This window comes from Nostoc sp. (assembly GCF_036919615.1).
GTDB lineage: Bacteria > Cyanobacteriota > Cyanobacteriia > Cyanobacteriales > Nostocaceae > Nostoc.
Window position 1 is genome coordinate 1 of record NZ_JBALCN010000038.1, and the last position, 109,831, is coordinate 109,831.

The following is a 109,831-nucleotide window of genomic DNA, read 5'->3' on the forward strand; positions in this document are numbered from 1 at the left end:
CCAACTTACATTTGAGCAGGTAATTTCTGTCTCTTCTTATAACTTTATCCTGGAAGCTCTATTCTATGCAGCTTCACATTGAATTGGTATTAGCTGGTAATTTCTTTTTCGGAAATCACCTAATTAGTCAATCGACAAATGTACAAAGCGGGAGATGGGACTCGAACCCACGACGTTCACCTTGGGAAAGTGACATTCTACCACTGAATTACACCCGCAAATTGCTGCCATAAACTTAGAGCTAAAATGAAGCATACCACTATTTACAGCTGTTTTCAATTGGCTAGAACATAGACTGTTTTAGCAACTGTTGATGCATGAGTCCTGTGGCTGTTCAGATTGGGAAATCTTTTTAGCTAGCTGATCACGGCACTTACTACCATATTTAACTATAGAACAATGTCCTCACCTTGCTCAGTGAAGCGAACCTCTTTAATATTCCATTGGGCATTACTCTTTAGGGTTTTACGGAGACTGCCAAATAGAGCAAACTGTTCACAACTAGAAAGAGAAGTTATTTGTCGCTTTGACTCAGGAGATATTCGCAAATCAACTGTAGCAATGCCATTTTTGATCTTGACGCGATACCCAGACAAGCTAAAGTCGCTTGTATCTCGTTTTTCTAAGATTTTACCCACTACATTTTTCACTGGTTCCTCGGCTGGTACTGAAACCTTTTCTGGAATTAGTTTTTGACATTGAGTATCACTTGTGTATAGTGTAACCTTGGTAGTTTTGCTAGTGGCGGCTTTAGAAGTTGGTGAGGAAGGCGTATTTTCCTTAGGAGATTCTTGATTGGGAGATTTTTCTCTCAACTGAGCTACGCTAGGAGTTTGGCTGGGAGTCTGAGACGATGCGCTATTCGTCGGTGTTGTAGTAGGAGATAGCGAAACGCTGTTAATATTACTAGCGGTGGGGTTAGAACTACAACTGCTGAGGCTAACAATCATTGTCACAAAAATAAGGGGTAAAAAATATCTCTTGGTTGTGTTCATAATTTTGCTCATAAGTGATGTTGCTGCTATTAACTTCCGTGCTGCTGGTATCAATTCCGCATAAATTTGTGAATCTTGAGCCAGTCCATAAAGTGTCAACCTGGAATCTGTTAAAGTCGAAGGTTACTACTATGTACCGAAATTACAACCCACATTCCGCGCTTCATCTCGTAGTACGCTGGTATTGCAGTGGGGCTAATTATAGTTGAGTAGCGATCGCTAAAAACCGAGAAAATATAAGTGTTAATACTTAATTAAATAATTATTTTTTGTAAAATTTATTGAAGCATTAAAATATGATATTTTGAAGTGCAGAATGTGGATTATAAAATTTATAGTATCTTGCATAAAACTAAAAAACTAGATTGATTGATATTTGAGGGTTCGATAAACAACATTCTCAAACTTAGGAACTCTAACTAAACAAATGATTGCAATATTTTTAGAAGATTCAAAGCAATGATTATCGTCATGAAATTAGGGACGCCATCAGTAGAAATTGAGCGTGTTATTGAAGAAATTCGTCGTCATGAAATCACGCCAGAAATATGCCAATTGTATACATTAATGTATAGGCGGTAACATCTGCCAACTCAATAACGCCTTTATCTTTTGGAAATACTTCTGGGCATTGATATTGTTGGGCGATCGCTTGCATAATCTCCTCAATAAAAGGTTCTGCTTCGTTTGAATTAAGCATAATCACAACAGATGAAAATCGCACTTCAACTTTCCCAACTTACCAAGTGTTATGGTTCTCACCAAGCTGTGAATAATCTCAGCTTGCAGATTGCAGAAGGTTCATTTTATGCTCTTTTAGGTCCCAACGGTGCAGGAAAAACTACTACTCTACGAATGATTGCAGGGTTATTACAACCAGATAACGGAGATATTATGATCTTAGGACATAGTATCCGGCGATCGCCTCAAAAAGCAAAGCAACTTTTAGCATATTTACCTGAAGAGCCTCTACTGTACAACAAGCTACGTCCGATAGAGTATTTAGAGTTTATCGCCGGACTTTGGGGAATTCCTCCTTCTAAAGCTCAATCTTCTGCCGAAGAACTTCTCAAACAATTAAACTTGTGGGACAACAGAGGAGATTTTAGTGAAACTTTTTCGCGAGGGATGAAGCAAAAACTTGCTTTAGCAGGGGCATTAATTCATCAGCCGAGAATTATTATCTTAGATGAACCGCTAACAGGATTAGATGCAGCCGCAGCCCGCTTAGTCAAAAATATGCTCGCTGAGTATGTAAACCAAGGTGGTGTGGTAATTTTAACTACTCACATTATGGAAATTGCCGAGCGGATGGCGCAGCGAATTGGGATTATTAATCATGGGTACTTAGTTGCTGAAGGTACTTTAGATGAACTTAGAACTCAAAGTGGTGAAGTCGGCGGTAGTTTGGAGAGGGTCTTTTTAGAATTAACTCAAGATAATAATGTTGAAGGTGCAAGATGAAAGTCGGGACATTACCTTGGCTTTTGGGCTACGAATTAAGTCTGTGGTGGCGTGAAATTACTGTTAGACCTTTAGTAATATTTTTTTTCAGTATTTTTGCACTTTTGGGTAGTGTTTATTTAACTTGGTTATGGGTTACGTTTGGTAATATTCGAGGTGCGATATCATTTAATACCATACCAGATTCTGCTATTTGGATAGCGGTAGTAGTTTGGTTATTTGGATTTTACTATAGCTTTATCCAAGCGATGAGAAGTAGCTTGATGGGGTTATTTGAACGCGGGGATTTAGATTTACTCGTGTCATCACCAATTTCGAGTCAAGTGATTTTTGCGAGTCAAGTGTTAAGAATTGCCCTGAAAACTTTTTTCAGTGGTTGTTTATTTGTAATTCCTGTAAGTTTAATCGCTTTATTACTTGGTATTCCTCAACTTTTAGGGCTTTACCCAGCTTTGATTGGTCTTAGCTTAAGTGCTACAAGTTTAGCAATGTTATTTGTTTTAGCACTAGTTCGTGTGATAGGTGCAAAACGGACGCGAATTTTTGCTCAAGTTCTGACAGCTTTATTTATCATCACTATATATTTAATTTCTCAATTACCTAATCTCCTGAAAAAAACAGATGGAAACACAGGATCAATTTGGTTTAAGTTAGAACATTGGTTAGCAGAAGGAAACTTTTTGAGTGCTGATAGTTGGGTTTGGTTTCCTGCAAGGGCTATTTTCTTTGATCCGGTGTCAGTAGTGTTAGTGTTGTTAATTAGTATCAGTTTGACATGGTTAACAGTGGAAGTTTTACATCGTTATTTTATTGCAGGTACACAGCAGGAAATTACAAGTGAACACCGTCAACTGCGCCCTACCCAAATAACTCGCCTTGTTGGTGGTTTTAATCGTGTTGCTTTACTTAAAGAATGGCGGATTATGCGGCGCAATCCTTATTTAATTTCACGCCTATTTCTGCAAATATTTATCCTCACATTCTCATCTTTGAGTATATTACGACAACATAACAATGGTGCTATTTTAGGGATAAGTTTAGTGTTGGCAGAAACTTTGACATCAAGTTTAATCCGAATTTGCATTTCTGGGGAAGAAGCACCAGATTTGCTCAAATCTTCACCAGTCAATAGTTCAAAGCTGCATCAATTGAAGTTGTTAGCGGCATTAATTCCTATCTGGTTATTGATATCACCACTGTTTATTGTTTTGATAGTCAACGGTAAACCGTGGTTTATACCAATGGTGGTTTTTTTCGCTGGTACTACTTGTGCAGCAACTCTCAGTCTGTGGAATTCTCGCCCTGTAAAGTTTACAGAATTGTTTCGACGACGGCAAAATAGTAAACTCGATGTATTGTTAAGTTTACTCGAAATTATTTCCTTGTTTTCTTGGGGATGGTTAGGATTTAGCTTGCAACAAGGTCATTTGCACACCGTTTTGACTTTATTGGCTGTGATTGGTTTAGTTGTGGCATTAGCCTATGGGCGTAGTCGTCAGTTAGGGAGTGTCAGCCCCTTTGGGTAAGTCAAAAGTCAAAAGTCAAAAGTCAAAAGTCAAAAGTCAAACATTTTGAACCCCATCAGGACTTACGCAAAATCATGAAAAAACGACCCGCATTCGCGCAGCGTCTGTCTGCGACACGCTGCGCGAACGTAGAGAAGGACGCAAATTTTCTTTCTGGTGATCAATTAAGCCAGATAATAGCAGCAAGATAAATTGCGCCGAGAAAGTTCTTTCACCATTAAAAACAAATTACTAGTTTTCACTACTTTTTTGTTTGGTCAACTGCTGCACTAATAATTGCACTCCCAAAGCCAACAAACCAATTGCCACTATACCAAATATTCCGCTTCCTAAAGCAACTACACCAACAACCAGAGTCCGAACGGCAGAAGAAATCTTAATTACCAATGGATTAATTGAATGGATAGGTTTAGTAGCGAAATTTGTGGCGATCGCAATCATCAGTAAATACACTGCATATCCCATTCCTCCAGAAATCACCGCCCCAGTTAAACAGCGTAACGGAGTCGCTGCTGCCTGTATTTTAGTATCCGTTTGTGGTGTTAAATTTTGGTCACTCATACCATTTTAGATTTTAGATTTTGGATTGGGCTATTAGGAATAATTCTTGGCTATTCCCGGTGCTTCATTAACGAAAAAGAATTATTTAAACAGACGATGCCACTTTAATACCATGTGTGATTGTCCGAGTTACCAACAATTCTAAGTCCTCATCAAGAATTGCTTCTCTCACTTGCAGCAAAACTAGTTCTGCCTGCTGTTGAGATTCAAAAAGAGCAAATACTGTTGGCCCAGAACCAGACATCATTGTTCCTAAAACGCCTTCCTTATTTGCAAACACTTCTCGCAGTTGCAAGACTTGGGGATAGGCTGGCAATACCACGCGCTCTAAATCATTGTGCAGTTTTTGGGCAATTTCTCCCGGATCTTTATCCAGGACAGCTTTTACTATTACTCCTGAATGAACTGCATTAGCACGCGCTACCAAGTTGTCGCTATCTCTAATATCAGAATTACCAAACTGCTGTCGATAGGTTTTGTATGCCCAAGCCGTAGAAACTTCCAGACTGCGGTATTTCCCCAATAATACATATATATTATTTAAACTCGGCAGGGGAGAAAGTTGCTCACCCCTACCTGTGGCGATCGCAGTTCCACCCGCTACACAAAATGGTACATCTGAACCAAGCTTACCTCCTAACTCCTCTAATTCTGACTGAGTTAATTGCAATTTCCACAGTAAATCTATCCCCACCAACACAGCTGCTGCATTCGTCGAACCTCCAGCCAACCCAGCAGCAACAGGAATCTGCTTGTTGATGGTAATCTCCACACCCCCATATTTTGCAAAGGCTTCGGGAAATTGCCTCGCCATTAATTCTGCTGCCCGGTATGCCAGATTACTTCTATCTGTCGGTACTTGTGGGTGGTTGCAGTGAACACGGATGCTATCAGTGCTAATGGAACGCAGATCAATTTTGTCTGCAAGTCCGATACTTTGAAGTATCATGGCTAACTCGTGATAGCCATCGGGGCGATTGCCAATGATTTCCAGATATAAGTTAATTTTGGCAGGGGCAATTAGGCTGTAAGAATGCATTTTGAAAGTTAGAAGTTAGGGGTTATGGATTGCTAGTTGTGAATGGGTGAATTTTGGGTTTTGAATCAAAGCAATCATCTAGATGTTCACTTTTAACTTCTCACTCCTCACTTTTAACTCCTAACTCATTTGCTAGGATTACCCATTGCTGAACGCTGAGGTCTTCGGCTCTGGCTTGGGGATTTATTTCTAATTGTTCCAGTAAGTCGGTCAGGCGATCGCGTTCCATAACAGATTGCAAATTATTTCGTAACATTTTGCGTTTGGCACCAAACCCTAACTTTAAGAAGTTCTCTAACCGTCTTGGGTCAAGTGCTGGTATTTCGATTTTTCGGGGGCGCAATCGCACTACTGCTGAATCAACTTTTGGCGGTGGATGGAATGCGGCTGCTGGAACGGTGCAAATTAACTCGCACTCAGCTAAATACTGTACCCGCACACTCAACGCCCCAAAGGCTCTTGATCCTGGTTTAGCATACAACCTTTCTGCTACTTCTTTTTGTACTAGTAACACTATTGAGTCAAATGGTTCCGGGTTAGGGTTGGCGATTGTACCCAGTAGTTTCTCGATGATTGGCCCTGTAATATTGTAAGGAATATTTGCTACTACTTTATTTGGCTTTTGGAAATTGGCAAAGGCTAGCAGATGAGATGGTAAATCCAGCGTGAGAAAATCGCCTTGCAGCAATAAGAAATTTTCAGTTTTACCTAATTGCTTTGCCAATAGTTCGCATAAGTCGCGGTCTATTTCAACTGCAACCAGAGATTGTACTAGGGGTAGTAAACGACGAGTCAGAATGCCGGTTCCGGGCCCAATTTCCAGGATGCGTTCGCATTCTGTACACTCTGCTGCTTGAATAATTGCGTCGAGCGCCTTTTCACTTTTGAGCCAATGTTGAGCAAAGACCTTGCGCGGTCGGATCATCTGTATTTATTGCCTAGTCTAGTTTTTAGCTTTTGAAAGAAAATTCATTTGGTAGAATCACTGGGCGGTATTACCCACCACACCTCTCTATATTTAATTCGCTACGAATCAATGAAATACTGTAGTAAGCTTAGACTTTCGTCTGAGTTTTTGTTTGAGGTTTCGATACCAGAGGGGACATCGTATATACCAGCGCATAGACAGTAGAATAATCTTGCATTGGAAATGTCACCATAGAAAATAGTTACTTGCGGTTTATCAACGGGGTATTTTTAACTGCTCAATTATCTGCCTTCTGCACTTTTACCAGACCAGCACTGGTTTTTGCAACACAACCGTATTGTCAACCCCATCTGCACAATATAGGTTGTTTAACCAGATATGTTATTAAGACTTGTCCTAGCAACTTATCGAGGTAGAATATGGCTCAGATATTACGCCCTTCCCAGAAAGGTTTGAGGAAAAGCCTTTTTACATCCATTGATATTGCCTTGAGCTTATTGTTATTGATCCCGACAACAGCCTTAGCTGATTGGAACAACAATAGTTCTAATGATCCCCCACCTCAGACTACGGGAACTTCAGGTGGCTCTAGAGGATGTGAAACTAAGTCCGAGACATCTTTAAGTAGCATTCCAGCCCTGATTTTGCTTGCACCTTCCCAAATTTATGGGCAAACTTTGGCAACCCGTCCTACATTCGCTTGGTTTATCAGCAATTCTGCCTCCTGGCAAATGGAGTTTCGGCTTTATCAGTATGACCCAGCTAGCAAACAATCTAAGTTGGTAAAAGAGATCAAAGACAAAAATTTTAAAAGTTCACCAGGAATTATGATGCTATCTCTGTCCAGTCCAGAATTGTTAGTTGGTGGAAGATATCTTTGGCAAGTCGAATTAGTCTGCGACGCTAATCGCCCGTCAGGCAATCCATTTGCTACAGCGGCGATGAAAGTAGTTCTAAAACCAGATTTGAACAAGCGGCTGTCCCAGACTAATAACGTGCTAAATAAGGCAATCCTATATAATCAAGCTGATTTGTGGTACAACACTTTAGGAATCGCTTTAATCTCAAAGGATGAGCCGAAGCTGAGAGAATTAAAGATATCTCTCCTAGAACAGGTAGCAAATGGATCTGAAACCGGTCTGGAAGAACAAATTAAAGTAGAACTTACAAAAAGCGCAATTCATCAATTGCAGCGCTAGTATAAACGTTTAAATTTCAACCAAAAACACTTAAAAATTTCGGTTCTACCGCTTCCCTTATGCTGTGGTATTAAAATTCAGGTTTTATCGGGAAGCTTCAAAACCTGAAAATCCATTTACTCTGAAGAACACAGTTTATAAGACCAGTTTATTTATTCTTAGAGTCCATAAAAGGAACGATAGAGCCAAAATTTAAAATTGGAGACAATTATTAACGTCTATAGGTTGGGGTAGTTCACAGCCAGTTACCAATCAGGATGAATGGTGCCCAGTATCCAGGGTGACTTTCGAGTTGCTGCTGATGCGTTTGTATCCAGTCTATTTGAGTCACCTGTAAGGCTCTGGCCTTACTTAGTCCACTGTGCCAACTTTGATAAAATTTGGCTATCAGTTGCGCGGTTGCTGCATCATCAACTTTCCATAGAGAACCTATGGCACTTTGAGATCCGGCTTGGATGGCAATACCAGCTAGACCTAGAGTTTCACGATCGCTACCTACTGCTGTTTCACAAGCTGTCAAGGTCAGTAACTCTATGGGATTTTTGCGATCGCGACTATTACTAATTAGTTGATAAAGGTCAGTTATTGTCAATTTTTCATTATAAATCTCAGCTTTCCCAGATTTTTGATGATTTACTTCAACTTTTTTACCAGTTACCAAGAACGTTTCTCTATCATCAATACCAAACTTGCTGTGTGTTGCTAAATGAATTACTGAGTAAGTATTTTTTTCTAACTCTTGTTGCAATCGCTCAGGTGTAAAGTCTTGATCCAGTAAGCCCTTGCTTTTAGGTAAACTCGTTGTAATGGTTTTGAGCTCTAATTTAACTTGACCAAGCGGCTCAAAAAATTTTTCGCCAGCATCAGTTTCAACGGTAGCTGCCTGTGTCAAGCCGAAAGCCAATATTCGTAATTCTTCAGGGTTATAGGGTATTGGCTTGGTTAGAGTCAGGGCTGGGCTAGTAGCGATCGCATACTTTTCAATCAAGAATTGCTTGCCATCAAACAGTGCTGCCATCGGGATATTCCGAAGAATTCCATCTTGAATAAACACTAAAGTTTCGATTTTATCTGTTTCTAAATCTTTGATAAAAGGACGAATTAGCCAGTCATAAACTTGTTCAGCTTTGGCTTTATAACTGTTTTCCAAATCGGAGCGCTTTTCTAGTTTGACTCGTAGGTCATTAATTGCATCTTTGACCTCCTGACTCTTAGCAGGCACCCAAAAAAGTCGTGATTTAAATTTTTGATGATCGTCAGCCAAGGTAAGAATGATCGCCAGGCGCTCTTTCAAGATAATCGAACTCAAGACAGCAGTGTTTTTCCCCACTAATGGGATTGGTTGCTGAATCAGTGCTAAAGCACAATCATTACCTAAATAATTTTGTAGTTCTGCTAGCCTTAATTCATCTATTGCTAAAAGGACAAATTCCAAATTCTGTTGAATATCAGATTCTTCAACAAGATGCTCAGTTTGCTCTAGGCGTAACTCAAGCAACTCGCGGTAAACTGGTTCAACATTGTCTCGAAAGTCAAACTGAAAATCTCGCTGTTCTAAGGTAAGGTCGCTGCGGATACTTTTGAGGCTGTGAATAGATTCTTCATAAAAATTAATCGCTTCTTTCACCCGATCTGTAGCTTTAGATAGGCGTGCTGCCTGCCAAGCCCACAAGTAAAGGCTCTCGTTTGCGACAGTGCCAATAAGCGCTTGTTGAGTCAAATTTATCGCTTGTTGATAATCTTGGAGACATTCATAAACGTGTCCTAACCTGCCTTTAGCAAAAGATTCTGCCTCTGGTTCCTGTATTTTTTGAGTGATTGCCACAGCTTTGTTGAGTAGTTCAACAGACTTGGGTAACAATTCTGACTCTAAGCATTGAGTGGCTGGATCAGTAGTGACCGACTTCACCTTCTGGCTAATGAGTTGTAGAAGATTAGCGACCTGAATTGCTGCATAGGCTTTATCGTGAGAATCGGGCACCTGTTCTAAGACGACGATCGCTTGCTGTAATGTATTGTTAACTATGGCTTTATCCTGACGATGTTGGCCGTAGTAAAGCCTAACTAGACCTAGTAGCGATCGCAGTTCGTTTACTCTGTTGTTTTGGCTACGAGCTAGATTCAGACTTTGTTCAAAATATTGTGTAGCTTGGTTATCATCATTAACCGTGTCTTGCTGGAATTTTTGGACTGCTTTTTGATCCTCTACCTCGTTAGCGAATTCTGCCCGATGCTGATTGCGCTGTGCAAGATTAGCGTAGGTATTCGCTAAACCATTTAAGGTAGAGGCTAGATAAGTTTGATTATTAATCCGCTTGGCTATTTCATAGCTATGTTCAAAATCTTGAATAGCTTGCTCATACTCACCTTGGAGACGATGAGCATTTCCCAGACTACCCCAAGCAGCTACTTCGCCAGGAGAATCTGACTGGCGGCGGGCAATTTCTAGGGCACTATCCTGAGTACATGGCAGATTGATTTGATTTTGACCGCACAAAATGGCAACTGCGCGTCGATGCTGTCCCAGGTTACTGTAGAGTTGAGCCTGTTCTGTAAGCATCCGTCCCACTTTTATCGGCTGGTTTGTTTGACGATAGTAGGCGATAACTAGCTTCAATTCGGCGATCGCTTCCGGTATTTGACCTACTTGTTGGTATGCTCTGGCAAGGTATGTCCGGACATTTATTTCCTCAGCAGAATGACTACTACGCTGTTGATTGGAAAAGAGGTATGCTTGCCAAGACTTGATTGCTCCTTGAATATCGCCAGCTTGATATAACTCAAGTCCTTGCTGTACTGGCTGTGTTAAAGCCGACGATTTAGCTGTTGCTATCTCTGCGATTCCCTTATGCCCAATTGTTAGAGAAGGATGCGCTAACCACAAACATAAGGTTAGCATTGTCAGGAAGAGAACTGCCCAAATGCGACGAACACGGTGTGGTAAGCGTTGCATAATGGCACAAACGAATACTTTAACAACTAAATTTCTTATTTAATCAGCGATCGCTTTAGGCAATGCACAGCCTCGGTGTTGCGATCGCATAACTAAATACAGTATTTCATAAATCTGTTAGAAATTACGCACTGTACAAATAAACAGTAGTATGCATCAGCGCTACTTGTAGGGTTAAGAAGTTTGCCTCACCGAATTTACGATGTTCAAATTTTGAATAATGTAGGACTTACGCAAAAAACCTCTCAAACTCTTATTCCTCCGTGTCGCGCCAGTTGCTTCTCCTATCGGAGACGCTGCGCGAACAAGTCTCTTAACCCGCCCAACGCACTGGCTTCTCTGTGTCTGGAGTGGTTCGTTCTTCCATGACCCGTGCGTAAGTCCTGTAATGGAAAGAAAATCAAGTTCTTTTCTCCCCCTGCAACGCCAGCTCAAGAACAGCCTGCCTTCACACGTCATTTTTAGGTTGGTCGAGTACTAATAGGGCTTAAGCAAGCGATCGCAACACATATTAGTTTAGTATTCAAGGTGTTGGATTCGCTTTTGGTGAAGTTTTAGCAATTTTAGTGAGAAGCGATCGCTGAAAACAGTATTTTTCTAAAATAAAAATTATTGCAATTAACAAGAAAAGTTTCATGACTGAATACGATTACATTGTGATTGGTGCAGGCTCGGCGGGCTGTGTTCTTGCCAATCGCCTCACAGAAGATGGTAAAACAACTGTATTATTGCTGGAAGCAGGCAATCCGGCTAACTTACCAGAGCATCAAGTTCCTCTAGACTGGATAAAACTGTGGGGAACTGAAGTAGACTGGGCATATTTTACGGAAGAAGAACCGTACCTAAATAACCGCAAAATCTCTTGTCCGCGCGGGAAAGTATTAGGTGGCAGCAGTTCGATCAACGCCATGATTTATATTCGAGGCAGTCGGCATGATTATGACCACTGGCAGGAGTTAGGAAATCCGGGTTGGAGTTACCAAGATGTGTTGCCATACTTCAAGAAATCTGAAAACCAGCAGCGAATCAGATCAGAATTTCACAGTGTCGATGGATTATTGAGTGTCACAGATCCCATTGCTCCTAGCGTCACATCACAACAATTTGTGGAAGCAGCCGTTGCACTAGGCTATGAGCGCAATCCTGATTTTAATGGCGCACAACAGTCAGGTGCAGGACTTTATCAGTTGACAGTCAAAGATGGTAAGCGACAAAGTACAGCAACTGCATTTCTATTGCCAATTCTTGAACGCTCCAATTTAACAGTCACTACTAGTGCATTAGTCACTCGGTTACTGTTTGAGGGAACACGTACTATTGGAGTGGAGTATCTGCACCAGGGAACAATACACCAAACCTTTGTGAATCAGGAAGTGATTCTAAGTGCTGGCACGTTCGATTCACCCAAATTGCTGATGCTCTCTGGGATTGGCAATGCAGAACATTTGAAATCGCTAGACATTCCCGTAGTTGTTGATTTGCCTGGTGTTGGTCAAAATCTCCAAGATCACCCTGACGTCGGCGTTGCATACCAAGCCACTCAGGATTTACAACCTGCCTCAACCAGTAATATCGCCGAAGCTGGATTGTTCTTACATACTGAAGGTCGTTTAGATGTTGCACCAGATTTGCAGTTTTTCTCTGGCCCGATCTTGTGGGCACATCCTACCTATGCCCGCCAAGGCCCAGGATTCGGAGCTGTAGCTTGTCTGATTAATCCTCAAAGCCGTGGTAGTCTCACCCTGCGTTCTGCTTCTCCCAAAGACCCACCGATAATTCAGATGAACTATCTTCAGAGTGAATCCGATTTGCAAAAGCTGCTTGCAGGAATCAAAATTCTTCGACAGATATTCCACTCAGATGTATTTGATGAGTTCCGAGGTGAGGAAGCTGCTCCCGGTGCTGAAAATAAGAGTGATGAAGCATTCCTAGCTTACATTCGGGAAACCTGCGACAGTGTATATCACCCTGTCGGCACTTGCAAAATGGGAACAGACTCTGATTCAGTAGTAGATCCCGAACTGCGGGTACATGGTGTTGAAGGGTTGCGTGTCGTGGATGCTTCAATTATGCCAACTATCACCACGGGAAACACCAACGCACCCACAATTATGATTGGCGAAAAGGCAGCTGATTTGATTAAAGCCGCAGGTCGTGTTTCACAACAAGCGCTTTTAATAACTACGTAGATATAAAGGAAAATCCCTAAAATCATCTTGCATTTATGCAATTACTCACTGAAGTAAGCAAATGTGTTGCCAAACTCAAGCAAATCCTCCCTGATTTCTCAAAAATTGACTATTGAACCGATGAGAGTGATCGCGATGATCGCTCTCATTGGGGAAAATAATTAATCTTGGTAATAATTAGTGCCTTCTTGCAGTTTAAGTAGAATGTATCAACCTGCAATGCCAATGTATCGACTTACAATGCCAATGTATCGACTTACAATGCCAATGTATCGACCTGCAATATTAATGCATTGAGGCGAAATTTTATAGCAATTGCTGTAATGCCCCTTCCACGAGCGTAGAAGGTTTTTGTTTTGGGTAATTTCATGACTTGTGTACACTACCGTAGCCGAAGCGGGGAGAGGTTTGGAGAGCAAAAAGTTTGAGCATCGGCTGACGGCGTAGACTTGCCGAAAGCATCAAAGCTTTTCAACAGAGGGGTGAGACCAAATTTATCGAACTCACATTAAGTTATATCAGTGTGGGCAGAGAAAAATTTCCAATTGCCTGGATACAAAAATCATTGCCACCAAGTACTTACTACAGGCCAGCTCAACTCGCAGACAGTGCCTTGTGGAGAGTGAGGAAATCGTCGAAACTTACCTCTTAATTTTCGGGCTAAATCTTGAGCTTGGTCTGTTCCACCACCACCACTTTGATAGTTAGATTTGGATAGAATTCCAACTCCATTATCAATTATTTGCAAGCAATACTCGCTTGCTGAACGCGTACAAACAACATCAAGACGGGTAGCTCGTTGCGAATGTTTTCCGACATTACATAATGCTTCTTGCAAAAACAGGTACAAGCTTCGCTTTTGATCTGCATTTAGGTAGCACTCTTCTAGTGGCTCAAAATTGGGAGGAATAAAACTTTGAATTGTCTCAAATCCTTGAAATTTTCTTTGTAAGGTACTGTCATAAATATGATAAAGTAACTCAGCAATTGGAATTTGGAGATCGAGAACTACATTTCCCTCTAAGTAGAGACTGTCATTGCGACTCAGCATTTCTTGACTAAGAGAATCAGGGATACTTCGTAACTCCCGATTCACTTGTTCAAGTTGCGATCGCAATTTCTCAGTTTCTATGTCTTCTTCACCAAGACTCCTTAAAATGACAGCCAGAGTTTGCAGAGGGCCATTATGGATTGTCTCAAAACAGCGCTTGAGAGTTAAACTGCGTTGTTCGAGTAATGTTCTTAAATCTCGGTCGAAAAAAGATGTTGTCAGTCCTGCACCTGTTAGAGATAACAAGGTTGGTACTAAAGGAATCCACCAACCCACAACTAGGAGAATATAACAAATTCCCACAAGTCCGATGCTAGCTAACCCAAGGCTCAACAATGTTTTTGCCGGAGATTGCAGGATTAAACCCAGAATTATGCCAAATAAACCCCAAGTTAAAATCCATAAATATTCCCAAAAATCTGGCCACACTTTTAACAGTGGTCGTCCGTCTAAAACATTACTAATAATTTGGCTTGTGGCATGGGCATGAATCTCTACACCATAAATCCATTGATACTGATTAGCAGAATTTTCAACTCCTAAATCTCTAGTATAAAGTGTACGTTTGACTGCTGAAGTGGTAAATCTATCTTTGATACTGGAGGCAGTCATGCCAATAATCACGATGCGATCGCGAATCCAATTGGGATCAAATTTTTTAGTGAGGACATCTCTCAAAGATAAGGTGCGAAAAGGTTCGGGATGAGAGCGAAAGTTTAGTAATATCTGAAAACCATTAGCATCAGTTCCCACATATCCACCAGAATTGGGGAGAAAGCGAACTAGCCGACTCGAACCAAATTGAATCGGGTCGTAAGAATGACTGCCATGATCAAATACAATTCCTTGTTCGCGCAAATAGAATTGTGCTAAACACAGAGGTAAGGAGTATTTAAGTTTTCCCGTGTGAGTCTTACTTGCCAACAAGTTACGTCGTAGCTTGCCATCAGGGTCAACTATTACATCTGCAAAGCCGACTCGTTCAGCAGGTAACTCAGGCGGTGGCTTAACATTAAAAGTTCGTTTCTGATTTAATGCAACTTCAACTCCAATAATATTTACATTTTTTCTCAAGACAAGTGCGAAGTCTGCACGATCTGAATTAGTATCTTTGTCCTTAAAAAGATCCAGACCGATGACTCTAGGTTTGTAAGTATGTAGAATGCTCAACATTTTAGCAATTTTTCTATCCGGTATAGGATAGCTTCCTACATAGCTAATATCGTCTTCATCAATACCGACAATTACCACCCGTTGATCGATAGCTTCATTAGGCCGCACCCGTAATAATTGATCGAATACAAGCCACTCTTGTGATTGCAATAATCCTATTGAACGAGCAAGCATGAGAAATACTACTATTGAGAGTCCTGGCACCACTACTTCTCGCCAGAGTGGCAGTTGGTGGTGAACTTTTTTCCAAAAATTGCCTTTTATAGTAAGTACGAACTTCATCAATTAATTAATTAATCCGATTTTTCTAGCTGCGATCTCAATTTGAATTCTCAATTCTTTACCAGGTTCGTCATAAACACCCAGTGAATCTTGCAATCTAATCCAGTAATTTCTGACAGTGCGATCGCTTACTTGCATTTGTTGAGCGATCGCTTTATCTGTTAAGCCTTCTTGATATTTAAGCGTCAGTACCTCTATCCATTTTCGGTCAAATTCTGGGCGCGATCGCAATTCTGAAGACAAATAAATAGAGCCGCGTAGTACCAAATCAATAAACTTTAACATTTCCCGGATCGGTAAGGACTTATCCATAGCGGCAAACCCACCTTCATAGGTATTAATCATCGGTTTGAGACGTACTAACGGTTTGACATTGGTACTCAGCACCACTAAGTTAGGGGCAAGAGGGCTTTCCATCAAAGTTTTGATAAGTTGCATACCAACCTCCGTCTGGGCAAGAGCTTGAGGCTTTTCTGGTAGACATAAATCCACAATTAATAAATCTGGGTGGTAGCGTTCAAATTGCTGATATGCTGTCTGGGCATCCTGGGCTGCAAGGATTTCCGCTTCTGGATATTTCTCCTTTAGCGCTGGGATTGTACCTTGAAGAATTGCTTCATGGTCGTCAACGACTAAAAATTTTTGCAAAGTTTGCTTTGACTCTTGGCTCATAACTGGTGTAATTTTAATAGCTTTATTTAAAGTACCAAAAATAGAGTAAATCTAACTTTTTGTGACTAGAACTTAACTTACCATTTAGTTAAACTTATCGTTCAAAACTAGAATACAAATAATCAACTGACTGCGTGTTGCAGTTTGAGGAATTTAGTTTTCCAAAATTGGAAAATCAGCATTTTAGTTAAAGAATATGACAAATTGTTAAACTTGATGACGTAGTATGAGTACTGGTTGTGAGGAGTCAAGAAGTTTTGTGAAAGCTAAATTAAGGTGTTATCAAAGCTGGAAATCGCTGCTATTTGGTTCTGGGGCGATAACTATAACGGGATGCTGTGCTTTTGTAATGACTAGCCCCGTGTACGCCCAAATTATTCCTGATAATACACTTGAGGTCAATTCCAGTGTTGCACCAGGATGCACAGTTTGCACGATTGAGGGAGGAACAGTTCGGGGAAACAACCTGTTCCACAGTTTTAGCGAGTTTTCCGTACCTAAAGGTGGGGAAGCATTTTTCAATAATGCGACGCAGATTCAGAACATCCTGACTCGCGTTACAGGTAACTCAGCCTCAAATATTGATGGGATGATTCGGACAAATGGCACTGCAAATTTATTTTTAATCAATCCGAATGGAATTATCTTTAATTCCAATGCCTCCCTGAATATTGGCGGTTCGTTTATTGCAAGTACAGCTAATAGTCTTAATTTTAGTGATGGTATAAAGTTCAGCGCTGTAAATTCTCAAACTCCACCTTTGCTGACTATCAATGTACCCATTGGCTTACAATTTGGAACGAATCTGGCAAATATTCAAGTACAGGGTTCTAGTTTAGGAGTTAATCCTGGTCAGACCTTAGCACTTGTAGGCGGTAATGTGCAGCTTGATGGTGGTCAACTCATCGCTCCGGGTGGAAATGTGGAGTTGGCAGGTATGGCAGACACTGGTACAGTTGGTTTGAATATTAATGGCTCATCCCTTGGTTTAAATTTTCCTGATGGGGTTGAACGAGCTGATGTATCTCTGAGTAATGGCAGTGGTGTCAATGTACTCGCTGGTGGTGGAGGTAGTATTGCGATCAATGCCCGTTCCTTAGATATGACTGGAGGAAGTACAGAGCTACAGTCAGGGATAGCATCAGGGTTGGGTTCTGTTGACTCACAGGCGGGAGATATTGAAATTAATGCAACAGAGGCAATAAACCTGAATAGAAGTCGGATCTCTAATACCGTGCAATCAACGGCTGTAGGTAACAGTGGTGACATCAATATTACGACCGGATCGCTTTATACAAGAAATGGTGGTGTACTGAATACTGAAACCTTTGGACTAGGGGATGCGGGCAGTATAAACATAGTTGCCCGTGATACCGTTTCCTTTGATGGGACGACTAGCTCCAATAGATCGAGTCAGGCATCCAGCGCTGTACGACCAACAGGCGAGGGCAAAGGTGGCAACATCAACATCACAACTGGGTCACTTTCTGTTACCAATGGTGGTGAGTTGGTTGCTACCAACTATGGTGGAAAGGGGGATGCAGGTAGGGTAGATATCGTTGCCCGCGATCGCGTTGTCTTTGATAAAGGACTTGGTAATATCCCGACCGGAGCATTCAGCAATGTGTTCCCAAACGGGGTGGGCAACGGTGTCGGTATCAATATTACCACTGGGTCACTTGATCTGAAAAATGGCGCTGTATTGAATGTCACAACCCAAGGAAAAGGAAATGCAGGTAATGTGAATATAGTTGCCCGCGATACTGTTTCCTTCGATAGGGTTACCTCGGTACTCAGCGCAGTCAGCAAAGAAGCCGAAGGTCAAGGAGGCAACATCAACATCACGGCGGGGTCGCTTAGAGTCAGCAATGGCGCTCGACTGATTGCTGACACCTCTGGACTAGGGGATGCAGGCAGTATAAACATAGTTGTCCGTGATACCGTTTCTTTTGATGGGGCGAGTCCGACGAGTAGACGCAATAGATTCACTTGGGCATCCAGCGCTGTCCAACCAACAGGCGTGGGCAAAGGTGGCAATATCAACATCACAACTGGGTCACTCTTTGTGAGAAATGGTGGTGAGCTGATTGCTACCAACTATGGTGGAAAGGGGGATGCAGGTAAGGTAGATATCGTTGCCCGCGATCGCGTTGTCTTTGATCAAGGACTTAGTAATCTCCCGACTGGAGCATTCAGCAATGTGTTCCCAAACGGGGTGGGCAACGGTGCCGACATCAATATTACTACTGGGTCACTTGATCTGAAAAATGGCGCTGTATTGAATCTCACAACCGAAGGAAAAGGAAATGCAGGTAATGTGAATATATTTGCCCGCGATACTGTTTCCTTCGATGGGGTAAGTGCGGTAGTCAGCGCAGTGCAGCCAGGAGCCGAAGGTCAGGGAGGCAACATCAAAATCGCAACTGGGTCACTTTCTGTTACCAATGGTGGTGAGTTGGTTGCTACCAACTATGGTGGAAAGGGGGATGCAGGTAGGGTAGATATCGTTGCCCGCGATCGCGTTGTCTTTGATAAAGGACTTGGTAATATCCCGACCGGAGCATTCAGCAATGTGTTCCCAAACGGGGTGGGCAACGGTGTCGGCATCAATATTACCACTGGGTCACTTGATTTGAAAAATGGTGCTGTATTGAATGTCACAACCCAAGGAAAAGGAAATGCAGGTAATGTAAATATAGTTGCCCATGATACAGTTTCCTTCGATGGGGTAAGTGCCAATGGTACAAATGTCACCTCGGTAGTCAGCGCAGTGCAGACAGGAGCTGAAGGTCAGGGAGGCAACATCAACATCACGGCGGGGTCGCTTAGAGTCAGCAATGGCGCTCTACTCAGTGCTGCTACCTCTGGACTAGGGAATGCGGGCAATGTGAATATATTTGCTCAAGATACAGTCTCCTTGGAAGGAACGGGCAACAATGGAAGCCCCAGTCGAGTACTCAGTACTGTGGAATCGACAGGCGTAGGCAAGGGGGGTGATATTAACATTACAACCGGGATGCTGTCTTTGAAGGATAGGGCCCAAGTAACGGTGAGCAGTCAAGGGTCAGGAATTGCAGGCTCATTAATAGCTGAAGCTAACTCTATCTATCTTGACAACAAAGCAACAATCAGTGCTGACACAAATGGAGGACAGGGAAATATTAATTTGCGATCGCGCGACTTGTTGCTACTACGCCGAGGCAGCAGCATCACTACCAACGCTACTGGAAAGGCAGCTGGTGGTAATATTACAATTAATACTAACAACCTAGTCGCTGTTCCAAAAGAAAATAGCGACATTAGCGCCAATTCTGAAGATAGTTTTGGCGGTCGAGTAATTGTCAATGCTTCGGGCATCTTTGGCACACAGTTTCGTCTACAACCCACGCTATTAAGTGATATTACAGCTAATTCTGCTCGTGGTTCTGAATTTAATGGCGTAGTACAACTCAACACGCCTGATGTTAACCCTAGTCAAGGCTTAACTGCTCTGCCCACAAACATCATCGATACTTCCCAATTGATTGCCAATAGTTGCATTGCCCGAAATAAACGGCCAAAAGGGAAATTCATCATCACGGGGAACGGAGGTTTGCCAGTAATGCCAGATGACCCCTCAATTGCACCCTATCAGACTTATCAGATTCCAACTGTTCAGAGTGCAAGTATCTCAAGGAGACAAGAAAACCCTCTCAACCCCAAAAACCCTACTACTAGCAACAAACCTTACCATTTTGTTAAATCTGCGCCACTGATTGAAGCTGAGGAATGGATGTATGGATCTAATGGTGAGGTAATTCTCACTGCCTCTGCACCTACTGTTTCGCCTCACAATTCTTGGTCACAACTCCCTACTTGTTCGGGTTTATAAGAAGTTTTAGTTATTTTCATAAATTGACTTTCTAATTTTGTCAAGTCAATTTCCTAACTTGACAATGTGCATCTAATCAAATTTATCTATTGTAAAAGAGTGCAGTGCAGGCAAACACCTAAAATGCCAGCGCCGCACAGACTCAATTTACTAATCTCCCTGAATGGCAAGAGGATCAAACCAATTATGGTTGCCTCGCTAACTTGGGCTGGAGTCCGATGAAACTGGAACTATACAGCAGCACATTGACTAATATTCTTTCAAGTTTAACTAACTCATCGTTCGCGCAATCAAGAATGAGTTTGATGAAATAAAGGATAATATCCAAGCAGGCGATCGTTAACAAAGTAACTGGGACAGCATTAACCCACTTTTGAGGAGTACCCAAACTATACTCACGCTTTCCGGCTATCAAATTATTGACCAAATCGGTGAAAGCAGTAATTCTCTAATATATCGAGGCTACAGGGAAGCCGATAACCAACCTGTAATTCTCAAAACCCTGCGAGATGCTTATCCTTCGCCAGAACTCATTGCTTGTTACCAGCGTGAATATGACATTATCCACAATCTCCATCTCACAGGAGTTGTCCAAATTTACGCTTTGGAAATTCACCAACAACGGCCAGTCTTAGTGTTAGAAGATTTTGGCGGTAGTTCTTTAGCTCAATTGCAGCTAGCTGGAGAGATAGAGTTAGAACAGTTTCTCCAGTTAGGTAGTTCTATCGTCGAAAGCCTTAGACAAATTCACGCTGTTAACATCATCCACAAAGATATTAACCCTTCAAAGATTGTCTTTAACCCCAACACCAAACAACTTAAAATCATCGATTTTGGTATTTCTACTGTTCTGTCACGATAAACCCAATCATTCAAAAATCTCAATATTCTAGAAGGCACTATTACTTACGTTTCTCCTGAGCAAACAGGTCGAATGAATCGGGCGATCGACTATCGCAGCGATTTCTATTCTTTAGGAGTGACCTTTTATAAATTACTAACAAAAGAAGTGCCGTTTAAAGGGAATGATGCTCTAGCGTTGATTCATTGCCATATTGCTAAACAACCACCACTTTTAAGGGACAGGAAACAGGGGACAGGCGACAGAGAAGAGATTCCCCAAGTCCTTTGTGATATTGTGATGAAACTGATGGCGAAAAATGCCGAAGACCGCTATTAGTCTGCTTCTGGTATTCAGGCAGATTTAGAACAATGCTTGCATCAACTGCAAACCAATGGCAAAATTGATGTCTTTCCGTTGGGTAGTCAGGATGTCTGTGATCGGTTTATAATTCCGCAAAAACTCTATGGACGGGTAAGAGAACTTGAGACGCTATTGGCGGCTTTCAATCGCATTACCAATGGCACTACTGAACTAATATTGGTTGCAGGCTATTCTGGAGTGGGCAAATCAGCTTTAGTAAATGAGATTCATAAACTCATTACAGCCAAACGCGGCAATTTTATTACTGGTAAATATGACCAATACCAAAAAAATATTCCCTACTACGCCATTTCTCAAGGGTTCAATTACCTATGTAATCAATTATTGACCGAAAGCGAATCAGTTTTAAAACAATGGCAAGAAAAAATATTAGCTGCTGTCGGCAATAACAGATAGGTTTTAATTGAAGTCATTCCCAATTTAAAATTGGTGATTGGTGAACAACTTTCTGTAGCTCAGGTAGGCGGGCAAGAAGCCCAAAACCGTTTTAATTTAGTCTTTCAAAATTTTATCAAGGCTATTTGTCAGGCTGAACATCCGCTAGTTTTCTTCATTGATGATTTGCAATGGGCAGATAGTGCTTCGCTAAAACTGCTCAAGATTATTTTAGGCGATCGCAACATTCAAAATTTACTCATCGTCGGAGCCTATCGAGATAATGAAGTAGATTCCATCCATCCATTGGTGATGACTTTAGATGAGATTGAGAAAGAGGGAGGATCTGTATCCAAGATTCATTTAAAAAACCTAACTCCAAAAGATGTGAATGCTTTAATTGCAGAAGCATTGGGCTGTTCAACCATCTTTAGTCAGCCATTAACTAATTTGGTTTGCGAGAAAACTCAGGGTAATGCCTTCTTTATTACTGAATTTTTGAAATCTCTCTATACAGATATGCTACTTAGTTTGGATTATTCAAAAAAGCAGTGGCGCTGGGATTTAGAGCAGATTCAAGCCAAGGAAATTACTGATAATGTTGTGGAATTAATGACAATAAAAATTGTCAATCTGGCAGAAGGCACTCAGAAAAATTTGCAGTTAGCTGCTTGTATTGGGAATAACTTTGATTTATCCACATTGGCAGTTATTTCTCAGCAATCAGTCAAGCAAGTATTAGACCACTTATTACCAGCACTACAAGAAGGTTTAATTGTTCAAGTCCAAAACAAAATCGCTGTTAAGTATCTAGCTATTTATTGGCAATTAACCTTAAATCTGCTAGGGGCAACTGAAAATACTTGTCTTTTAAGTGGGGCAGCTTATCGGGAGGAGCAAATGCTATTTTGGCATCGGCAAGCTAGCGATCGCAACGGTCTGGCACATTTATATTTTTCAAAGCTTGTTCTGTGCTATCTTTTCCAAGATTTCCCGCAAGCCGCAGCCAATGCCCAAGAGTTGGAAAAGTATCTAAATGCAGTAATGGCAGGCACAATGATACCACATTTCAATTTATACGATTCTCTGACAGCCTTAGCTTTATATTCTGAGGCGCTGCCGTCTGCACAAAAAGGCTTATTAGAAAAAGTCACAGTCAATCAAGCCAAAATGCAGAAATGGGCGCAGCACGCGCCGATGAACATATTGCACAAACTTTATTTAGTGGAAGCTGAACGGTATCGTGTCTTAGGGCAAAAAGCAGAGGCCATTGAGATGTACGATCGCGCGATCGCCAAAGCTACAGTTCATGAATATCTTAACGAACAAGCGATCGCCAATGAACTCGCTGCCAGATTTTATTTCCAATGGGGCAAAGACAGAATTGCCCAAGATTATCTACTCAATGCCTGTTATGCCTACACTCACTGGGGAGCTAAAGCAAAAGTAGCAGATTTAAAAAAATGCTATCCCCAATTTTTCACCCAAGCCCAAAGAAACTCTCAATTTTCAACCTTTCAAACCATCTCTACTAGCAGTACCACCCCATCAACTTCCTTAGACTTAAATAGCGTCCTCAAAGCTTCCCACATTCTGGGGCGAGAAACAAGCTCGATACTTTACTGACCAAATTAATGACACTCGTTATCGAAAATGCTGGGGCAGAAAAGGGTTATTTACTTCTCAACCAACAGGGAGAATGGCAGATTGCAGCATCAGGAACAATTGACTCAGATGCAGTTAAAGTCAGAGACGCTATCCCCATCGAAACCTTCAGTAAAACAATATTATTTAATGCTATTATCGATTACGTTGTTCGTACCAAAGATAGTGTTGTGTTAAGCGACGCTGCTAATGTAGGTAACTTCACTCGTGATTCTTACATTCATCAACAACAACCTAAATCTATCTTGAGTTTTCCCCTCCTCAATCAAGGCAAATTGATCGGGATTGTCTATTTGGAAAATAATCTCACAACTGGAGCGTTCACCCCAGAACGGATGGAAATTCTGAATTTGCTATCTTCCCAAGCCGCTATCTCTATTGAAAATGCTACCCTCTACAACACCTTAGAACTAAAGGTAACCGAACGAACTCAAGAACTGTCTCAAGCTCTAAAAGACCTGAAAGCTACCCAAAAGCAACTGGTGGAATCTGAGAAAATGGCGGCTTTAGGTGGTCTTGTGGCTGGAGTTGCTCATGAAATCAATACTCCTGTAGGCACCAGTATCACTGTCGCCTCTACCCTGGCTGATGAAACCCGTTTGTTTATTACGGCTGTCGAACAAGGTAAATTAAAGCGTTCAGTCTTAAACAACTATCTGGAGATTGCCAGAGAAAGTACTGACCTGATTCTCAGTAACCTCAATCGTGCCGGAGAACTGGTGCAAAGCTTCAAGCAAGTAGCTGTGGATCAGACTAGTTTGGAACACCGGACATTTTTAGTCAAGCAGTATTTGGAAGAAATTATCACCAGCTTAACTCCCAAACTCAAACAAGCTTCCCATACCCTGACTGTGACAGGAGATGAAACTGTCACCATCAACAGCTATCCTGGGGCTTTGGCGCAAATTTTCACCAACTTAGTGATGAATTCCTTAACTCATGCCTATCAACTTCACGAATCAGGGCAGTTGCGTATTTAGGTGAAGCGAGAAGGCGAGCGTATTGTGATTCAATATAGCGATGATGGTTGCGGCATTCCACCAGAAAACTTAAACAAAATTTTTGAGCCTTTCTTCACCACTGCTAGGCAACAAGGAGGCAGTGGTTTAGGTCTGCATATTGTTTACAACTTAGTCACTCAAAAGCTACAAGGGACAATTCATGTTCACAGTCAGGTAGAAAAGGGAACCCTATTTACAGTGACACTACCTCTGTCCACAAACTATTAAATTTTTTTGTTCTTTTTAACAAAGTTGGTTGACAATGTTTAACGATACCCATATATCTCTCTCACCAACAGATGATGAAGTCTTCGTGTTTGAAGATGAACAAGAGCAGATAAGTGATAAAACTCACTTAACTCTGTTAGAGGTAGAGAGTCAGGGACAAGAGACTTCTAAAGCTTGGAAAATGATGATTGTGGATGATGATGTTGAAGTCCATCAAGCAACCAAGCTGGCTTTGAGAAGTTTTACCTTTGAGGGCAAACCTTTAACTTTTCTCTCGGCTTTTTCGGCAACAGAAGCCAAAAAGCTAATTTTAGTTCACCCAGATACCGCGTTTATTTTATTAGATGTGGTGATGGAAACTAATGATGCTGGGTTAAGGGTGGTTAAGTATATTCGGGAAGAGTTGAAAAATCAGATTGTGCGGGTGATTTTACGCACAGGACAACCAGGAGATGCGCCTGAAGAATCAGTGATTTTGAATTATGACATCAATGATTATAAGCTGAAGGTGGAACTGACTCGCCAAAAGTTAATTACAAGTGCGATCGCGGCTTTAAGATCATACCGCGATTTAATCACTATAAAACAACAAGCAGCACAGTTAACTCAAGCATTACACGACCTGCAACAGACACAATACAGTCTCGTGGAAAAGGAAAAAATGTCGTCACTGGGCAACCTTGTTACAGCTATTGCCCACGAGATTAATAACCCGATTAACTTTATTGCAGGCAATATGAAACCTGCTCAGGAATATATTCACGACTTGTTGGCACTAATCGACCTTTATCAGCAAACCTTTCCAGATCCGGGAGCAGAAATTGAGTCAGCGATCGTCACAATCGATTTAGAATACCTGCAAGAAGACTTGCCTAAACTCATCTCTTCCCTGAAAGAAGGTAGCGATCGCATCCGGGCAATTAGCGCCAGTCTCCGCACCTTCTCTAGGGGAGATAGCGATCGCAAAGTTCCTTTTAATATTCATGAAGGTATTGAAAGTACATTACTCATCCTGAAACACCGATTAAAAGCCAATGAGCATCATCCTGTAATTGATGTAGTCAAAAGTTACGGGGAAATACCTCAATTAGAATGCTTTCCTGGGCAGCTCAACCAAGTGTTTATGAATCTCATCGCCAACGCCATTGATGCTTTGGAAGAATCTAACAAAGGGCGTAGTTTTCAACAAATCGAAGATAATCCCAATCGCATCACAATTGTTACTACACTATCTGAAGATCGGCATCACGTCTTGATTCGAATTCAAGACAATGGCGAGGGAATGTCGGAAAATGTCAAGCAAAAACTGTTTGGTTACTTATTTACCACCAAGCCAGTAGGCAAAGGTACAGGTTTAGGATTGTCGATTTCCCGGCAGATTGTGGAAGAAAAACATGGTGGGCAACTGACGGTGATATCTGAGTTAGGCAAAGGCACAGAATTAGCGATCGTCATTCCAGTGCTGAGTTAGGAGTTTGGATGAAGCCGGGGAGCAGGGGGCAGTGGGCAAAGGGGAGAATAAAAATTACCTCTTTCCCGTCTGCTCCCTGCTCCCTGCTCCCTGCTCCCTGCTCCCTGCTCCCTGCTCCCTGCTCCCTGCTCCCTGCCTCCTGCCCCCTGCCTCTTGTGCCCCATTTCCTAATTCCAATCCTGTTCCTCTTTCTTGCCGCGACTTTTGTAAATTCCCCCCAAATCGTGAATTTTGCGAGTTTTCTCAAAAAGCTCGGCTTCGGTCAAACCCCACTGCTGCAAGACTTTATTTAGGTCTTTTTGGATGTCTCTCGCCCCTGGAAACCCTTGATAACGCATTCGCAATCTAGCTAATTCTGCTAAGTTATAGTCTGTCGCCTCTTGAGAGAGTAAAATATCAATAAGGGGGCGATCGCGGTTATAAAGAGGATGTTGTTGGTCTTTCCCTGCGGGTGCATCAGTCATCGTGAGTTAGAAGTTAGGAGTTAGGAGTTAAAAGTTAAGAGTAAGACTTAGAAGTGCTGAGTCTTAATTTTTAAGTTTAGCCCAGATCAGAGGAGCAGAAAAGGCAAAAGAAAATCATCTTCTACACTGAAAAGCTAATTGTAAAATTGAGAACTCCTTACTAACTCCTAACTCATCACTCCTGTACAGACGCGATTAATCGCGTCTTTACTCCTATTAGACGGCAACTACACCTGAGGTCTTACGGCTCTCACCACTGCCACTCAACTTTAAATAAAGTTACATTGTTCTTAAGAAAATACAAAAAACTTTAGATGAGGGTGAATTTTATCTCACCCAAAGTCCAAGCAGCTAGGGAGCAAGAACCCGCTATGTTTGAACACTTCACTTCCGAAGCCATTAGAGTAATTATGCTAGCTCAGGAGGAAGCACGTCGCCTGGGACATAACTTTGTAGGAACTGAACAAATTCTCCTGGGTTTGATGGGAGAAGGAACTGGGGTTGCTGCTAAAGTGCTGGCCGAATTAGGCGTTACCCTCAAAGACGCACGTCGCGAGGTAGAAAAAATTATTGGTAGGGGTTCTGGCTTTGTACCACCAGAAATTCCTTTTACCCCTAAGGTGAAAAGCCTGTTTGAGCAATCGTTTAAAGAAGCTCATAGTCTGGGACAGAATTACATTAACACTGAACACTTACTCTTAGGATTGACCGAGGCTGGTGAAGGTGTCGCCGCCAAAGTACTGCAAAATCTAGGAGTTGACTTCAAAAGTGTCCGCAGTGCCATAGTTCGCCGTTTAGGTGAAAATGCACCAGCTTTCGCTGGTAGTGGTAGTCAAAAGCGCACCCAACCGTTAACTATGGAAGAGTTTGGTCGGAATTTGACCAAATTAGCACAAGAAGGCAGACTCGACCCCGTAGTCGGTCGCGAGAAGGAAATTGAGCGGGCGATCCAAATTCTCGGTCGCCGCACTAAGAATAACCCAGTGTTGATTGGAGAACCAGGAGTTGGTAAAACTGCGATCGCAGAAGGTCTAGCTCAACGGATTATTAACCAGGATGTTCCTGAAACCTTACAAGGCAAGCAAGTTATCAGCCTCGATATGGGGTCATTGGTAGCTGGAACTCGCTTCCGTGGCGATTTTGAAGAACGCATCAAAAAAGTCGTGGAAGAAGTCCGCACTGTAGGCAATATCATTTTGGTGATTGACGAAATTCACACCTTGGTTGGCGCTGGTGGTACAGAAGGTGGCTTGGATGCAGCCAACATTCTCAAACCTGCCTTAGCCCGAGGTGAACTCCAGTGCATCGGCGCAACTACCCTGGATGAATATCGTAAGCATATCGAGCGTGATGCCGCCCTAGAGCGTCGTTTCCAACCGATTATGGTTGGGGAACCCTCAGTAGAGGAAACCGTACAAATTCTTTACGGCTTGCGTGGTGCTTATGAACAACACCACAAAGTCACAATTTTGGACGCGGCCCTTGTAGCAGCAGCACAGTTATCAGACCGCTATATTAGCGATCGCTTCTTGCCCGACAAGGCAATAGACTTGATTGATGAAGCTGGTTCTCGCGTTCGTCTGCGGAACTCTCAAAGTTCTCCGAATAAAGAACTCAAGCGTGAACTCGCTGGTGTTACCAAAGCTAAAGAAGCAGCAGTCAGAGTTCAAGATTTTGACAAAGCTGGAAGCCTGCGTGACCAAGAGTTAGAACTCGCAGAACAACTGCAAGCAACGTTTACACAAAACGATCAACCTGTCAACTCCACCGTGGTTGACGAAGAAGACATCGCCCAAATCGTTGCCTCTTGGACTGGCGTACCAGTCAACAAGCTAACTGAATCTGAATCAGAGTTGCTCCTGCACTTAGAAGAGACTCTGCATCAGCGGCTGATCGGACAAGAGCAAGCAGTCTCGGCTGTATCTCGCGGTATCCGTCGCGCCCGCGTCGGACTAAAAAATCCCAATCGTCCCATTGCTAGCTTTATCTTCTCTGGCCCGACTGGAGTCGGTAAAACAGAATTGGCGAAGGCACTAGCTGCCTACTTCTTCGGTTCGGAAGACTCGATGATTCGGCTAGATATGTCCGAATACATGGAAAGCCACACTGTCGCCAAGCTAATTGGTTCGCCTCCGGGTTATGTGGGATACGACGAAGGCGGACAACTTACAGAAGCTGTGCGGCGGAAACCTTACACAGTGCTGCTATTCGATGAAATCGAAAAAGCTCACCCTGATGTATTCAATATGCTGCTGCAACTCTTGGATGACGGTCATCTTACCGATGCCAAAGGTCGGAAAGTGGACTTTAAGAACACGCTGATCATTTTGACTTCCAATATCGGTTCCAAGGTGATTGAAAAAGGTGGTAGTGGTTTAGGCTTTGACTTCGACACTCAAGCCGATGCTAGTTACAACCGCATCCGCACCCTGGTAAATGAGGAATTGAAAGCTTACTTCCGTCCTGAGTTCCTCAACCGTCTCGATGAGATTATCGTTTTCACTCAGCTTTCCAAGGATGAAGTTAAGCAAATCGCTGAAATTATGCTCCGCGATGTTGCTAGCCGCTTGACGGAAAAGGGAATTATCCTAGAAGTTAGCGATCGCTTCAAAGAGCGTGTGGTACAAGAAGGCTATAACCCCAGCTACGGTGCTAGACCATTACGCCGGGCAATTATGCGCCTCCTAGAAGATTCTCTCGCTGAAGCAATGCTGTCTGGTGAAATTACAGATGGAGACACAGCGATTATCGATGTTGATGATGACTCTCAGGTAAGAGTAAAAAAATCAGAAAAACGAGAATTACTCTTGGCAAATGTTAGCTAATTTTATACCTGCTCACTTTTTGCTGTAATATTTGAGAAACACCTAGTCTCTTATTTAAGTAGAGGCACTAGCAGGGGCATCTCTCACAAACATAAAGTGAAATGGTATTATATCTTTCACCCCTAGTAGAAATACTGGGGGTTTTTTTGATGCAAGTAAATACCCTCATCAAAATTTTTGAAACTGCACTTAGCATTGTTGCAGCCCTGACGAATACTTTTAAGACTTACGCAAGAACTCTCTGAAACTCTTATTTCTCCGTATCCTCTGCGGTAGCCTGCGGCAAGCCGCTTCTCTACGTTCGCGCAACGTGTCGCAGACAGACGCTACGCGTAGCTTGCTTCTCCGTAGGAGTATGCGTCTACGATTTTCCGTTACCTGTGCCTAAGTCCTGACTTTTAATCAAGGAGTACTCAACAGTTAATAAGCTAATGAGCGCATAAAAGCAGGGCTGGAACCGCTTACTACAAGCGAATCATTCTGGAAAAATAAATGGTGATTAGCTTAGTCAGAAAACACTGATGAAAATACAAGATTCCCGACTTTTTAAAGAAGTCGGGAATTTGAGTCTTAGCCTTTAGTTAACTTACTGTTGGATGTGTAGTAAACCTTACTACCAGTATCAGGGACAAAATGGCAGCTGATAGATGAATTCCACAATGACTTCCAAATTGGTTCTTCCGATTTGTGGAAATACTCACCCATCACTGGTTTTATTGCCTCAGTTGCCTTCAGCAAATTGTAGTGAGGGACGTTAAGGAATATATGGTGAGCAACATGAGTACCGATATCGTGATGGATATGATTGATCAAACCATAATTACGATCAATGCTAGAAATCGCACCTTTGAGGAAAGTCCAATCTTCTCCACGATACCAGGGAAGATCTGGCTCAGTATGGTGCAAGAATGTTACCAAATCTAGCCAAATTATGAACACAATGTAGGGTACAGCGTAATATTTCAGCAACCACATCCAACCCCATTGGTAGGTAAGAAAACCCAGCAAACCTACCATACCAATCAAAAGTACAGTACTAATGATCACATCCAATTTTTCCGATGGTTTGAAAAGCGAACTACTGGGCAGAAAGTGGGAACCTTTCTTATTAGGAGAACGCTTAAACAGATACAGAGGATAAGCCAATAGAAAAACATAATATCGGACTATCTTTTGTGCTAAAGGCATCTCCTTGTATTCTGATTCTGTCACAGGATACCAGCTTTCATCGTTATTAATATTGCCAGTATTTTTGTGATGGGTTCTGTGGCTAATCCGCCAACCATGATAAGGAACAAGTATTGGTATGTGAGAAAGATGTCCAATCAAATCATTGAGCCATTTATGCTTAGAAAAAGATTGGTGTCCGCAGTCATGTCCGACTACAAACAAAGCCCAAAACATCGTTCCTTGCATTAACCAGAAAATCGGGAAAAAAAACCAAGAATCCAGGTAATGAGCAACTGCATAAAGCAAACCGATAATCAGGATGTCACGAAAGAAGTAAAAAAGTGATTTTGTCACATTGGGTTGAAAGCATTCAGCAGGAATTACAGCTTTTAAATCCCCAAGTGTGAAAGGTAATTTAGTAGCATCCTCAGACGTTTCACTGCCAAGAGGATTTTTGAACCTGATAATATTTGATTGCACTGGATTCTTTTGTTGGATGTAAATCGGAACTTTATTTGAGACAAGATAATCTCATCTTTAGGATGCCCATGAAACTAGCGATCGCTAACATCCAATTGGATAATTTCTGGCAATTTACCTAAAATTTTAGTCAGTGAAGAATTGCCAGCTTTTATTTAAACACAGCACGATAAATGCTCTCGTTGGTACAAGAGCGTAAGTGCAATCACAGCGCTATTTATCGCTTTGTATAATATTCGTTAAAAGTCTTATAGCCAACATCAGTTGTGTACAGTTGACACTGGTCTGTAATCTGCTTCATTAAAGGCCAAGAAAACTGACACTCATCATGCAAATAAGTCCCCCAATTTTCTTTGATGCTGCTGTAAGCTAGCCGCAAATTATAAGAAGGAATCGCAGTGGAAATATGATGAGGGACATGAACATTGATATCGTGGCACAGGATTTCTATCCAACGCGGATAATCGCAATGGATAGTGCCAAATAGCTGTGCTAAAGTTTCGTTCCACTTGTTCGCTGTCACAAAAGGAACATCTACGGCAGTATGGTGAACAATAGTAAAAGTACTCATCCAAAAATGGTAAATCATCCAGGGCACTAGCCAAAATTTGACAAATCCCCAGAGACCAGTTGTAGCGATGAGAATCGGGAAAGCGATCGCTGCAAACACAACTACTACAGCCACAGAAAGCTTGATACTCGATTGGTCTTTAGTTTTGAAGTTCCGCCAATCAAAATGCACCACAGCCCAATGTCCAATGGAACCTACCCACCACAAGCGTTTACGCATGAACAGTTCAAAAGCAGACTGCCGGGTTTTATCCCAATTTTCAAACACTTCTGGTTGGATTGGATGCCAAGCGTTGTCCTCATCCAGCTTATTGGTATGAGTATGGTGATAATTATGCTTAATCCGCCAACTATGAAAGGGGTAAATTAACGGCATCATGAAGAAATGCCCCACCAAATCATTTACCCAACGACGTTTGGCAAAAGACCTGTGACCACAATCATGGGCAATTACAAAAAAACCTGTTAAAGCAGTACCCGTGAAAATCCAAGCTAGGGGCAAAAGAAACCAAGGAGTGATAATCAGGCTGTAATAGCCCAAGGCAACTGCCAAGACACTGATTATTACTTGTATCCAAGCTTTGCGACGGTTCTGCTGAAAACATTCCCGTGGCAGGGTTTTGACAATATCTTTGAGCCTTAGATCGGAATTACCAGGCTCGTCACTTAGTTTCTGGCTGTTAATTATTGATGTAGTCATGAACACCTGAAAAACAACAAACTCCTCCACCAAGTCACCAAAAAGCAACTTGCCGCAAAATTTCTTAACATTAGCGCTTCGGATTATAGCAACCTAACCGACACAAGCGCACCCGTAATATAGACTTTTGAGAAGTGAGGAGTTATGAGTGATGAGTTAAGAGTTTAGATTCTTAACTCACGCCTGATGTGAATTAGAAACGCTCTTTGCTCCATAAGGATTTGTGGGTCTCAAAATTATGGTTTGAGAAAAATCAACGGCAACATAAAGAATTTCGACACCTGATTCACATTAAACAGACGCGATTAATCGCGTCTCTACTCCTAACTCCTAACTAGCTTTTATTGGGGCCAACTTCACATTAGTAGCCAGACCAACTGCTTGTAGCAATTGAACAGTCATCCAAGTTAAATCGATTTCCCACCATTCCAGCCCATGACGAGCTGAGTATTGAAAGGCATGATGGTTATTATGCCAGCCTTCACCGAAAACTAGTACGGCTACCCACCAGCAATTAGTCGATCTATCACCAGAATCATAGCTCCGATAGCCAAATTTATGAGTAGCGCTGTTTACCAACCAAGTGCAGTGGTAAACCCAGACAATGCGAACAAAAATTCCCCAAACAACGAAAGGCCAGCCACCCAGAAGCAAAAGTAATGCACCTAGAGCAACCTGGATCAAAATGAAATATTTTTCTAAAAACTGATAAACTGGGTCTTCGGCAATATCTTTGGTGAAACGAGGAACATCAGCGTGAGCTGGACAATAATGAATTAGCCAATCCATGTGGCTCCACCAGAAGCCTTTATTAGAATCATGAGGATCACGGTCAGTATCAGAGTTTAAATGATGAATCCGATGTGTCCCTATCCACTCAATTGGGCCTCCTTGACAGGAGAGTGTGCCGAAGAAAACCAGGAGATACTCTAGCCACTTGGGAGTTTGAAAACTACGGTGGGTAACAAGGCGGTGAAATCCCAAAGTAACGCCTAAACCACCAGTCACCCAGTACAGCAAGAAACCCACACCAACTGCTGTCCAGCTAAAGTTACCAGGAACAAAAGCAAACAAAGCGCCGATGTGCAGTCCAATGAAAAATAGGGTATTGACCCAGTTAATTTGAGGTTTAGTTGAGGTAGCAATTGTCATGCAGTAACCTGAATTTGAATTTTCCAGCCTAGTCTGTGCGATCTAAAAATCCGCATATCTATAATTTTTTTTGAACGAGGAACTGATGAACAGCTTAGAACAGCTGCAGCAAGCAGAACAGGCACTATTAGAAATTTTTTCTGGAATTGACACTCAGGTCAAGCATAATCTAAAACGAGTGCTGGATAGCTTTCGTAATCACCGTGTAGGTGCACACCATTTTGCTGGTGTAAGTGGCTATGGTCACGATGATTTAGGACGAGAAACTTTAGATAAAGTTTTTGCCGAAGTTATGGGTTCGGAAGCAGCGGCCGTGCGAGTGCAGTTTGTTTCGGGAACTCATGCGATCGCTTGTGCTTTGTTTGGTGTGCTTCGTCCTGGAGATGAAATGTTAGCAGTGGTTGGTTCTCCCTACGATACGCTTGAAGAAGTCATTGGTTTACGGGGTCAAGGTCAAGGTTCCCTTATTGAGTTTGGCATAAATTACCGCCAATTGGAGCTAACGCTCGAAGGAACTATAAATTGGCAAGCAATAAGAACTAATGTGGCTGAAAACACGCGTTTAGTGTTAATTCAGCGCTCTTGTGGCTATTCTTGGCGTCCGAGTTTATCAATTGCCGATATTGAAAAAATCGTCTACTTAGTCAAACAGCAAAACCCGAACACCGTTTGCTTTGTGGATAACTGCTACGGCGAATTTATTGAAACCAGGGAACCTACAGCCGTAGGTGCTGATTTAATCGCAGGCTCATTGATTAAAAATCCTGGTGGCACCATTGTTAGCGCTGGCGGTTATGTCGCCGGTCGCGCCGACTTAGTAGAAGCAGCCGCCTGTCGCCTCACTGCTCCCGGTATCGGTAGTTATGGCGGTGCTACTTTTGACCAAAATCGCCTGCTGTTTCAAGGATTATTTTTGGCTCCACAAATGGTCGGAGAGGCGATGAAAGGGACTTATCTTACTGGTTATGTATTTGACAAACTCGGTTATCCAGTAAATCCTGCACCCCTGGCTCCCCGTGGGGATGTAATTCAGGCAATTAAACTCGGTTCTGCCGAAAAGCTAATTGCCTTCTGTAAAGCCATACAACAGCATTCTCCTATAGGTTCCTACTTAGACCCTGTTCCAGATGAAATGCCGGGGTACGAGAGCCAGGTAGTCATGGCTGGGGGGACATTTATTGAAGGGAGTACTTTGGAATTATCGGCAGATGGGCCAATGCGATCGCCGTATGTGGTTTATTGCCAGGGGGGAACTCATTGGACTCATGTGGCGATCGCATTAGAGGCTGCGATCGATGCAGTTGGAAAGTGTAGCTAGTTATCATAACAGATATTCTGCACTGCATGAGGTTTATTGAGAAATTAGTGAAAGCGATCGGATTACTTATCTTGTGACAAGTTCAAGGTGATTCTTATTTCTCGTCATTATCCGATCTGGTAGGGGTTAGGATAAATTTAATTGGAAGATTGGGGCTTTCTCTGCTGAAGCTTCTGGATTTTGTAAATAGTTTTTTTGTACTTATCTGTTGCTCCTTGTTTTTTGTATATAGTCGCCAACTTTTTATAATCTTTAATTGCTTCTTGTTTATTTTGTAAGTTCTTCTCATAAACAAAACCACGATTTTTGTAGGCATCAACTGAGTCAGGAGAGAGGCGAATAGCTTCGGTATAGTCGTCGATTGCAGCCTGGTATTTTTTTAGAGAATATTGAGCATCACCACGTTTTATGTATGCAGTAACATTTGTAGGTACAATTTTAATAGCTTGTGTATAGTCTTTAATTGCTGCCTGATAATCTTTGAGAAAATGGCGGGCATGACCACGTTTTATGTAAGCGTTAATATTTTTAGGATCAATTTGAATAGCTTGGGTGTAGTCTTCAGATGCTCCTTGGTAATCTCGTCTATCAAGTTTATCTTGTCCCTGACTTAATAAGTTATTGACCTGCATCTCTGGTGAGGAATTACAAAATCCCAATAACACTGCAATTCCAATAACACTAGCAGCGATACCAACTAAAAAAATCGGTACATTTCTACCTCGAATAATTCTGTTTAAAGAGTACTTGGAAATAAAACGCTTGATAGATGCAAAAATTTCAGCTTTTTGTTGATCTTGAATCAGTTGTAGTTGTCGCTGATCTTCTTGTATTTTCTCGACTTCTTCCCTAATATTTCCAACAATGTCTACAAATGCATCATCCTGCCTTGGCCAAAACCTACTAGTTATAGGTTCACCATTGTAAGGTAAACACTGTAGATGCCCGAATGGTGTAGCTTGCCAGTTATCAATTGGGCGGAGTTTAACAGGAATTACAGTGGCTTTTCCAGCGTTGTGCTGTTCCATCGCTCGCCTCGTAATGTTCCTACAATCATCTGCTGCCAAAAAGTCTGGACTAACCAACAGTATAATCATTTGAGGTGTATTTAGATGTTGGTAACTTTCCTGCTTCCAGTCTCTTCTGGCCAACTTTTGATTTTTCTGCCAGTTTATACTTACTTTTAGTGGTTGCAAACTACTAAGGTGCGACTCTAAGTTTTTCCGTAGTCTTTCATCATAAGGGGAGTTTGAGTGGGCAAAAAAAAGTTTGATAGTTCTGGTAGATGTCAGCAATAAAGACATAAATTACAATTAACGCAGCTTTTCTTAGAAAAATTTCAAGTCCCGCATTTAATCTAATTCGGCAGCTATTTGCTGCATTGCTTCTGCAAATTCTTCAGCAATCTGAACGAATGCTTCATTTTGATTTTTCCAAAACCTACTGTCAGTTATAAATTTGCCATTTCTAGGTAAATACTGGAGATCACCAAGCTGAAAATCACCAACCGTTATACTCTGCCAACCAGCAACTGGACTGATAAGTATAGGAATAACGTAAGCTTGCCCAGCTTTTTGTCTTTCCATTGCTTGCTTAACCTCAGAGTTAAGGTGGTACTTAGAGTTAAGAAAATGCCGACTAATAAGTAGTAAAATTATACGGGCTGAGTTTAGATTTTTATTAATTTCAAGATTTATATTGTTGCCAAGTCTTATTTCCTTCTTACGCCAAATACTAATAACACCTTGTATTTCCAAAATACTGAGAGAGTTTTCTAGTTCTACTCGCAGTTTTTCATCTTTGGGAGAGTAAGATAAAAATACTTTAGACTCTCGTGTTGGAAGTTCAACGCTAACAGCAGACAATGGAGCAGTTGTAGTTGTATTTTCTTCTGTTCCTAACTGTTTTTTTATCAGCAGTTTAGGAGTCAGAGACTCTGGAATACCTGCTGTACGTATAACTCTACAGCCAAGTTTGTAGGCAAATTCAACAGATTTACCCGCACCCAGAGCATCGTAAAAAGCAACAGCAAATTCAATTGCTGCTTTATCTCCGATTACCTGACTCATGCCAATGACATAATCTATATGTTGCGCGATCGCCTTAGCTTGAATCTCCGAATAACAAGCGTTGAGTAATACATACTTTACATGATCTGCGAACAACTCAAACAGTCCTGCAAGTGCTTCTCCATCTACTAGCTTCACCCCTCCTGTTAAATCCTCAAATACCAAGCCATCCTCTCCAGATCCATGTCCCGAAAAATGGACAATCTGCGGCTCGAAGTCCATAATTTGGCGGTGAATATCTCTATGACGTACTGCCAATGCTGACTTGATTAAAAATTGCTCTCGTTTTTTTGCCCTTTGTAAACCTTCCTCAATGTCACACAACTCCTCGTCTAGACGCAGTTTACTTACGCCTTGCGGGTTCGCTGCCAAAATCAGGATTTTGTTTACTGGGGTTTCACTGTTCATTTGATGATTTTGATGTAGATAGCATTTGGCAAGATAAAGTTTAGTTAAGTTTTGTGCTGGCTTGGTAGATACTTTGCCGCCTAGATCCACTCAACAGGAGAAATACTGTATTTAATAATTACATATAAGTAAATGCGTTCCGTAGAAACGAAACGCACTTCAGATAAAATTTACAGTTGATAAAGAAATCATGAAGCGATCGCAAGCTTATTCACCCTATCGTGTAAGTGCGCTTATGAAAAAATTCGCTTATACCCATTTTCCTTTTCTTTGAAGAAGTCAATAGATAAGGATTTCGTTTCTAGCTTCGCTCTCACTACTTCAACGTTCTTAATCTATCAAACTACCAAATAACCGCTAGCTAGCTGATACATGTTCATCTGGCATAAAATCCCCCCAACCCTCCTTTACAAGGAGAATTGAGGGAATCAAGTATTATTAACAATACCTTGTCCTAAAGGACACGCTACACGAACACCAATTTACAAGGCTGAATTGGTGTATTAACTCTTTTTTCTCCAAAGCTTGGCAAAAACAATAAATCCTAAAAATTCCTTCAAGGTTTCCCGCAAGGTTTTTTTAGCGTATTACCTGTAGTATAAAGAGTTTGAGACTCCAAGCTAGTACTTTTGTACGCTACTTTGCCGTTTATAGTCAGCCCTTCGGCTGACGATGGACGCACCTGCCCCAGCAGCCTGGCGTGATTTCAGGACTCGATCTCAGTGCATTTCTGCTGTCACCCCAGCGTTTGCAGCGATCGAGTTCAGATCGGCGATCGTTTCTGGAGTCAGCTGTAAAGTCGCGGCTTTAAGATTTTCGCGCAGATGCTCCACTGACGATGTGCCTGGGATGAGCAAGATATTAGGGGAGCGCTGAAGCAGCCATGCAAGCGCAACTTGCATGGGTGTAGCTTTCAACGAGGCTGCGGCTGCTTCAAGTGCTGAGGATTGCAGCGGCGTGAACCCGCCAAGTGGAAAGAATGGCGTGAACGCAATATTGAGCCGTGCAAGTTCGTCGATCAGCGGATCATCGTCGCGGTGCGCTAAGTTGTATTGATTCTGGATGCAAACAATCTCAGTGATCGACTGAGCCTCTGCAAATTGCTGGGGTGTGATGTTGCTCAGACCAATATGGCGGATAAGACCCTGACGCTTAAGGTCAGCAAGTACCGTCAACGGTTTTTCGATGAAAACTTCAGCCGATTCCTGTTGGTCTGGGAGGCGGAGATTCACGACATCGAGCGCTTCCAGACCAAGATTTTGAAGATTATCGTGAACGGCATCGACGAGTTCCTTGGACGAAAGGGCTACTTGCCACGATTTATCCTCGCCCCGGCGAGCTCCTACTTTAGTGACGATCACTAATCCCTCTGGGTAGGGGTGCAATGCCCGCCGAATAATCTGATTGGTAACATGCGGACCGTAGAAATCGCTGGTGTCTATGTGATTGATTCCGAGGGCAACAGCTTCGCGCAGAACAGCAATGGCGGCATCAACATCGCGTGGGGGTCCCCAAACACCAGGCCCCGCAAGTTGCATAGCGCCATAACCCATACGCTTGAGAGACATTGAAGTGCCTGAAAGTGTAAAACTGCCGCCGAGGTTCGTTTGATTAGTCATTTATGTCTTTCCTTCAGTGTTTTTGAATGTGGCATACATTGATAATTAGCTCTATCAGTCTCATCTTTTCTTAGTGCCATTCGACTATGGGTATTTTATTACGAGTTTGTACTTTACTAAACTAGATAGCAAGTCAAAGTAAGCCTGGCGATCGCCTGACATTTTGTACAATTGTTTCTCAGCCGCAAAGCACAGTAAAAAGGGGAACAAAAATGTTGTTCCCCGATGAAGGTTCTATATTTCATGCAATTGATAGCGGTTAGAAATTTTTAGCGATCGCAAAATTTCAGATAACTGCAAACAAATTAGTTTTCGTCTCGCCCGTGAACTTGAGCGGGTGGACTGGTTGCCTCAACAGCAGTGAATGGTTCTAGAATTTTATAGGTGTGGCTGGCTCCTTTTGGTACTACCCAAGAACTCCCAGGCTCTAGTAAAATAGTTTGTCCTTCAATGTGCAATTCTGCACGACCAGTGATTACATAACCAACAGTTTCATATTCTCGTGCTGTTGGCTCTTTAGGTTCATTTGGTTGCTCATTCTCCCACAGGCGCATAGAAATACTTTTGCCAGATGCAAGATATTTCTGACCAAGTTGACCTTTAGGGGAATGGGTAGAGTCTACTTTGATAACACTTGTATCAGATGTATCAGACATATTTTTTGCCTCTTTTAGTTTTAAATCCGTACCAGCAAAGTTTCCATAATTATTTAGTCCTTAATTATGATTTTTGGCTGGTTAATATCAAGATAAATACTCGATTTATCCTAATACTGAGACGCGATAATTATCGCGTCTCAGTAACTACTCAAATTTGATTCAACAATTTACGAGTCAAAAGTTTAGACTCAAAATTTGCTACAAGTCTAGCTTCTCTATCTCAGTTTTTTGCTAGAAGGACTTTGGTAATAACCTTCTTTTTCTCCAGTCAATGGCTCAACTGTTTTTTCGACTTTATTTTCTGTAGACTTAAGAAACTCTTTTGTAGCTCTAGGAGTTTTTTCATCCAAGTTTAGCTTTTCGCGGATATTATCAACAGCGCCTTTTATGGAATTTTGGGTATCTTTTACTTGGGTATCGTTTCTAATTTCACCTTGCTCATTTGGGATTACTTTATAATAAGTACCCTCTGGAGTTGTAACATCAGCTAGGGCAACATTAATGTCGCTAAAAGCCTGACCTAATAAAAACATAAATCCTACTAGAGAAACTACAAGGATTTGGGAAATGCGAACATTTCGTAGCCATGAAATTACTCGATTCATAAATAACCTCAATTGCATTATGTTGGGTATACAATTCAAAACACTGAATGACTATTCACCATTCAGGGTTTAAGAACAACTTTGATGTAGTTGTCCCTTTTTTGTTGAAAAATCTGATGGCTGTGGGGTGCTTCCTCTAAAGGCAATTGATGGGTTACAACAAAGGATGGATCAAGTTTTTCATCCCAAATCATCTGTATAATAAACCAACGGCATCAATGCAAGCATTGGCCCCACGGCCACCAGTCATCTGTTTCAACGCTTTGCCAGCATTAACTTCTTCATAGTTAATCACTTCTGCTTTGGCAAACTTTTTCGCCATTTCCAGGCGTTCGGGAAAGCGATCGCTTTTTTGGCGTTATTAATCATTGGGCAAATAACTACTTGCGTCCACTTGGTTGACCTTCGGTGGTGGCAATTTCGCCTGCTTCCATTAGCATCTTGAAGCGGCCCAATTCATCACCAATTTGCTGTTCTGGTTCTTCACCAAAAAGTTTAGCCACAGTAGCTCCCAATGCTCCACCTGGTGGGTTATACTCCAAAACAACTTTAACTTCCGTACCGCGATCGCCTGGTGCTTTTTGGAAGCGAACAAAACCAGAATTATCAACGTCTGCACCTTCTACAGAAGCCCAAGAAATAAATTCATTTTCTCGGTCTTCGAGAATATCTGCATCCCATTCTACGCTGATACCCAAAGGTGCATTCGCAATCCAATGAGAACGTTTTTCGTTATGCACCTTTACAGATTTGAGATGCTTCATAAATGTGGGCAGATTCTCAAGGTTGTGCCAATAGCGATACACTTCATCTGCTGGTTTATTGATCGTTATCGTCTTTTCAACTTTGATGGATTGGTTTATACCTATTGCTTCCTGTGCTTGCTGGATTGTGCTTTGTTTAGTTGCACCTTGATAGATCAAACCGCCACCAGCTAAAGCTGTCAGCACTCCCCGCAATGAACCTTGTTTTAAGCCCATCAGCACCATAGCACCGCCACCAATCAGAGATGCCCAACGTTCTACTTCATTAGCTTCACTCTGACTGGTAGTCAGTTTATCACCTGATGTTGAAGTCACTTTTTTACCTCTCCATTACAGTACAATTACCACAGAGACACAAATACTTTCTTGCTTCTCTTTTTGCCCTCTTCTCTAGGAGACGCTACGCGTAGCTTGCTTCCCCATAGGGGTATGCGCCTCTGCGGTTTGTTATTTACACAGCAGCCCCTGTGGTCGGCTTAGGAGGCTGGATTTGAGTGCCTACCCGCGCCCGATATAGTTCTACCAATCTCTGTTCGTATTTCGATAAATCCTGGTAAATTTCTTTGAAAATAGCAGTTGCTACTGGGTCAGTGTACATTGCACACAAATTGCCAATATCGCCAATACCAGTTTGCACATCCCCCAAAGCAGAACGTAACTGATATATGTCATCACTTCCTGTCAAGGCAGTTTTCACCTTGGCATATTGATTGGCAATATTTGCCCCTAAAGAGGGTTTTTCGCCCAATCGCTGAAGATAGGTTTCCAGTTTTTCACTGTGGTGCTGTTTATTAGCAATGATTTCTTGAAATACTGATTTTACTTCGCTATCTGATTCCTTTTCCAAGTACTTCTGAAATGCTTCTAGCGAATAACGTTCACCAGTAAGGGCAGTATTTAAACCTGTGGCAATATCACCTTTAGTTGAGCCACCCCAAGCATCAGCCAGTTTCCACCATTCAGCACTTGTGTCTTTCTCATTTGGTAATGCAGCATCTTTGCCACCATAACCCAAACGGCTTAAAATAGCTGTGGTGAAAATTGGTAAGTCTCCGGGTTCACGAGATGTAATCAAATTACCGTCAACTACCACCGACTCATCCAAATAATTTGCGCCAGCGTTAATTATGTCCTTGGCAATAGCTTTAAAGCCAGTAACTTGTTTACCTTTGAGCAAGTCGCCTTCAATCAAAACTTGTGGCCCGTGGCAAACCGCAGCTACCAATTTTCCTTGTTGTATAGCCTCTTGTACAAACTTTACTGTGTTAGGGTTCCGCCGCATTTTATCAGGAGCCATACCACCAGGAATTACCACTGCATCGAATTGGGCTGCGATCGCTTCTGTCGTAGTACCATCAGCTTGGATGCTAAGTTTGCCCTGTTTACCCTTATATTTTTCATTCATGCGGGAACCGAGGACTACTACCTCCATTCCTGCTTGTTTTAGTCCATTATAAGGAACTGTAAATTCTGCATCCTCTACTGCCTGTTCAATTAGAATGGCAACTTTTTTATTACTGGAATAATTGTTATGGTCAGTCATAGATGGTATTACCTAAACTTAAATTTTTATTTTTGCCAACTAATAAAAATTAGTTATGAGTGAGAAGTTAGGCTACTGAATAATTTCGGTTTGATAACTTCTAACTCATAACTAAAAACTTCAACTACAAGTTGCTTTACCATGAATTCATATTTACAATGTTATGGTGCGATCGCAAGTTTAGCTTCGTTCCAAGGGGATAGATTATTTTATTTCTAAAGCTATACATCTCATTGTTCACGTCATAGTTCGCGTAATCGATTCGGGAAATAAATAATTAATCAAAATGGTTCAAAGGCTTACAGCAAAGGGATTAAACGCATCAAACCTTTATTCATATAGCCAATGGATGCTTGCACAGTCCGCAGTGCGATACTTACAGTCAGCTTCGCTAACGCACGCAGCACATGCAGATTCCTACTGATATTTTTTGTGAAAATCGGGTAAGTGCAAGCTTTATATTTTAATTAAAAACACCAAAGCTAGATATAGCAATACTTTCATGCATTATTTGAGAAGTAATTCTTTCTGAGTTTGATGAGGTCAATGGTGAGATACATCTCTAGTTAGACAACTTGGGGGCAGGAAAAGGTTATTGTGAGAATACAGAAAATGGCTAGCATCATGGCAGAAAAAAATCATAATGACGAAATTAAAACCAATGATTTGCCACAGGAAATTACCGAATCCTACGGCACTGGCGTGAAAGACTTGCCAGGATACAATATTGGCGGGCACTCAATCCAAACAGAAAGACAGGAGTACACAGAAACTAGTCCTGAACTCACTGGTGGCGATGTTGATGCTTATTGGCAAGATGCAGATGCAGTTGGGGATGAAGCTGTTGGTGGTAGTACTTCCACTCCTGATCAAAATGTAACTGAGGAGTTAGAAGCAGCAGTGGGGCTAGAAATGGATGACTCTGAGTTTCTGCATACCAATGATATTTTAGAAGACCGTGACGGCGATCGCTGGGAGTTAGATCCAAAGTCTTCTGAAGATTATCAAGACAGGCGAGAATAAGCTCGATAAAAGCAGAAGCTGTATTCCTATTGTATATTCACAAAGGGAAGCCAGCACGTTTTCTGCCAACTTGAAGGAGCATCTCCGCAGACAGGAGGTTTCCACACTGATTCTGACAACGGATAGCGTTCGCAAAGCGTCGGGAACCTCTGCAATGGACTAGCTCCCCATAAGCAACTGGTATGGGCAAAAATCATTAACACCAAGCGTATTGCTCCTGATCCAGAGGCGCGAGGAACGGGTGATATTATGTCCAAGAAACACTGCTGAAGTGGACTTTTTATAAAGCTTTCAAATGACGACTTCGCACGCGTTCGGCACTACCAGTAGGAATCGCAGCAATTAATTTTTGCGTGTATTCCTGTTTGGGTTCTAGGTAAATGCTTTCGGCTGTCCCTTCTTCAACAATTTGACCACGATTCATGACCAAAATGCGATCGCTCATAAATTTCACTACACTTAAATCGTGAGAAATAAAAATATAGGTAAGCTGAAAGTCTGACTGTAACTCTTTAAGGAGATTTAATACCTGCGCCTGTACTGAAACATCCAGCGCTGAAACTGATTCATCGCAGATGATAAACTTAGGATTTAATGCCAAAGAACGCGCTATGCAAATCCGCTGGCGTTGACCCCCAGAAAACTGATGGGGATAGCGGTTAATCGCATCTGCACTCAAACCCACCCGTTCTAAGAGTTCGGCTACCCGTTGGCGTCGTTGTTGCTTGGTCTTACCAACAGAGTGAATTAACAATGGTTCCATCACCGCATCCCCAACCTTCATCCGTGGGTCAAGGGAACTGAAAGGATTTTGGAAGACTATTTGCATTTCCCGCCGCAGTTTTTGTAACGGTTCTCCTTTAAGGCTAGTAATATCTTGTTTTTCAAAGATAATCTGACCACTCATCGGTTCAATTAATCGTAGCAAGGTTCTGCCAAGGGTGGTTTTACCACAACCAGATTCTCCCACCAAACCTAGTGTTTCCCCTGGTTTAACATCAAAAGAAACGCCATTAACCGCCATGTTGTAGCGTTTTGTACCACCAAACACCCCGCGCACTGGAAAACCAACTTTCAGGTTGAGGATTTGCAGCAGGGGTTCCTTCTCATTGAAGTTTGCCAATCTTGCAGCAATCTCTTCGGTAGTGACTTCTATGGGTTGTGCGGGTTCTTTTGGCTGAATTACTACTTGTCCCGTTGGTGTCTCTTCTGCACTCATGTAGTCAGAAACAGTGAGTAATTTTTGGGGACGGTGGTCAAGTGTGGGGCGGCAGGCTATCAAACCTTTAGTATATGGATGCTGGGGACTGCTGAAAATTTGCTCAGAAGCACCGGATTCGACAATTTTACCTTTATACATCACCGCTACTTCGTTAGCAATTTCCGAAATTAGCCCCAAGTCGTGGGTGATGAAAATCATTGCCATGTCACGGCTTTGTTGCAATTCTCGGATTAACTCCAAAATTGTCGCTTGCACCGTCACATCCAAGGCTGTGGTTGGTTCATCGGCAATTAAGATTAATGGGTTGCAAGAAATTGCCATTGCAATCATCACCCGTTGCAACTGACCCCCAGAAAGTTCATGGGGATAGCGTTCTAGCATGGCTTCTTTGTGTTCCCTAACCAACTGTGTCAACTTTGATGGTTCTGGTTTCGAGGAATTGCTATTGGTTTGAGGCCAAGTTTCGATATACTGTTGCTGGATCTCTTCATCGCTAGGTAGAAGTTTTACCTCTTGCAGACCTGCGATCGCAATTTGTCTTGCTTGGGCTGCTGACACATTCTGATGCCGCCTAATCGCTTCTGTTAGCTGAAACCCAATGTTATAAACTGGATTGAGCGAACTCATCGGTTCTTGAAAAATCATGGCGATGTCGCCACCCCGGTGTAACTGCATTTGCTCAGGAGGCAATGTTACCAAATCGATGGGGTTGGCATTTTCCTGAGGACGAAACCAGATTTCACCGCCAGTAACTATACCGGGAGTTTGCAACAAACCCATTACAGCTAGGGCTGTTACTGATTTACCACTCCCCGATTCTCCTACTATTCCTAGAGTCTCACCTCGATGCAACCCAAAGGAAATACCATCCAAAGCTCTGCCGATGTTGCCATCACTGGGAAATTCAACTTGGAGATTGCGAACCTCTAGGATAGTTTCTCTCATAAAAGTATGGGTAGGAATTCTAACTTAAAATTATTTGGATTTTAACAATAGTTTTGATGTATGTGTGGGTAAATTTGGTTTTTAGACTCCTTGGCAGTTTTTATGACATCGCATACTTCCACAATATACACGCAATTGCGATGTATAACTGCCTGTGATCTCTGCAAATTGCGATCGGCTCATAGTATCCACGCAAAAATGTTGCGACGCCGAAATAGCCCGCACTTCTCTACGAAACACTGCGCGTAGCTTGCTTCTCCGTAGGAGGACGACAAGGCTACTTCGATACTTCAACAAGCTTAGTACATTGCTGCACTCAGTACAAGTCAGTGACTGTTATAGACATCGCACTATCCCCTACTGGTTTGGATCAATTTTTCTTTGAATCGGATCATCGATTGGTGGATGGCGACCAATTTCTTTATCAGCTGCACGAATATTGATAACCCGTTCCCGATTTAAGGTTAATACAGTGAAGGTTGCTCGTCCAATAGGTGTCAAACCAACAATTAACAGTCCATCCGTAGACCAGACAAAATGCTCGCTCCAAATGTGCTGTCGTGGATTAAACAGTAAAACTTCTTCTCCAGATTGGGGGTCAGTTGCTGTAAGCCGATTTGTCTTCCTGCGATTGCAGTGAAAGCAAGCCAAAGCCAGATTTTCCAAATTATCTGTTCCACCCAATGACAACGGCATAATATGATCTACCGTGAACTGCACATATTGCCATTGTTCAGATGCATGACAGTATTCACACTGATAGTTGGCGCGTTGACGTACCTGCTTTTGTATAGATTCAGAAATCTTGCTACGAGAAGACACAATTTATTATGCTTGCTGAGTTGGAGCAACAGACAAATTACGAATTGTACGATTTACAAAGCTTAGGTAGTCATCAATTTCTTCGTAGCAATCAAGTTCTTTTTCTTCTTCTGCACTAAGTGGAATGTTTTGCTGTTTCGCCAATAATTCTTCAATGCGACTTTGAACAGTGCTGGATGCTCGAAAAACTGGAATACCTTCCTCCAAATCAATCCGAACCGCGCCCTCAATGGGTAGTGTTGTTGGAAGACTATTAAGTTTCGGTGGTAGAGAAATGGTCATGGCAGTGCCAGGAAATTAATCAATGAGTAATTTTGATTGTAACTTATAGTTACTAATTTGATAAACCAAATATTAACTCAATTAATTTTGTATTCTTTTACCGATACTGTATGAACTATATATTAGCAACAATTAAAGCTTTTTCAAAAACATCTTTTTAGATGCTATAGAAGTATTAAAAGAAGCGTTAGCCAATAATAATATTGATAAACATAGTGGTTGGTTAGAAAGAGTAATAGAAGAAGAGAAGCTTGAATAATCTAACAATAAAGTTAAGATTAAATCGAGTTTTTAAATATTTAACGAATGGTATCCAGAAGCCAAACATAAAAAGTTAGTCCAAGCTAGTCAAACTACTAAAGCGACTGCACTTACAACAGCAGCAATTCTTTTCAACATAAAAATACCGAAGCGTTTATACAATTTCACTCCTTTTTACGCGAGGATCATCCCTATTTCTACTCAACTTACAGTTAAAATATAGTGAAGCTTCTTTGAGAAAATTTAGATTTTAGATTGGAAATCGCCTTCTGTGTCTCAGTTATATCAATCCATGCATCAAACTATTTTTTCAAATTGGTATTAGAAGAATTACTAAAATAAGAGTAGGTAAACGATGTTTCACAACAAGATGTAAAGCATCAACACAGACAAAAAAATAGCACATCCTAAAGGATGGCTATTTGTAGAAATTGTCTAATCGTAATACTTTTTGCTAAGTATGCAAGCAAATTAAATACACGCTAAACAACTTTAGAAGGGAATATCATCTGGATCTGGTTCTTCCTCTTTCACTGCTGGATAAGTGGTTCGCTCATAATTTGTGGGTTGGGGTACGGGTTCGTAATTTGTCGCTTGAGGAGTAACGCCAACAGGATTTGTCGCTGGGGTAGGTGTTGGACGTGCTGACTCGTAACTAGGAACCTCTTTCTGTGGAGGACGAGATGCTGATGATGGTTGTCGTGGAGCAGTTTCAGTGAATGATGGAGTTATGGTTGCTGAGGGCAATGGATCAGTATTAAAACTACCTCCAACAGATTGAATTTGTTGCACCGTCAATTCAGCGCGTTTTTCTTTAAAACCTTCTTGACGATCAACAGTATTCATACTTAAACGCCCTACCAGGATGACGCGATCGCCTTGGTGGTAGTTTTGCTGAATTTCTGTTGCTAAATTCCCCCAGCCAACGACTTTCAGGGTGGCTGGCGGATCTTCTGGTTTTTGGGAATTGGGAAACTGCACCAGCATTTCCGTGACACCTAGATTATCGGCTGTATAGCGGAGTTGCGGCTCGTTAACAATTTCCGCCATCAAAACGCAGCTGTTCATTAAAATTACTCCTGACTGCAAAAAGTGCTGATTGAAAAAGAGGGGGTTTTTCTATGTACTGCCAATTAATATCTAAATATGTTTAATTGTTTGCATTTTTTAATAATGCCTGAGTTTTTAGTCATTTCTAGCATAAAAGCCAAGCGATCGCTTTGAACAGCATTGAGTATGCCGCTCGCCACCCTCGCTTGACTAAATGAGCATTTAATTCTGTATGGAGTAGTATAATTGTACCATTGATTCATCAAATAGAAAAAATTCTTGGCAAAAATTAAGTCTTGACGTGAACTGGAATAACACCCAAGGCGATCAACCTTGCTGGAAGGTCGCGCAAGATAGGTAAGTGTAAAAATGCAGGTGGTACAAAGGTGCGATTTGAGGTGATAACCGGGGCCAATATTCGCTTTTGGATAAAAGTTTGAAACGCCTGAATGATGCGTGTGGGCAACTCGCGTTGACGCTGGACTTTTGCTAGGTCGCTAAATTGTACTTGTCGGTTCTTGAGCGGTTTGCTGAGTACATTTGCCGCGACTACAGCATCTTGAATCGCGTAATTAATCCCAACTCCACCAACGGGCGACATTATATGAGCTGCATCACCAATGAGTAACAGTCCCGGACGATACCAGCGTTTGACGCGGCTGGACTCGACTGAGAGAAAGGCTATTTTTGACCAATCATCTAAATTTTGCAGGCGTTGCTGGAATTCTGGCACTACTTCAGCAACAGATTTTTTTAATTCCTCCAAACCCGCAGCCCGTAGTTGTTGATAGCCTCCTTTAGGAATAATATAGGCAAGTTGCCACTCATCACCACGGTCAAGCATGGCGACTAGCTTACCTTGACCAAAGCGCCCCATTCCCCCTTCAGGGTCTTGTGGCTGATGCGGTAGGCGAAACCAGAGGATATCCATTGGCGGCGAGGTTTCGATTGATTCAAACTCGCCCAGGTGACGCAAACGTGAGTGGCGACCGTCTGCCCCAACTGTGAGTAGTGCCCGGATTTCATGCCAGCCACCGCCTCCCCGATAACGCACACCTTGAATCACCCCATTTTCGGTAATTAATTCCTGTACATTAATACCCATCACCAGATGGAAACTAGGATATTTTTGTGCTTCTTGGGTAATGAACTCCAGGAATTTCACCTGGGGAAGCATAGTAATGTAGGGGTAGCGAGTTTTCAGATGACTAAAATCTGCGAATGTAACAGTATCTTGAGGAGTTTGAATCCTAATTTGACGCATCTTGGCATGAGGGAGTTCTAACAAAGCTGCACTTAGTCCCAATTCCTCCATAATTTCCATTACTGATGGATGAATCGTATCACCGCGAAAGTCGCGATCAAAGTCTTTATGTGCTTCCAGCAGCATCACAGAAATGCCTTGACGCGCTAACAACAGCGCCAAGACCGCTCCTGCCGGCCCCCCACCCACAATGCAACAATCTGTGGTTTGTACGTCTACAATGTCATGCACAGGATTAATACTTGGGTATTGAAAAAGATTTTTAGCTAAATCGGTAGTCTTGATATTCTCAGGTTTTATATTATAGCACTAAATCAAGCGGGGAATTTATTCCCCTGGTAGCTTTCATCAGGCACTGCGGTGGACGGGTCAAGAGGCATAAAGCAAGGTTCTTCAATTCCAAATTAAAAATTAGCAAACTACAGAAACACATATCAGAACTTTCTCTGTATATTTGTGTAACCTCCCTTCAAAAAGCTAGCTGTTGAGCGTTTATAATTTGTGGTTTGATTTTAAGAGCCGTGGGGATAACCCAAAATCCAACATCCCAAAATCACCCATGATTGAAATTGACGGTTCCTACGGAGAGGGAGGCGGACAAGTTCTTCGCACTTCCTTAAGTCTAGCGGCCATCACTGGCGAACCCATACGAATTGCAGGCATTCGTGCCGGACGCAACAAGCCAGGATTAGCAGCACAACACTTAACAGCAGTTCGGGCTGCGGCGAGAATTTGTAATGCCCAACTACGGGGTGATGCTTTGGGTTCAATGCTGTTGGAATTCATTCCAGGTAGTGCTGTGCAAGCCGGAATTTATACCTTTGATGTTAGTAAAGCACAACAAGGTGGTTCTGCGGGTGCGATCGCTCTAGTTTTACAGACAATTCTCTTACCTTTGACACTAGCATCCGGCAATTCCCAGGTAACACTAAAGGGTGGAACTCATGTAAACTTTAGCCCGACAGTGACGTATATTGAGCAAGTTTATTTGCCGATATTACAACGCATGGGTGTAGAGGCGAAAGTCAAGTTAGACGCTTGGGGGTGGTTTCCCCAAGGTGGGGGAGAGGTACAGTTGCAGGTGGATGGCGGAGGTAAACTAGGCGGGATCAATTTGCTAGAACGGGGAGAGTTACAACAGGTGCGGGGAATAGCAGTAGTAACGGAATTACCTTCGCATATTCCGCAACGGATGGCGAATCGTGCCGAAAATTTGTTACGCGAAGCCCGTTTGAAAGTTGCTATACACGCTTTGCGAGAAAGAGGTGTGGCACCGGGGGCGGGAATTTTTTTAACTGCTGAGTATCAGAACAGCTTGACTGGCTTTGGTGGGTTTGGGCGATTACGGATGTCGGCGGAGACAGTTGCAGAGATAGCTTGTCAGCAACTACTTGAGTTTCATCACACCGGTGCAGCAGTAGATGAACATTTAGCAGATCAGTTATTATTGCCAGCTGCTTTAGCTTCACAGGAAAGTCAGTATCGAGTGGCTGAGGTGAGTAGGCATTTAACGACAAATGCAGCGGTAATTGAACAGTTTGGGCTGGCGCAGATCACAGTAGATGAAGTTGAGAAAATAGTGTCGGTAATTCCTGTTATTGGTGGATGAGATTAAAGACTAAATACTTTCTTAAGAGCCTTGATTTTTATAGTATCAATGCCACATTCAAGTTTCAAGATAGGATTTAAACTTTTCCACTTGCCTTTACTAGCACTGAATATAACATCAGATGAGTTTTCTATATCAATAGCTTCAAAGCCATCTATTTGGGATTTTGATAAATAACTCAAACGAGTAAATACTTCATCTCTTGAGGCAGATTTAATACTCACAATTTCTGGTAGTGGTAACTGCGGGAAATCTTCTAATGGTGAGAGAAAGAATACTTTTACAAGAGCATTCAACTTTTTGCCTTTAGTAATTCCACATTTCAAAGTAACAATTGGGTCAAAATTAGACCAAGTTTTGCGATTAGACTCTGCAATTCGTTTTGTGGCAACAATAGGATCTACACCTCTTAAGGCACTACTTGGTTCTGATATTAAGTATTTGAGTGCAGCTAGAATAGTATCTTGTGATGCTGTATTCAAATTTACTTTAGGTAAAACTTCTCTAGCTAAAATTTTTGCCTGCTCAATACTTTGAGATTCTGGTGAGATGACTATGCACCAGACTCGCTCTAACTTAGCTTGTTGAGCAACTGCATATACAAAATGATTACTAACAACTTTATATTGATAGTCACCAATTTCTTTAACAATAACAGGAATCCAATTCCGCCCATCAGCATGTAAAATGGTTTCTGCTGCTGCTTTGATGATAAATTCCGATTCGGAAAACTTCTCTCCAGGTTCAATCTTACTTAACATTAGATGCATTAGTTTGCCAACATTATCAAAATCACTCATAAAATAAAGTACTCCTTAGCTAGTTCGAGATAATATTTTGCAGCTGTAGAATCCTTAAAAGCTGCTGGAATTCGAGCGAAGGCTGCGCCTGCTACAATTGCATAACTTGGCAGACTGAATATTGTTGTATTGCTGTCAGCTTTTATATACTTAGGATAAAAATAAGGAAGTAAATTAAACTTCGATGCTTTGCTCTCTCTAGTAATAATAGATACAATTTCCTGATTTGCTATTTTAAGCTGAGGAGGAGTGATATTTTCACCATTAAAAAATATAGGTAAGGCGATTGGCCCACCATCTTGTCTAGCTACCTTAACTTTTGGTACTAACTCTTTAATTACTTTAGCTGCATTATCTAAGGATGCTAAATTATTGTGCTTGGTAGGTATCAAAACGACATCACAGGCGTAGAGACTACTTTGACTAAAAAACATCCAGCTTGTGGGACAATCAATGAATATATAATCATATTCATACATAAAAACTTTCAGAGAATCTTTTAACCTAGCAGACCCCTTTTCAATTCTTGTAGCTAAGTCTTGCTCTGTAAAATTTCCCAGTTTGGGATCTGCGGGAATAACGTCAAATTGTAATGATTTACCAGATTTAAATTTGACTGTAAATGGTTGAATTGTATCGTGAATGTTTAAATCTCTATCGGATAGACAATCATATAAGCTGATTTTTCCTACCTGTAAACCAAGAGATTTAGTTAAATCTCCTTGTTGTGGATCAAAGTCAATTACTAAAACTTGCTTACCTTGTTGTGCAAGAGTGGCTGCTAAATTAGCAGTTGTTGTAGTTTTGCCCACACCTCCTTTATTGTTATAAATACAAACAGTTAAGGCTTTAGGTGGATTGTCAATTAAATGTTTGACATGGGAAATAATAGCATTAATATTATCTTTTTTAATTAAAATGCTTGGAGTGGCAGGAAATACAACTTGTCCATGTCGCCGGAATAATTGAATATGAACTGAATTACTAATAATGCCCCATTGAGATGTGTTGCACTTAGAAGCAAGTAGATATCTTTTTATTTGCTCTCTGGTATTTATGTATTGAGGAGTGCCTTCTGATAAATTAAATTTAGCTCCTGCTCCTGTTGCTGGTGCTTTGACTTCAATCAGTAAATAGGGATAGATTCTAGACAATGCAAAAATATCACTATCAATATTCTTACGCGCAGCAAAATCTACTATCCCATTCCCTGTCTTAAATTCTGACAAATGCTCTTTCTGATTAAATCCAAGTGCATTTATTAAAGGTCTTACAAAGATATCACTAATGTATGCCTCATTACTTTCATCAGGCAAAATGTTGTCTAAAATCTCGTGCCAGTCTGTAAGTAGCATTACTTAATAAGCAAACGTGAACAATGACAAAACCGTTTGTTTTATTAATTGAATCAAATTTGTTACTTAATTGACCTCAGTATTTTTGACTAATTGAACAGACGATCGCACCCATTCAAATTTTCTGCAACTATATCTAAACTAAAGTTTTCAGGCGATGGTGCGGAGCACTCACTCAAATACCCGCTTTTTATTCCTACTTCAGATGAAAGCGATCGCAGAGCAACTTGAAATTTTGACACTTCCAAGCTGAACAAAACAACAAGCAACTTATACATGGCATCATCTTCACGACTAACAGTCTGCCAAGCATCCGGGAGCATCTCATCCAAAAAAGAGATTAAACTATATTGTATTTGCAGTTTATTTCTCGTTCCCAGGTTGGAGTCGAGGAACGCTAGCAACAAGTGTAAGTAGGAGATGTTCATTTATGCTGAGATGGACTGCACAGGACAAACAAGCGTATCGAACCGAGGTAATTCAACGCATTACCGCAGCGATGCCCTTAGTAATGCAAGAATATGCCTCAATTAATTGGGCAGAAGAACTCAAAGGCTACCATACTGACCATGAATATTACCCCGACTACATCCACGCTCCCATTCATGGAGCAACCGATGCCTACACCAACCCTCAGTCGTGTTTAGCCTGGGATGCTGCTATGGATGCCATTATTCCCCTCAGCCACAATGTAAGTTGCCAGCAGTTGCGCGATAAAATGGCCGAGCTAATTCCTGAAGACACTCAAATTGAGACAGTGCTAGAGCTTGGTGCAGGTACGGCTGGTGGAGCGCTGGCCCTGGCACGGCGGTTTCCACAGGCGAATTTTCGTGTTACTGATGTTTCGCCTTACATGCTGGTGATCAGTCAGCACAAGTTTAACAAGGTTGGATTTAGTGAGCGGGCTTCGTTCGAGCAGGTGGACGCTCGTCACACTGGCTACCCTGACAACTCCTTTGATCTTGTCACGTCATCACTACTCTTGCACGAGACGCCTAAAGAGTGGACGCCTAAGATTCTTAAGGAGATGTACCGGATCACCAAACCCGGAGGTTGGTTACTATACGCTGACACCTATCGTGGTGAATATGCCCTGAACGCTTCTTTTCAAGAACCGTGGTTGGATGACTTTATCCATTTCAACTTCGAGTACGAGTTTGCGAAAGCAGGTTTTACAGAACTCAATTACATTCCCTATGCTGTGGGTTTGTGGTATATGGTTGGCCGGAAGCTATAAACGTCATTACAAAACAATTACAACAGAAGTTAGCAAAGCCCAAATAGCGACGACAGTGCGTAGCTACCAGGATTTTTTTAATGACTACGATTTGTAGAAAAGCTATCAATTAGACGTGAAATTTTTCTAGCTGTGTTCAGGGGGGTGTAATCAAACAGTATTTGACACAAGGAAGAGAAACTTGTTTGCTTCCAAGACTCGAACCCGTCCAGGTTGTGGTAAGTGATAATGTTGTCACATTACACAAAGGTGGTCGCATTCAACTTGCGTCCTAACCGCCTCGGCGGTTGCCATAACACAAAAAATCTTTCCTCTGCCTCTCCTGCTTCCCCTACTCCCCACTCCCTTAACTCTCCCTCTTCTCTTGCCGTTCTTTGAGTTTCAACATAATTTCTGCGTGCATTTCGCGGGTAATCGGGTAAAAATACGTTAGAACTAAGCCACAAATCAAACAAACTGTAGGTATGGGCCCAACGGCAATGCGAATAGCAAACAGTGCCGATTCTGGTTGGATGGGTGGTGGACTTCCGGCTACAGATTCTTTAAAACCGGCTACTTGCAAAGCATTTCCCACCAAAAACAGCCCGAAAGCTAAACCAAATTTTTGTAGCAAAACCATGAAGCCATAAAAAATGCCTTCTCTGCGTTGTCCGGTTTGGAGTTCATCTAATTCAATCACATCTGGAATCATCGACCAGGGAATTAGATAAGCTGTGGATACACCAACACCCGCCATCACAGCCATCAAATACATCAAAGCTATTTGACCGGGCTGTAAGAAAAATAGTCCGGCGGCTGCTATGATCCATAAACTCATTCCCATAAAATAAACAAGTTTTTTGCCGATTTTTTTACTCAGCGCTCCCCAGACAAATAGCATCAGTAGGGCAGTTCCTTGGACTGCAATCAGTAGTGTAGGCACATCTGATTCTTTGAGACCCATACAATTGACTACAAAATAGGGAATAATGCTGGCTGTAATCTGCACACCTAGCCAAGAAAAAAGATATATACCAATAACAAATAAAAAAGGTCGATTGCTAAAGACAATTTTTAGCTGTTCCAAGAAGGAGAGAGATGCAGGTTCTTCGGCTTGGATGCGTTTGGCCTCAAAAGCCAGGATGCGATCGCGAACTCCAAAAACGCACCAATATAATCCTAAAATCGCAATTACAGTACAAACTGCTGCTAAAACGAGATATCGTTGTTGGCGATCGGCAATTTGAGAAAAAACAATTTGCGCTAAAATCAATGACAGAATGCTACCACCAATGGAAAATGTAAATCGATAGCTGTTAAGGCTGGTGCGTTCATCGTAATCTTGAGTTAGTTCTGGAGTCATCGCCGTATAAGGCAAATTCACAATTGTGTAAAAGGACTGAGATAGCACCCCAATCACTACGTAATACCAGAACATCGGCCAAATATTATCACTCTGATTTGCACTAAATCGCGGTACAATCCACTGCAAGAAAAAGAAAATTCCAAAGGGAATTGCTCCATAAAACATCCAAGGAAGACGACGACCCCAACGACGAGATTTTGTTTTATCACTCAGGAACCCGATAACCGGATCATTTACCCCATCCCAAATTTTGCCAATCATCAAAATACTGCCAGCTAAACCCGCAGGGATACCAGCGACATTGGTAAAGAAAAACAGCAGATAAAAGACGGAAATATTTGCTGTAATTGCTGGGCCTAAATCCCCTGCACCGTAAGCCAGTTTTGTTTTAAAGTCGAGTTTTTCACTGAGAATATCTCGTTGGGCATCGCTATCAGCAGCAGAATCGTTCATAATAACTTGCACTCATACTAAAATAAAAAGTTTGCGACGCCGAATAGCCCATCGTAGACATCGCCTTCAATACTAGCTATCTACCACTCCCGTTAGACTTATGCCAGACCTTTATGTTTCTTGGTCAGATTATCACCAAAAAATTGAACAACTGGCTATTCAGATTTATCAATCCAGTTGGGAATTCAACCAGATTATCTGTCTTGCCAGAGGAGGACTACGAGTTGGAGATATTCTCTCCCGTATATACCAGCAACCACTGGCAATTTTAGCAACCTCATCTTACTGTGGCTCTGGTAAGCAAGAAAGAAGTAATTTAATTTTCTCCCGCCACTTAACGATGACTGCCGAAAAGTTAGGTTCGCGCATTCTCCTAGTAGATGATTTGGTAGATTCTGGCATCACACTTCAACAGACTATACCTTGGCTGAAGCAAAATACTGATTTCCCGATTGAGGAAATTCGTACCGCTGTTCTTTGGTATAAAGCCTGTTCAGTTATAGCACCTGATTATTATGTTGATTATCTGGCTGACAACCCCTGGATTCATCAACCTTTTGAACACTACGAACAGATACACCCCGCAGAACTTGCGGCTAAGATAAGTCAGCTCCAATTCTAGGAGACGCTACGCGAACGGGGAAGTCAAAAGTCAAAAGTCAAAAGTCAAAATTAATAATCCCCATAAATAAATTTAGGGGCTTGTATCATGAGTCTTTTTCAATCAACTGTGTTGATTAATACCTACACAAAATTAATCTCACACTCACATTCCTGACAGCAGTTTTCATGTATTTGAACCACATCTGTCGCAGGAGTGCAAGGCCTTGCACCCCTACTGCGTGGTCTATTTACCTGAAAATAGCTGTAACGTCCAATTTTCCTCAAATAGCACGGTGAATCTAACTAGCACACTGGAGGAGAAGTTTACCTACTTTTAACAAGGGGCAAAATCCCCTTGTCTTAAGATGGTGGCTGGATTTACGTCGTACTGTACCAGCACATTGGTAGCAATTTAGATTATAGCGTCGGCGTAGCCCGTCGTAGACATCGCTTCCCTTAGCACTATCAACATCAAGATTGGTTTTAAAATGAAAAATCCGTGCTGGTATTATGAAGAACTTCCAAACTCTTCCCTCAGGAAGTAGCAGGGGCAGATCATTTGTCCTAATCTCTTTTATATGGTAATAAAGAGTGAGAATCCAGGGGTGAAAATTAATAAAAGGGTTTTATCCCCGATAGATCACAAGTACTGCGATTTCTTTTCTGCGAGACACTACGCAAACGACGGGCTACGCTTACGCCTTGCTCATAAGTCTTACCCAGACCATGTTTCAGCCCTTTTTTACGGGTAAATTTTTCATGCACTGTGAAACGCCTGAATCTAGATTTTATAAGGCTTTGGGAATAGGAGTGATAAATCTGGGTTTATATCACCGCCTGATTGTATACCGCATTATTAAAGGAGGGTAGAAACCCTTGGTTCGCACTAGCCGGGATGTTAGAAGCGTATGAAGAAACCGCCACTCTTTACACCTGTAGTTACTGCGGCATCTGCCTAGAACGTCAAACCCCCCTGCTTTATTCCTATCCAGAACGGTATTTCACCTACTTGCAAAAGTTTAAGCCAACAATTGTCGAGTGCTTGGTGGTTCCTTTATTGATTGCTAATCAACCACTGGGCACGATTTGGATTGTATCCCACGATCAGCATCGGCAGTTTGATGGAGAAGACTTGCGGTTGATGAAAAGCCTCGCAAATTTTACCGCCGCCGCTCTTTACAGTAGCAACGCTCGTCAAGCAGCGGAAGAATCTGCACGGCGTGAGCAAGCTGCTCGGGCCGTTAGCGAAGCGGCACAAAATGCAGCCGAACAAGCTAATCGTCTCAAAGATGAGTTCCTGGCTGTTCTATCTCACGAACTGCGTTCCCCCCTCAACCCGATTTTGGGCTGGGCAAAACTCCTGCAAACCCGCAAATTTGATGAAGAAAAGACGGCTTATGCCCTAGCAACTATTGAGCGCAATGCCAAGTTGCAGTCTCAGCTAATGGAAGATTTACTAGATGTTTCCCGGATTCTTCAAAGCAAACTCAGCTTAAAAATCTCCTCTGTTAAGCTATCCGCCGTTATTGAAGTAGCCCTTGATACTGTGCGTCTAGCGGCTCAAGCCAAGTCAGTTCAACTCAAGACGAAATTTGAACCGAATATAGGGCAAGTTTTGGGCGATCCCAGTCGCTTACAGCAAGTCGTCTGGAATTTGCTGTCTAACGCCGTTAAGTTCACACCGTCCGAGGGCCAAGTGGAAATACGACTTGAGCGCGTGGGTACACAAGCACAAATCCAAGTGAGTGACACGGGTAAGGGCATTGACCCAGAATTTCTGCCTCACGTGTTTGATTACTTCCGTCAAGCTGACAATACCACAACAAGAACCTTTGGCGGCTTGGGGCATGGTCTGGCGATCGTTCGTCAAATCGCTGAACTGCACGGTGGAACAGTCCAAGCAGAAAGTGAGGGAGACGAGAAAGGTGCGACTTTTACTGTGTTGTTACCTATCAAGAGTGTCGAGCCTCAAACAAGTGAAGACAAGGCTTTACCTGACGCTTCCCCTAATCTTCAGGGGGTAAATGTGCTGGTCGTAGACGATGAAGTTGACACCCGCGACCTCATAGTTTTCATCCTCCAACAGTATGGTGCTGCCGTGCGTGCCTTCGCCTCAGCATCGCTTGCACTAGACGCCTTTGCACTTGAGAAGCCAGATATTCTCTTAAGTGATATTGGGATGCCAGAAATGGATGGCTATATGCTGATTCGGCAAATTCGATCGCTACCGCCTGAGCAAGGGGGAGAGATAAGAGCGATCGCACTGACAGCCTATGCTGGAGAGGTTGACCAGCAACAAATTCTCCAAGCAGGATTCCAAAAACATTTAACAAAGCCAATAGAACCAGACAAATTAGCGATGGTAATTGCTAGCCTAGTTAAATAATAAATAATTATTCTCAGAAGTAGAGAGTACCAGTTGGCTACAAATTCCAATTTTAAAAACCAAAAAGATCAGTTATTGACTGAAGGCAAAGAAGCTCTGCTGGGTCGCATGGCGAACCGCATCCGGCAATCGCTGAACCTCCAAGAGATTTTGGATGCAACTGTGGTCGAGTTGCGGGCATTTTTACGAACCGACCGGACTAAGGTCTACCGCTTTGATCATGACGGACATGGGCAAGTGGTTGCGGAAGCGAGTGCCCCCAATCGTCTGCCTTCTTTGCTGGGATTGCATTATCCAACTGATGACATTCCGCCCCAAGCGCGGGCCTTGTTTATCAGAACACGTACCCGCTCCATTGTCAATGTCAGCGAGCAGCGGATTATCCTCAACTCTCTACCGACTCCCAAAACGACGGCAATCGGGGACTTGACCGTTGAAGAAGTGCAACACCAACCCCTGGAAGATATTTTAAGCCGATCGGTAGACCCCTGCCATGTGGACTATCTCACCCAGATGGGTGTGCAATCTTCTCTGGTGGTGCCCATAATTTATCAACAGGAACTTTGGGGGCTGTTGATCTCTCATCATGCCGAACCCAGAGAAATTACATCTGAGGATTTGCAGGTCGTCCAAATGCTCGCTGACCAGGTTTCACTAGCAATTACCCAGGCAAGTCTGCTGAGTCAGGTACAGGAGCAGCACCAACGCGAAGCGATCGTCAATCAGATTGCCGCTCTACTGCACGCTCCTCTTAACCCTGATCAGATTTTACATAACGTTCTGGAACAAGCAGTGAAAGCTTCTGGCAGTTCTGGAGGGAGGTTGTACCTCACTTCCTTGGATGAGGCTTTACCAGCCCATCTTTATACTTACGGAAATCAGCCGACCCCATCCGAGCTTGAGCAACCAGACTCATTAGAAAATCATCCCCTTTGGCAAGAGGTAGGGGTAGCTCCTGCTCACATCGACTGTGGCTTAATCCAACAGGATAAACCTGCCCAGCGAGTGGTAATTAATCTTCAGCAAGAACCGCGTCTGCACCAATTGATTGAATCCTTTCAGACCACACCGATTCGGGGTTTGATTGTTCAACCGTTGTATTATGGTAAAGAATTCCTGGGGTATCTGACGTTCTTTCGTGACCAAATCGGCACAAAAAATCTTTGGGCTGGCTCTGAGGAAGCCGATGAGCGCCAACAGCGACCCCGCCAGTCAATGGCGCAATGGCAGGCGCTCAAACAAGATAAAGCTCACCCCTGGAGCGTCGAAGAGATGGAACTTATCCAGTCTTTGAACATTCATCTATCGCTGGCCGTGCTCCAAAACCGCGTCTATCAGCGTGAACGGCAGCAGCGTCTGGTAGTTGAGATGCACAACGAAGCTCTCTCTCATGCCCGAGCTGCCGCCGAAGAGGTGAGTCGCCTCAAGAGCAACTTTTTGGCTTCTACCAGCCACGAACTGCGAACCCCTCTGGCCTCGACCTTAAACTACTTAAAGTTGCTCAAAGAACGCCTTTATGAAGACGAAGAGGAGTTGCGCCAATATATTGACGGCGCTTACCAATCGACGCAAAATCTGGTTACCATCATTAACGATGTGCTTGACATTGCCAAGATTGAAGACGGACGCATAGCCTTAGATTTGGAGACAGTTTATCTGCAACAGCTTTTACAAGAGCAATGTTTCCTCTCAGGTGCCGAAAGCCGCTACAAGGCAATTCCTCTGACGCTTGAGTGTGAAATTGAGACTGTTTTCGCCGACAAGATCAAAGTCCGCCAGGTGATGACAAACCTGCTGGATAACGCCTTCAAATTCACAGATGAAGGTCAAATCGATGTCCGGGCCGTCGTCGATAGGACTGGGACAATGGCTCAAATCTCGGTGCGCGACACGGGTATCGGCATTGAGATGGAAAACTCAGAGCAACTTTTTTCCCCATTTGTGCAAGCTGATGGTTCTGCCCAGCGCTCCTACGGGGGCACAGGCTTAGGGCTGACTATCTGCAAGCGATTGGTGGAACTGATGGGTGGTAATATCTGGCTTGAAAGCCCTGGGCTAGGGCAGGGAAACACAGTCACCTTTACCCTGCCTCTAAACAAACCGAGTCAGCTTACAGGTGACAGCATTGAATATCCTACTGGTTGAAGATAATCAACTTCTAGCTCAGGGAACTGCCAAACTAATCGAACGCTTGGGTGGTCATCAGGTGTTTATTACTGCCGAACCAAAAGAGATATTCCGACAATGCGAAGCAGGGGCAGTCGAACTGGTGATTATGGATATCAATTTGCCGGGAGCTAGATGGCAAGGACAAAAAGTCGATGGCTCTATGCTGTCGCGCTATTTGAAGGCACAGTGGAAACAGATACCAATTATCTTGGTGACAGCTTACACCATGCCCGCCGATCAACATCTCCTGTTGTCCCAATCAGGGGCCGACAGTTGCTATACCAAACCCATCACTGACTACGATGCCTTTTTAGACATGATTACTCTACTAGGTGAAAGGAGGAATTGAATCCCTATGTATAAGGTGGCGATTTTGGACGATGACGAACACTGGTGTCGGATCGTCCAACGTTTTCTCAAGCAAGAATATGCTGTAGCAACCTACAAGTCCGTGTCTAGTTTCTTGTGGGAGTTAGAAGAACTAAACAAGTACGATATCTTTCTGGTCGATTTTGTGCTACCTACGGCTCGGCATGAGCTAAATACAGATGGCATAGAAATCGTTACCGCTCTCAAGCGCCGCTTGCCTCGTTCTCCTATGGTCATCCTCGTCACGGCTTACATGAGTAGGAATGAGTTAGAGGTGCATGGCAAACAAATGTGTCCAGAAGCAGACGGATTTTTTGCCAAGGATGCGGGACTAGAATTATTGGCTCACCAAATGAAGCAACTGCTCACACCAGGTAAAACTGAGGACAGTTAGGGGGAAAAGTACTTAGGATTTTTTGACTTTTGCTTGCCCTAAATTGAGCTAAAGAGGGGTTTTAAGCGATCGCATTACAGTGCATCAATCCAAAATCAAATAGATGACTTAGTAGACTCTGGTATTTTAGTTTTTACTCTGGAAATTGTTTTATCCATTGTGTAAGGATTTGTTGGATTTGCAAGCGAAACTTTATAAGCAGGTTGTATCTAAAATCCTTTCGCTTCAAGGCAATTCTCAACCTCAAGACTGCAAAGCCTTAAAAGGCTATGAGGGTGGCTATCGTGTTGGCCAAGGTGAATATAGAATTCTCTACACGATTGATGAAGAAAGCAAATTGATTGATGTTTTTCGTGTTGGTAAGCGAAATGATGGTGAAGTCTATAAGAGGATGTCTGAAAAGTTTTTTTGTATACACCTAACCCTTGGAGATCCCCCTAAATCCCCCTTTTTAAGGGGGACTTTGAGACTCTTATTCCCCCTTTTTTAAGGGGGGTTAGGGGGGATCAACAAATATTTGATACTTCTCAGACATCCTCTAAAAATTTGTAATCGCACTTCGACCAAAATTTAGAATGCGTTTGCTCTGGAGTTGGCATTGAGTAAAAATATCAGACGTGGAGTCTAACAATTTAACTCCCCAAACTTAGGACTCCACCAGCCTTTTTGCGTACTGAAATAAGCCACATCTTTATGTTTGATGTCCTGACGCGATCGCGGGTCACAACATCGCAACATTGTCTTACTCTGCCCATCTTTTATATAACTGTACTCCTCTAGAGGTTTTTTACATACTGGGCAAGGATATGCCGTCGTTTTCACAGGAGGCTTTTGTTGATTCTCAGCTTGGACTGTTTTAGTTTGTGGTGGCTGCCAAGTTTTGTTAAAGTCGCTCCAAAACAGCACGACATTTTTACATCCTGTTGTGCATTTGAGGAAATATTTCTTTTTGACCTTACTACTGGGAATTTTGGCGAGAAAACTTTTGCATTCAGGGCATCGCGTCTTAGAAGTTTCATATTTGCGCTCACTTATCACATTAGCTTTACCTATTGAGGAACTTGCAACTACAGTTTTAGCTTTGGAGAGCGCTGGTACAAAATAATTCTGATTCCAACTAGTTAAATAATCCTGCCAAGAGTTTTTTCCTTCGGAAATTGCATCAAGAGCATCCTCCATTTTCGCTGTGAATTCTGCCTCTAGTAAATCAGGCAGTGCTTTGAGCAAAAATGCATCAACTTCTAACCCTAATGCTGTCGGTTGCAGATGGTCTTTTTTCAACTCGACATAATTTCGTTTTTTTAAGGTAGCAACAGTCGGAGCATAGGTACTTGGGCGACCAATTCCTTTACGTTCCATCAATTGCACCAATTTTGGTTCACTATAACGGGGTGGTGGCTGGGTTTGCTTCTGCTCATGTCCAGCATTTTCCAGTTTCAATGCTTGTCCCTGTTGTAATGAAGGTAAAACACTATCTTTGCTGAGATTGTTCCAGTACCGGGCATAACCGTAAAATTCTATCACTTGCCCTCTGGCTGACCACAGTAGAGAACCAGACTGAGTAATCACCAGAGTTTTACGCAATTGGGCAGCACGACACTGAGAGGCAATTGACCGTTTCCAGATCATCACATACAGATTAAACTGATCATCAGGAAGTTCAGAGCGCAATTGAACTGAGGGACGGAACACATCCGTGGGCCGAATTGCTTCATGTGCTTCTTGAGCCAATTTGCTACTGCGATGTTTGGAGACTTGCTGCGGTACATTCTGCGGATCATTTTGCTCTAACCATTTACGGGCGCTGGCACAAAATTCTGGACTCAGCATCACTGAGTCTGTTCGCATATATGTTATAAGCCCTGCCTCATAAAGCTTTTGGGCAACAACCATAGTTTTGTCGGGAGCAAACCTCAGCTTTGAACCAGCTGCTTGCTGAAGGCTGGAAGTTGTAAATGGTGGAGGTGGCTGACGGTTAACGATTTTTCCTTCAAAATGAATCACCTGGTGAGGATGTTGCCGTGCTTCTTCAACTAAACGTGTTGCCTCTGCTTCCGAAAGAACACACTTAGACTCCGGTGTTTCTGTACTATTACCTACCTTGGCGTCATCGTGTGTTTCAGTTTCTTGGTCTGCTGCATCTGTTGCAGAATTGACTGTCCCTTTGTAAAAAGCCCGAAATCCTTCAGCATAATCTACCCAAACACTCCAGTAATCTTGGGGGACAAAAGCCAGAATTTCGTTTTCTCGCTGACAAATTAGGTGCAACGTCGCGCTTTGGACTCTGCCAACACTCTTAGCGCCGTTATTCAATGCCCAAACTAAAGGGCTACCTTTATAACCCACTAGTTTGTCTAGACAATCTCGACACAGCCCAGCACCGATCAAATTTTGGTCTAGCTTTCTGGGATTAGCGATCGCACTCTGCACCGCAGATGCTGTAATCTCAGTATAAATTACTCGTTTCGGTTCTCTTAAACCCAGCGTTTCTTTGAGATGCCAAGCGATTGTCTCACCTTCCCGGTCTGGGTCAGTTGCTAAGACAACTTCATCGACCTGTCTCACCGCAGACTTGAGCTTCTGAATTGTTTCCTTTGCTCGTTGGTCACGTGGGACGTAATTGCACCGGACATTATTGCCGTCCATGACGAAGCCCAAAGAATCGTCCCCTTCATTGCTAAGTTCTCGGATGTGACCACAACTGGCTAGAACTTTCCAATCTGCACCCAGAATCTGACTGAGTTTTTTGACTTTTCCGGGGGATTCTACCACAAGCAGGCGTTTGATCATAGCAACTGCGTTCTCGATTTTGAGCAATAAACTGGCAATTGCAATGAGCAATCGCCTATTCTCGTCATGTGGATTTTCTAGAATACTGTACCAAAAAGCTTTGAAAATTGCTCAATTCAGTTTAGAGGTAAATCATCCTAACGCGATACCTGATTGTGCGATCGCCCTTGGCGTTGGCGCAGCGATCGCTGTTAGAACTGGCACAACAACCTACTTACAATTAACTATCACGCCAAACAAGGTTGCTACAAAAATATTATTTTAGGACTTACGCAAAAAACCTCTCAAACTCTTATTCCTCCGTGTCGCGCCAGTTGCTTCTCCTAAGAGAGACGCTGCGCGAACAAGTCTCTTAACCCGCCCAACGCACTGGCTTCTCTGTGTCTGGAGTGGTAGCCTGCGGCAAGCCGCTTCTCTACGTTCGTGCAGCGTGTCGCAGACAGACGCTCCGCGTAGCTTGCTTCTCCGTAGGAGTATGCGTCTACATTCTTCCATGACCCGTGCGTAAGTCCTGTATTTGATAAATAGACTTCTTGCAAAAATCCTTGAATCACCCCTCCCCAACCCTCCCCGATGTATTGGGGAGGGGGCAAGATTTCAAGTTTCCCCCCTTTATAAGCTACGGTGTACACACAAGTTATCGAATCACTACCAGTCCTCGAATTACCCCACCCTAACCCTCCCCGATGTATTGGGGAGGGAATGAGAATCTCTTGTTTCCCCCCTTGGAAAGGGGGGATTAAGGGGGGTAATTCGACTTGTGGAGCAACTCATAAGTTAATTACAACGATTGCTGCAATGATTTAAACGTTTCTTATACATGAACAAGTAATTGTTGCAAAGCATAAAGCATTTGCAGCAACTGCTTATACATTTTTGGGAAATACTTAAACGTTTCTTATACATGAACAAGTAATTGTTGCAAAGCATGAAGCATTTGCAGCAACTGCTTATACATTTCTGGGAAATACTTAAACGTTTCTTATACATAAACAAGTAATTGTTGCAAACGCTTCAATTTTGGCAATTAGTTTTGAAGGTTAAGCGGTTAGAGTGGGGTAAAATTTACGCTCAAACCCAAGTTGATGAGCTACTTCAGACTTATGTGTAACCATAGTCTTATTCTTGGGGAGGGGAGACAAAGCATAGCTTTGGCTCTTTGGGGTGCAATGACTATAAGAATCATAACTAAGGAATAAGAATTAAATAACATACAATTTATGTCCCTGGCTTACCTCACTCTCAATCCCTCTCCTTAAAGGATGTCTGAAAAGTATCAAATATTTGTTGATCCCCCCTAACCCCCCTTAAAAAAGGGGGAATAAAAGTCTCAAAGTCTCTCTTAAAAAGGGGGATTTAGGGGGATCTCCAAAGGTTAGGTGTATACAAAAAAACTTTTCAGATATCCTCTTATAAAGGCTACGGTGTACACACAAGTTAAATTACCCCCCTCAATCCCCCCGATGTATTGGGGGTGGGGGGAAGCCGGAAATCCAGTTCCCTCCCCTTTACAAGGGGAGGGTTAGGGTGGGGTAAAAACCAGATTCGTAAACTACTTCAGACTTGTGTGTACACCGTAGCCTTATAAAGGAGAGAGAAGCTAAATACAGGATGAAGTTTTGTATTTTATTTAATTCACGTTCCTAATTTCCGAACTTGCATTGTTAATGCGTTAGCTTGCGCGGAGTTTTTCTGGTGAATTTGGCGAAAATTTTCTGTAATTCTAGGTTATATGTAAGTATCTAAATATATCCTGGCATTTACCTTGAACTAATAGTTTTGTCTATGGCAGTCATCACAATTCGGGAAAATCAGCCGATAGAGAAGGGTTTTGCCGCAAGTTTGATTTTTGAGGGTGGCGAATACCCAATCAATATTACTGACCCTTTTATCCCGCAGCAAGAAAAGCTACTGGAATGGTATTTTGAGAAATGGCTGACTTTCCCGATGTTGAATGCTCAGAAAGCTGAAGCGGCGAAAACCAGCGTTATTGATTACGGAGAAAGTTTATTTAACCAGGTTTTTCAGGCTGATATTAATGCTTATAGCCATTATCGCCAACTGCGGGTAAATCTGAACCAGGTAAAAATTGAGATAGTGGGTAATAGTCCCGAATTTCACGCGCTGCACTGGGAAGCTATGCGAGATAAGGATTTGCCGCGACCTTTGGGTGTGGATTGCGTAATGGTACGCAAGCGCATTGATAAAGCGGCATCAGTGGCGGCGAATATGGCAGAATCCCCGGTAATTAACTTGTTGGTGGTAATTGCCCGACCGGATGAGGAGCATGATGTAGGTTATCGTACCATTGCTCGTCCGTTGATTGAGGTGATTCAAAATAGTCAATTGCCTGTAAATATTGACTTATTGCGTCCGGGTACTTATGAAAGTTTAGAACGGCATTTAGAAGCAAAAGGTGCGGGATATTACCATATCATCCATTTTGACTGTCATGGGGTGGGGCGTTGATGGCATACGCAGATATTCAGGATGGGGTGAAACGCAACCGATATACCTATCAAACACGATGGGGACGGGAAGATATTAAACCTTATCAGGGGGTAAAGGCATTTTTGTTTTTGGATGGGGAAAATAAGGGAAAAGCCGATCCCATAGAAGCGGGGGAATTAGCGAATTTGTTGACGGGGAAGGGAATTCAAGAAGCGATAAATTGGGGTTTGCTCTCAATTATCGATGAAGATATTCCTCAATTATTACAAATTCAACCTGTTTTTCCCTTCTTTTTAAAAGCAAAATTAGCCGAACTCGATGCAGCTAACCGTGAAGCATTACGAGAGGGTTTTAAAAACCACTATATAGGTTTAGCTCTTTCCTACAATCGCTATATGGAATCAAAGGAACCGCAAGAACGGCAGATCGGGATTTTCTTTTGTCGGCTGGAGTATGAAAATTTATATAATGCCTTGCAAATTTGTTTAGAGAAACAGGAAAATATTGATATTTTCTTTTGCTTAGGTGAATATTTAAAGTTAACTAATGATATTCCAAGTAGTTTGAAACTGTCGGAATTTGTCTATCAGGCACAAGTCACTTATCCACCAGAAATTAGAACAGGTGAGATAGGTTTGAAAATTATAATGGTACTCGGTACGCTTGCTAATTGTTATTTACAAACACAAAATTATCCCCAAGCCAGAGAATTCTATCTGCGGATTCTTAAATTATCCCAACAACTCCAAGGTGTAGAAGCAACACAAATCAAGTCTTTATTAGCAAGCACTCACCACCAGTTAGGATACGTTGCCCAAGAGTTGCGGGAATACAACCAGGCACGGGATTATTATCAACAAGCCCTGGAAATATTTATCGAATTTGGCGATCGCTATTCGAGTGCTAGGACTTACCACCAGTTGGGAAGGGTTGCCGAAGAGTTGCGGGAATACGACCAGGCAAGGGATTATTATCAACAAGCCCTGGAAATCAATATCGAATTTGGCGATCGCTATTCCTGTGCTAGTACTTACCAAAACTTGGGAATCGTTGCCCAAAAGTTGCGAGAATACTACCAAGCACGGGATTATTATCAACAAGCCCTGGAAATCAATATTGAATTTGGCGATCGCTATTCCTGTGCTGGTATTTACCAAAACTTGGGAATCGTTGCCCAAAAGTTGCGGGAATACGACCAGGCACGGGATTATTATCAACAAGCCCTGGAAATCAAAATCGAATTTGGCGATCGCTATAACTGTGCTAGGACTTACCACAACTTGGGAAACGTTGCCCAAGAGTTGCGGGAATACGACCAGGCACGGGATTATTATCAACAAGCCCTGGAAATCAATATCGAATTTGGCGATCGCTATTCGAGTGCTAGCACTTACGGACTATTAGGATTGCTTGCACAAGCGCAGGAGAATTACGCAGAAGCTAGGGCTAATTTGCAGACAGCATTGGAGATATATGTTGAGTATCAAGATGAATATATGGCTACGGTGACGCGAGAGAATTTAGAGGATTTACCGGAGTAGGTGGGGATATGGGCGATCAATCGGGTTTTGGGTTTTGTGGAGGTGCGATTGGGTTTAAGTTTGTGGAGGTGCGTTAGCGAAGCTGTCCGCAGGAATCGCGGTTGCTTGATTGGTTTGGGAGAGCGATCGCATTTGGGTTTGTGAAGGCGATCGCGGTTGCTTGATTGGTTTGGGAGAGCGATCGCATTTGGGTTTGTGAGGTGCGATCACGGTTGCTTGATTGTTTTGGAGAGCGATCGTTCTTCAGTTATCCTTAAAAGTTACAATGAGTATGGTATTTATAGGAAAGGCAGAAATGACTGCAAAAGACAAAATTCACGCTGAAATTGATAGCCTTAACGAAGAATATCTAGATGAACTATATCTTTTAATCCAAGATTTTGCCCAATCTAAACAACATCTGAAAAAACTGAGTTTCATGTCAAAATTGAAACAAATCAAGATAAATGCTCCAGAGGATTTTGCTAGGAATCTTGATTCTTATCTAGCTGGGCATGAGGGTGATAAATAAAATCTTTGTTGATAAGTCCAGCTTCCACAACTTGCCTAACATAAATTTCATACATGAGGTCATCCCATGTTGAGTTAGCAGGTAGTTTATCAATTAGCTTTCGAGCTTCTTCTTTAATATTTAGCTTTTCCATAGAGATTACAGATAACTTGCTTTTCTATATTGTATGCTTAACGGGAATCGCGTTTGGGGTTTGTTTGTGGAGGTGCGATGTCTCTATTCGGCGTCGCTTGAATTCATACTTCAATTATGCAACGCCCGGCTGCGGTAATTCGTTGATGAATTGCTAACAAATCTGCGTCACTGAATGGGCGATCGCTTTTACGTATTTGCTCAATTTACCTCTCCAATTCTTGAATTATCACTCCTGGCAAGCGTTCTCGGATTTGATCTAGCCTTGCTTGGGCATATTCAGCCTCAGATTGCAGTTGCGATCGCAATTAATGTCATGCGTGGCTGGGGTCTGCTATCCTCAATATCTAGGAGTAATTCTTTGAGTCTGCGTGCTATTAAATGATCGTCAGATTGGATTAAAGCTAACCAATCAGGAAGAAGATAAGTATATTGTTGATCTGGATTCTTTATTGCACAATCTTGTAACTGTTTCTGTAAAATGTCGAGAGCTTGAATCACAGCATTTTTGTTGTAATTTGATGTTCTTTAAACGGATACCCTGAATGTTCGTTTGAGTTTTGTTAATGGAAAGAGATCGGATCATTGACTTTTTGAAAGTCCCTTAAAACTAAGTACAGTTTTGCATCTTAATACAAAGATTTAACCCACTGCCATTCCTGTATCAAACCCTCTCTCAGGGAGACTTGCGGCTGATATCTCAGAATTTTCTGCGCTTTAGATATATCAGCCGCGGTGTGGCGGGCGTCTCCCATCGCATTTTCTATGTGGTTTGTTTTAATTGGTTTCCCGACGATTTCTTCAATCGTATCCAAGACTTCTGCTAAAACTACCCTGCTACCGCCACCGATGTTAAAGATTTCTCCCACTGCTTCGGGTACGGTGGCGGCGGCTAAATTGGCGGCGATGATATCACCAACAAACGTAAACTCCCGTGTTTGCTGGCCATCGCCGTAAACAGGAATTGCTTCATCCTGCAAAATCGATTTAAAAAACTTATTAAATGCCATATCTGGACGCTGTTTGGGGCCATAAACTGTGAAATAGCGCAATGTCACACAGGGCACGCCGAAGTTTTTGTGATACAGTTCACACAAAAACTCTGCTGCTAGCTTCGTAATGCCGTAAGGAGAAACTGGTTGAGGACAAATTCCCTCGTGGGTAGGTAATGTTTCTGCATCACCATATACACTTGATGAAGAGGCAAACACTAACCTTTTCAGGTGTTTAGCATCCTTAGCTGCTTCCAGCAAAACTTGTGTAGCGTTAATATTTCGTTCTGTATAACCTCGAAAAGCTTTACCCCAACTTGCTCTGACACCTGCTTGTGCCGCTTGATGGTAAACTACATCAACATCTTTTAGGAGTTTCTGCCAATCTAAAAACTGAATATCTCCTTCAATTAATGTAAAGCCAGGTGACTCATGTAAGTGTGCAACATTTTTAACCTTTAACATCGGATCGTAGTAATCATTGAATTCATCAATACCGATCACTTCTTCTCCTTGTTGCAGCAATGTTTCTGCAAGATGAGAACCAATAAAACCAGCGGCTCCAGTAATAATAATTTTAGCCATGTTGCCTATTTTTTGATATTTTCATTAATCTCGATATTCACAGGTTAATACTTGTAATCAATAATCGTCATTACCTGAAGATGATTTTTTTACTTAATTATTGAAATGCTTACAAAAATTATCATAAATACTTAAAGATTGTACTTATATTGGAAAAACATCAGTATATTTATGGAATTATTGCAATTAATAACATTTATAATTGTACTAATTCAGCAAGTTGAATTTTAAGAATAAATTCAGCAGGAATTCAATACCTATATTTCTTCTTGCCCCCTGCTCTCAGAGGATGTTTGAAAAGTCCTCTTGTCGGTATCAAAAGTTATAGATCCCTCTAATTCCCCCTTAAAAAGGGGGACTTTGATTCCGGTTCCCCCTTTTTTAAGGGGGGTTAGGGGGGATCTAAAAGTGCCTAAAGTCACAGCGAAACACTTTTCAAACAACCTCTCAGCCTTTTTAGTCATGAGAGGGCTTGCACAAGTGTGATAATTGATGAAAAAATTGATCCGCGAGAGCCGAATCGGGCATTCTCGTTTCGCAAGGGACGCACGAGGAAATCAGTGAAAGTTTTAGTTGTAGGTAATGGGGGGCGCGAACACGCTCTGGCATGGAAACTGTTGCAATCTAAGCAAATTGAGCAAGTTGTCTGTGTACCAGGGAATGGAGGCACAGCAAGTATGGAACGTTGCCAAAACTTGCCCTTAGCAGTAGATGATTTTGAGGGCATGAGCCGATATGCTCTAGAACATGGGATAACTCTGGTAATAATCGGGCCAGAAGTCCCCCTGTCTAAGGGAATCACAGATTACCTCCAAGACAAAGGATTGATGGTATTTGGCCCAGTCAGAGCAGGAGCGCAAATTGAAGCTAGTAAAGCTTGGGCAAAAGCTCTGATGCAAGAAGCGGGAATTCCGACGGCACGGGCTGCGGTATTTACGCAGGCAGCAGCAGCAAAATCTTACGTCAAATCTCAGGGAGCGCCAATTGTCGTCAAAGCTGATGGCTTGGCGGCTGGTAAGGGTGTAACGGTGGCACAAACAGTTGAACAGGCAGAAAGTGCCGTTGATGCGATTTTTCAGGGGCAATTTGGCAGTGCTGGTGAATTTGTCGTCATTGAAGAATGTTTAATTGGGCAAGAGGTGTCAGTTTTAGCGTTAACGGATGGGTTAACAATTCGACCCTTGCTGCCAGCTCAAGACCATAAGCGGATTGGTGATGGCGATATCGGGGAAAATACTGGTGGAATGGGGGCCTATGCCCCAGCACCCATTGCTACGCCTTCTTTGATGGCACGCATTCAAACAGAAGTCTTAGAAAGAGCGATCGCAACCTTACGAGCTAAAGGCATTGACTACCGAGGTGTACTGTATGCTGGGTTAATGATTGCACCCGATGGGAACTTCAAGGTTTTAGAATTTAACTGTCGTTTTGGCGATCCAGAAACCCAGGTGATTTTGCCATTGTTAGCAACACCCCTAGAAGAGTTGCTTCTAGCCTGTGTACAGCAGCGATTAAGTGAATTGCCGCCCATTGCTTGGAAAGGGGGAGCATCTGCCACTGTCGTTGCAGCCTCAGGGGGTTATCCAGGAGAATATAAGAAAGGCCAGGTCATTACTGGTATTGGCAAGGCAGAGGCAACAGGAGCAACTGTATTTCATGCAGGTACGACGTTAAACCAGCAACAAGAAATAGTGACAGATGGGGGTCGAGTATTAAATGTAACTGGAATCGGAGAAAATTTTGAGCAAGCGATCGCCCAAGCATATACTAGTATCAAATGTATTCAGTTTGATGGGATGTATTACCGGAGAGATATAGGTTATAGAGTGGCAAGCTCGAAGCAGGGGGAGTAAACCCCATAAGCGATCGCCTGATGTTTGTAGTTGATCTGTGGGTGATTCTTGCGTTATGAAACTCTATTATGTGCCAATAGGTTAACAATGGGGTACACCGTATGGATAAATTAACTGAGTATCCGAAAATAATTAAGCATATCTTGACGGAGTATACAGAACTATGTAACCGTCGTCCTAACCGAGACATCGAAACATTCTTGATTATGAGATCAGCCAAAGGGTCACTATATTTGGATGAACCTTGGTTGGCAAAATGGCGAACGCATTACTGGTATGACTGTCTACGTTCGGACTAGAGATTGCAAATTCTGGATCGAAGAAGATTGGACTGAAGATGGGATCGCAACTGACCTAGTTTGTGCAGGTGTTGCCAAGGAAGATATAGTGTTGGCATTCCATGAGCCTAAGATGCAGCAGTACACAGATTTTGCAGTAGCATCGTAGCAGTGGCGTCCTTTGACAATGCGGTGCGGCGGACAGTAGAAATATTTTGGTGCTAAGTTCAAGTTTACTAGCCGCCGCTAACCTGAGCCGGACAACTAGTACAGCGGGCGTGAAAATCCAGCTACCATCTTAATTAATTAGATAGATTTGGGGCAAAATCTCTTGTTAAAGGTAGGCAAACTAATGCCGACTTGTACTAGCTCAAAATCTCAACAGGTTGGATTTTTGTTAGACTGCTCATCTGTGCGTAACCCAGCAGTCGAAAAAATGGGGTTTAACCCGTTAATCCTTTACTGGATATCAACTCTGATCGCCCAAATCAGGTAAATTCGTTAAGACTACCTTAACAAGAATATCCCCTGGACTCTCGATCTTCCTCTCTCCCCTAACATGTTTGTCAAATTAACTGTTAATTTTTTAGTTGTTGGGCTTTATAACAAAGACTACTAACAACTTTATTTAAGATGCTAAGTCTGTTAAAAACAATTCGAGATGCGATCGCTAGTTGGTGGTCGGAGTTCACACTCCAGACTAAACTGTTGGCTGTGGCCACGATGGTAGTTTCATTGGTGATGAGTGGTTTGACCTTCTGGGCTGTGAATACAATTCAGCAGGATGCGCGGATGAATGACACCCGCTTCGGCCGTGACTTGGGGCTGCTGCTTGCTGCCAACGTTGCTCCCTTAGTCGCTGACAATAATCTGACTGAGGTTGCCCAATTTTCTCAACGCTTCTACAGCAGCACCTCTAGTGTGCGTTATATGCTCTACGCCGATGAAACCGGGGAAATCTTTTTTGGCATTCCTTTTTGGGAAGCGGAGGTAGAAAACTCCCTCACCATTAAACGGCGCATACAACTGCCCGAAGATTATCCTGGTGATGGGGAAAAGCCGATGGTGCGGCAACACATGACCCCAGATGGCACAGTCACCGATGTATTTATTCCCCTGATCGTCAATAAAAAATACTTAGGTGTATTAGCGATCGGTATCAACCCCAATCAGACCGCTGTCATTTCCACCAATTTTACCCGCGATGTCACCATTGCCGTTTTTATCACGATTTGGGTAATGGTGATTTTGGCAGGAGTGATTAACGCCTTGACCATCACTAAGCCAATAAAAGAACTGCTAGTGGGGGTAAAACAAATTGCTACCGGGAACTTCAAGCAACGGATTAATTTACCTTTAGGGGGCGAACTAGGGGAGTTAATTTTAAGCTTTAATGAAATGGCAGAGCGATTAGAGCGCTATGAAGAACAGAATATTGAGGAACTGACCGCAGAAAAAGCCAAGCTAGAAACCCTAGTTTCGACGATCGCAGATGGTGCTGTGTTGATTGATAACAACATGCAGGTAATTTTAGTCAACCCCACAGCAAAGCGAATTTTTGGCTGGGAAGCCGCTGATGTGGTAGGCCGCAATGTGTTGCATCACTTACCCCCATCGGTACAAATGGAAATCACCTGTCCCTTGTACGAAATGGCAGCAGGCGAATGCGAAAGCGCCGAATTCCGGATTTTTATTAACCAACCCATCCCGCGGACGATCCGCATTCTGTTGACTACAGTACTCAATCTGCAAAGAGAAAGCATCAAAGGCATTGCGATTACTATCCAAGATATTACCCGCGAGGTCGAACTAAACGAGGCAAAAAGTCAATTTATCAGCAACGTTTCTCACGAACTGCGAACGCCTCTATTTAACATCAAAACCTATATTGAAACTCTGCACGACTACGGCGAAGACTTAGCTTTACAAGAACGGCAAGAGTTTCTGCAAACTGTGAATCATGAAACAGATCGCCTAACCCGCCTAGTTAATGATGTTTTGGATTTGTCAAAACTTGAATCTGGTCGCCACTACAACTTCGATGGGGTGGATTTAGCCCAAGCGATCGAGCAAACCCTGCGTACTTACCAACTCAATGCTAAAGATAAAGGTGTTGAACTTGTTCAGGAAGTTGCTCCTAATTTGCCGTTGGTAATGGGTAATTATGATCTGTTAGTACAAGTGTTTGGTAATCTGATTGGTAATGCCCTTAAATTTACAAAAGCCGGTGGTAAAGTGGCAATCCGCGCCTACCAACTAGATTTCAAACCAAGTCACACCCAATCTTCTCCAGTGCGGATTGAAATTTCTGATACTGGAATTGGCATTGCCACAGAAGATCAACACTCAATTTTTGAACGCTTCTTCCGCGTAGAAAACCGAGTTCACACCCTAGAAGGCACGGGTTTAGGTTTATCGATTGTCAGAAATATCATCGACAGGCATCGTAGTAAAGTCCATCTAGTGAGTGAAGTCAGCATTGGCACAACTTTTTGGTTCGATTTAGCCGCCTTTGAGGAAATAGCGCCACCGATACTGATTGAGCCTATTGCTGAAGCATCCAAAATCACTACAGCCTGAGGTTAAGGATTGGGCATTGTTTGTTATTTTTGACGATTCACTATAGCGGTTATCGTTTGGATGCAATACACTCTGACCTCACTTCCATTCCTCTCTTCTAAAAGGACAGAGCAATGGAATCTTACTCCCCTTGTCTTACAGGGAAGAGGCTGTTCTTGTTAGGTCTATATTAGACTCAACACAGAAGCGTTATATTCCCTATTCCCCGCGAAACACAAATCAAGACCTTAATATAACAAACAACAAACAGACCAATAATAAACCTAATAGCAACAGCAAAGTCTGATTGCGTTTTACCCAACTTTTCACAGTTACTGCAAAACTGTTAGTGTAACGCTGCTGTTGCAAATCTAACTTTGTCTCTTCAATATTTTGATAGAGGGTACAGTCTTTGGCGTAGGGACGCTGGGGAAAATTGCAAGTATCATCAGCGTCATAGGTGCAGGTGTCGCACAGATACCCATCCCCAGTGGCGCGGTGCAATGGAATACCGGGATGACCGTAAGCTTTGAGTGTTGTCCGGCAAAAGGGACAATTAATAGCTTGATTATCAACGAGTTGATGGCAATGGGGACAAGATACAGTAGCCAAAACCTTTAGCACAAATAGGTAAACACTTTGATTCTATCCATTTACAAAGGTAATGGGGAAATAGATACGTAGCCTGTTAATTTTGAATATGGCTAACTCTCAGAAGTGGTTATTTTAACAGTAAAAGCACTAGTTTTATGATGATTTTTTATATTTTTCTAGGTGATTTATATCACTCAAAATAATTAAGGCTATGCCATAATCTAGGAAATATGAGCTTTTATGCCAAGTCCAATAATTATTTAGAGGTAGAAAAATACTTGCCTTTTAATCCTGATCTGTGCCGTAATGAAAGCGAAGTTGAAAGCAAACTCATAGTGCAATATTTGCTACCACAGCTAGGTTATACTCCTGACACCTGGCATCAAGAGGTTGCCCTTGGTAGTATCCGTTTAGATTTCTTAGCATTTGCTGCACAAGTGATTCCCTTTGTCTTAGATGCCAACTCACCGCTGAGTGTCGTCATGGAGGCAAAGCATCCCAAACAAAACTTAAATAATCACGTCCTCCGATTTAGGCATTATTTAACAAGCTTGAATATCAGATATGGATTGTTGACCAATGGCAAAGAAATCAGAATTTATCAAAAATTGCAACACGATATTCAGCTATTATTTCAATGCTCTGGGAAAGAAGTTGAAACTAAGTTAGAGAATATTAAAGGTTTAATTGGTAGAGATAGCTTGAAAGAAGGACAGTTAGTAGATAAACCAGAAGTTCAAATAACTGAAAATCATTCAAATTTTAAAACAAAGAGGCAACATTCAATGGAAACGATTGCAATTTATCATAATAAAGGTGGCGTCGGTAAGACTACTGTTGCAGTCAATCTTGCAGCAGCATTAAGTAAAAAAGGTAAAAGGGTACTGTTAATTGATATAGATTCGCAGGCAAATACTACTTTTGCTACAGGATTAATCAAATTTCAATTTGATGAAGATGATGATTTACGAGATTCTAATATCTATCATTTATTAGAATCAGGTGATTTCTACTTAATACCCGATGTTACCCGAAAATCACATTATTTTAACAATCCTGAATTAGATGTTATTCCTGCTCATATTAATTTAATAGAAGGACAGTATAAACTTAATCAAATTGATGCTAGTAAAACTAGGTTAGTTACAAAATTAAAAAAAGTAGAGCAAGAATATGACATTGTTATTATTGATACACCTCCATCCAGAGATTTATATGCGAAAGTTGCACTTGTCGCTGCTGATTACCTAATAATTCCTTCAGATTTAAAACCATTTGCAAACCAAGGATTGTTAAGTGTCAAAAACTTTATTATAGAAGTTAATGAATTTAGAGAAATGATCGGAAAACCACACATTATATTAATGGGTATCCTGGCTTCCAAAATCTCTACTAATTCTAAATTTTTACAATATACTTTTCCTAAGCAAAGGAGCGTGATTTCAGAACGTTACAATCTGCCTTTGATGGAAGCAGTAATTTATGATAGAACCGTGCTATCGGAATGTATGAATCAGACTATAACAGTTGGAGATTTAGAATATCCTGATCCAAAATCTGTTGTTAAATATGCAGAAGAAGTAAAATCAGATGCTCAAAAATCTGCTATGGAATTTGAGATTTTAGCAGATGAAGTGTTAATAGGAATAGGGTTAAATAAATGATGAATTTCTCTTTAGTAGATGTAAAAAGTATTACTTCTAATGAACCTCGCTCAAATTTTTCAGAGGCTAATTTGGAAAACCTCGCAGACATAATTATAGAAACCGGAGGAATTATCAGACCATTAGTTGTAAAAGTGACAGGAGTAGAAAGCTATACGGTAGTTGATGGACATTTTGAATATTATGCTGCTGTCAGGGCACGAGAAAAAAATCCTCGGCAAGCTGAAATGGTTAATGCTTTTGTCATTGCCCCAAAATTAGAAGATTTAGTAGTAAAGCAAGTTGCATCTCTCAAAGGAATTGATTCTTCTAGTAAAATAGTAACACCACAGCCTGAAACAACAAAGTTAGAACCACGTCTGGTAAATCTAGAATTACGTTTTGAGAAACAATTTAATGAGTTAAAGTCAGAATTTATACAAGAAAGACAGAGAATAGAGAATCAGTTCAAACAACTTGAAAACCTTATTACCGAAAAGGGTAAACAGAGTAATCCGCTTAGTTTATTAAACTCTTTGGATAAAGACGAGTTATCTAAAAAGTTACAACAATCTAGAATTCGTGGGGCTGAAAAACTTGCAAAAGATATATTTGATGCTCGACGCAAGAAACCGAAGCAAGAGTTTGAAGATTATCGTGATGTAGTAAAATCTGTTAAAAACTTGGGTGATAAAACAATTTTAACTATTATTGATGAGTGGTCAAGAAGTTAGTATTTAGTCAAATAAGTTCTTCGCAGTGTAAAATTATGCATAGCTTTCTCTGCGCCTTTGGGTGAGCCATTAACCACCAGGTACTTGATATAAAAGGGGTACGCGGGGTGTGCCAACGCATTTCCATAGCCTAACCCCGCACTTGTCGCAGTGCATTAAACGCCTTACCTCGCAACCCAACTGGTAACAGCGATAACCCTAAACCAGTCCAAGCTTTAGGAGTTGAAAAAGACTGTCCCGCCAAAACTAGCTCTCTGCCTTTTTGCGTTTCACCCTTTTCAATTAAACGCAAACCTAATAATAATTGCGTTTCATTTAGACGATTTTTCCTGATTGTCTCTATTTTTTCAGATTCAAACTTATAACTTTCTAAATATCGAATTTTATCAAATAAATAAGGAATGGCTCGATTGATACCTTGCTGCTCTGCATGAGAGCGATATTCCATTAATAATTCTGGTAAGTAATAGCCATTTTTTCCAGCCAAAGCCAGACGCACAAATAAATCATTATCCTCACAATTTTGCAGATTTGGCTGCATAAATCCTAATTCCTGCAATGTTTGACGGCGAAATAATGTTGCCCCAATTTGAAAGCTTTGGTGAATAAACACAACTTCCAGTAAATTATTTACAACACCTGCTGGCAAATTCTTTCTACCCCAGCGATGAGAATTGTCTTGAGTTTTTGCTTCATCCCGAATATTGTTAATATCAATTATCCAATGGTCTGTACCAACAAAATCAATGCTAGAGTCTTGAGCAAAAATAGCTGCGGTACTTGCAAGAAAATCGGGTGTTAGCCGATCATCATCATCAAATTTAATAAAATATTCACCACTGGCAGCATCAAAGCCAGAGCGCATATTATTACTTTTACCAATATTTTGCGGATGACGGATATATTTAATCCGGTGGTCTGTGTACTGTGATATTAACTCAGGTGTGCGATCGCTAGAACCGTCATCACAAACAATTAGCTCAAAGTCTTGCTCAGACTGATTCAGTACACTGTCAATTGCATAAGTGAGGAGATGAACACGATTAAAAGTAGGAATACAAACACTAATTTTAGGCATATTATATATTAATAGATGATATTAATATTACCCGCTGTTTATCTGCATTGGCAAAACCCGTGCTATGGTATCGCTTTTTCCAAAAATGCCCTGTGCGCTTGGCATTCGATTAAAACACATCGCAGTGTACCAGTAATGAGACTGTCTTGGATACTGTCTATAATGCGATAATATTTGGGGTTGCCCAAAGCAGTAGTAGTTGCTTTTTAACAAATTAGCAATAGTGATTAATATTATCACTCGTCGTCCCACAGAAAAAGTGACGACACAAGCGAGAGTCACTCTTGGCGCTTATGGGCTAAATCAGCAGACTATCAACAATAGCGGTAGAGTAGGAGATATTTCTTGGGTTGTAGGTTACAACCGTACCGAAGCCGAAAATAATTATCCTTTTTCCATCTCAGAAGTGAACTTCGAGGAAACCAGGGAAAATAATGATACTCTCTACAACAACTTTAATGTCAATAAGCGGTAGACTTGTTAAAAATTTGTTGCTTTTGCAGATAGCACGCTTCAAAATATGCTCCAATGCAGAGGTCGGTTCTGATGGGGAGCAGCCATTAGACACAAGAGGAAAAGTCCGTGTAAATCTGGCTAGGTTTTACGTTGCAGACACCAGATATTTCACTCTGCATAGCAAAATTCAACATGACATAGAAAGACCCTTTTCAAACAACTTCTAAAGAAAAGCGATGTCTACGACGGGCTACGCCTACGCAGATGGCGGAGTACTTACTGTAGGGTGTGTCAGGAAAGAGTCACCCTTAAGAACCCAAACAATTATTCGTACTGACGCACCCTACTAACTCTGAATAGTTAAGTTTAGATATATCGTCGGCAGTATTTTGCAGCAAATTACTAGACATAAAACATAAAAACTGTATAGCGATCGCATTTTAGCAATTAGTGCGTAGGCGTAGCCCGCCGCAGGTATCGCTCAATACACACATCAAATTGTCACTATGAATCAGCTTGACGCATCAGGAGCGATTGAGTGCGAGGTATGATCGATATTAGTTTGACGCGCAGTACGCTTGCGCTCGCTTTTACGAGTCCCTCCAGCCATTTGATATTCATGGCTATTGTTACCAAACTTATAAGCAACACCAAGCAAAATTTGTTGAGAGTAGTCTGCTAAATCTTTTTCTTTTTCAGTAATCTGAGTTGATAAGACATCAATAGTAGAGAGGATAGTATTGTAGGTTTCCAGAGATTGACGGAGGGATGCAATTCTATCAGTATAATCTTTAACTGTTAAACCCACTCCAACATCTAGCGTTGGACTAATGGATTTAACGCAGGCTAGACGCATGTCCGCCTTACTGAGAACACCTGAATTGCGTTTTTGTCTTGCCATAATTGATACTTATTTCTTAAACTTCTCATAACTCTATAGTGGACAATTGTTTCCCAGATTGTCATACGTAAAATTATCGATTTTTGTAAAAAAAATGACTTGTAGCTTTCTGAAACAAACGTCAAGGCAGAAGTTGCTTCCGGCTGCGTGGAACACGGAAATGTCACGGCAGAAAGTATTTCTAGGACCACAGAAGTTGCTTCCGGCTGCGCGAAACACGGAAATGTCACGGCAGAAATTACTTCCAAGACAACGGAAGTTGCTTCCGGCTGCGCGAAACACGAAAACGTCGCGGCAGAAGTTATTTCCGGAACAACAGAAGTTGCTTCCGGCTGCACGAAACACAAAAGTCTTCTCTTGGCACGAGTGTTTAGAGACCTGAATACTCAAATCCCCGACTTTTTGAAAAAGTTAGGGATCTAGCACCTGAGCATTTTATATTTAATTTAGTTGATTTACGCAACAGCAATTTAAAACTGTTGTATCAGGTACGAGTTAAATCATAGAATGCTAAAGTAGCAGTTAGGCGATCGCTTAAGTCTGCCTTCACTCCAACTTCATATTGAGTGCTGCGTTCGGGTACAGCCAGTAAGAAGTGCTTTTGCCCCCAACAGACTCAACGCTTGAACATTTGAATTTTTTGCTCCTTTTAGGTAGAAATGGGTTTACGGCTAGTTAACCAATGGCTTTGGGATTTTTGGATAGTAGATGATGGTCACAAGTATCATCTTTTTTATCTACAAGCTCCTAAATCGCTAATTGATGGTTCTTTGCGACATTGGAATACCTCAATTGGTCATGCTATTTCAGGTGACCTGATTCATTGGACAGTTTTGCCTGACGCTTTAAAAGTGGGTTTGCCAGGAGAGTGGGACGACTACGGAACTTGGACTGGCAGCATCATTAAATATAAAGATACTTGGTATTTACTGTATACAGGGATCAAAAAATCGGAGTCGGGACTGATTCAACGCATTGGTCTTGCCACCTCTGATGACCTGCTGCATTGGACTAAGCACCCTGATAACCCAGTGCTATACGCTGACGCCAAATGGTATGAACTTTTTGACTCGACCCTTTGGCACGACCAAGCATGGCGAGACCCGTGGGTATTTTGCCATCCCAAAACAGGTTATTTTCATGCACTAATAACTGCTCGCTGTGCCACTGGCCATCCTTCGGGTCGGGGTGTTATCGCTCATGCTCGCTCACATGACTTGATTGACTGGGAAGTCCTACCTCCGTTGACTCAACCAGGTGAGTTTGGTGATTTAGAAGTGCCGTCTTTATTCAAAATCAAAAATCGTTACTATTTGCTGTTTTCTGTTCTCTCTACATCTCACTCTCAGGCTAGACTTTTACGTCTTGGAGAAAAGCCAGTCACTGGAATTCACTACATGGTTGCGGATGATTTACTAGGAATTTTTAACTATCCAACCGACAAATTTCTCGTGGGAGACCCAACTGACCCAATGGGACTACTTTATTGTGGAAAAACTGTTCAAGACAGATCTGGACAGTGGTGGTTTCTAGCATCTCGTTTATCCTATGCTGACAATAATTTTGTTGGTGAGCTGATTGATCCAATTTCTTTATCAGTTGATCATCAAGGTAACTTAACACTGCAACGTTAGTTTCAACTCATGAAATACCTACCTTGTCAGCCGTTTCGATCGCCTCTCTCCAGTGAGACGGAAATAGCTCGAATTCTTGAGTAGACAAACCAAATCCAAATATGAGTGTCTAGAACAATTACTTGAGACATTCCAATGTTGTTCTTCAACGATAGAGCTAACCAAATCACCCAAGATTTTATTTTTACCTGCGATCGCAGCAGGAGGAGTCCGGCGCTTTACTAGTGGCGTGATCTCCTCAAAAATCGTCACAATTACACGGGCAGATGATAGTTTCATCTCGTCTGTAAGCCCTTTGTAACTTTTGAGCATTGTTTTGTTTATATCTGATAAATATTATTTTCTAACTAGGCGATCACGCATAATTACACCTATATTAAGAATTGACGAAACGTTGCGATCGCTTTTTGAATTCTCAGGCGCTCAAATGCATAATTAATAGTAAAACTCAATTAATAAGCGATCGCAAGGGTAAATAATGCTAGACACAATGACAACGTATGACGTTGCCCAGCTCGGCGACGGGGGTCTTGAAGCTCAACAAAAGCTTCAATTATTGCTGGTTGGCTCACGGTACTAGATGTATTTCATTTTTAGTGCTGCATTCTACCATACAACTTTTACGTTTAGAATGAAATAGCCCTGCTATCAACCCGTACAAGCAGTAGATTTGTTAAAAATTTGTTGCTTTTGCATACAGCACGCTTCAAAATATGTTCCAATGCAGAGGTCGGTTCTGATGGGGAGCAGCCATCAGACGCAAGGGGGAAAGTCCGGTGTAAATCCGGCGCTGTCTCGCAACTGTGAAGAGGCTCATGCCTCTGAGTCAGGATGCCCGCCGATGGTTAACTTATTGTTCACACCATCTGCGAGGTACGGATGATGGCTATAGTTGCGCGGCTTTTTGGCGATGCCTTTGGCGGGCGCTTCCGCCATCGCAAGCTGGTTTTTCGTATTGCTGTAGGCGCGAGTCAATTCTTATTAATTGCTACTTTAATCATTGCTTGCCATAGTACAGCAATCAACATATCTACAAATACTAATAATAACAGTTGTATTCAAGTATACGATAAAAATACTGATTACTTCCCTAATAAAGTTAAAATTACTCATGCGACAGGCTTGGCAGTAGAATATCACAAACACTACAAAATAGTCACCATCAAAAATCCTTGGCAAAATGCTAAGACAGGTTTTCAATATATTTTAGTCCAATGTGGAACTCCTACGCCACAAGGATTTAATCAAACACAGGTAATTACAGTACCAGTAAATTCTATAGTCTCTCTTTCTACTACTCATTTACCGCACTTAGCAAAGTTAGGAGTAGTCGATAAATTGATTGGCGTTAGTAATAGTAAGCAAGTAAATACTCCTGATGTGGTAGAAAGAATCAAAGCAGGGAAAGTATCACAAATAGGTAATAATGACAGTGTGGATATAGAGAAATTATTAGAATTAAATCCTGACTTAGTAACAACTTATGGTACTGGAAATTCCCAAACTGATAGCTATGCCAAACTCACAGAGGCGGGTTTGAAAGTGGGGATAAATGCGGAATATATGGAAGATACACCACTGGGAAGGAGTGAATGGTTAAAGTTTACTGCTCTATTTTTTAATAAAGACAAAGAAGCAGAAAAAATATTTAGTGAAATTGCTAATAAATATCAACAAATAGCTCAAAAATCCAAATTTATAAAAAATCATCCAACTGTATTCGTGGGATTCAATTTTAAAGGAACTTGGTATATGCCTGGAGGCAAAAGTTACGTAGCAAAATATCTTGCTGATGCCGGAGCAAACTATCTCTGGAGTAATGAAAAATCCTCTGGTAGTTTACCTTTATCTTTTGAGGTCGTTTTAGAACGTGCAGCCAATGCTGACTACTGGTTGAATTTTAGCCAATCTTGGAATAATTTCAAAGATTTAGTCGCAGAAGATAATCGCTATACTGATTTTAATGCTGTAAAAATAGGCAATCTTTACAATAACAATGCTCGTGTAAATGAAAGTGGAGGTAATGATTACTGGGAAGGCGGAATTAATAACCCAGATATAGTTTTATCTGATTTGATTAAAATCCTGCATCCAGAGATATTACATAATAATAATTTATTTTATTATCATAAACTTCTTTAATAATGTTAAGCAAAAAATATAGATTTCAAAACCCCCTATCAACTCAAAAAACTCTGGTTTTCAAAACCATTCTTTTTTTAATTATATTTATCAGTTTAATCTTTGCTTTTTTATTAGATTTGGCTTTAGGTTCAGTTGATATTCCTATTAATGAAGTAGTCAAAATTTTACTCGGACAAGAACCAGAAAAAGCGATATGGGCTAATATCATTCTCAAATTTCGTTTACCTAAAGCTTTAAGTGCAACTTTAGCGGGTGCAGCTTTAGGTGTGAGTGGCTTGCAAATGCAAACTTTATTTAAAAATCCCTTAGCAGGGCCTTTTGTATTGGGTATTAGTTCTGGTGCAAGTTTAGGTGTAGCGTTAGTTATGCTGATAGCAAGTGCTACGACACCAACATTATTAGCAGATTTGGGAATAATTAGTGATTTTAGTTTAGTCATAGCTGCAAGTCTCGGTGCAGCATCAGTTTTAGGAATGATGTTAGTTGTTTCTCGCCGAGTGCAAGATACAATGACGCTACTGATTTTAGGTTTATTGTTTGGCTACGCTACGAGTGCAATTGTCAGTATTTTGTTGCAATTTAGTTCAAAAGAACGCATTCAAAGTTATATTATGTGGACTTTTGGGAGTTTTGCTGGGGTGACTTGGAAACAGTTAGTTGTTTTAACTCCAGTTATACTTTTGAGTTTATTGTTAGCAGTGCTGCAATCCAAATCTTTGAATGCACTTTTACTAGGTGAATCTTATGCACGTAGTCTAGGTTTAACAGTGGAGAAAACCAGATTTTCTATTATTACTAGTGCATCTATATTAGCAGGTGCAATTACTGCTTTTTGTGGCCCCATCGCATTTTTAGGTGTAGCAATTCCCCATCTCTGTCGTAGTCTGTTCAATACTTCCGACCATCGAATATTAATCCCTAGTGTAACAATCATGGGTGCAATCCTAGCATTGTTTGCAGATTTGTTTTCCCAACTTTGGGTAAGTCAGATGGTTTTACCTTTAAATGCTGTCACTGCTTTGATAGGAACTCCTGTTGTTACTTGGGTAATTCTGCGGCGTAATTCCCAAAAATCTTTTCCCTGATGAATGATGCGATTTTAACAACTCACAACTTGACTATCGGTTACAAGACAGCCCGAAAAACTATTCGGTGTGTTACGTCTGATATTTCTGTATCTCTCTTAGCTGGGGAACTGGTTTGCTTACTTGGCCCTAATGGTGCAGGTAAATCTACATTACTGCGATCGCTCGCTGGAATGCAACCACCCATTGCAGGCGAAGTGCGACTTTTGGGAGATAATGTCTACAAATTAGTACCACAAGATTTAGCCAAACGTCTGAGTTTGGTACTCACTGAGAAAGTTGATGTAGGAATGCTATCAGCCTACACCTTAGTGACTCTGGGACGATATCCTTATACTGACTGGTGGGGAAATTTGACACCCCAAGATGAAGCAATAGTACATTGGGCAATCAAATCTGTAGGAGCAGTCCACTTAGTACAACGCCAAGTTGGCGAATTAAGTGACGGTGAACGTCAAAAAATTATGATTGCACGTGCATTGGCTCAGTCACCTATTGTTATGTTACTGGATGAGCCAACAGCATTTCTTGATTTACCACGACGGGTGGAAATTATGCAATTGTTGCGCCAGTTAGCGCGGGAAAATAATCAAGCGATTCTCCTTTCCACCCACGATTTAGATTTAGCTTTGCGTCTGGCTGATAAAATTTGGCTATTATCAACTAATGGTATTTTACACGTTGGCGCACCGGAAGATTTAGTGTTGAGTGGTGCGTTTGCTGATACTTTCCGCAGTGAAGGTGTAGAGTTTGATGTTGCTTCTGGAGAATTTCATCTCCACTTACCCCATAAAGGAGAAATTAATCTGATAGGTGAGGGTATCGCGTCTGTGTGGACTATTCGTGCCCTACAAAGAGTTGGGTTTAGGGTTAAGCAAGCTGAGAATTCCTCTCTTCTCACAGACGCAACGCAAACACAAATCTCAGTAGAAATTATATCAAACTCCATACAATTTTTGTGGCGAATCACAAACAATAAGACTGTGTACACTCATCATTCATTGTATGCACTGATTAAATTTTTGGATTGTTTATAGAAGCATTGTATCCTAATTGATTAAGATTCTCTAACTGTATAATCAGGAAAAATTACGAAATATCTCTAATATCTTTTACCATTAGCCATAGCTATACTTCCTGGATGCATCCCAGTTTTTATTTTACGTGCAGAGAATCAAATAAACGATGTCAGCCCCAACTCTTCTCTACGAGAGGCTGCGCCAAGGAGATGCTACGCGAACGCAATGACGGAACATTATTATATCTATTCATGATCTCTCACTAGTATTTCTGTTCAGTTTAAAAAGTGGGATACTCCTACTTCCTTCTTCAGCCTGGATAGAATTGCAGGCTGTCACTAAAGTAATTAGACCTCTTGCATAAGTCGAATAGACCCCCCTTTTTCCCCCCTTATAAAGGGGGGAAACTTGAAATCTTGCCCCCTCCCCTTCACATACGGGGAGGGTTGGGGAGGGGTGATTCAAGGATTTTTGCAAGAGGTCTATTGTAAGCAGAAATATAATAAGTTTTTTAATGAATTAATAAGCTTTATCTATATCATGTTAATTAAATTGACTCGAACAAGATACTTTCATTCACTTTATAATTATTATTTATCAGCCAAGTTTTATTTAATAGAGACTAACAACCTAGAGTTGTTAGTCTCTATTAGAGATATTAAACTCTTACATTTACATAACGAGCAGGAACTCGAACCTTAACCCACCTGTGACCGTGTCGTACTGTTTCCCAATGTGCAGGAATTAACTTCCGTTGAAATCGGGCAACAACAGTTCTATGGACGTTGGGTCTGACAATAATTTCTGCTGCCGATGCCTGTGATGCTAAAGAAGAAATTGCAAATGGGAGAGCAAGTAATGTACCTAAGAAAATACGTTTCATGTTCAAATCTCTATCAATTATTTGCTTGAGTTTATACAGCATTTTTCAATAACTTGTGAACATATATTCTTACCTAATCTTTAAAATTATAGTAAGTTTTGCTTGTTACACAACTTAATTTATTTGCTCTATTGTTCTAAGTTTAAAATACTAAATAAGAAGATACAGTGGAATAAAGTCATAATTTCAGCATGACTTTAGTCATGTTATTGTTTGACAGACACTAACCCGACGTTTTTCGATTTGACCATGACCTTTCTTTATCTGAGAGACAGTCAACTCAGTATGAAATTTGTTTTAACATCTTGAAACAGACCTAGTTGATTACCTTTAATAGCAGCAATCTAATCATGCGTTAGAATTGAAGTTAATCATAACTTGATTTATTCAAGACTAGATTAAGTAATCTGGGATAAAAGTTGTTGAGATCAGGAAGTTTTTATAATTGGGCTAGTAAATAACTTGTCTACACAGATTGTATATAAGCAAGCAAAGTACAAATGTTAGTAAGCAAAAATCGGTGATTTAAACATAAATGTTTACAGGAGTTGAGAGGATGGCTGGAGTGTCAATTTCGATTCGGCTAAGTGATGCTGAAATAAAAGCTTTATCAGCAATGCAAATTTCAGAGAATGAGTCATTAAATCAAACAGCAACAAGATTGCTCAAGGGAATTCTGGGACAGTCGAAAGCTGGGCTGATCTTATCTAGTGGTGATGATATTAAGGAAATAGTTAGACAAGAAGTGAATGCTTTAACTTTGTCTACACCGTCTGATGATGAAGACATAAAACAGGTAATTAGACAGGAACTAGCGGATGCAATAGTCCAGATAAAAGGCTTAATAGATGAGCGATTGGATGGAGTTGTCAGCCCAACACAAGAGGCTATTTCTGTTGGGCAGCAAGAAAAGCCAGACTATGAAGCAATACGCTCAAACGTCCTTTCTAAATTGAAAGTAGGCAAGCAGTCCGCAACCAAAGCAATTGACGCTTTTATTCAGGAACTGGATGCTGTCTAAATAATTTGTAATTTATAATTCGTAAGAGAGTGGGCGATTCGATGTCGCACGTAGTCAGTCAGAACGACCCGAACTGATGTCCCAAGGGTTTCTGCAAACAAGTGTCCAAAGCTTGTCCTCATCACCAAGAGGCGAGGTAAGTAATTACGTCGTCTCACAGCTATAAAGAAAAGTCTAACCTCTACTGTTCAGTTGCACCTTGAGAACCATATATGGTGAACACACCATTGGGTTACAATATATCCGTTTCAGGCGCTGCTCACAACGCTGATTTGGTAGCATATTTAATGTGTTGGGCGTTAGATATGGCTCAAAAGCCCAAATTTTATATAGTACATATGTATGATGCGTATGTCCTAACTTGATTGTAATAATACGTTTAGCTAACTTAAACCTGTTTATCCTAAACTGTTAAAGTTCTCCGTACTACACGTGAGTAGGGTCAATGACTGCTTCATCACCAAATAATCCGATCAGTTCCTCAAGCACTGATACCCTAGATATAGCTAGGCAAGAGTATCAATATAACTACACCCATATTCCATCTATTGCTATGGTGGATAAGCTTTCTCTGGCGGAAGAGTTCACCACTAACTGGTATTTTTTATTAGCCCAGCAGTTACGAGTTATTTTTGTTAATACCTTGATTGTCAACAGAGGTAATCAGGGTTCTAAATCGATTCGTGATGATGTCGAAAGGTTTATTTTAGAAGCCTTGCTCAAGGGAGCATTACCAGCCCGAATCAGCATTCTGCTAAGAATCCTGCAAATTATCCCCCAGTTTTTGCTCAAAGGAATATCTAAGGATGTTAAAGAACTTGACAATCTTTTCTTTTCTATTCTTAAAGAAAACGGACTTGTGATTCTCAGAGATACTCTAAATCGGGTAATTACCCTTCTATATGAAGGACAGCCCACAGGACATGCAACCAGTCTCAAGGACTACGAAAATTTGTTTCCAGTGATTGGTGTACCAGAGATCGCCAAAACTTACCAGGAAGATGAAGTATTTGCCTACATGCGAGTCGCTGGCTACAATCCCGTCATGATCGAGCGAGTAACCAGTCTAGGCGATCGCTTCCCAGTCACAGAGGAACATTACCAAGCAGTAATGGGAACTGACGATTCATTAGCAGCAGCAGGACTTGAAGGAAGGCTTTACTTAGCTGACTATAAAATTTTAGACGGTGCGATCAATGGTACATTCCCACATGAACAAAAATATGTCTATGCTCCCTTAGCACTGTTTGCCTTACCCAAAGGCTCAGACCCTACCCGTCTATTGCGTCCGGTAGCCATTCAATGCGGTCAAACCCCAGGATCAGATTATCCGATCATTACCCCTAATTCTGGTAAATACGCTTGGCTTTTTGCCAAAACAGTTGTCCAAATAGCAGATGCCAACTTCCACGAACCTATTACTCACCTAGCAAGAACTCACCTGTTAGTTGGTGTTTTTGCGATCGCAACCTATCGACAACTGCCACTTACCCATCCTTTAAGAATTCTCCTGCACCCCCATTTTGACAGCACCTTAGCAATTAACGATGCCGCCCAACAGATTCTCATTGCTCCGGGCGGTGGCGTCGATAGATTACTCTCAGCATCAATCGATAACTCTCGCATTTTCACAGTGCGAGGGTTGCAAAGCTATGGTTTCAATAGTGCCATCTTACTCAAGCAATTCCAACAGCGCGGTGTGGATGATCCCAACCTATTGCCTGTTTATCCTTACCGGGATGATGCACTATTAGTTTGGGAAGCGATTTATCAATGGGTTTGGGACTATCTGAATTTATATTACCTCACCGATGAAGATATTCAGAAAGACACAGCCCTGCAAGCATGGGCAGCCGAAATATCAGCTTATGATGGTGGTCGGATCTCCGATTTTGGCGAGAATGGGAGCATCAAAACGCTCAATTACTTAATTGATGCCATTACGCTGATTATTTTTACTGCCAGCGCTCAACATGCTGCGGTTAACTTTCCGCAAAAAGATTTGACAAGCTATGCCGCAGCCATCCCAATGGCAGGTTATTTACCAGCCTCAACTCTCAAAAGAGAAGTTACTGAGCAAGACTACCTGAATTTGCTCCCCCCCTTAGATCAGGCGCAACGGCAATACAATTTACTCAGCTTATTAGGATCTGTATACTATAACAAGCTGGGCGAGTATCAGCAAGGATACTTTACAGACCAGAAAGTAAAACCATTGTTACAGGCATTCCAGAGTAATCTTCAGCAGGTAGAAAATACGATTAAGCAACGTAATTTGCAGCGTCCAATCTATGAGTATCTGCTTCCTTCTAAAATTCCTCAGAGCATCAATATCTAAATTGGAGACTGGGGGAAATGAGGCAGTGGGGGCAGGGGAAACAGGGGAAGAAAAAAATGCCCAATGCCCCATGACTAATGATCCATGACCAATGACTCAAAGTAAATATTATGACACTTAAAGATAAAGTTCTCAAAGGTCACGATCGCCAGCTTTGGCTTGCACCTATACTAGCCAAAGTAGGTTATGACACTGCGATCGGTAAGCTTCTACGCTTAATTTTTTATTACATGGATGCCTCAATCATGCTCAACGCATGGCGGGACTTTCTCTACATCCGTAAGGACAATATTGGAGATAAGTATTTTGCGGTAGACCAAGCAATTATGCATTCTTCTCACTCGCAGGTGAGAGAACTAATGCAAACCCAACCACAACTGCGGGGAAATGATTTAGGCATCATCAGAATATTAGCTCCTAGCTACCTGCTCGATAATCCTTTGAGCTTGGGAACGAATGGTAACGAACACACAGGACTGCGTACTGTGTTCTTACAAGCCTTACCGGAACCGTCAGGGCAGATAGACTTTTTAGGGGATCTAGTTGAGCAAAGCCTGTTAGAGGCTGTTAAACGGGGCGAATTACACATCGGCAATGATTTGCCAAAGATTATGCTGTCGATTTTGCACCAACTGGTTTTTCAGATATCTTTATCTGAGGAAGAAATCACAGCATCGAGTAGTTACATTAAAGGTTTGGCTCTTGCATCCTTGCCAAATTTTATTAACAAGTATTTGCTGGCAATATTAACAGCGCCAAAAATTCGGCATCGTCAGTATTTAACCAAGCGATATCAACAATCTGTCAAATGGGCATCTTACTTTGAAACAGGCGCTCAGTATCAGTTGAACGAACACCAAATCGCTAATAGCCTTTTCGATATGATTCATATTGCCGGTACTGCCGGCACGAGTGCGCTTTTGGGATCTGTTATTGGTGTTCTATGCCTGGATAATATCCTCAGAAATGATCTAGTGACAGAAGTCAATGCATTTTGGAATGGCAAGGAAAATTTAGACCCAAATGCTCTAGAACAGTCAACACTTCTCAATCAAGTGATTTTGGAAACGGCTCGTCTCTATCCACCTGTGCGATTTGTTAGCCAACTCACCACTGAAGCGGGTGAAGTTGAGATTGGAGAACAAAAATGTCCATTCCAAAAGGGTACTCGCTTGCTTGGCTCTATTTTTACGGCTAATCGGGATGCCAGTAGATATCAAAATCCAGATGATTTTGACATAACACGAAATTTTTCAGATATCTTATCTTGGAACGGCGAAGGGCATGAGCGAGCCTGTCCTGGTAGATCCTTATCAATTGGCTTGATCAAGATTTTCTGTTTACATTTGTTCAAGAATTATCAATGGGACTCAATTACAGAAGTCAAGTGGGATTTTGAAAAAGTAACTGCCGTTACTCCTAATAATTTAGTGCTACAAGGTTTTGCTCAACGACTGTGAGTAGTGAGTGCTGATTTATGAGTTAGTAATTATTATGGCTTTTTGAGTTTGTCTTAGTTACGAATTACAAATTACTATGTCTGAATTAATTGAGAAAAAGCAACTTGCTAATATTGCAACCTGGATGATTCCAATCAAAGAAACAAACTTACCATCTGTCCTCAAGGGTGTATTTTTTATGGATGGTAATCCACTGCCAGATACTTGCATTACTATGTACAATTTAGAATGGGATACACAGAACAGAGCTTTGTTATTACCACTCTTTGCACCGTTGCAGTGGACTTTTCATAACTCGATTGGTGGCTGGATATTACTACGTTTCATTCAATGGTTTGAGTTCACTTACAAAATTCAGTTTGAAAATGAAACTTTGCAGCAAGCCCAAGTCATACCTTTTTTGCTGGGAATACCAATTTCAAAAGCGATTGTAAGTTTTACAATGTCCCGAGACAAAAATTCTCTCAATGGAGATATTTGGCACAGAAAGAACGTTTGGTTCGGTGGACTTTCTCAGGCTGGTGGGTATACTCTCCGTAGAGTTGTTGATGAAGATGGTCGTTATACTCCTGCTTTTAACGATATGCTTACTAGGGTTCCAAATGAGTGTTTAGTGATTGCAATAAACTCAAAAAACAATGCCTCTAATAATATCAGTAATAGCCAATTTGTCAAGTGAAAAAGTGAAGTAATAATCTGCAGCGTGTCGCAAAGCGACTCGGCTTAACGTTCGCGCAGCATCTCGTAGAGAAGTTATCGCCGTTGGTGCTGCTGGAGCAAAAGTAGTGTTCTTCGGCAGACACGAGGCAGAACGCGAAACAACTTCTGTGATCATACTTTTTCGTTCCTAAATTTACTTTAGTAAGTAACTGGCTTACTGTCTAAATGGCAATTGAAATTTCTGGTTGAGGCACTATGGCAAGCATTCTGCATGTTGATTCAAGTCCGCGTGGCGATCGCTCTAAATCTCGCAAGTTGGCAAAGGAGTTTATAGTCGCGTGGCAAGACTTACATCCTGATGGCGTGATCACCTATCGTGATTTAAGACAAACGCCAGTTCCTCACGTCACCGAAGACTGGATTGCGGCTTGTTTTACTGCGCCAGAAGCACTGACTTCAGAAATGGCTGAACTGCTGAAGTTTTCTGATAAGTTAGTGGATGAGTTTTTGGCGGCTGATCGGTGTGTGTTCAGTGTGCCGATGTACAACTTCAGCATTCCGTCCAACTTCAAAGCCTACATTGATCAAGTGGTTCGTGTGGGTCGCACATTCACGGAGGAGGATGGTCAAGTTAAAGGACTTGCGAACGGTAAAAAAGTGTTGTTCATCACATCACGAGGCGTTCAGTTTGGAGCAGGTTCTCCTTATGAAGGATGGGATTGTCAGGAACCTGCCCTCCAGTATGCTTTTCAATTCATGGGTGTGACTGACATTCAGTTCATTCATGCCAATGGTCTAGATATGGGAGACGAGGCACGGAAACGGGGGCTAGACGAAGCACAATTTAAAATTCAAGAATTAGTGAGCGGTTGGTAGCGCCAGCCAGCTAACAAGTCGATGAAGCGGACGATTGAGATATCTTGGTTGTGATGCAAAGGTTTTCTGCCACCGCTTATCTTAGTCGTTAGTCGTTCATCTGTTGCGACATTATGCTGAGTCGGCACACATCGTCACATCTGAAAATAGAAGCTTAACCTGTATCCAGTTGCAGCAGGCGATCAATTATATCCAAACGCATTTGAGTCGAAATCTATCGTTGACTGAATTGGCAAGCGTCATCAATATTAGCCCCACTTACTTCGCAAGTGTATTCAAACAAGCAATGGGAATTTCGCCGCATCAGTATGTGATTCAATAGTGAGTGGAACAAGCAAAATTGATGCTGTCGAAAACGGATTTAACGAGCGCAGACATTGCCTTACAAGTGGGTAACTCTTGCCAAAGTCATTTAACGCAACAGTTTAAGCACTTGACTGGAATGACTCCAAAGCAGGTTCGCTAACCCGATAAGAATTTGATAAGGCATCGTAAGAATTTGAAAGAAGTTAAGCATTGGATCTCGGTACACTTCAGATCAATACGACGAGAGTGATGCTGAAAGAAACACAATGATACTTCAAGATAAAGTGGCTTTAGTCACTGGAGGTACGACAGGAATTGGTAGAGCAACTGTAATCGCGTTCGGTGCTGCTGGAGCAAAAGTAGTGTTCTCCGGCAGACGTGATGCAGAACGCGAAACAACTTCTGCGATGATTCGTGAGATAGGAGCGGAGTGTTTGTTTGTGCGATCGGATGTATCGAGTGAAACAGAGGTTAAGGCGCTGATAGAGAAAACCGTTGCAAGTTGCGGAAGGCTAGATTTTGCCTTCAATAACGCTGGGTTTGGTAAACCCCCAAAGCCACTACACGAGCAATCTGTTGAAGACTTTGACAGCATGATGGCGACTAACCTACGGGGTGTGTTCTTATGCATGAAATATGAAATTCAACAGATGCTGACTCAAGGAGCAGGGGTCATCATCAACAACTCTTCAGTAGCAGGATTGATCGGGGTACCTGGATCTGGTTCTTATACTGCAAGCAAACATGCTGTGATGGGTCTGACTCGTTCTGCTGCGCTCGATTATGCCAGGCAAGGGATTCGGATTAATGCCGTCAATCCTGGCTATACTCGCACAGAAGTCTCTCGATCCAACAAACCGAGGATAGCAATAGGAGTCCCTCATGGAACGGTATTTAGGCGCATTTGAACATTTATATTGGCTCTACAACCAGTTTTATTCGATAGATTTTGCCACCGTTGCGAAACTTCAGGGACAGTTTAGTTCCGAGCAACTTTCGACGGTGCTTAGACAAGTTCAGCAACACCATCCGCTGCTCCGAGTCCGCATCGCCACTGACGCGATCGGACAGCCTAAATTTGTCGAAACCGACGACGAGATTCCGCTGCGGCTGGTCGCGAGAACAGATGATCGGCACTGGCAAGCAGAACTCGAAGTCGAACTGGCTCGCTCATTGGATTGGCAGGTTGCACCCTTACTGCGAGTTGTGCTGCTGCAATCGGGGGCTGAATCCGAACTGATGATTATTTGCCATCATGCGATCGCAGATGGGCTATCGGGTATTTATCTAATGCGAGATATTCTCCAAGGGTTAGGAGGCAAAATATTTGAGCGATCGCCACAATGGCAAATCTCACCGATGCCACCGCCTTTGTTGAAGCAGCGCAATCGCAATATCTCTGTCAACTGAATGTCACAAATCTCGGTCGCATCGATATGGCTCAACAATACGGCAACATTCGGATTGAAGCACTCCATGCACCTGCTGTCACGTCAGGTGTGGTAGGGCGGAATGTTGGAGTTGCGACCTTGGGCGATCGTCTTGCCCTGACGATTTCATCGACACCACTGATAGATGTGGATCGAGCTGAGAGCGAACGGGCTGCAACTGCTTTTTTATCGTCAGGAGTCAAGCGTTTAGAGCTTGCAGTAGTACAGGAAGTTGCATCCGAAGCTGCCTGGTGCACATAACACAACATTCTTTAGAGTATCAATCTCACTGTGGCAGGAAAATAAACTGAGCAATGGTTAAAATTTCAGGAGAAGCATAGCTTGATGATGAACCGTTCCGCTTGCCTTTGGGTCGAGCTATGAGCGCTTGCTCGACCTCAAACGGAGATACAATCCAGATGATGTCTTTTCGACAATTGGACATCTTGAATTACAGCACAACAATTAACCAATCTGAAGTTGGAACAGTTCAAGCGACTCACTGGAATGACCTCAAACCAACTTCGCTAACATCATAAGAATCTGATAAATCATCGCAAGAATCTGAAAGTAATTAAGCATTGGTACTCACTACACTTCAGATATAACAACCGAAACAAGCAAGGACTGAATCTTGCCAACTCTCAAACAAGCAGGAGAAATGACAATGAGTAACACTCAGGAATTGTTAATGAAGCCAGGTTAAGGAACTTCTCTCTCAGTGGTGGGAGATGTCTTCACCTTCAAGGCAGTGAGCGAAGACACGAATGGGCAATACACGCTCGTCGAATTGCGAGTTGATCCTGAAATTGGCCCGCCGCCGCATATTCATCATCGAGAAGATGAAGCATTCTACATCCAGGAAGGCGAACTGGAGTTTCAACTCGGTGACCAAACCGTGATTGCTACCCCTGGAACGTTTCTCTATTCGCCGAAGGGTCATCTGCATACCTTTAAGAATATCACCAACCAACGCGCCAGAATGTTGATCTGGTACATACCTGCAGGAATTGAACAGTTCTTTGTTGAAGTTGGCACACCAGTAAACGACCCAGACGCGCCATCCGCTCCAGCCACTCCTGAGGCGATCAAGCGAATTTTGGCGGCAGCACCGAAATACGGCATCGAATTTATCGCATGAATTATATCTGCTTTGCAAGGATTATTTCATTCACTCTAAATAAATAGAACCAAGAGTATACCAACATGGTCAAACAGCAAAACGTGGACGAACAAGCAAATGGAAAGGCGATCGCCAACCTGACACCAGATCAGGAGTTTTTGCAAGAACTCTGGGAAGAACATCTGCGGCACGAGTTTGACACTTACAACACTGAAGATACACTCGCCACGATGGTTGAGGATGCTTACGTTAACGACATTCCAGTAATGACTGGGGGAGTAGGGAAACCAGCACTGCGCAAGTTTTATTCCAAATACTTCATTTCACAGATGCCGCCGGACATGGATCTGACCCCAATCTCACGCACGATTGGAACCGATCGGCTTGTCGATGAAATGATGGTTAAGTTCACTCATACCATCCAAATGGACTGGATGCTACCTGGCATTGCTCCGACTCTTAAACGGGTTGAAGTGGCTGTGGTAGCGATCGTTCAGTTCCGCGATGACAAACTAGCCCACGAACACATCTACTGGGATCAGGCGAGTGTATTGGTTCAACTTGGCTTGCTCGATCCTAGTAAGTTACCCGTTGTAGGCGTTGAAAGTGCGCGTAAGGCACTCGATCCGAGCCTACCCTCAAACGCACTGATCGAACGCGCCAGCGATCGCAACTAAGTAGACGCATAAATCAGGGGGACAACTGTTGGGCTTAGGTATTCACTTAGGCGCGGTTTACTTTGTCATCATTCTCAAAGGAGAGATCGTGAAATTCAGCCAAAGTATTGTCATAAAGCGACTGCAACAAGCACAGAACGTGCATGACCTAGAAGCGTTTTTAGCCTGTTTTACACCTAACTTTCAGGGTGAGCAACCAGCTCATCCTGAGAAGGCTGTACACGGAGTTGAGGATGTCCGTAAGAATTGGTCTGCCATGTTCCACGACATCCCAGACTTTCACTCCGAGTTACTCCGTTCGGCAGTTGAGGGTAATACAGCCTGGGCTGAGTGGTACTGGTTTGGTACCCATCGTGATGGCACGCGGTTTAGGATGCGCGGAGCGACCATTCTTGGCATCCAAGCGGATCAGATCGAGTGGGCACGCTTATACATGGAACCTATGTAAGCGGGTTCTGTTGCGAATACTTTCTAGTAGCAAACGATCTTTGTCAATCGTGTTGCTTTAAGCAAAATCTCCTAGAGAGTACCAGGTAATCGGATTAGTCCTGATTCTAGCAATAAGTTAGCGATCGCCTTTGATCCACTCAGCGATGACGTGGTGTGAATCAATTCCTGTTCATGACGCAACTCATTAATTAACAGGAATTGATTAACAGGAGTAGGAACCTCGAAAAATTCACCATTTGAGAACTCAAGTTAAGTGAAGCAGTTCGAGATCAGGGCGGCTGCATCATGTCAATAAGTAAACTATATTGAGAATATAGTTAAGATCAATGTCATTAAATTTTGCTTATTGCGAAAATTTTAGGCAATCGCTTTGGAGCTTAAAAAATAATCAAGCGCGAAATCCTGATTTTTTCGTTGGTTCTTAACCTTCGTTGTGATTAAGAATAATTTAGATGCGTTTGCCCTGGTGTTATTGCCTTTTGTGTTAGTGGCAAAAAGATTATCGTTGCCAACACCACCAAAAAGCAGATTCTTACCAGATGAAAAGTCAACACTTAAGGAATCTTCACCAGCGCCACCCTTGAGGATGTTATTCCCCGAAGAAAAAGTAACGTCTAAATCATCATCCCCACTTCCACCTTTGAGGATATTGTTTCCACTAGAAGCATTAGCGTTTAGAGTATCATTATCAGAACCACCAGAAAGCGTATCGCTGCCTCCGTTACCATATAAGACATCATCACCTGCGAGGCCTTTAATCAAGTCATCGCTTGTTGTACCATTGAGCAAGTCGTTACCACTAGTACCATTGATATTTGCCATAGCTTTTACCTAGCTGAATTAATTTTTTTAGATCCCTAAAGCTTTCAAAAAGCAGTTAGCACTGTTTTCAGACACAAAGAACTCACCTTGATTTGACAGTTGATGTCATCTTTGAATAACTCGGACTAGCTATCTATTACTTAGCAGGAGGTATACTATGTTTTCACCCCAAAACTCAAATTTTTTGCCGAAAGTCAAAATTATTATAAAACTTTACATTTTTTATTTTTAAGCGAAACGCTCATCTATAAGTCATTTTGCCAGTTTTGCCAAAATTTTTGTAGGCTCTTAATTTGGCGAAGGTATTGCTATGTAAAACTTTTCTTGTTAATACTGCTCTGGATTTGCACCAGAGCAGCTTTATCTAGTACAGGCTCTATAACCCCAGCTAAAAAGAGTCAAATAGGCTGCATTCTGCCTAAGACTGCCTAGAAGTTCTGGAGTGACAGTGGTTTGCCTTGGCTCTTAGGAACATTAGCTACGTTTAAAGCTTTGACAATTGCAATAACGTCATTATCTAAGCGTTGAGCTTTAGCATTGCCAGGACAGCTAATATCTTGCGACTGTTCAGCAGCTAACCTAATGGTAGTACTTGTACCAAAAGAAACAGATTTGACACAACCTTTAACTGGCAAGTTAGATAAAGGTTGAGCAACTTTTAAGTCGCTGAAAAACCTTTTCGTAAATTTTTCAGGCAATTTACCCTGATTAGACCCTCTGCCATCTACATAATTCACTTCTCCAGATGGTGATACGTAAATGCGGTAACCAATCGTATTTGTAGAGCCACTATTGACGATAATAGCAACGTTATAGGGTACAAGTGCCATCACTGATTGAGACGAACAAAGCAAAAACGATATACCTGCTAACCCTAGTAAGCTCTTAGAAAAAAGCTGATTCATATAATAAACTTCCTCATTTATGAGTCTTGATTGCCAAAATTTAATGACTAATATGCATCTGGAGAAGTTTCTTTTATTTCCTGATTTTAAACAGCCTGTTCAGTAAAAATGTTTAGTCATACTTTTGTTATAAGTTTGTCACAAGTGCGTTAAGTCAATATGAAATAATTATTGATTGTGATTTACGGCTTATGTGAGTTGGGGTAGCAAAAAAAAAGGGGAAACTGCAAGATAAAAGTAACTACACCTTCTTCTTAAGGTTTCCCAATGACTATGCCACTCTTGGTGGCTTGTCGCTTGACTTCGCTCTATTTAAGCTTTTTCATGCAGTGCGTGCGGCTTGCTTATTTATGTAGGAGTATGCAATAACAACTATTTAAAGACATGATATGACTCGGAGAACATAATGATTTGGAGAACAGTATTCATCTTTGTGGTACTGGCAACTTTAATCACGGTATTTGTGGGTTGGCTTACCTCAATTGAACTATTACCAATTAGTAAAGTGATTAACTACAACGATGCTGGGCTGAGATTTATTCGAGTCTGGATCTGGTTGGCGATCGCAATTGGGAGCTTGAATTTATCCCCGTGAATACAGCAACCTACACCTGTGTAACCTCTTGGCTCGCCATCAAGTAAACGATTGGAGTGCAAACGGAACAATTTATCAGCAGCAATATCTGCTGTTTGTTTCACGAAACTGGCGCAACCATACTCCGCATCCCATAACAATAAAGGGTGTGTTGGCAGTTTTTCACAGCAGAGCTTTTATTGTGCTGCCGCTTTTTCAATTGGGTTAGTAAAACTGGTAATGCGTTCATGTAATAGAGGTAATACTCAACTTCCTTATACTTCTAAAACCCAAATTATAGTGCTATAGCCTTGTCCCAAAGTTACTGGTTTTGAACCGGACAAAGGTTATCGCTTGATGTTTGTAAGTATGTTCTCTTAATGTCTCAGCTTCCAGGCAAGGCCTAGCTGTGTGGTCTCCTGCTAAAACAATTTGCTCTGTTTGTCTTGTGCGTGGGCTAGCAAGAACCGCAGGCATTGCCTGAATTGGCAGTTACCAAGCACCCATAATTTGATAACCCGCAACTTGAGTTACTAGTTCAGAACATATGCACAGGTAACAGAAAATCGTAGACGCATACTCCTACGGAGAAGCAAGCTACGCGTAGCGTCTGTCTGCGACACGCTGCACGAACGTAGAGATGCGGCTTGCCACAGGCTACCGCAGAGTCCGCAGAGAAGCCAGTGCGCCCTTCTCCCTTGGCGTTAGCCTCTCCCTTTGGGAGAAGGGGAGACGCCAAGGGCGATAGCGCAGCGGTAGCGAGCCTGCGAGCGTCTGCGGTTAAGAGACTTGTCCCTTGTGTGTCTCCCCGCAGGAGTTGCAACTAGCGCGACACGAAGAAATAAGAGTTTCAGAGAGTTCTTCCGTAAGTCCTATAGTTTTTTGAGGTTAAAACCTGAAGGTAGTGCGGAGCCAAGCAACTACACTATCAGGATTCTCAGCATTAAAGTCAGGTGCAGTAATCCATATTACACCAGGCGTGATCGCAATATTGTCATTAAGTTGATATTGGTAAAAGCCCTCAATATGTAAGGAGGTATCTTTGTCTACTTGACCAGCGCCCGCTCCTAAATTTACGTTCCTACTCAGACTAGTCAACTTTGGCTCCATGCCCACAAAAATACCTCCCAAACTACCTTTTTGGAATAAATCGGGAAATGATAGTCCGGCACCCCAGTTCCAGACTTCGGCATCACCGCTCCCTAAGTAACGGTGCGCGGAATAACCTACCCATCCATTTAATGCCACAGATGGATTAATCCGATAAAATGCTTCTACACCATAAGTATTCGCTAAAGTTCCTCTTCCAGCCACAGTGCTGTTTGCTAAGTTACTGCCGATGACTGGGCCGAAGTTTGTGCCAGTTAGACCTGTAGTGTTTGGTGGACTATAAGTATTGGCGTAAGTCAAAGCCAGCCGGAAATTATTCTTGGGGCTATTATATAGTAATTGTCCTAGAGCTACATACCTGCCTGCAAATAAGCCATTATTGTCTGTAGGATTGTTACCATTAATCGAGGTGTACTCCAACCCTAATTGAAATTGTTTACTAAAGTCATGGAGGATGGCGATTCCGGCTCCGGTATCTCCGTAGTCATAGACCATATTTCGCCGCGAATATCGTGAGATCCCATTAGCTGCTGACCCTTCAAAATACGGGTTGATGGTTCCACTCAAGCCTAGTTCAAAGACTCCATCAGACTGAGCAAAAACATTAATTGCAGTATTACTACCAGCTAAAAAACGATAGCGGAGGCCAGAGAGGTAAAATTGATTGTTGGGGAAAAGTGGACTGGCGTTATCAGAAGTTCTGCCATCATTGGTTCCAAGTACTCCACTTCTTGTTCCTCCTATAGAGGCAATATTTCCTCCTGTGAGTGCTATCCGCAGTTGATCTGTACCAGTAAAACTGGTGTTTAAGCGCAAAATAACCCTGTCTTGAAATGTGAAGTTGTGGGGTGCGGGTCGCTTACTGACGACATTATTGCCTGCCACAATTCCTCCAATCACAGTCTCAACTTCACCAACAAGTTTGGTTGTGGTAGAAAACTGCTGTGCTTGAAGAGTCGCTGTTCTTGCTTCCAACGAATCCACTTTCCCCCGCAGTTCAGCCAGTTCTGGCGCAAATTGATTTTGGAGTTTTTGCAATGTTTCTAAATCTTCTTTTCTCAGCAAATCACTTGTTCCCGCACTCACCAGCTCATTGATTCGAGCCAGCGCTGCATTTAGTCCGGCTGCAAACTCGTAACGAGTCATTGCTTGATTACCCTGAAAGGTTTGATTAGGGTAGCCTGCAATCACGCCATACCGTTCCACCAAAGATTGCAAGGCTTGAAACGCCCAATCAGTTGGTTTGATATCCGATAACTGTGAAACAGAATTTACCTGGTTCATCGCTCCATTGTCATTTGAAGATCCCACTTGATCACTGCTGACTGTGGGATCGGTAGTCTTAAGATTAGATAATCCTTCAGGTATAGGTAAAAGTAATTGTGAAATAGGCGTAACTTGTTCTACCACAGAATTGTTGTGATCAGGAACAAATACAGGCAACTGGCCAGAAGCAGAAACAAGGATGGTATCACTAGATGAAGTGAGAGATGCAGTAGATTCAGGTATATTAGCCTGACTTTTTGCAGGATTAATAACTAAGATAATTGAAATATCTAGTAAAAAAAGTAAGCAGAATCTAAATCTAGAATCCCAGCGAACAATCGACATAACTCCTCAACCTTAAAAGCGAAATAACTGACTTTAAACTGAACATGAAATGCCGCAGAAATATTTTTCCCAATACTTCTACTAAAATGCAAATTAGATGAATAGCAAGGATTTCACTGGCTGAATAACTGAAACTTTAGGTTCTAAAATCAGTAAGACAGTGATTGAATATAAAATCCAGAAAGTCACCTAAATTCTGATTTTTTAACTCATCCTAGAATCCTTGAAATATTTTGTTTATAATGCTGTCTCATCAAAAAACTTCTTCAATTCCCTTTTTGAGACAGCTAAAGTACATAATATCTACTTGATATTATATGAATAAATATTTCGGAAACATATTCTGACATCCTGTTTTATTGGTTATGGTACGCGAAATTCATCATTGGTTATTTCAATGACTAAAACTTAAGTATTCTAGTTATTTGTGAGCAAATTGACATAGCTAGATATCAGAATTTACACTCACTCAAATAACTAAAAATACTATTAACTTTATTTAAGTACTGTAAATCGATAGATTTACAGTGTTTTGTGCCAACCTATCTTTGCATAGAGATTTGTAAAATGCAAGTATTGCTACTCTAAGACAGTAAATTTTAATTGAAGACTTTCTAGTAGACTAATGCTTTGCTCCCAATTTACGAGCATTGTTTGCCCAGAGTCGTCAGAGGCGGTTTAGCCGATGGTTGCACAATAGTCGCATTGTTTGCAGCTTTTTGGTACACCTGAGCCACAGCCTGCGATCGCCTCACACAAACAGGCTCAGAAGCAGTATGGCAGAGAGTTTACGGTTTCTGGTTAAGTCATACTGCTATCTTACTTGAGTACAGAAAACCAAGGCGGTGGGGAAGAACCGAAAACTGATCATAAAGGCTATTGTTTTGCGCCATCGGTAACGAAGGAAAGAAAAATAGTTGCATGAGGCTATTGTTGCGAGATCCAAGGCATTTTATTACTGGTAAGTGCCTAAGAGGTTGTTTAAAAAGTGTTTACCTGTGACTTTAGGCATCTTGAGATCCCCCCTAACCCCCCTTAAAAAAGGGGGAACCTGAGTCAAAGTCCCCCTTTTTAAGGGGGATTTAGAGGGATCTAAAACTCAGGGCATTTTCTCTCCACGCAAAAGCGATCGCCCAAACTCAATATTCGCTTTTGGGGTGGGAGCACCTTTACGAGGTCTAAATCGGGTATCCTGCTTTTGCTTAACTTAATACTACGATAATTCGATAGATATATAGTACAATATTTGCATTTATTTGTATTTGTACTATGAACCTTCTGTTAAGGGGAAGGTATTACCATCAAAAAAACTGATGTATAGTTTGCATTTTATACAGCAGGAAAAGTAATTCCACCTTACACTCCCGAAGTAAACAATGTGGATGTGGTTCCCCAATTTATCAGCAGGAATATGAGTGCCCTGGCAGAGCGATCGCTACGTCTAGCCGTAACAAAAAGAAAAGTCAGTGGCAGTTCCCGCTCAATGGAGCGGTTCCAAGATACTGCCAATTTATTGACCGTTATACAAACTTGCCGTCGCCAAGGACGTTTTGTAATTGAATTTTTTCAGCAAGCTATAAAAGTAATAATTAACCCAGATGTGCAAGCACCATCTTTAATTCCTCAAGTTTAGACCTGAATCCTTACTAAACAACAGAAAATACAACAGACTGTAATCCAAAAACTATCTACTCAAGAATTTAATTGTGAATTAGATGTTCGCCAAGCTGCTCAACAGTTAGCTGGCAAAATGAAATACCATCAAATGGAAAATATTCAGATTCTTGAGAAGGCTCATTATCACAAATCTGGTCGTCCCAGTCAAGAGCAGTCACCTGATCATGTAACATATCATCTTCAAGCTAATTTAGTTCTCAATACTCAGGCTATTACTGCTTATCAAAACAAGGCAGGACGGTTTATTCTCGCAACTAATTTAACTGATATAGAACATTGGACTCCTACAGATATTCTTCAAGAGTAAGTAAGTAGGCACAATTAAACCAAACTAGGTAAACTTCTGTAAAGTACCAGAAGTACTTTAAATAGGAGCTTTTAAGCAATTTACATTTTTTAATCAAGTTTTGTTTTTTAACACCCACTTACTTATAAGAAACAGTCTGTTTCTGAACGTGGCTTTAAATTTCTTAAAGACCCAATTTTTTTCGCATCTAGTATATTTGTTAAGTCTTCAAAACCTGTAGCTGCTTTAGCGATGATTTTACAATCTACTTCGTAGTTTGATGTGGTCGGCAGGCACTACTTATTGTACTCCTCCGTTACGCTTGTCGTTACAAGGTACTCGCCATCATTTAAATAACTTTCTTCCCGAATTGTTAGCCGCTTATTCTAAAAAACGTCAACGAATTTATCGCACTTTACTTAAAGTTATTGCTCACAAGGCTGTTCCAGAACGCCCAGGTCGTAGTGAATCACAAGTTCGTAAACGTCGCCCCAAAATTTACCCCTTGATGACCAAACCCCGGAATGAATTACGTAAACAATTGCAAACTGCTTAATTGATAAGCATTTCCGCTTTTCTTAGTGCCATTCGGATCTGAGCCTAGTGATTTTCGTGAAAAAATCTAAGTATATGTAGGGTGCATTAGGACGAAGTCCATAACGCACCAAAGCCATTGGACAAGGCAGGCACTGTCTTAGAGGAATTTTTTGCTCCAAAATTTCAATGATTAGCTTGGAGAAAAAAAGGGTATTTGCTCGTTGTTGTCTAGGATGAAAATCAGTGATCGCACATCGAAAACTAGAGAGAGTACCAGCAAAATTGACCCTTCAGTTCAAAACATGAATGTCTCCGACGCGATACGCCTACCCCTTTTACTCACGATAATTCACCCTTAGACGGCTTGCCGTATCCTTACCCGCCTACTTTACTCCAAACATATTTACGGCAGACTTCACAGGCGGCTTTTGCTTGCTCTGTTTGCGGATTGGTGAAGATGGGATGGTAACGTAACCTGTCACAACAAACTTGCAACCATGCACGCCAGTCACCGCGCCACAAGCGCACTGTGCCGTCTTCACCGCCACTAACAATCGTCTGCCCATCGGCGCTGATGGCGACACAATAGACCCAACCCTCATGACCATACAATGGTTCAGCTAAGGTCAGACCTTGGTGGTTCCACAATCGCACCATGCCGTCATCACCGCCACTAACAATCGTCTGCCCATCGGCGCTAATGGCGACAGACCTGACATTACCCTGATGACCAGGCAATGGTTCAGCCAAGGTCAGACCTTGGTGGTTCCACAACCGCACCGTGCCATCAGTACCACCACTAACAATCGTCTGCCCATCGGCGCTAATGGCGACAGAATAGACCCAACCCTGATGACCACGCAAAGGTTCAGTTAAGGTCAGACCTTGATGGTTCCACAATCGCACTGTGCCGTCATCACCACCACTAACAATCGTCTGCCCATCGGCGCTGATGGCGACAGACCTGACATTACCCTGATGACCAGGCAATAGTTCAGCTAAGGTCAGACCTTGGTGGTTCCACAACTGCACCGTGCCATCACTACCGCCACTAACAATTGTCTGCCCATCTTGGCTGATGGCGACAGAATAGACCCAACTCTGATGACCAGGCAATGATTCAGCTAAAGTCAGACCTTGGTGATTCCACAACCGCACCCTGCCGTCAGTACCGCCACTGACAATCGTCTGCCCATCAGGACTAATAGCGACACAATAGACCCAACCCTGATGACCAGGCAATGGTTCAGCTAAGGTCAGACCTTGGTGGTTCCACAACTGCACTCTGCCGTCAGTACCGCCACTGACAATCGTCTGCCCATTGGCGCTAATGGCAACAGACCTGACATTCCCCTGATGACCAGGCAATGGTTTTGCTAAGGTCAGACCTTGGCGGTTCCACAACCGCACTGTGCCATCACTACCGCCACTAACAATCGTCTGCCCATCAGGACTAATAGCGACAGAATTGACATTTCCCTGATGACCACGCAAAGGTTCAGCTAAGGTCAGACCTTGGTGGTTCCACAACCGCACCGTGCCATCACTACCGCCACTGACAATCGTCTGCCCATCAGGACTAATAGCGACACAATAGACCCAACCCTGATGACCAGGCAATGGTTTAGCTAAGGTCAGACCTTGGTAGTTCCACAACCGCACCGTGCCGTCAGTACCGCCACTGACAATCGTCCGCCCATCGGCGCTAATGGCAACAGACCTGACATCACCCTCATGACCACGCAATGGTTTCGCTAAGGTCTGACCTTGGTGGTTCCACAATCGCACCGTGCCGTCAGTACCGCCACTGACAATCGTCTGCCCATCGGCGCTAATGGCGACACAATTGACATTCCCCTTATGACCACGCAAAGGTTCAGCTAAGATCAGACCTTGGCGGTTCCACAACCGCACCCTGCCGTCAGTACCGCCACTGACAATCGTCTGCCCATCGGCGCTAATGGCGACAGACTTGACATTACCCTGATGACCAGGCAATGGTTCAGCTAAGGTCAGACCTTGGTGGTTCCACAACCGCACCCTGCCGTCACTACCGCCACTGACAATCGTCTGCCCATCGGCGCTAATGGCGACAGAATTGACATTCCCCTGATGACCACGTAATGGTTCAGCTAAGGTCTGACCTTGGAGGTTCCACAACCGCACCGTGCCGTCACTACCGCCACTGACAATCGTCTGCCCATCGGCGCTAATGGCGACAGAAGAGACATCATCCTCATGACCATGGAAGGGAATGGAGACTCTTGCTTTATTCACCACCTGATTCAAACTCTTCTGAACTGGTGCGAGAATCTGCTGGGGTAGTTTCTCTTGATTCTCACCCATAGCTTGAATTGCCAAAACTAGACTATCTAGGGGTTGGACAGTCAATAAATCTTCTACCCTAGCGGCTTTCTCTCGCAGTTGGGATTCAGTGAGTGCCCTTTCCAGTTCGGTAATGTGGTCTTTTTCATAATCATCACTGTGCTGGTAAAAAGCTTCATCTTCTTGGGGTAATTGTAAATAGGGCTGCAATTGTTGCCAGCTATCCCTCACTTCTGCCAGCAGTCCCCCTTGGATTAAATATTTTTTATCCTGTCCCTTGTTCAACCATTCCCGTCGGGTATCTGCCAATCTGTCACTCAACCGCCGTAAGTCTCGGTCTTGTTGTCGCCACTGGGCAAACTGCTGCCAACCTTCAATTAAAGCTTCATAGGCTAAATCAATCCACGCTTTTTCTTGTTCATCTTTCCCACTGACTAATAAGCGTCCCTTAACTAATCCCACTTGCCCATCTATCAACTCACTGAGGTTTTGCCGTTGATTGAGGTCATCACCTACAATATTTAATAGTCTGGCTTTCGGTTGGCGCTGTCGAGTGTCTTTTTCTCCCTCTCCCGTTCGCACTAACCGCAGAAAAATCTGCTTAATCCATTCTTTTTCCTGCTGACTGCGTTCTTGGGTTGGGGATTCCTTCTCATAATCTTCGTAATCATAAACCTTTTCTGCATAGAGATTCAACGCCCCAGTTAATCCTCCCAACTTCTCATACTGTTCTAGGGTGAGTTGATGTTTGTCTTTATCGGGTTTCTCGCAGAGTTTAGTTAAAGTAAACTCCAACAAAGGCAAGAACCCTGGTTCTTGTTTAACATCTTGGAGAATTTTTAATAGTAGTGCCTCTTCAACACTATGACCCTGAAGCTTGGCAGATTCGGTGATTGTCTCCTTTAAATAAACTCCAGTTAAAGGCGGCATTAAAACTGCCTGGGTTTGAATCAAGTGAGTCAAGGAGGGATAATCTAAACAGGGTTTGAGAAAATCCCCTGGCATAGGAATTACAACTGTTAACCGCGAATCATGAATCTCTGCTACCTGAGTCAGTAGTTCAATAAATCTCTGCTGTTCTTTCTTATCTGCACAAACTGTAAATACTTCCTCAAACTGATCTACCACCAGCAAAAATTTTTCTGTGCCAAGAAGATTTTCGAGATCATTAGTAGGTTTAGTCAGGCTGCTTAAAGTGTTGTCATACTGAGCAATTCCAACGACAAGGGCGTATTGTGTCATCTTGTTTTGTTAAAACTATTGGGTAAATCGCCTCTGTCTATTAAAATACCCAAATAACCGATAATTTCCTCACGATAGTTAAAAACTCTAGATTTCAAATTCTAATAGCAGTTGAGCAACACGCGGTATTAGCACCAAATTAAAGTCTTAGAAAAGGGGATAATCTCTATACCTTGCAGTCTGCTAGTAATTACGGAAGCGATCGCTCCGACGGGCTACCCTACGTCTTTGACTCACCATCATTCACCCTTGGATCTCGGAGTTCCGAGTTCAAAGGTTAAAGTTCCGAGTTCAAAGGTCGAAGTTCCGAGTTCAAAGGTCGAAGTTCCGAGTTCAAAGGTCGAAGTTCCGAGTTCAAAGGTCGAAGTTCCGAGTTCAAAGGTCGGAGTTCCGAGTTCTGAAGGTGAAAAGTAAAGTTCTGAGCCTCAACATTGGAGATTAGAGGTTTATTTATCCTGTTTTCTTTTCATTAATCCCCGCTTTCAGCTTCTTCTTTACTCCAAACATGTTCACGGCAGACTTCGCAGGCGGCTTTTGCTTCCTCGGTTTGCGGATTGGTGAAGATGGGATGGTAACGCAACCTGTCGCAACAGACTTGCAACCATCCACGCCAGTCAGCCCGCCACAACCGCACAGTGTCGTCATCACCGCCACTGACAATCGTCTGCCCATCCGGGCTAATGGCGACAGAATTGACCCAACCCTGATCACCACCGAAGGGTTCAGCCAAGGGC

The 109,831-nt window shown here is 42.1% G+C and carries 92 protein-coding genes, 1 tRNA gene, 6 pseudogenes and 1 riboswitch; of the genes and pseudogenes, 53 read left to right on the forward strand and 46 right to left on the reverse strand.

Translation table 11 applies throughout. From position 1 onward, the window contains the following. Positions 1-146: 146 nt before the first annotated feature. The 3 genes from V7K48_RS11505 to V7K48_RS11515 all read right to left on the reverse strand — a co-directional run bounded on the left by V7K48_RS11505 (position 147) and on the right by V7K48_RS11515 (position 1,695). Positions 147-218, reverse strand: a tRNA-Gly gene (locus V7K48_RS11505). A 171-nt stretch (positions 219-389) separates the two neighbouring features. Next, positions 390-1,007, reverse strand: coding sequence for a sporulation/spore germination protein (locus V7K48_RS11510; protein ID WP_335072632.1), 618 nt, complete (start codon positions 1,005-1,007; stop codon positions 390-392). A gap of 523 nt (positions 1,008-1,530) precedes the next feature. After that, the gene (locus tag V7K48_RS11515) at positions 1,531-1,695 is read right to left on the reverse strand and encodes a hypothetical protein (RefSeq protein ID WP_335072475.1); all 165 of its coding nucleotides are present in this window, start codon (positions 1,693-1,695) and stop codon (positions 1,531-1,533) included. A gap of 11 nt (positions 1,696-1,706) precedes the next feature. Between V7K48_RS11515 and V7K48_RS11520 the strand changes: the two genes are divergently transcribed. Continuing rightward, positions 1,707-2,459, forward strand: coding sequence for an ABC transporter ATP-binding protein (locus tag V7K48_RS11520; RefSeq protein ID WP_335072476.1), 753 nt, complete (start codon positions 1,707-1,709; stop codon positions 2,457-2,459). Next, positions 2,456-3,985, forward strand: coding sequence for a hypothetical protein (locus V7K48_RS11525; protein ID WP_335072477.1), 1,530 nt, complete (start codon positions 2,456-2,458; stop codon positions 3,983-3,985). The genes V7K48_RS11520 and V7K48_RS11525 overlap by 4 nt, the downstream gene beginning before the upstream one ends. A gap of 231 nt (positions 3,986-4,216) precedes the next feature. Here V7K48_RS11525 and V7K48_RS11530 read toward each other — a convergent pair whose 3' ends face one another. The 3 genes from V7K48_RS11530 to rsmA form a co-directional block, all read right to left on the reverse strand. Further along, positions 4,217-4,546 (reverse strand): DUF3082 domain-containing protein, encoded by a 330-nt coding sequence (locus tag V7K48_RS11530; RefSeq protein ID WP_335072479.1) that lies wholly within the window; start codon positions 4,544-4,546, stop codon positions 4,217-4,219. A gap of 85 nt (positions 4,547-4,631) precedes the next feature. After that, positions 4,632-5,585: a 4-(cytidine 5'-diphospho)-2-C-methyl-D-erythritol kinase gene (gene ispE / locus V7K48_RS11535; protein WP_335072481.1), complete on the reverse strand. Its 954-nt coding sequence runs from the start codon at positions 5,583-5,585 to the stop codon at positions 4,632-4,634. 100 nt (positions 5,586-5,685) lie between these two features. After that, on the reverse strand, positions 5,686-6,510 hold the full coding sequence (gene rsmA, locus V7K48_RS11540; RefSeq protein WP_335072483.1) for a 16S rRNA (adenine(1518)-N(6)/adenine(1519)-N(6))-dimethyltransferase RsmA: 825 nt from the start codon (positions 6,508-6,510) through the stop codon (positions 5,686-5,688). A 422-nt stretch (positions 6,511-6,932) separates the two neighbouring features. Between rsmA and V7K48_RS11545 the strand changes: the two genes are divergently transcribed. Further along, on the forward strand, positions 6,933-7,712 hold the full coding sequence (locus V7K48_RS11545) for a DUF928 domain-containing protein (protein ID WP_335072485.1): 780 nt from the start codon (positions 6,933-6,935) through the stop codon (positions 7,710-7,712). Positions 7,713-7,947: 235 nt separating this feature from the next. Here V7K48_RS11545 and V7K48_RS11550 read toward each other — a convergent pair whose 3' ends face one another. After that, on the reverse strand, positions 7,948-10,665 hold the full coding sequence (locus tag V7K48_RS11550) for a CHAT domain-containing protein (protein WP_335072487.1): 2,718 nt from the start codon (positions 10,663-10,665) through the stop codon (positions 7,948-7,950). Positions 10,666-11,300: 635 nt separating this feature from the next. Between V7K48_RS11550 and V7K48_RS11555 the strand changes: the two genes are divergently transcribed. Next, positions 11,301-12,854 (forward strand): GMC family oxidoreductase, encoded by a 1,554-nt coding sequence (locus V7K48_RS11555; RefSeq protein WP_335072489.1) that lies wholly within the window; start codon positions 11,301-11,303, stop codon positions 12,852-12,854. Between the two features lie 562 nt (positions 12,855-13,416). Here the strand turns inward: V7K48_RS11555 and V7K48_RS11560 are convergent. Both V7K48_RS11560 and V7K48_RS11565 read right to left on the reverse strand, forming a co-directional pair. Continuing rightward, positions 13,417-15,360, reverse strand: a complete 1,944-nt coding sequence (locus V7K48_RS11560; protein ID WP_335072491.1) for a CHASE2 domain-containing protein — start codon at positions 15,358-15,360, stop codon at positions 13,417-13,419. 3 nt (positions 15,361-15,363) lie between these two features. Further along, a complete protein-coding gene (locus V7K48_RS11565) occupies positions 15,364-16,032 on the reverse strand; it encodes a response regulator transcription factor (protein WP_335072493.1) in 669 nt (222 codons plus the stop codon). 349 nt (positions 16,033-16,381) lie between these two features. Between V7K48_RS11565 and V7K48_RS11570 the strand changes: the two genes are divergently transcribed. From V7K48_RS11570 to V7K48_RS11595, 6 genes and pseudogenes are all read left to right on the forward strand, one after another. Continuing rightward, positions 16,382-19,903, forward strand: coding sequence for a two-partner secretion domain-containing protein (locus V7K48_RS11570; RefSeq protein WP_335072495.1), 3,522 nt, complete (start codon positions 16,382-16,384; stop codon positions 19,901-19,903). Positions 19,904-20,276: 373 nt separating this feature from the next. Further along, a pseudogene (locus V7K48_RS11575) lies at positions 20,277-21,083 on the forward strand (serine/threonine protein kinase). A gap of 78 nt (positions 21,084-21,161) precedes the next feature. Further along, positions 21,162-23,129: pseudogene (locus V7K48_RS11580) on the forward strand (ATP-binding protein). Between the two features lie 8 nt (positions 23,130-23,137). Then, positions 23,138-24,148, forward strand: coding sequence for a GAF domain-containing sensor histidine kinase (locus V7K48_RS11585; RefSeq protein ID WP_335072497.1), 1,011 nt, complete (start codon positions 23,138-23,140; stop codon positions 24,146-24,148). Next, on the forward strand, positions 24,149-24,397 hold the full coding sequence (locus V7K48_RS11590; RefSeq protein ID WP_442949433.1) for a sensor histidine kinase: 249 nt from the start codon (positions 24,149-24,151) through the stop codon (positions 24,395-24,397). A 34-nt stretch (positions 24,398-24,431) separates the two neighbouring features. After that, positions 24,432-25,868 carry an ATP-binding protein gene (locus V7K48_RS11595; protein WP_335072501.1) on the forward strand — a complete coding sequence of 479 codons (1,437 nt, stop codon included), beginning with the start codon at positions 24,432-24,434 and terminating at the stop codon, positions 25,866-25,868. Between the two features lie 167 nt (positions 25,869-26,035). Here V7K48_RS11595 and V7K48_RS11600 read toward each other — a convergent pair whose 3' ends face one another. Further along, positions 26,036-26,332 (reverse strand): DUF3288 family protein, encoded by a 297-nt coding sequence (locus V7K48_RS11600; protein ID WP_334977024.1) that lies wholly within the window; start codon positions 26,330-26,332, stop codon positions 26,036-26,038. A gap of 371 nt (positions 26,333-26,703) precedes the next feature. Here V7K48_RS11600 and V7K48_RS11605 point away from each other — a divergent pair, with 371 nt between their 5' ends. Beyond that, the gene (locus V7K48_RS11605; RefSeq protein ID WP_335072634.1) at positions 26,704-29,157 is read left to right on the forward strand and encodes an ATP-dependent Clp protease ATP-binding subunit; all 2,454 of its coding nucleotides are present in this window, start codon (positions 26,704-26,706) and stop codon (positions 29,155-29,157) included. 570 nt (positions 29,158-29,727) lie between these two features. Here the strand turns inward: V7K48_RS11605 and V7K48_RS11610 are convergent. From V7K48_RS11610 to V7K48_RS11620, 3 genes are all read right to left on the reverse strand, one after another. Then, entirely contained in the window at positions 29,728-30,807 is a 1,080-nt protein-coding gene (locus V7K48_RS11610; RefSeq protein WP_335072503.1) for a fatty acid desaturase, read from the reverse strand. 217 nt (positions 30,808-31,024) lie between these two features. Further along, positions 31,025-32,077: a fatty acid desaturase gene (locus tag V7K48_RS11615; protein WP_335072505.1), complete on the reverse strand. Its 1,053-nt coding sequence runs from the start codon at positions 32,075-32,077 to the stop codon at positions 31,025-31,027. A 330-nt stretch (positions 32,078-32,407) separates the two neighbouring features. Next, positions 32,408-33,229, reverse strand: coding sequence for an acyl-CoA desaturase (locus V7K48_RS11620; RefSeq protein WP_335072507.1), 822 nt, complete (start codon positions 33,227-33,229; stop codon positions 32,408-32,410). 85 nt (positions 33,230-33,314) lie between these two features. Between V7K48_RS11620 and V7K48_RS11625 the strand changes: the two genes are divergently transcribed. Next, positions 33,315-34,547 carry a methionine gamma-lyase family protein gene (locus V7K48_RS11625; RefSeq protein WP_335072509.1) on the forward strand — a complete coding sequence of 411 codons (1,233 nt, stop codon included), beginning with the start codon at positions 33,315-33,317 and terminating at the stop codon, positions 34,545-34,547. A gap of 137 nt (positions 34,548-34,684) precedes the next feature. Here the strand turns inward: V7K48_RS11625 and V7K48_RS11630 are convergent, their stop codons facing one another. The 8 genes and pseudogenes from V7K48_RS11630 to V7K48_RS11665 all read right to left on the reverse strand — a co-directional run bounded on the left by V7K48_RS11630 (position 34,685) and on the right by V7K48_RS11665 (position 42,214). Continuing rightward, positions 34,685-35,851: a tetratricopeptide repeat protein gene (locus V7K48_RS11630; RefSeq protein WP_335072511.1), complete on the reverse strand. Its 1,167-nt coding sequence runs from the start codon at positions 35,849-35,851 to the stop codon at positions 34,685-34,687. 48 nt (positions 35,852-35,899) lie between these two features. Further along, the gene (locus V7K48_RS11635) at positions 35,900-37,024 is read right to left on the reverse strand and encodes a TIR domain-containing protein (protein ID WP_335072513.1); all 1,125 of its coding nucleotides are present in this window, start codon (positions 37,022-37,024) and stop codon (positions 35,900-35,902) included. 719 nt (positions 37,025-37,743) lie between these two features. Further along, a complete protein-coding gene (locus V7K48_RS11640; RefSeq protein WP_335072515.1) occupies positions 37,744-38,643 on the reverse strand; it encodes an oxidoreductase in 900 nt (299 codons plus the stop codon). Positions 38,644-38,948: 305 nt separating this feature from the next. Continuing rightward, positions 38,949-39,299 (reverse strand): cupin domain-containing protein, encoded by a 351-nt coding sequence (locus V7K48_RS11645; protein WP_335072517.1) that lies wholly within the window; start codon positions 39,297-39,299, stop codon positions 38,949-38,951. Between the two features lie 218 nt (positions 39,300-39,517). Further along, complete coding sequence (locus V7K48_RS11650; RefSeq protein ID WP_335072519.1) at positions 39,518-39,907, reverse strand: hypothetical protein; 390 nt, start codon at positions 39,905-39,907, stop codon at positions 39,518-39,520. 62 nt (positions 39,908-39,969) lie between these two features. Next, a pseudogene (locus V7K48_RS11655) lies at positions 39,970-40,253 on the reverse strand (glutathione-dependent formaldehyde dehydrogenase); the annotation flags it as partial. Positions 40,254-40,287: 34 nt separating this feature from the next. Continuing rightward, positions 40,288-40,986 carry an SRPBCC family protein gene (locus tag V7K48_RS11660; protein ID WP_335072521.1) on the reverse strand — a complete coding sequence of 233 codons (699 nt, stop codon included), beginning with the start codon at positions 40,984-40,986 and terminating at the stop codon, positions 40,288-40,290. Between the two features lie 136 nt (positions 40,987-41,122). Then, complete coding sequence (locus tag V7K48_RS11665) at positions 41,123-42,214, reverse strand: DJ-1/PfpI/YhbO family deglycase/protease (protein WP_335072523.1); 1,092 nt, start codon at positions 42,212-42,214, stop codon at positions 41,123-41,125. 624 nt (positions 42,215-42,838) lie between these two features. Here V7K48_RS11665 and V7K48_RS11670 point away from each other — a divergent pair. Beyond that, positions 42,839-43,237 (forward strand): DUF6335 family protein, encoded by a 399-nt coding sequence (locus V7K48_RS11670; protein WP_335072636.1) that lies wholly within the window; start codon positions 42,839-42,841, stop codon positions 43,235-43,237. 280 nt (positions 43,238-43,517) lie between these two features. Here V7K48_RS11670 and V7K48_RS11675 read toward each other — a convergent pair whose 3' ends face one another. The 5 genes from V7K48_RS11675 to V7K48_RS11695 form a co-directional block, all read right to left on the reverse strand. Then, complete coding sequence (locus tag V7K48_RS11675; protein ID WP_335072524.1) at positions 43,518-45,404, reverse strand: ABC transporter ATP-binding protein; 1,887 nt, start codon at positions 45,402-45,404, stop codon at positions 43,518-43,520. A gap of 357 nt (positions 45,405-45,761) precedes the next feature. After that, complete coding sequence (locus V7K48_RS11680) at positions 45,762-46,226, reverse strand: HNH endonuclease (RefSeq protein WP_335072526.1); 465 nt, start codon at positions 46,224-46,226, stop codon at positions 45,762-45,764. Positions 46,227-46,232: 6 nt separating this feature from the next. Then, on the reverse strand, positions 46,233-46,508 hold the full coding sequence (locus V7K48_RS11685) for a hypothetical protein (protein ID WP_335072528.1): 276 nt from the start codon (positions 46,506-46,508) through the stop codon (positions 46,233-46,235). 753 nt (positions 46,509-47,261) lie between these two features. After that, on the reverse strand, positions 47,262-47,837 hold the full coding sequence (locus V7K48_RS11690; RefSeq protein ID WP_335072530.1) for a single-stranded DNA-binding protein: 576 nt from the start codon (positions 47,835-47,837) through the stop codon (positions 47,262-47,264). 271 nt (positions 47,838-48,108) lie between these two features. After that, positions 48,109-49,323 (reverse strand): FAD-dependent oxidoreductase, encoded by a 1,215-nt coding sequence (locus tag V7K48_RS11695; protein ID WP_335072638.1) that lies wholly within the window; start codon positions 49,321-49,323, stop codon positions 48,109-48,111. Positions 49,324-49,642: 319 nt separating this feature from the next. Between V7K48_RS11695 and rtcA the strand changes: the two genes are divergently transcribed. Continuing rightward, positions 49,643-50,692 carry an RNA 3'-terminal phosphate cyclase gene (rtcA, locus tag V7K48_RS11700; protein WP_335072532.1) on the forward strand — a complete coding sequence of 350 codons (1,050 nt, stop codon included), beginning with the start codon at positions 49,643-49,645 and terminating at the stop codon, positions 50,690-50,692. 2 nt (positions 50,693-50,694) lie between these two features. On the opposite strand, the gene V7K48_RS11705 is transcribed toward rtcA, so the two are convergent. From V7K48_RS11705 to V7K48_RS11715, 3 genes are all read right to left on the reverse strand, one after another. Further along, the gene (locus tag V7K48_RS11705) at positions 50,695-51,492 is read right to left on the reverse strand and encodes a Rho termination factor (protein ID WP_335072534.1); all 798 of its coding nucleotides are present in this window, start codon (positions 51,490-51,492) and stop codon (positions 50,695-50,697) included. Further along, positions 51,489-52,847 carry an AAA family ATPase gene (locus V7K48_RS11710; RefSeq protein WP_335072536.1) on the reverse strand — a complete coding sequence of 453 codons (1,359 nt, stop codon included), beginning with the start codon at positions 52,845-52,847 and terminating at the stop codon, positions 51,489-51,491. Before V7K48_RS11710 ends, V7K48_RS11705 begins: the two co-directional genes overlap by 4 nt. Positions 52,848-52,936: 89 nt before the next feature. Beyond that, on the reverse strand, positions 52,937-53,275 hold the full coding sequence (locus tag V7K48_RS11715; RefSeq protein WP_335072538.1) for a hypothetical protein: 339 nt from the start codon (positions 53,273-53,275) through the stop codon (positions 52,937-52,939). Between the two features lie 2 nt (positions 53,276-53,277). Between V7K48_RS11715 and V7K48_RS11720 the strand changes: the two genes are divergently transcribed. Then, positions 53,278-54,084: a class I SAM-dependent methyltransferase gene (locus tag V7K48_RS11720; protein ID WP_335072541.1), complete on the forward strand. Its 807-nt coding sequence runs from the start codon at positions 53,278-53,280 to the stop codon at positions 54,082-54,084. Positions 54,085-54,430: 346 nt separating this feature from the next. Here V7K48_RS11720 and V7K48_RS11725 read toward each other — a convergent pair whose 3' ends face one another. Then, positions 54,431-55,882 (reverse strand): MFS transporter, encoded by a 1,452-nt coding sequence (locus tag V7K48_RS11725; protein WP_335072543.1) that lies wholly within the window; start codon positions 55,880-55,882, stop codon positions 54,431-54,433. A gap of 100 nt (positions 55,883-55,982) precedes the next feature. Here V7K48_RS11725 and V7K48_RS11730 point away from each other — a divergent pair, with 100 nt between their 5' ends. The 6 genes from V7K48_RS11730 (at position 55,983) to V7K48_RS11755 (ending at position 62,293) form a co-directional block, all read left to right on the forward strand. Next, the gene (locus V7K48_RS11730; RefSeq protein ID WP_335072545.1) at positions 55,983-56,504 is read left to right on the forward strand and encodes a phosphoribosyltransferase; all 522 of its coding nucleotides are present in this window, start codon (positions 55,983-55,985) and stop codon (positions 56,502-56,504) included. A gap of 876 nt (positions 56,505-57,380) precedes the next feature. Next, positions 57,381-58,871: a hybrid sensor histidine kinase/response regulator gene (locus tag V7K48_RS11735; RefSeq protein ID WP_335072547.1), complete on the forward strand. Its 1,491-nt coding sequence runs from the start codon at positions 57,381-57,383 to the stop codon at positions 58,869-58,871. Positions 58,872-58,904: 33 nt separating this feature from the next. After that, positions 58,905-61,016 (forward strand): sensor histidine kinase, encoded by a 2,112-nt coding sequence (locus V7K48_RS11740; protein WP_335072549.1) that lies wholly within the window; start codon positions 58,905-58,907, stop codon positions 61,014-61,016. Then, entirely contained in the window at positions 60,988-61,389 is a 402-nt protein-coding gene (locus tag V7K48_RS11745; protein WP_335072551.1) for a response regulator, read from the forward strand. The genes V7K48_RS11740 and V7K48_RS11745 overlap by 29 nt, the downstream gene beginning before the upstream one ends. A gap of 15 nt (positions 61,390-61,404) precedes the next feature. Next, positions 61,405-61,803, forward strand: a complete 399-nt coding sequence (locus tag V7K48_RS11750; RefSeq protein WP_335072553.1) for a response regulator — start codon at positions 61,405-61,407, stop codon at positions 61,801-61,803. A 178-nt stretch (positions 61,804-61,981) separates the two neighbouring features. Next, entirely contained in the window at positions 61,982-62,293 is a 312-nt protein-coding gene (locus V7K48_RS11755; protein WP_442949434.1) for a type II toxin-antitoxin system RelE family toxin, read from the forward strand. Positions 62,294-62,427: 134 nt separating this feature from the next. Here the strand turns inward: V7K48_RS11755 and topA are convergent, their stop codons facing one another. Continuing rightward, positions 62,428-64,593 carry a type I DNA topoisomerase gene (topA, locus tag V7K48_RS11760; RefSeq protein WP_335072555.1) on the reverse strand — a complete coding sequence of 722 codons (2,166 nt, stop codon included), beginning with the start codon at positions 64,591-64,593 and terminating at the stop codon, positions 62,428-62,430. Between the two features lie 43 nt (positions 64,594-64,636). Between topA and V7K48_RS11765 the strand changes: the two genes are divergently transcribed. Beyond that, positions 64,637-64,858 carry a hypothetical protein gene (locus tag V7K48_RS11765; protein ID WP_335072557.1) on the forward strand — a complete coding sequence of 74 codons (222 nt, stop codon included), beginning with the start codon at positions 64,637-64,639 and terminating at the stop codon, positions 64,856-64,858. Positions 64,859-66,378: 1,520 nt separating this feature from the next. After that, positions 66,379-68,585, forward strand: a pseudogene (locus tag V7K48_RS11775) (tetratricopeptide repeat protein). A 54-nt stretch (positions 68,586-68,639) separates the two neighbouring features. On the opposite strand, the gene V7K48_RS11780 reads toward V7K48_RS11775, so the two are convergent. Next, the gene (locus tag V7K48_RS11780; RefSeq protein WP_335072563.1) at positions 68,640-68,795 is read right to left on the reverse strand and encodes a hypothetical protein; all 156 of its coding nucleotides are present in this window, start codon (positions 68,793-68,795) and stop codon (positions 68,640-68,642) included. 85 nt (positions 68,796-68,880) lie between these two features. Between V7K48_RS11780 and V7K48_RS11785 the strand changes: the two genes are divergently transcribed. Then, a complete protein-coding gene (locus V7K48_RS11785) occupies positions 68,881-69,096 on the forward strand; it encodes a hypothetical protein (protein WP_335072565.1) in 216 nt (71 codons plus the stop codon). 417 nt (positions 69,097-69,513) lie between these two features. On the opposite strand, the gene V7K48_RS11790 is transcribed toward V7K48_RS11785, so the two are convergent. Then, complete coding sequence (locus V7K48_RS11790) at positions 69,514-69,729, reverse strand: hypothetical protein (RefSeq protein WP_335072567.1); 216 nt, start codon at positions 69,727-69,729, stop codon at positions 69,514-69,516. A 128-nt stretch (positions 69,730-69,857) separates the two neighbouring features. Beyond that, the gene (locus V7K48_RS11795) at positions 69,858-70,805 is read right to left on the reverse strand and encodes an NAD-dependent epimerase/dehydratase family protein (protein ID WP_335072569.1); all 948 of its coding nucleotides are present in this window, start codon (positions 70,803-70,805) and stop codon (positions 69,858-69,860) included. A 560-nt stretch (positions 70,806-71,365) separates the two neighbouring features. Between V7K48_RS11795 and purD the strand changes: the two genes are divergently transcribed. The 3 genes from purD (at position 71,366) to nblS (ending at position 75,516) form a co-directional block, all read left to right on the forward strand. Further along, a complete protein-coding gene (purD, locus tag V7K48_RS11800) occupies positions 71,366-72,658 on the forward strand; it encodes a phosphoribosylamine--glycine ligase (protein WP_335072640.1) in 1,293 nt (430 codons plus the stop codon). Between the two features lie 237 nt (positions 72,659-72,895). Then, positions 72,896-73,105 carry an element excision factor XisI family protein gene (locus tag V7K48_RS11805; protein WP_335072571.1) on the forward strand — a complete coding sequence of 70 codons (210 nt, stop codon included), beginning with the start codon at positions 72,896-72,898 and terminating at the stop codon, positions 73,103-73,105. Between the two features lie 464 nt (positions 73,106-73,569). Then, positions 73,570-75,516, forward strand: coding sequence for a two-component system sensor histidine kinase NblS (gene nblS, locus V7K48_RS11810; protein WP_335072573.1), 1,947 nt, complete (start codon positions 73,570-73,572; stop codon positions 75,514-75,516). A 219-nt stretch (positions 75,517-75,735) separates the two neighbouring features. Here the strand turns inward: nblS and V7K48_RS11815 are convergent, their stop codons facing one another. Next, the gene (locus tag V7K48_RS11815) at positions 75,736-76,107 is read right to left on the reverse strand and encodes a zinc ribbon domain-containing protein (protein ID WP_335072575.1); all 372 of its coding nucleotides are present in this window, start codon (positions 76,105-76,107) and stop codon (positions 75,736-75,738) included. A gap of 260 nt (positions 76,108-76,367) precedes the next feature. Between V7K48_RS11815 and V7K48_RS11820 the strand changes: the two genes are divergently transcribed. Together V7K48_RS11820 and V7K48_RS11825 are read left to right on the forward strand one after the other, a co-directional pair. Next, positions 76,368-77,753 carry an AAA family ATPase gene (locus V7K48_RS11820; protein WP_335072642.1) on the forward strand — a complete coding sequence of 462 codons (1,386 nt, stop codon included), beginning with the start codon at positions 76,368-76,370 and terminating at the stop codon, positions 77,751-77,753. Beyond that, positions 77,750-78,466 carry a ParB N-terminal domain-containing protein gene (locus V7K48_RS11825; protein ID WP_335072577.1) on the forward strand — a complete coding sequence of 239 codons (717 nt, stop codon included), beginning with the start codon at positions 77,750-77,752 and terminating at the stop codon, positions 78,464-78,466. Before V7K48_RS11820 ends, V7K48_RS11825 begins: the two co-directional genes overlap by 4 nt. A 130-nt stretch (positions 78,467-78,596) precedes the next feature. Here the strand turns inward: V7K48_RS11825 and V7K48_RS11830 are convergent, their stop codons facing one another. Further along, complete coding sequence (locus V7K48_RS11830; RefSeq protein ID WP_335072579.1) at positions 78,597-79,544, reverse strand: glycosyltransferase family 2 protein; 948 nt, start codon at positions 79,542-79,544, stop codon at positions 78,597-78,599. 223 nt (positions 79,545-79,767) lie between these two features. Here V7K48_RS11830 and V7K48_RS11835 point away from each other — a divergent pair. After that, a pseudogene (locus tag V7K48_RS11835) lies at positions 79,768-80,007 on the forward strand (TonB-dependent receptor); the annotation flags it as partial. A 504-nt stretch (positions 80,008-80,511) separates the two neighbouring features. Here the strand turns inward: V7K48_RS11835 and V7K48_RS11840 are convergent. Beyond that, the gene (locus V7K48_RS11840; RefSeq protein WP_335072581.1) at positions 80,512-80,901 is read right to left on the reverse strand and encodes a hypothetical protein; all 390 of its coding nucleotides are present in this window, start codon (positions 80,899-80,901) and stop codon (positions 80,512-80,514) included. Positions 80,902-81,048: 147 nt separating this feature from the next. Between V7K48_RS11840 and V7K48_RS11845 the strand changes: the two genes are divergently transcribed. Further along, complete coding sequence (locus tag V7K48_RS11845) at positions 81,049-81,324, forward strand: hypothetical protein (RefSeq protein ID WP_335072583.1); 276 nt, start codon at positions 81,049-81,051, stop codon at positions 81,322-81,324. A gap of 236 nt (positions 81,325-81,560) precedes the next feature. Continuing rightward, the gene (locus V7K48_RS11850; protein ID WP_335072585.1) at positions 81,561-82,535 is read left to right on the forward strand and encodes a hypothetical protein; all 975 of its coding nucleotides are present in this window, start codon (positions 81,561-81,563) and stop codon (positions 82,533-82,535) included. 18 nt (positions 82,536-82,553) lie between these two features. Here V7K48_RS11850 and V7K48_RS11855 read toward each other — a convergent pair whose 3' ends face one another. Together V7K48_RS11855 and V7K48_RS11860 are read right to left on the reverse strand one after the other, a co-directional pair. After that, positions 82,554-82,847 carry a hypothetical protein gene (locus tag V7K48_RS11855; RefSeq protein WP_335072587.1) on the reverse strand — a complete coding sequence of 98 codons (294 nt, stop codon included), beginning with the start codon at positions 82,845-82,847 and terminating at the stop codon, positions 82,554-82,556. Positions 82,848-83,249: 402 nt separating this feature from the next. Next, positions 83,250-83,392: riboswitch (cobalamin riboswitch) on the forward strand. Then, positions 83,349-83,510 (reverse strand): hypothetical protein, encoded by a 162-nt coding sequence (locus tag V7K48_RS11860; RefSeq protein ID WP_335072650.1) that lies wholly within the window; start codon positions 83,508-83,510, stop codon positions 83,349-83,351. (Overlaps the previous riboswitch by 44 nt.) A 9-nt stretch (positions 83,511-83,519) precedes the next feature. Between V7K48_RS11860 and V7K48_RS11865 the strand changes: the two genes are divergently transcribed. From V7K48_RS11865 to V7K48_RS11875, 3 genes are read left to right on the forward strand one after another with little or no spacing between them, the layout of a single operon-like run. Then, the gene (locus tag V7K48_RS11865) at positions 83,520-84,677 is read left to right on the forward strand and encodes an ABC transporter substrate-binding protein (RefSeq protein WP_335072644.1); all 1,158 of its coding nucleotides are present in this window, start codon (positions 83,520-83,522) and stop codon (positions 84,675-84,677) included. A gap of 2 nt (positions 84,678-84,679) precedes the next feature. Further along, the gene (locus V7K48_RS11870; RefSeq protein WP_335072589.1) at positions 84,680-85,765 is read left to right on the forward strand and encodes an iron ABC transporter permease; all 1,086 of its coding nucleotides are present in this window, start codon (positions 84,680-84,682) and stop codon (positions 85,763-85,765) included. Continuing rightward, a complete protein-coding gene (locus tag V7K48_RS11875) occupies positions 85,765-86,802 on the forward strand; it encodes an ABC transporter ATP-binding protein (protein ID WP_335072591.1) in 1,038 nt (345 codons plus the stop codon). The genes V7K48_RS11870 and V7K48_RS11875 overlap by 1 nt, the downstream gene beginning before the upstream one ends. A 640-nt stretch (positions 86,803-87,442) precedes the next feature. Here V7K48_RS11875 and V7K48_RS11880 read toward each other — a convergent pair. Then, a complete protein-coding gene (locus V7K48_RS11880; RefSeq protein WP_335072593.1) occupies positions 87,443-87,667 on the reverse strand; it encodes a hypothetical protein in 225 nt (74 codons plus the stop codon). A 556-nt stretch (positions 87,668-88,223) separates the two neighbouring features. Between V7K48_RS11880 and V7K48_RS11885 the strand changes: the two genes are divergently transcribed. From V7K48_RS11885 to V7K48_RS11905, 5 genes are all read left to right on the forward strand, one after another. After that, a complete protein-coding gene (locus tag V7K48_RS11885) occupies positions 88,224-88,688 on the forward strand; it encodes a hypothetical protein (protein ID WP_335072595.1) in 465 nt (154 codons plus the stop codon). Positions 88,689-89,133: 445 nt separating this feature from the next. Further along, the gene (locus V7K48_RS11890) at positions 89,134-91,026 is read left to right on the forward strand and encodes a lipoxygenase family protein (RefSeq protein WP_335072597.1); all 1,893 of its coding nucleotides are present in this window, start codon (positions 89,134-89,136) and stop codon (positions 91,024-91,026) included. Between the two features lie 110 nt (positions 91,027-91,136). Then, positions 91,137-92,486 (forward strand): cytochrome P450, encoded by a 1,350-nt coding sequence (locus V7K48_RS11895; protein WP_335072599.1) that lies wholly within the window; start codon positions 91,137-91,139, stop codon positions 92,484-92,486. Between the two features lie 76 nt (positions 92,487-92,562). After that, entirely contained in the window at positions 92,563-93,165 is a 603-nt protein-coding gene (locus V7K48_RS11900) for a hypothetical protein (RefSeq protein ID WP_335072601.1), read from the forward strand. A 236-nt stretch (positions 93,166-93,401) separates the two neighbouring features. Further along, entirely contained in the window at positions 93,402-94,022 is a 621-nt protein-coding gene (locus V7K48_RS11905; RefSeq protein WP_335072603.1) for an FMN-dependent NADH-azoreductase, read from the forward strand. Here V7K48_RS11905 and V7K48_RS11910 read toward each other — a convergent pair. Continuing rightward, on the reverse strand, positions 93,998-94,150 hold the full coding sequence (locus V7K48_RS11910) for a hypothetical protein (protein ID WP_335072652.1): 153 nt from the start codon (positions 94,148-94,150) through the stop codon (positions 93,998-94,000). The two genes, V7K48_RS11905 and V7K48_RS11910, sit on opposite strands and share 25 nt — an antisense overlap. 74 nt (positions 94,151-94,224) lie before the next feature. Between V7K48_RS11910 and V7K48_RS11915 the strand changes: the two genes are divergently transcribed. The 9 genes from V7K48_RS11915 (at position 94,225) to V7K48_RS11955 (ending at position 98,006) form a co-directional block, all read left to right on the forward strand. Beyond that, on the forward strand, positions 94,225-94,344 hold the full coding sequence (locus tag V7K48_RS11915) for a helix-turn-helix transcriptional regulator (RefSeq protein WP_335072646.1): 120 nt from the start codon (positions 94,225-94,227) through the stop codon (positions 94,342-94,344). A gap of 3 nt (positions 94,345-94,347) precedes the next feature. Beyond that, the gene (locus V7K48_RS11920) at positions 94,348-94,488 is read left to right on the forward strand and encodes an AraC family transcriptional regulator (protein WP_335072605.1); all 141 of its coding nucleotides are present in this window, start codon (positions 94,348-94,350) and stop codon (positions 94,486-94,488) included. A gap of 106 nt (positions 94,489-94,594) precedes the next feature. Next, entirely contained in the window at positions 94,595-95,236 is a 642-nt protein-coding gene (locus V7K48_RS11925) for an SDR family NAD(P)-dependent oxidoreductase (RefSeq protein ID WP_335072607.1), read from the forward strand. After that, positions 95,211-95,738, forward strand: coding sequence for a condensation domain-containing protein (locus tag V7K48_RS11930; protein WP_335072609.1), 528 nt, complete (start codon positions 95,211-95,213; stop codon positions 95,736-95,738). Before V7K48_RS11925 ends, V7K48_RS11930 begins: the two co-directional genes overlap by 26 nt. Then, complete coding sequence (locus V7K48_RS11935; protein ID WP_335072611.1) at positions 95,672-96,019, forward strand: hypothetical protein; 348 nt, start codon at positions 95,672-95,674, stop codon at positions 96,017-96,019. The genes V7K48_RS11930 and V7K48_RS11935 overlap by 67 nt, the downstream gene beginning before the upstream one ends. A 127-nt stretch (positions 96,020-96,146) precedes the next feature. After that, on the forward strand, positions 96,147-96,227 hold the full coding sequence (locus V7K48_RS11940) for a hypothetical protein (RefSeq protein WP_335072648.1): 81 nt from the start codon (positions 96,147-96,149) through the stop codon (positions 96,225-96,227). 252 nt (positions 96,228-96,479) lie between these two features. Continuing rightward, complete coding sequence (locus tag V7K48_RS11945) at positions 96,480-96,899, forward strand: cupin domain-containing protein (protein WP_335072613.1); 420 nt, start codon at positions 96,480-96,482, stop codon at positions 96,897-96,899. A gap of 65 nt (positions 96,900-96,964) precedes the next feature. Further along, on the forward strand, positions 96,965-97,558 hold the full coding sequence (locus tag V7K48_RS11950) for a nuclear transport factor 2 family protein (protein ID WP_335072615.1): 594 nt from the start codon (positions 96,965-96,967) through the stop codon (positions 97,556-97,558). Positions 97,559-97,586: 28 nt separating this feature from the next. Beyond that, positions 97,587-98,006 (forward strand): nuclear transport factor 2 family protein, encoded by a 420-nt coding sequence (locus V7K48_RS11955; protein ID WP_335072617.1) that lies wholly within the window; start codon positions 97,587-97,589, stop codon positions 98,004-98,006. 359 nt (positions 98,007-98,365) lie between these two features. Here V7K48_RS11955 and V7K48_RS11960 read toward each other — a convergent pair whose 3' ends face one another. Both V7K48_RS11960 and V7K48_RS11965 read right to left on the reverse strand, forming a co-directional pair. Further along, positions 98,366-98,830 (reverse strand): calcium-binding protein, encoded by a 465-nt coding sequence (locus V7K48_RS11960; protein ID WP_335072618.1) that lies wholly within the window; start codon positions 98,828-98,830, stop codon positions 98,366-98,368. A gap of 428 nt (positions 98,831-99,258) precedes the next feature. After that, positions 99,259-99,735, reverse strand: coding sequence for a hypothetical protein (locus tag V7K48_RS11965; protein WP_335072620.1), 477 nt, complete (start codon positions 99,733-99,735; stop codon positions 99,259-99,261). A gap of 406 nt (positions 99,736-100,141) precedes the next feature. On the opposite strand from V7K48_RS11965, the gene V7K48_RS11970 reads away from it, so the two are divergent. Next, entirely contained in the window at positions 100,142-100,330 is a 189-nt protein-coding gene (locus V7K48_RS11970) for a hypothetical protein (protein WP_335072622.1), read from the forward strand. 867 nt (positions 100,331-101,197) lie between these two features. On the opposite strand, the gene V7K48_RS11975 is transcribed toward V7K48_RS11970, so the two are convergent. Continuing rightward, positions 101,198-103,030 carry an iron uptake porin gene (locus V7K48_RS11975; RefSeq protein ID WP_335072624.1) on the reverse strand — a complete coding sequence of 611 codons (1,833 nt, stop codon included), beginning with the start codon at positions 103,028-103,030 and terminating at the stop codon, positions 101,198-101,200. Positions 103,031-104,450: 1,420 nt separating this feature from the next. Here V7K48_RS11975 and V7K48_RS11980 point away from each other — a divergent pair. The 3 genes and pseudogenes from V7K48_RS11980 to V7K48_RS11990 all read left to right on the forward strand — a co-directional run. Further along, positions 104,451-104,663, forward strand: a pseudogene (locus V7K48_RS11980) (IS66 family transposase); the annotation flags it as partial. A gap of 117 nt (positions 104,664-104,780) precedes the next feature. Then, positions 104,781-105,014, forward strand: a complete 234-nt coding sequence (locus V7K48_RS11985) for a hypothetical protein (RefSeq protein ID WP_335072626.1) — start codon at positions 104,781-104,783, stop codon at positions 105,012-105,014. Positions 105,015-105,273: 259 nt separating this feature from the next. Then, complete coding sequence (locus V7K48_RS11990; protein ID WP_335072654.1) at positions 105,274-105,549, forward strand: hypothetical protein; 276 nt, start codon at positions 105,274-105,276, stop codon at positions 105,547-105,549. Between the two features lie 356 nt (positions 105,550-105,905). Here V7K48_RS11990 and V7K48_RS11995 read toward each other — a convergent pair whose 3' ends face one another. After that, positions 105,906-109,097: an nSTAND1 domain-containing NTPase gene (locus V7K48_RS11995; RefSeq protein WP_335072628.1), complete on the reverse strand. Its 3,192-nt coding sequence runs from the start codon at positions 109,095-109,097 to the stop codon at positions 105,906-105,908. Positions 109,098-109,566: 469 nt separating this feature from the next. Next, the coding region (locus tag V7K48_RS12000; RefSeq protein WP_335072630.1) for a WD40 repeat domain-containing protein at positions 109,567-109,831 on the reverse strand (265 nt) is incomplete at its 5' end.

Bases quoted from the DNA above. Each gene is read 5' to 3' on its own strand.
- V7K48_RS11985 (WP_335072626.1), top strand. From the start codon at position 104,781: ATGAAATACCATCAAATGGAAAATATTCAGATTCTTGAGAAGGCTCAT.
- V7K48_RS11875 (WP_335072591.1), top strand. From the start codon at position 85,765: ATGAATGATGCGATTTTAACAACTCACAACTTGACTATCGGTTACAAG.
- V7K48_RS11995 (WP_335072628.1), bottom strand. From the start codon at position 109,097: ATGACACAATACGCCCTTGTCGTTGGAATTGCTCAGTATGACAACACT.
- V7K48_RS11515 (WP_335072475.1), bottom strand. From the start codon at position 1,695: ATGCTTAATTCAAACGAAGCAGAACCTTTTATTGAGGAGATTATGCAA.
- V7K48_RS11785 (WP_335072565.1), top strand. From the start codon at position 68,881: ATGACTGCAAAAGACAAAATTCACGCTGAAATTGATAGCCTTAACGAA.
- V7K48_RS11600 (WP_334977024.1), bottom strand. From the start codon at position 26,332: ATGACTGATGCACCCGCAGGGAAAGACCAACAACATCCTCTTTATAAC.
- V7K48_RS11905 (WP_335072603.1), top strand. From the start codon at position 93,402: ATGGCAAGCATTCTGCATGTTGATTCAAGTCCGCGTGGCGATCGCTCT.
- V7K48_RS11585 (WP_335072497.1), top strand. From the start codon at position 23,138: ATGACACTCGTTATCGAAAATGCTGGGGCAGAAAAGGGTTATTTACTT.
- V7K48_RS11530 (WP_335072479.1), bottom strand. From the start codon at position 4,546: ATGAGTGACCAAAATTTAACACCACAAACGGATACTAAAATACAGGCA.
- V7K48_RS11690 (WP_335072530.1), bottom strand. From the start codon at position 47,837: ATGAACAGCTGCGTTTTGATGGCGGAAATTGTTAACGAGCCGCAACTC.
- V7K48_RS11735 (WP_335072547.1), top strand. From the start codon at position 57,381: ATGTTAGAAGCGTATGAAGAAACCGCCACTCTTTACACCTGTAGTTAC.
- V7K48_RS11675 (WP_335072524.1), bottom strand. From the start codon at position 45,404: ATGAGAGAAACTATCCTAGAGGTTCGCAATCTCCAAGTTGAATTTCCC.
- ispE (WP_335072481.1), bottom strand. From the start codon at position 5,585: ATGCATTCTTACAGCCTAATTGCCCCTGCCAAAATTAACTTATATCTG.
- V7K48_RS11570 (WP_335072495.1), top strand. From the start codon at position 16,382: ATGACTAGCCCCGTGTACGCCCAAATTATTCCTGATAATACACTTGAG.
- V7K48_RS11705 (WP_335072534.1), bottom strand. From the start codon at position 51,492: ATGAGTGATTTTGATAATGTTGGCAAACTAATGCATCTAATGTTAAGT.
- V7K48_RS11625 (WP_335072509.1), top strand. From the start codon at position 33,315: ATGAACAGCTTAGAACAGCTGCAGCAAGCAGAACAGGCACTATTAGAA.
- V7K48_RS11880 (WP_335072593.1), bottom strand. From the start codon at position 87,667: ATGAAACGTATTTTCTTAGGTACATTACTTGCTCTCCCATTTGCAATT.
- V7K48_RS11805 (WP_335072571.1), top strand. From the start codon at position 72,896: ATGAACCTTGGTTGGCAAAATGGCGAACGCATTACTGGTATGACTGTC.
- V7K48_RS11510 (WP_335072632.1), bottom strand. From the start codon at position 1,007: ATGAGCAAAATTATGAACACAACCAAGAGATATTTTTTACCCCTTATT.
- V7K48_RS11950 (WP_335072615.1), top strand. From the start codon at position 96,965: ATGGTCAAACAGCAAAACGTGGACGAACAAGCAAATGGAAAGGCGATC.
- V7K48_RS11595 (WP_335072501.1), top strand. From the start codon at position 24,432: ATGTTTAACGATACCCATATATCTCTCTCACCAACAGATGATGAAGTC.
- V7K48_RS11560 (WP_335072491.1), bottom strand. From the start codon at position 15,360: ATGAAGTTCGTACTTACTATAAAAGGCAATTTTTGGAAAAAAGTTCAC.
- V7K48_RS11715 (WP_335072538.1), bottom strand. From the start codon at position 53,275: ATGAACATCTCCTACTTACACTTGTTGCTAGCGTTCCTCGACTCCAAC.
- V7K48_RS11795 (WP_335072569.1), bottom strand. From the start codon at position 70,805: ATGGCTAAAATTATTATTACTGGAGCCGCTGGTTTTATTGGTTCTCAT.
- V7K48_RS11650 (WP_335072519.1), bottom strand. From the start codon at position 39,907: ATGAATCGAGTAATTTCATGGCTACGAAATGTTCGCATTTCCCAAATC.
- nblS (WP_335072573.1), top strand. From the start codon at position 73,570: ATGCTAAGTCTGTTAAAAACAATTCGAGATGCGATCGCTAGTTGGTGG.
- V7K48_RS11520 (WP_335072476.1), top strand. From the start codon at position 1,707: ATGAAAATCGCACTTCAACTTTCCCAACTTACCAAGTGTTATGGTTCT.
- V7K48_RS11890 (WP_335072597.1), top strand. From the start codon at position 89,134: ATGACTGCTTCATCACCAAATAATCCGATCAGTTCCTCAAGCACTGAT.
- rtcA (WP_335072532.1), top strand. From the start codon at position 49,643: ATGATTGAAATTGACGGTTCCTACGGAGAGGGAGGCGGACAAGTTCTT.
- V7K48_RS11565 (WP_335072493.1), bottom strand. From the start codon at position 16,032: ATGAGCCAAGAGTCAAAGCAAACTTTGCAAAAATTTTTAGTCGTTGAC.
- V7K48_RS11970 (WP_335072622.1), top strand. From the start codon at position 100,142: ATGATTTGGAGAACAGTATTCATCTTTGTGGTACTGGCAACTTTAATC.
- V7K48_RS11850 (WP_335072585.1), top strand. From the start codon at position 81,561: ATGGGTTTACGGCTAGTTAACCAATGGCTTTGGGATTTTTGGATAGTA.
- V7K48_RS11765 (WP_335072557.1), top strand. From the start codon at position 64,637: ATGAGCAATCGCCTATTCTCGTCATGTGGATTTTCTAGAATACTGTAC.
- V7K48_RS11990 (WP_335072654.1), top strand. From the start codon at position 105,274: ATGTGGTCGGCAGGCACTACTTATTGTACTCCTCCGTTACGCTTGTCG.
- V7K48_RS11925 (WP_335072607.1), top strand. From the start codon at position 94,595: ATGATACTTCAAGATAAAGTGGCTTTAGTCACTGGAGGTACGACAGGA.
- V7K48_RS11635 (WP_335072513.1), bottom strand. From the start codon at position 37,024: ATGAACAGTGAAACCCCAGTAAACAAAATCCTGATTTTGGCAGCGAAC.
- V7K48_RS11960 (WP_335072618.1), bottom strand. From the start codon at position 98,830: ATGGCAAATATCAATGGTACTAGTGGTAACGACTTGCTCAATGGTACA.
- V7K48_RS11550 (WP_335072487.1), bottom strand. From the start codon at position 10,665: ATGCAACGCTTACCACACCGTGTTCGTCGCATTTGGGCAGTTCTCTTC.
- V7K48_RS11670 (WP_335072636.1), top strand. From the start codon at position 42,839: ATGGCAGAAAAAAATCATAATGACGAAATTAAAACCAATGATTTGCCA.
- V7K48_RS11665 (WP_335072523.1), bottom strand. From the start codon at position 42,214: ATGACTGACCATAACAATTATTCCAGTAATAAAAAAGTTGCCATTCTA.
- V7K48_RS11975 (WP_335072624.1), bottom strand. From the start codon at position 103,030: ATGTCGATTGTTCGCTGGGATTCTAGATTTAGATTCTGCTTACTTTTT.
- rsmA (WP_335072483.1), bottom strand. From the start codon at position 6,510: ATGATCCGACCGCGCAAGGTCTTTGCTCAACATTGGCTCAAAAGTGAA.
- V7K48_RS11645 (WP_335072517.1), bottom strand. From the start codon at position 39,299: ATGTCTGATACATCTGATACAAGTGTTATCAAAGTAGACTCTACCCAT.
- V7K48_RS11870 (WP_335072589.1), top strand. From the start codon at position 84,680: ATGTTAAGCAAAAAATATAGATTTCAAAACCCCCTATCAACTCAAAAA.
- V7K48_RS11640 (WP_335072515.1), bottom strand. From the start codon at position 38,643: ATGACTAATCAAACGAACCTCGGCGGCAGTTTTACACTTTCAGGCACT.
- topA (WP_335072555.1), bottom strand. From the start codon at position 64,593: ATGATCAAACGCCTGCTTGTGGTAGAATCCCCCGGAAAAGTCAAAAAA.
- V7K48_RS11620 (WP_335072507.1), bottom strand. From the start codon at position 33,229: ATGACAATTGCTACCTCAACTAAACCTCAAATTAACTGGGTCAATACC.
- V7K48_RS11685 (WP_335072528.1), bottom strand. From the start codon at position 46,508: ATGACCATTTCTCTACCACCGAAACTTAATAGTCTTCCAACAACACTA.
- V7K48_RS11555 (WP_335072489.1), top strand. From the start codon at position 11,301: ATGACTGAATACGATTACATTGTGATTGGTGCAGGCTCGGCGGGCTGT.
- V7K48_RS11855 (WP_335072587.1), bottom strand. From the start codon at position 82,847: ATGCTCAAAAGTTACAAAGGGCTTACAGACGAGATGAAACTATCATCT.
- V7K48_RS11615 (WP_335072505.1), bottom strand. From the start codon at position 32,077: ATGACTACATCAATAATTAACAGCCAGAAACTAAGTGACGAGCCTGGT.
- V7K48_RS11605 (WP_335072634.1), top strand. From the start codon at position 26,704: ATGTTTGAACACTTCACTTCCGAAGCCATTAGAGTAATTATGCTAGCT.
- V7K48_RS11935 (WP_335072611.1), top strand. From the start codon at position 95,672: ATGGCAAATCTCACCGATGCCACCGCCTTTGTTGAAGCAGCGCAATCG.
- V7K48_RS11725 (WP_335072543.1), bottom strand. From the start codon at position 55,882: ATGAACGATTCTGCTGCTGATAGCGATGCCCAACGAGATATTCTCAGT.
- V7K48_RS11895 (WP_335072599.1), top strand. From the start codon at position 91,137: ATGACACTTAAAGATAAAGTTCTCAAAGGTCACGATCGCCAGCTTTGG.
- V7K48_RS11830 (WP_335072579.1), bottom strand. From the start codon at position 79,544: ATGCCTAAAATTAGTGTTTGTATTCCTACTTTTAATCGTGTTCATCTC.
- V7K48_RS11825 (WP_335072577.1), top strand. From the start codon at position 77,750: ATGATGAATTTCTCTTTAGTAGATGTAAAAAGTATTACTTCTAATGAA.
- V7K48_RS11525 (WP_335072477.1), top strand. From the start codon at position 2,456: ATGAAAGTCGGGACATTACCTTGGCTTTTGGGCTACGAATTAAGTCTG.
- V7K48_RS11720 (WP_335072541.1), top strand. From the start codon at position 53,278: ATGCTGAGATGGACTGCACAGGACAAACAAGCGTATCGAACCGAGGTA.
- V7K48_RS11965 (WP_335072620.1), bottom strand. From the start codon at position 99,735: ATGAATCAGCTTTTTTCTAAGAGCTTACTAGGGTTAGCAGGTATATCG.
- V7K48_RS11545 (WP_335072485.1), top strand. From the start codon at position 6,933: ATGGCTCAGATATTACGCCCTTCCCAGAAAGGTTTGAGGAAAAGCCTT.
- V7K48_RS11885 (WP_335072595.1), top strand. From the start codon at position 88,224: ATGGCTGGAGTGTCAATTTCGATTCGGCTAAGTGATGCTGAAATAAAA.
- V7K48_RS11840 (WP_335072581.1), bottom strand. From the start codon at position 80,901: ATGGCAAGACAAAAACGCAATTCAGGTGTTCTCAGTAAGGCGGACATG.
- V7K48_RS11900 (WP_335072601.1), top strand. From the start codon at position 92,563: ATGTCTGAATTAATTGAGAAAAAGCAACTTGCTAATATTGCAACCTGG.
- V7K48_RS11730 (WP_335072545.1), top strand. From the start codon at position 55,983: ATGCCAGACCTTTATGTTTCTTGGTCAGATTATCACCAAAAAATTGAA.
- V7K48_RS11930 (WP_335072609.1), top strand. From the start codon at position 95,211: ATGGAACGGTATTTAGGCGCATTTGAACATTTATATTGGCTCTACAAC.
- V7K48_RS11710 (WP_335072536.1), bottom strand. From the start codon at position 52,847: ATGCTACTTACAGACTGGCACGAGATTTTAGACAACATTTTGCCTGAT.
- V7K48_RS11630 (WP_335072511.1), bottom strand. From the start codon at position 35,851: ATGTCTTTATTGCTGACATCTACCAGAACTATCAAACTTTTTTTTGCC.